This window comes from Micromonospora ferruginea, assembly GCF_013694245.2.
Lineage (GTDB): Bacteria > Actinomycetota > Actinomycetes > Mycobacteriales > Micromonosporaceae > Micromonospora > Micromonospora robiginosa.
This window is the reverse complement of sequence record NZ_CP059322.2, coordinates 1551942-1667284: the sequence shown is the minus strand read 5'-3', so window position 1 is coordinate 1667284 and position 115343 is coordinate 1551942. Positions and strand designations below refer to the sequence as shown.

Sequence of the window (115343 nt, the reverse complement as noted above, 5' to 3'; positions counted from 1 at the left end):
CGACCTGGCGGGCGGGCAGACCGGTGTCCCGGGCCGCCTCGTCGACGGCGTGGTCCCAGGGCTCCCAGCCCAGCATCGGCATCATGCCCCGGTCGGCGATCCGGTCGAACAGGGAACGGTCGAAGGTGGCCGTCGCCCAGGAGGCGCCGAACAGCATCACCTGCGGTGCCCGGCCGGCCGCGGCGGCGAACCGGTCCACCGCGGTGAGGTCGTACGGGCCGGTGTCGGTCATCACCCCGACGAACGCCCGGCCGGCCGGCGGAAACGCGACGGCGGGGGCGTCCGCCGGGGCGGCCGCGGTCGCGAGCGCCCGCGACGCCACCGGGGCCGGCCGCACCGGGTCGTCCGCGCGCCACGTGCCGGGCGCCACCACGAAGGCGTACGCCAGCAGCAGCGCGCCGGCCAGCGCCAGGGCGACCCGGGGCACGGTCAGCCTCAGCACGGCACGCCCCCACCGACCGGCGCCGGCCGCTCGGGGGCCGGCGCCGGCTCGTCCCGGCGGGCGCGGGCGTTCTCCACCCACGCGATCAGCGGCGGCGCGAGCCCGGTGAGCAGCGTCAGCGCCGGCCAGACCCGCAGCAGCGGGTAGTCGTGGTCCAGCAGGAAACTCGCCGCGAGCAGCCCCGCCGCCGCCCCCGCCCAGCACAGGTGCAGCCGGAAGGTACGCGGCGACTCGGCGGTGCGCAGCGCCCCCTTGGCGGTGACCACGAAGCCGAGCCGGCGGCGCAGCAACGCGCCGGCCGCCGCGGCCAGGTAGACCGGGCCGGCGAACAGCGCGAGCGCCATGCCGACCATGCCGACCTCCTCCCGCTCGTGCGGGGCGATGTTGAACCGGCGCAGCCAGAGCCACAGCAGGAACCAGGTACCGATCGTGGCGCCCCACAGCGTCGCCCACACCTGCGGGTCGAGCCGGCCGGCGGCGACGCCGGTGAGCAGGTACAGCGCGGTGGCGGCGTTGCCCAGCAGCAGGCTGACCGCGACGCTCGGGTAGTAGAACTGGAGCAGGCGGTACTGCCAGCGGCGTCGCGACGGCAGCTCCCGCGGCGCGCGCAGTTCCCGCCGGAGCAGGATCTCGCAGATGCCGGCCGCCCAGCGTTTCTGCTGGTTGAAGTAGTCGGCCCAGGACGTCGGCCCCTCGCCCAGCGCGACCACGTCCGGGGTGTAGACGCCCTTCCACCGCCGGCCGGTGGCCGGGTTGACGGCGGCGTGGATCCGGATGCTGGTGAGGTGGTCCTCGATGATCGAGTCCTGGTAGCCGCCGATGGTCCGCCAGGCCGCCGGGCGGTAGAGGTGGCCGGTGCCGGTGAGCAGCGGCGCGTCCAGGCCGTTGCCGCCGCGCGCGATCAGCCCGTTGTAGAGGTACTGCTGGACCGAGGCGCCGTGGGCGACGAAGTTCTGGTGCATGTTGCCGTAGACCTGCGGGGTCACCACGAACGCCACGTCCGGGTCGCGGAAGTAGCCGAGCGTGCGCTCCAGGAAGTTGGGCAGCGGCACGTGGTCCGGGTCGACGTTGGCCACCACGTCGTAGCGGTGCTCGTGCTCGGCCCGCCAGGCGTTGTGGTTGCCGGACTTGGTGCGGGCCCGGAACTCGCCGCGCGGCTGGTTGTACTCCGGCCGTCCCCGGCGGCTGAAGTGGCGTACGCCCAGGCGCGCCGCCATCGCCCGCACCGCCGGGTCGTCGCCCTCGTCGAGGATCCACACGTCGACCTGTCCGCAGTAGACGATCTCGCGCAGCCGGCGCAGGGTGCGCTCGGCGACGTCGAGCGGCTCCTTGCTCGGCACGATCGTGGTGAGCAGGGCCACCCGCAGGCCGACCGGCGGGTCGACCGGCACCGGGTCCTTGGCGTGGAAGGCGAACACCCAGACCACGGCGTTCTGGGCCAGCCGGATCAGCTCGATGCCGACGACCACGCAGAAGGCCAGCCGGGCGGCCACCGTCTGCCAACCGCCCAGGCCGACGACGCCCGGTCCGGGCACGTGCTGCGGCAGCAGCAGCCAGCCCACGAAGACCAGGCCGGCCGCGCTGTTGACCAGCACCAGCAGGGTCAGCACCAGCCGCGCGGCCACCGAGGCGGCGGGGCGCAGCTCGACCGCCGCGTCGGGGCGGCGGGGCGGGCGGAGCGGCCCGGCGGTGGCGCCGCAGCGGGCGTACGCCAGGCGGGCCCGGATGTTGCGCTGCCGGCGGTCGGGGTCCGGGTCGGCCGGCCGCCCGGGTGGCGCGGCCGGTGGCGGGCGGTCGCCCGGGGTCCCCGGCCGGCCGGCGCGGGACGGGCGTGTATCGGCGGCGACGGCCACGTTTCCCCCATGGTCTGCGTCGGGCTACCCGACCCGACCGATCCTAAGCCGACAATCAACCGAAGAAGGCATGAATCAGACGGATTGCCGTCGCCCCGGCCGGTTGGGCGGGCGCGCCGATCAGGGCGATCGCCGCCAACCCGGCCACCGCCCAGCCCGCGCGCAACCGGGTCAACGCCACCGCGCCGAGCACCGCCCAGGCCGGCACCGTGAAGAACAGTCCCGCCGGCGACCAGACCGGGACGACCCACGCCGCGAGCAGCATGGCCAGCGCCGGCACCAGCGCCCAGGCCGTGCAGATCGCGGCCGCGTACCGCAGCGGGAGGCTGAACAGGGCCAACCCGGCCAGCACCAGGCCGAGCGCGGCGACGCCGAACAACTCCCGTGGTGCCGCCGCCAGCGCGGCCGGGTCGGGCCGGACGCCGGACGGGAGGAACCCGCCGGCCCCCCCGGACGCCAGCAGCGCGGCCACGGACAGGACGCCGGGCAGCACGGCGGCCGACCAGCGGCCCGCCGCCCGGCGCCGGAAGGCGAGCACCACCCAGCCGTGGCCGGCGAGCAGCAGCAGCGCCCCGGGCTGGGCCGCGCCGAGCAGGACCACCGCGCCGGCGTACCCGACGAGCCGGGGCACGGTCGGCCGGTCGAGCACCGGCAGCAGCAGCCAGGTGGCGAGCACCGCCGCCAGCAGCGCCACCGCGTGCGGCTGGGCCTCCTGCGCGTACCGGGTGGTGGTCGGCAGCACCGCGAGGAGCACGCCGGCCAGCACGCCGGTGCCCGGCGTGAACAGCCGGGCGGCCAGCACGCCGACGAGCGCGACGGCCGCGGTCACCGCCAGCAGCGAGGGCAGGCGCAGCGCGGCGTCGGAGGCGCCGAACAGCTCCACCGACGCCCGCGCCAGCAGGTGGTACGGCGCCGACGCGGGTTCGCCGCCGGTCAGCGCGTCGCGCCAGGAGGAGGTGGCCGCGCGCCAGGTCGCCAACTCCTCGGCCCGCAGCCGTGGCGTGTCGAGCCCGGCGCCGCCGAGGCCACCGGCCAGCAGCGCCGGCACCAGCCAGGCGGCCGTGCGCCACCGGCCGGCGCCGGTCGCGGCGCGGGCGGCGGCCCGGCTCCGGCCGAGCGGCCGGTCCTCGCCCCACGGGTCCTCGACACCGGCCTCGCTCGGCCCGAGCCGGGGCAGGACCATGGTGTCCGCGTCCATCATCGTCGACTCACGCATCCCTGTCGGCCGGCACGGGCTGAAACATCCCGGAGCCTACGGAGAGCAAGTCCGGCATACATCTCATATGCGGTTAAACCGATCCCGCGAGTGGTCCGCCGGCCGTCCCCGTGGCCGGCCGGCGGACCCGGCCTCAGCTCACCTCGGTGGTCGTCCAGCGGGCGGACGCGTTGGTCACCGCGACCGTGTCGCCGACCAGCGTGGTCGACGTCTCGGTGTCCCGCCGCACGCTCGTGCCGACCCACAGCTCGACCGCACCGGGCTCCACCACCCGGGTGAGCGTGCGGTCGGAGAAGGCCAGCCGGGTGGTGGGCACGGTCAACCGGACGGTCACCGACTCCCCCGGCTCCAGGCGCACCCGCCGGTAGCCGAGCAACTGCGCCACCGGCCGGGTCACCGGCGCCACCACGTCGTGCCCGTAGAGCTGGACCACGTCGTCGCCGGTGACCGCGCCGGTGTTGGTGACGCGCACCGTCACGGACAGCGCGCCGTCGGTCGGCACGGTGTCCGGCACGGTCAGGTCGGCGTGCGCGAACGTGGTGTAGGACAGGCCGTGGCCGAACGGCGCCGCGGGCGTCGCCGGTAGGTTGGTGCCGTTGCTGCCCGCCCCGAGCGTCGGGTGCAGATACGAGTACGGCTGCGCGCCGGCCGAGCCGGGCAGGGTGACCGGCAGCCGGCCCGACGGGTTGACCCGCCCGGAAAGCACGCCCGCGATCGCGCCCGCGCCCTCCTCACCGGGGAAGAACGACTGCACCACTGCCGCACACCGGGTCAGCGCCCAGTCGATCGCGTAGGGGCGGCCGGTGAGCAGCACCAGCACGACCGGGGTGCCGGTCGCCAGCACCGCCTCGACCAGGTCCCGCTGGACGCCCGGCAGCTCCAGGTCGTCCCGGTCGCACCCCTCACCGACCGTGCCCCGCCCGAAGAGGCCGGCGTGGTCGCCGACGACCAGGACGGCGACGTCGGCGGCGGACGCGGTGGCGACCGCCTCGTCGAAGCCGGACCGGTCGTCGCTGTCCACGTCGCAGCCGCCGGCCGAGGTGACGAGATCGCCGCCGAACTCGGCACGCATCGCGTCGAGGACGGTCGGCACCTCGAACCCGGTCTCCACGCCGGGGTGCTGGACCAGCACGTGGTTGAGGAAGGAGTAGCACCCGAACAGCGCGCCCGGCCGGTCCGCGTTCGGGCCGACCACCGCCACCCGCCGGCCCGCCGGCAGCGGCAGGACGCCCTGGTTGGCGACCAGGACCATCGACTCCTCGGCGAGGCGGCGGGCGATCGCCCGGTGCTCCGGCGGGTCCAGGTCGACCGCCCCGGGCGGCTCCTCGGCGAACGTGGCGTCGAGCAGCCCCAGCTCCTGCTTCTGGCGCAGCACCCGCAGCACCGCCCGGTCCACCAGCGCCTCGTCGACCGCGCCGGCCCGCACCGACTCGGCCAGGGTCAGGAAGGCGTCGCCGGTCGGCAGCTCGATGTCGAGGCCCGCCGCGAGCGCCTGCGCGGCCGCGCCCGCGTTGTCCGCCGCGACGTGGTGCAGCAGGTGCAGGAACGCGACGCCGTAGTAGTCGGCCACCACCGTGCCGTCGAAGCCCCACCGGTCGCGCAGCACGCCGGTCAGCATCGCCGGGTCGGCGGCCACCGGCACGCCGTCGATCTCGGCGTACGAGTGCATGACGCTACGCGCGTCGCCGTCGAGGATCGCCATCTCGAACGGCACGAACAACACGTCCGCCAGTTCCCGGGGGCCGGCGTGTACCGGGCCGAAGTTGCGCCCGGCCCGCGACGCGGAATAGCCGGCGAAGTGCTTCAACGTCGCGTGCACCCCCTGCGACTGCAGGCCGCGCACGTACGACGTGCCGATGGTGCCGACCAGGTAGGGGTCCTCGGCGACGCACTCGTCGACCCGGCCCCAGCGCGGGTCCCGGATCACGTCGAGCACCGGGGACAGCCCCTGGTGGATGCCGAGCGCCCGCATCGAGGACCCGATCGCCGCGGCCATCTCGGTCACCAGGTCGGGGTCGAACGCGGCGCCCCAGGCCAGCGGCGTGGGAAAGGTCGCCGCCTTCCACGCGGACAGGCCGGTGAGGCACTCCTCGTGCACGATCGCCGGGATGCCCAGCCGGGTGCCGGTGACCAGGTCCCGCTGGAATCCCCACAGCCAGGCCGCGCGCTCGGTGGCGTCTACCGGTCGGGTGCCGTAGGCGCGGGTGAGGTGACCCAGGCCGTGCCGGGCGAAGTCGGTCAGCTTGACGGCGTCGGCGAACTCGCCCTGCAGCGGCGCGACCGCCTCGCCGTCCTCCTTCTCCCAGAACCCGACGAGCTGCGCGATCTTCTCCTCGAGCGTCATCCGGTCGAGCAGCTCCCGCACCCGCGCCTCGCCGGTGCGCCCGTCGGGCCGGTCGTGGTCCGGAGCTGCCTGGGCCGGTGCCGGCCCGCCCACCACCGCGTGGACCTCTGTCATGGTGTGCCTTTCCCTTGGTTGTGCTCGCGCCGCTGCCGCTCAGCCCTTGACGGCGCCTTGCAGGCCGCCGACGATCTGCTTCTCGGCGAGCGTGAAGAAGAGCAACGCCGGCAGCATCGCCAGCGAGGTGAAGGCGAGAACGCCCGCGGTGTCGGTGGTGTACTGGCTGGAGAAGTTCTGCACGCCCAACGGCAGGGTGTGCAGGTTGACGTCGCCGAGGACCAGCAGCGGCAGCAGGAACGCGTTCCAGCTCGCCACGAACGCGAGGATCCCGACGGTGACCAGCGCGGGTCGCGACAGCGGCAGCACGATGCGCCACAGGAAGCCGAGCCGGTCCGCGCCGTCGATGGCGGCGGCGTCCTCCAGCTCCCGGGGGATGGCGGACAGGAACGGCCGCAGGATCACGATCGTGATCGGCAGCGAGAAGGCGACCTGCGGGAGGATCACCGCGTAGTAGGAGTTGATCAGGTTCAGGTCCCGCAGCATCAGGTAGAGCGGCAGGATGGCCGCGCCGGCCGGGAAGAGCAGGCCGAGCGTGAAGAAGGTGTTCAGCGCCTCCCGCCCGCGGAACGTGTAGCGGGCGATCACGAAGGCGGCACAGAGACCGAGCACCACCACGCCGAGCGTGGTGCCGAGTGCGATCACCGCGCTGTTGAACGCCTGCCGCCAGAAGTCGCTCTGGGTCAGCACCCGGGCGTAGTTGTCCCAGACCCACGGGTCCGGCAGCCCGGCCGGGTCGGCGACGATCTGCGGGGTGGTGCGGAAACCGCCGACGATCACGTAGACGATCGGCGCGATCGAGACGGCCGCGACGGCCAGCGCGAGCGCGTAGGTCAGCGGCGTGCCCCAGGAGAGCGGGCGGCGGCTCGCGGGCCGGCTGAGGACGGGGTTCGCGGTCACGGTCAGTTCGCCCTTCTCGTGATGGCGCCCTCGATGTCCCGGCGGAGCAGGAAGCGCTGGAAGAGCAGCGCCGCGACGAAGGAGATGACGAACAGGATCACGGCAACCGCGTTGCCGTAGCCCCAGAGCCGGGCGAAGAACCCGTTGTCCACCATGTAGGTCGCCATGGTGGCCGACGCGCCCAGCGAGCGGACCGCGGGCACCGAGGTCACCCAGACCACGTCGAAGACCTGCAACGAGCCGATCATGGAGAGGAACATCCAGATCCGGATCGTCGGGCCCAGCAGCGGCAGCGTGATGTGGCGCTGGATCTGCCACCAGCTCGCGCCGTCGATGGCGGCGGCCTCGGTCAGCTCGTCCGGCACGTTGGACAGGCCGGCGAGCAGCAGGATGATGGCGAAGCCGACGTACTTCCAGGTGAGCACGAACAGCAGCGTCCAGATGACCACGTCGAGGTCGGCGAGCCACGCCTGCACCAGGCCGCCCAGGCCGACCGCGCGCAGGAGCACGTCGACGGTGCCGTCGCCGGTCAGGATCAGCTTCCACATGATGCCGACGGTGACCTCGGCGAGCACGTACGGCACGAAGGCCAGCAGCCGGAACGTGGACCGACCGCGGAAGCGGCGGTTGAGCAGCAGCGCGACGCCCAGCGCGATCGGACCCTGGATCAGCAGCGACCCGAACACGACGATGGCGTTGTTGCGCAGCGCGTCGAGGAAGATCGGGTCCTGGAAGGCCAGGGTGTAGTTCTTGAAGCCGACGTACTCGGTGGGCGGGCCCACCCCGCGCCACCGGAACAGGCTGTAGTAGAACGCGAAGCCCATCGGCACCAGCACGAACGTCACGTAGACGACGAGCGCCGGAGTGGTGAGCCCGACGATCTCGTACCACTTGCGACGCGTCTGCGCCCGACGGGCGGACGGGCGGGCGGTGGGCCGGAGGCCCGCCGGCGGCGCGGAGACGCCGCCGGCGGGGAACCGGGTCTGGTCGGTGGAGGTCACTTGCTCGCGGCCGCCTTCATGGCCGCGACGACCTTCTCCGGTGAGCCGTTGCCGGCGAAGATGGCGACGATGGCGTCGTTCATCGCGTTGCCGACCGTGCTGCCGTAGGCGGTGTCCAGCCAGAGCTGCACGTAGGTGGCCTCGGAGGTGGCGGTGAGGATGGACTTCAGCGCCGGGTCGGTCACGCCGTCCGCGGCGCCCTTGGCGACCGGGAGGCCGGTGCCGGTGGCCGCGTAGCCCTTCTGCACCTCGGGGCTCACCAGGTACTTGAGGAACTCGACGCACTCCGCCGGGGCCTTCTTGGAGCAGGCGAACCCGTCGCCGCCGCCGAGGGCCGCCTTCGGGTCACCCGCGGAGCCGGAGATCGCCGGCACCGGGAACCAGCCGAGGAACGTGGCCAGCTTGGCCTTGTCGGTGGCGACCGTGTCCAGCGTGCCCCGGTTCCAGTCGCCCATCAGCTCCATCGCGGCCCTGCCGTTGGCCAGCAGGCCGTTCGCGCTGGTCGGGTCGTTCTGGCCGGGGGTGGCGATGAAGTTGTTCTGGAACGGCTTGGTGTCGATGAACGCCTTGAGGTCCTGGCCGGCCTTCACGAAGCACGGGTCGTCGAAGGTGCGGTCGGTGGCCGCCTTCTTCAGCGTGTCGACCGAGCAGGCCCGCAGCGCGAAGTTGTACCACCAGTGGGCGGCCGGCCACTTGTCCCCGGCGCCCAGGGCGATCGGGATGACGTTGATCGCCTTGAGCTTGGTGACCGCGGTGTTGAGTTCGTCGAACGTGGTCGGCGGCGCCGAGATGCCCGCCTTGGCGAACATGTCCTTGTTGTACCAGACGCCCTCGATGCCCATCCGGAACGGCAGGCCGTACTGCTTGCCGTCGACCTGCCAGATCTCCGCGGCGCTGCCGATGTCGGCGACCTCGCTCTTGACCTGGTCGGTGACGTCCTTGAGGTAGTCGGCCTCCACCTGCTCGCGCATCTCGCCGCCGCCCCAGGCCTGGAAGATGTCCGGCGGGTCGTTGCTCAGCAGCGCGGCGGGGAGCCGGGTGCGCTGGAGCTGGTTGGTCTCGATCGCCTCGATCTCGATCTTGACGGTCGGGTGGGCGGCGGAGAAGTCCTTGGCGACCTTCTCCCAGTACGTCTTGCCGGGGCCGTCCTGGGAGGCGTTGTGCCACCAGGTCAACGTCACCGGGTTCTTGTACAGCTCGCTTCCCGTGTCTGCTTCGTCGTCGCCACCGCCGCTGCATCCGGCGGCGACGAGGGCGCTTGTCATCAACAGTGCCAGGACGGCACCGGCGCGGCGCTTCATCGCCATTAGATGTCTCCTCGACCGCTCAGTCGGGTTACCTGTCGGGGAGTGTTACAGCCACGTAACTCGATGTCAATCGGTATCGATAACGGTTTCGAAACCGTCGCGACGCGGCCCGGGGAGCCCTCTATCATCGTCCGCGTGACCTTCCCGCAGCGCGTCAAGATGTCCGACGTGGCACGCACCGCCGGCGTCTCGGTGGCGACCGTATCAAAGGTTGTCAATGGCCGGTACGGCGTCGCCCAGGCCACCGTCGCGCGCGTGCAGCAGGTCATCCACGAGCTGGGGTACGAGGCCGACCTGGGGGCGCAGAGCCTGCGCAGCCACCGCACGAACGTGCTGGGCATCCTGGTCGCCGAGTTCGAGCCGTTCTCCACCGAGCTGCTCAAGGGCGCCTCCCGGGAGGTCGCCGGCAGCGGCTACCAACTGCTGGCCTACTCCAGCGGCGACGGCGAGGGCGCCGCCATCGGCTGGGAGCGGCGGTCCCTGGCCCGGCTCTCCGGGACGCTCATCGACGGCGCGGTGATCGTGACGCCGACCGTGGTCGAGACCAAGCACGGCTTCCACGTGGTCGCCGTCGACCCGCACACCGGCCCGTCCGGCCTGCCCACCGTCGACTCGGACAACTTCGCCGGCGCGGTGCTCGCGACCACCTACCTGCTCTCCCTCGGCCACCGCCGGATCGGGCACATCAGCGGTCGCCCCGACCTGGAGTCGGCGCGCCTGCGCGAGGCCGGCTTCCGGCAGGCCATGGCCGACGCGGGCGTCGCGGTGGACGAACGGCTGGTCCGGGTCGGCGGCTTCCGGATCGAGGGGGCCGCCGGCACCGCGGCGGAACTGCTCGCGCTCCCCGACCGGCCGACCGCCATCTTCGCCGGCAACGACCTCTCCGCGATCTCCACGCTCGACGTCGCCCGGAGCATGGGCATCGCGGTGCCGGACGAGCTGTCGGTGATCGGCTTCGACAACGTCCCGGAGTCGGCGCTCGTCGACCCGCCGCTGACCACGATCCGGCAACCACTGCAACGGATGGGCGCCGAGGCGCTGCGGCTGCTGATCGACCTGATCGCCGGCGTGGAGCGCGACGCGCACATCCGGCTCCCCACCGAGCTGGTGGTGCGCGCCTCCTGCCGCCCGCTGGGCTAGACCGCCGCGCGCGACCACCGCTGGTTGGCGCCGGCGTTGCACGGATACTGCTTGAGGACCACGCCGTCCGCGGTCGACGCGGCGGGCACGTCCACGCACTTGCCGCTGTGCCGCGCCCGGAGCTGGAACCAGTCGCCGTCGGCGACCATCTGGAACTGCTGGTTCGGGCCGGCGCCGCAGGTGTACTGGATCAGCTCGGCGCCGTCGGCGGTGGCGGCGCCCACCACGTCGAGGCACTTCCCGCTGTGCCGGCTGACCAGGCGCCACCAGCCGCCGCCGGCATCGGCGAACCGCCACTGCTGCCACGCGTTGCCACCGTAGGTGTACTGGCCGACGCGCGCGCCGTCGTCGGTGTTCGGCGACTGGACGTCCATGGCCTTGCCGCTGTGCCGTACGAGCAGCCGGTAGAACGTCTCCCCCGTCGGCGGGGGCGTCGTCGGGCCGCCGACGGTGTCGCCCCAGCCGTAGCGGATCCGGTCGGCGCCCGAGGTGTTGCGGACGGTCAGGCGCAGGTCGGTGCCGCTGCCGCCGAGGGAGAACATCGAGTACCAGTCGTACCCGATGGTGCCGGGCTTGCCGCCGAGGGCGGGCCAGTACGTGCCGCCCATCCCGTTGTCGCGCATCACCTGGGCCACGGCCCGGATGTGCCGGACGAAGTTGTCGGCGCTGTTCGCGTCGGCGTAGTCGCGGCCGTCGTTCATCGGCGCGCCGAACTCGGTGACCACCGCACGGGAGGCGCAGGCGCCGAGGCGGGTCCGGACGTGGGTCCGGAAGGCGTCGTAGCTCATCGGCTCGTAGAAGAACGCGTAGTGGTGGAAGGAGAACAGCGTGGAGGCGAAGCGCGGGTCGGCGCAGACGTCGCGCAGGTCCTGGCTGAAGCCGGTGCCGCCGATGAGCACCCGGGCGGGCACCGCCGAGTAGTGGTACCGCAGCCACTCGGCCGCGACGTCGCGCCACTGCGCCGAGGTGTAGCCGTGCGGCTCGTTCATCGGCTCGAAGTAGACGTCCGGATTCGCGCCGTACGTGGCGGTCACCGTGGACCACATCGCGTTCCAGGCGGCGAGGTTCGTGATCCGACCGCCGGAGGCGGCGCCGTCCTCCCAGTAGGCGAGGATGACCTTGAACCCGCGGGCGGTGGCGGCGTCGATCGCGCCCCGGTAGGCCCCCCACCACGCCGTACCCACGGTGTGCGTGTTGATCGGCAGCCGGACGGTGTTGACCCCCATCCGGGCCGCCATCTCGTCGTAGAGGGCGTTGGCCTTGGCCCGCACCGTCGCGTTGCTGTCGGACGCGCTCAGGCCCTGCACCACGAGCGGGCCGGTGCTGAAGTTGTCACCAAGCACGGCCCAGTTCATGCCCCGGAAGCCGCTGGTGCCGGCGGTGGCCGGCGACGACACGACGACGACGCCGACCGTCACGGCCACGGCCGCCACCAGCCCGGCCAGCGCACTTCGCACCGATCGACCACGCGTCATCTCGACCCCCTTTGAACGACGTTCATCTATGTTCACGTTAACACCCACGCACGTCAAGGCATCGACCGAGGCCGCCGGCGATTGACGAGGCCACATCGACCGCCGTAACGTTCCGGCCGAGTTTCGGAAATGTTCCCGGAAGTTTCGGACGTCGCCCGCCGGAAGGACCACCATGAAACCGAGCCGCTGGATCGCCGCCGGCCTCGTCGCCGTCGCGACCGCCGCCGCCCTCAACGTCGTGCCCGCCGCCGCCGGGCGCCCCTACGACCCGACCGCGCAGAGCCTGCGCGAGCTGGCCGAACGCCACGGCCTGTACGTGGGCACCGCGGTCGACATGGCCGCCCTCGACAACGCCGCCGAGCCGCGCTACCGCGAGCTGGCCGGCTCCGAGTTCTCCACCGTCACGGCCGAGAACGTGATGAAGTGGGAGAGCCTGGAGCCGACCCGGGGCACCTACAACTGGGGGCCGGCCGACGAACTGGTCGCCTTCGCCCGCCAGCACCACCAGCGGGTCCGCGGCCACGTGCTGGTCTGGCACAACCAGTTGCCGACCTGGCTCACCGAGGGGGTCGCGGACGGCTCGATCGACGCCGTCGAGCTACGGCAGATCCTGCGCGACCACATCACCGCCGTGGTCCGCCACTTCAAGGGCCGCATCTGGCAGTGGGACGTGGTGAACGAAGCGGTCAGCGACCCCTGGGACACCCCGTCCACGCTGCACTACAAGGGCTTCTGGGCGCAGCACCTCGGCCCCGGCTACATCGCCGACGCGTTCCGCTGGGCCCGCGCCGCCGACCCGAAGGCGCTGCTGTTCTACAACGACTACAACATCGAGGCGTTCGGCTCCGGCAACCCGGCCGACGACAAGACGCAGTTCGTCTACGAGATGGCCCGCGACCTGCGCGCCCGGGGCGTGCCGATCGACGGCGTCGGCAGCCAGGGGCACCTGGGCACCCAGTACGGCAACTACGACACCCTCCAGGTCGTCGCCGCGCTGCGGAAGTTCGCCGGGCTGGGACTGGCGACGGCGTTCACCGAGGTCGACGTGCGCAGCCAGATGACCGCGGGCGTGCAGGCGGGCGACTCCGCCGAGATCAACCCCCGGTTGCAGGCATCCGCGGCCAACTTCAGCACGCTGCTGCGGGCCTGCCTGGCCGAGCGGCACTGCCTGTCGTTCACGCTCTGGGGCTTCACCGACAAGCACTCGTGGGTGCCGGGCGCGTTCTCGGACCCGCCGGAGGGCCTGGCCACCGTCTACGACGAGAACTACCGGCCGAAGCGGGCCTACCAGGAGCTGAAGGCCGACCTGATCTACTCGGGGCCGCCGTTCGTGCTGCCCCGCGTGCCGCAGCAGCCGCGCCGGTAGGCGTCGCTCTCACGCGGTCCGGCGGCGACGGAGTGCCGACTCCAGCCGCCGGATCAGCGTGCTGCGGGCCTTGCCGCGGCGTTCGCGGCGCAGCGCGGCGTCGAGCTGGCGCTTGTCGAGGTCGCCCACGAGCTTGACCGCCTCGGCCACCGGCAGCTCGTTCACCTGCTCGGCGGCGGTCGCGTCCCGGCGTGCCCGCTTCGCCGGGCCGGTGTTCGGGACGTACTGCCGGCCGGAGCGCGACGCGCGCCGCTTGCGGGTGTCGGTCTCCCGCCGTTCCTTCTCCGACAGCTCCTCCCATGCCTGTTTCGGCAGGTAACGGCGGGTTTCGCCGTCGTGTCGGGCCCGGGTGTCGCCCGACCGCGTCTGCCACTGCTCGCCGCCCCAGCGCTGCAACGACCGCTGCCGCGCGTCCTTCGGGCCCTCGAAGCCCCCGCCACGCTTCTTGTACTCGTTGGTCAGCAGCTGCGACTTGCGGGCCGACCACTGCCCCGGCCGGCCCCCCTTGTCGGAGGCCTTGATCTCCTCCTTGAGCTGTTCCCGGAGTTCCGGCTTCGTGTACTTCGCCATGACCCGGCGTTACCCGGACCGGGCGCGCCCATGCCCCGCTCAGCCGGCCGCCCGGTAGGTGAGGTCCATCGTGTCGACCCGGCCGGACCAGTCCAGCCGCAGGTGCCAGCAGCCGGCGGCGGGCAGGTCGACGGTGGACGGTCCGGGACCGCCGGCCACCTCCCGGGTGACCCGGGCGCCGGTGCCGTCGCGCGTCGCGGTGACGACCAGCGTGCCTGACGCCGCCGGGTCGGGCGTGGCGGTCACCGGGCGTCCCACCCACAGGATCTTGTTGGTCGGACCCTCACCCCGGCCGACGGTCAACGGGTGCCCGAACAGGATCGCGACGATCTCGCCCCGGTCGCCGAGCACGTGCGGCATCCGGGTGTCCCCGCTGAAGCCGGCGTCCGCCCAGTCCGGCAGCCGGCCGGTCGCCACCGGGGAGTGGCAGCCCACCGAGGCGGCCGGCCCGGCGGTGCTCGCCGCGGCCGACGGCGGCCCGCCTGACGGCCCGGCCGGCGGCCCGGCACTCGTGCAGCCGGCCAGCAGCAGCACCGGCACCAGCGTGACCCTGCCCGGACGCGACATCCGGCACCCCCGATCGACGACGACGTTCACCAGCAGGACACCGGCCGGGCCGGTCAGGTTCCCCGCTCACCCCAGCGAGCCCGCGACGTCGAGCGCCACGTCCCGGGTCAGGTCGCCCTCCAGGCGGTAGCTCACCCCGGCGTCCTGCCAGATCAACGTCGCCGCGGACCGGCGCGCGGTGGCCACCCGGACCGTGCCGGCCCGGTCGACGTAGGCGAGCGCGTGCGGGCCGCCGACCCAGATCGCGAAGTCGCCGTGCACCTGGGTGAACGTCACGTCCGCGCCGGCGGCCTGCTTGTGGAACGCGATGTCGAGCGAGCCGTCGAACGCGTCCAGGCGCAGCGCCCCGCCCTGCCAGAGCAGGCTGGCCACCCGGTACGCGCCCGCGCCGTCCGGGTCGGCGACCAGCACCCGCTCCGGGGCGCCGAGCCGGGTCGGCACCCGGATCGGGAAGCGGACCTGCCGCTGCGCCTCGGCCAGGGCGACCGGACGCTGCCCCGGCAGCGGCGACGGGGTACCGGTGGGTGGCGCCGGGGTGGCCGAGGTGTCGACCACGACCCCGGCGAACCGCAGCAGCCCGGTCACCGCGCCGGCGACGGCGGCCCGGCCCGGTGGCAGCGCCGCCACCAGCACCGCGGCGAGCGCCGAGGCCAGCCAGTACCGCCACCGCCGGCGCGGCGGCGCGGCGAGCCGGGCGCGGACCCGGGCGGCCACGTCCGGCGACGCGGCCGGCTCCAGCCGGGCGCCGAGGTCCCGCAGTTCCCGCTCCAGCTCATCCACGGTGCGCCACCTCGCGGTCGAGCAGGCCGCGCAGCTTCGCCAGGGCGCGGTGGGTCCGCGACTTCACCGTGCCCCGGGGCAGCCCCAGCACGGTCACGGTCTCCTCCTCGGTGAGGTCGAGCAGGTAGCGGCAGGTGATCACCTCGCGGTCCCGGGCGGGCAGCCGGCGCAGCGCCGCCACCAGCGCCGCCCGGCGTTCGGCGGCGAGGACCGCGCCGAGCCCGTCCGCCTCGGTGGCCTCGGTCGCCGGGTCCGCCGCCGCGGCCCGCAGCACCAGCCCGTCCCGCCGCCCGCGCGAGCGGTGCAGGTTGCGGCTCTCGTTGGCCACGATCGCGAGCAGCCAGGACCGGAACGACGCGTCTCCCCGGTAGCGGGACAACTTCCGGTACGCCTTCACGAACGCCTCCTGGATGACGTCCTCCGCGTCCGGGCCGGCCCCCAGCAGCACCGCCGTCCGGTACGCGGACGCGGTGTGCCGGGCGACCAGGAGGTCGTACGCCTCCCGGTCACCGGCGCGTACGCGGGTGACGATCTCGTCGTCGTCCAGGGCAACCTCCGCCTCGGTCCACTTCCATGACACCGCCCGCGCCGCCCGGGTTCCACCGGAGTTTGACCGGCGCCCCCGGCGGAAAGAGTGGCGGGATGAGCTGGGCCAGAAGAGCAGTACCCGCCGCCGTCGCCGCCGTCGCCGCCCTCGCGGCCCGGGACCTGCTGCAACGCGACCACGCGTTGCGCCGCAACTTCCCCGTCCTCGGCCGGGCCCGCTACCTGATCGAGGCGATCGGCCCGGAGCTGCGCCAGTACGTGGTGGCCGGCAACGACGAGGAGCGCCCCTTCACCCGCGACCAGCGCCGCTGGGTGTACGCCTCGGCGAAGCAGGAGAACAACTACTTCGGGTTCGGCACCGACAACGACATCGAGCACACCCGCGGCTACCCGATCATCAAGCACCGCACGTTCGGCCGGGCGGTGCCGCCGTCCGCCCCGGCCGCCGGGCACGACGTGGCGCTGCCCTGCGCCAAGGTGCTGGGCGCGGCGCGCGGGCGGGCACGGGCGTTCCGGCCCGAGTCGGTGGTCAACATCTCCGGGATGAGCTTCGGCTCGCTCTCCGGCAACGCGATCGAGGCGCTGAACCGGGGCGCCGCGCTCGCCGGCTGCCTGCACAACACCGGCGAGGGTGGGCTGTCGCCGTACCACCGGCACGGCGGCGAGCTGGTGTTCCAGCTCGGCACCGCGTACTTCGGCTGCCGCGACGAGCAGGGCCGGTTCAGCCTGGACCGGCTCAAGGACCTGGTGGCCGGCGCGCCGGTGCGGGCGCTGGAGATCAAGCTCAGCCAGGGCGCCAAGCCGAGCCTCGGCGGCCTGCTGCCGGCGGCGAAGGTCTCCGCCGAGATCGCCGCCACCCGGGGCATCCCGACCGGGCAGGACTGCGTCAGCCCGTCGCGGCACGCCGAGTTCTCCGACTGCGACAGCCTGCTGGACTGGGTGGAGCTGCTCGCCGCCGAGACCGGCCTGCCGGTCGGCATCAAGTCCGCGGTCGGCGACCTGGGCTTCTGGGAGGAGCTGACCACGCTGATGCGGGACACCGGCCGGGGCGTGGACTTCGTGACCGTCGACGGCGGCGAGGGCGGCACCGGCGCCGCCCCGCTGATCTTCAGCGACTCCGTGTCGCTGCCGTTCCAGCAGGGCTTCTCCCGGGTCTACCGGACGTTCGCCGAACGTGACCTGCACGAGCAGGTGGTGTTCGTCGGCGCCGGCAAGCTCGGCCTGCCGGACAACGCGGTGGTCGCGTTCGCGCTCGGCGCCGACATGGTCAACGTGGGTCGGGAGGCGATGCTGGCGATCGGCTGCATCCAGGCGCAGAAGTGCCACACCGACACCTGCCCGACCGGCGTCGCCACCCAGAACGCCTGGCTGGCCCGGGGCCTGGAGCCGGCCCGCAAGTCGGTGCGCGCGGCCAACTACCTCCGGACGCTCCGCCGTGACCTGGTGAAGGTCGCCGAGGCGTGCGGCGTCGAGCATCCCGGCCTGATCGGCACCGACTCGGTGGAGATCGTCGACGGCCGGACCAGCGCCACCCCGCTGGACCAGGTGTACGGCTACCGGCCGGAGTGGGGGCTGCCGTCCGCGGCCGACCGGGCGGAGATCGTCCGGCTGATGACGCCGGAGGCCCCGCGCGGCGGGAGCGCGCCGCCGTCGGCCACCGCCGTCGGCTGAGGGTTAAGGAGGGGCCCCTTCTTAACGCCTCCGGTATGGGCGGGGCCCCCGGTTAACAGCCGGGCCGGTAAACCGCTTCGGGCCGGTCGGGGGTAGGGCGTAGCGTGCGCCGCATGGCTGTGGACACCCGGCCGGCGGTGCACGCCGGCTACTTCCGGCTGCTGCCGCTGGCCCTGCTGTTCCTGACCGTGGGCCTGTCCGTCGCCGTGGTGATGCCGTTCCTGTCGCTGTTCCTCGACACCGAGGTCCGGGCCGATCCGGTGCGGGTCACCGTGCTCCTGGTCGTCGCGCCGCTCGCCGGTGTGGTGGTCGCCTCGCTGGTCGGGCGCCTGTCCGACCGGGCGCCGATCCGCCGCAAACTGCTCATCGGGGCGGCGCTGGCCGGCGTGGTGGGCGCCGGCCTGATCGCGTTCGTGCGCGACTACTGGATCCTGCTGGCGCTGACCGTCACCGCCATGGCGCTGGCCAACTCGGTGTTCCCGCAGTCGTTCGCCTACGCCCGCCAACTGCTCGACCGGGACGATCCCGGGCGCGCCGCGCTGGGCATCAGCGCGATGCGTACCGTTTTCTCGCTGGCCTGGGTGGCCGGGCCGCCGCTGGCCGCGGTGCTGCTCTCGGCCGGCGGCTTCCGGCTGCTCTACCTCACCGCCGCCGCCATGTACGCGCTGGCCGCGCTGGTGGTCGCGGTACGGCTCACGGAGCTTCCGCTGCCGCCGCCGCCGGCCCCCGACCAGGGGGGCGGGCACGCGCCGGGCGCGTCCCGGTGGCGGCTGGCGCTGACCGTGGTCACCTTCACCATGTTGCAGTGCCCGATGACGCTCGGCGTGCAGGTGCTGCCGCTGTTCATCGGCCGGGACCTGCGCGGCGACCCGGCGGACGCGGGTCTGGTGCTGGGGCTCTGCGCGGCGCTGGAGATCCCGCTGATGCTGGGGCTGGGCGCGCTCACCGCACGGTTCCGGCTGCGCGCGCTGATCCTGTTCGGCGCCGGCTGCGGCGTCGTCTACTACCTGATCGCGGCCGGGGCGTCGGGCGTCGGGGTGCTGCTGCTCGCGCAGCCGGTCAACGCGCTGTTCATCGCCGCGGTCTCCGGCGTCGCCATCGCCTACGTGCAGGACCTGCTGCCGGGCCAGCCGGGCCGGGCCACCACGCTGTTCACCAACTCGTTCCCGATCGGCGCGATGCTCGCCGGCCCGCTGCTCGGGCTCGCCACGCAGGTCGGCTTCCGCTGGGCGTACGTCATGAGCGCGGCGTTGTGCGCGGGCGGCCTGCTGGCCCTCGCGCTGACCCGGCCCCGGCCGGCGCGGCCGGCCTGACGGCGCGGTCAGCGGCGACGGACCAGGACGACGTGGTCGACCAGTTTGCCGGTGTGGCCGTCGTGGGTGGCGGTGCGGCGGGACTCGCCCTGTCGCTCGGTCGCCCAGCCGTCCGGGTCGAGGTCGATCGCCGCCATGATCTCCTCCGGGCTGGCGAAGCGGGGGTCGTCGGCGTCGAGCCCGGACCAGGGTGGCGGCGCGCCGTGCTCGACGACGAGCAGCCGGCCGCCGGGCGCGACCGCCTCGGCCGCCGGGGGCAGCACCTTCTCCCGGGGCAGGACCAGCGGGGACTGGAAGAACTGCGCGGACACCAGGTCGAAGCGGCCGGCCGGGAAGCCCTCGGCCAGCAGGTCGCGGCGGACGGTGGTGATCCGGTCCGCCACGCCGGCCCGGTCGGCCTCGACCGCGAGCCGCTGCAGCGCCACGGCGGAGACGTCCACGGCGGTGACCCGCCAGCCCTGCCGGGCCAACCAGATCGCGTCGCCGCCCTCGCCGCAGCCCAGGTCGAGCGCGGTGCCGGGCGGCAGCGCGCCGGCCACCTCGGCGAGCACCGGGTTGACCCGGCCGCTCCAGATCCGGTCGGACTGCCCGTAGCGCTCGTCCCAGAACTCGGCCGGGTCGGTGTCCGCCGGCGGGTTCTGCTGGTGCTGGTGGTGGTGCCCGGTCATGCCTGCCTCCTTCGCCGCCGGACGCGTCGGCGGCCCGGCACCGTCATGGTGCGCGGGTGGCGGCGGCCCCGGCAAGAAAACTTGCCAGGGCGGCAAAGAAGGAGGCCACCGGTCACCCGGCGGCCTCCTTCTCCAATGTGCGGACCGGTCAGAGGATGCTCACGCCGTAGGCGCTGAGCGCCTCGGTGACCGGCTGGAAGTAGGTCGTCCCGCCGGAGGAGCAGTCACCGTTGCCGCCCGAGGTCAGGCCGATCGCGCTGCTGCCGCTGAACAGCGAGCCGCCGCTGTCGCCCGGCTCGGCGCACACGTTGGTGCGGATCAGCCCGGAGACGCTGCCCTCGGCGTAGTTGACCGTGGCGTCGAGCGCCTCGACCGTGCCGCCGTGCAGGCCGGTGGTGCTGCCGGAGCGCTGCACCGACTGTCCGACGTACGCGTCGGCCGCGCCGGTGATGGCCTGCGAGCCGCCGTTGTAGAGCGAGACGCTGCCCTCGGCCGCGGCGCCGTTGGTGTGCTGCACGATGCCGTAGTCGTTGCCGGGGAAGCTGCCGGTGCCGCCGGTGCCGAGCTGGCTGCTCTGCCCCGAGTCGGCGTACCAGGTGGCGGCGATGGCGGTGCAGTGCCCGGCGGTGAGGAAGTAGGTGCTGCTGCCGCTGCGCACGTTGAAGCCGAGCGAGCAGCGTCCGCCACCCTGGGCGTAGATGGCCTCGCCGCCGGCGATGCGGGTGCCGAGCGTGCCGGCCTCGCGCTCGATCCGGACGGTGCCGCCGAGCTGCTTGGCGACGGCCTCGACCCGGGCCAGTTTCGCGCCGGTGACGGTGCTGTCGACGGAGACGACGACCTGGTTGGTCGCCGGGTCGGTCCACCACGCGGTGCCGGGGATGCGGGCGGACTTCTCGAGCGTCGAGGTGGCGCGGGCCAGTTCGGCCGCGCCCCGGGTGACGAGCTTGGGGGTGGCGCCGGCCGCGCGGACCTTCCGCGCGGCGGCGTCGTCGGTCACCGTGACGACCATGGTGCCGCCGGCGGCGGCGTACGTGCCGGCCGAGCGGTCGCCGAGTGCGGCGGCGAGCGCGGTGGCCTTCTCGGGGGTGGCGGACGTCTCGGGTGCGGCGTGTGCCGGTGCGCCGGCCAGTGAACCGACGACCAGCGCGCCGGCCACCGTGAGGGCGGTGGCGGTACGCCGCGATGACCCGGAGAGTCGCATGTGGATACCTCCTGGAGCTGAGCACGGGCGGCCTTTCGGCAGCCCCGGGCAGCCGTTCGGCCGGTGAGGCTCGGCCGATCGGGCTTCGCCGAAGTTGTCACACGTTTGTCATCGATGGCAAGAGTCCCGGTTGCGACCGGAGGGCCCGATCTCAGCAGATGGATCCCCTAGGCCCGATCGGCGGCGACTCGGCCGTTTGACGGCATTCACGCGCGTCCCTACTGGTCAGTAACACGATCCGGGCCACCCCTACCAGACCCCTGACCGACCCCGCCGACCAGATGGCGGGACCCGACGAGATATCGAAGAATCGGCACGCGCCCGCCGGCCCGTGTCGGACCCGGACGCGACGACAGGATTAACTCGCGGCTCCCAGGGGCAGACATTTGTCATCGACCAACGGATCCGAGGGGAGCTGACGACATGACCAAGGGTGACATCGACACCTATCAGCAGGACGGGCAGTGGAAGAACCGCCCCGAGGGCAACGAGCGCGCGAGCAGCCGCCACGACACCAAGGCGGAGGCGGAGGCGGCCGGCCGCGAGATGGCCGCCGAGCGCGGCACCGAGCACGTGATCAAGAAGCAGGACGGCACGATCGGCGAGAAGAACACGTACCCCCGCAGCCGCGACCCCCGCGAGATCCCGGGCTGAACCGCAGCTCAGCAAGTGCCGGACGGCGCCGGACCCCGCTCGGGGAACCGGCGCCGTCCGCGTTATCGCTAAAAACTTTTGTGTGGTTCCTACAATGGCTCCCGCTCAGGGTTCGGCGATTACGACATGGCGCCGCCCGCTGACAGACGGCAGGGTGAGGCAAGCCGGGGGCACCGCCGCCGACCGGCGCTACACCGTGGGTCAACCGAAGGGGACGGTCACGTGTTCACCCGTGTCGCCATCGTCAACCGTGGTGAGGCCGCCATGCGGCTCATCCACGCGGTCCGGGAACTGGCCGCGGAGACCGGCAGCCGGATCGAGACCGTCGCGCTGTACACCGACGTCGACCGCACCGCCACCTTCGTCCGCGAGGCGGACGTCGCCTACGACCTGGGGCCCGCCTCCGCCCGCCCGTACCTCGACCTGAAGGTGCTGGAGCGCGCGCTGGTGGAGACCCGGGCGGACGCCGCCTGGGTCGGCTGGGGCTTCGTGGCCGAGGACCCGGCCTTCGCCGAGCTGTGCGAGAAGGTCGGCGTCACGTTCGTCGGGCCGAGCCCGGACGCCATGCGCAAGCTCGGCGACAAGATCGGCGCGAAGCTGATCGCCGAGGAGGTCGGCGTGCCGGTCGCGCCGTGGAGCCGCGGCGCGGTGGAGAGCCTGGAGGCGGCCGTGGCCGCGGCGGCCGAGATCGGCTACCCGCTGATGCTCAAGGCGACCGCGGGCGGCGGCGGTCGCGGCATCCGGGTGGTCCGCAGCGACGCCGACCTGGCCGACGCCTACGAGCGCACCAGCCAGGAGGCCGCGCGGGCGTTCGGCAGCGGTGTGGTGTTCCTGGAGCGCCTGGTCACCGGCGCCCGGCACGTCGAGGTGCAGGTGATCGCGGACGGGCAGGGCACCGCGTGGGCGCTCGGCGTACGGGACTGCTCGGTGCAGCGACGCAACCAGAAGGTGATCGAGGAGTCGGCGTCGCCGGTGCTGGGCCCGGAGCAGGCCGCCGAGCTGAAGTCGTCGGCCGAGCGGCTGGCCGTCCGGGTCGGCTACCGGGGCGCGGCGACGGTGGAGTTCCTCTACCACCCCGGCGACCGGCTGTTCGCGTTCCTGGAGGTCAACACCCGGCTCCAGGTGGAGCACCCGATCACCGAGTCGACCACCGGGTTCGACCTGGTCAAGGCCCAGTTGCACGTCGCCGGCGGCGGGCGGCTGACCGGTGAGCCGCCGGTCGAGCGCGGGCACGCGATCGAGGCGCGACTCAACGCCGAGGACCCGGACCGGGACTTCGCCCCCTCCCCCGGCCGGATCACCCGGCTGGACCTGCCCGCCGGCCCGGGCATCCGGGTCGACACCGGGGTCAGCGAGGGCGACACCATCCCGGCCGACTTCGACTCGATGATCGCCAAGATCATCGCGTACGGGCGGGACCGGGACGAGGCGCTCGGGCGGCTGCGCCGGGCGATGGCGAACACCACCGTGGTGATCGAGGGCGGCGCCACCAACAAGAGCTTCGTGCTCGACCTGCTCGACCAGCCCGAGGTGATCGACGCCAGCGCGGACACCGGCTGGATCGACCGGGTCCGGGGCGAGGGCCGGCTCGTCGCGCACCGGCACTCCGCGGTGGCGCTGGCCGCCGCCGCGATCGAGGCGTACGAGGAGGACGAGACCGCCGAGCGGCAGCGGCTGCTGTCCACCGCGGCCGGCGGTCGCCCCCAGGTGCAGCACCGCAGCGGCCGGCCGCTGGACCTCAAGCTGCGCGGCGTGAGCTACCGGATGCGGGTGGCCCGCGTCGGCGCGCACCGGTTCCGGGTCGGCATCGAGGCCGGCGCCGAGGCCCGGACCGCGGACGTCGAGCTGGACCGCTTCGACCGGCACACCGGGCAGATCGTCGTCAACGGCGTGCGCTACCGGCTGCTCACCGGCACCCACGGGCCGGTCCACCTGGTCGAGGTGGACGGCGTCACGCACCGGATCAGCCGGGACGAGGGCGGCGTGGTCCGCTCCCCGATGCCGGCGCTCGTCGTCGCCACCCCGGTGGAGGTCGGCGCGGAGGTCGAGGCCGGCGCGCCGGTGCTGGTGCTGGAGGCGATGAAGATGGAGACGGTGCTGCGGGCGCCGTTCCGGGCCCGCCTCAAGGAGTCCTCCGTCGCGGTGGGCACCCAGGTGGAGGCCGGCGCGCCGCTGCTGCGCCTGGAGCCGCTCGCCGACGCCGGCGACGAGGCCGCCGCCACCCCGGACGAGCCGGCCGTCGAACTGGACCTGCCCGTCGCGCCCGGGGACGCGCCGGCGCACAGCCGGGCCGAGCGCGGCCTGGAGGACCTGCGCGGCCTGCTGCTCGGCTTCGACGTCGACCCGCACGACGAGCGCCGGGTGCTCGACGACTACCTCGACGCGCGTCGGGCGGCCACCGTCGCCGGGCACCGGCCGCTGGCCGAGGAGCTGGAGCTGGTCGACGTCTTCGCCGACCTGGCCGAGCTGAGCCGCAACCGGCCCACCGGGGAGGACGGCGCGGGCGGTCACCTGCACAGTGCCCGCGAGCACTTCCACACCTACCTGCAGAGCCTCGACGTGGAGCGGGCCGGCTCGCCGGAGCCGTTCCGGGCCCGCCTGGCCAAGGCGCTCGGCCACTACGGCGTCACCGAGCTGGACCGCTCCCCCGCGCTCGAGGCCGCGGTGTTCCGGATCTTCCTGGCCCAGCAGCGGGCCGCCACCGACGCCACCGCGATCGCCGCGCTGCTGCGCTCGTGGCTGCGGGAGCCGCCGCCGGACGAGGCGCTGCGCGAGCCGGCCGGTCTCACGCTGGAACGGCTGATCTCGGCCACCCAGGTCCGCTTCCCGGTCGTCGCCGACCTGGCCCGGGGCGTGGTGTTCGCCTGGTTCGCCCAGCCGCTGCTGCGCCGCAACCGGGCCCGGGTGTACGCGCGGGTCCGCGCGCACCTGCGGCACCTCGACGCCCGGCCGGACGCGCCGGACCGCGCCGAGCGGGTCGCCGAGATGGTCCGCAGCACCGAGCCGCTGGTCCGGCTGCTCGGCCAGCGGCTGGTCCGGGCCGACCTGGACAACGCCACCATGCTGGAGGTGCTGACCCGGCGCTACTACGGCAACAAGGCGCTCACCGGCGTGCGGACCCGCGCGGCGGGCGGCTGCGTGTTCGTGGTGGCCGGCCGGGCCTCCTCCAGCGTGGTCTCCGCCGCCGTCCGCTTCGACGCGCTCGGCGACGCGCTGACCGGGCTGGCCGAGGTGGCCCGGGACGAGGAGGCGGTGGACGCCGACATCTACCTGGCCTGGGAGAGCCAGCCGGAGGACCAGGACGCCACCGTCGCCGCGCTGCTCGACGTGATCAACGCGCACCCGCTGCCGGAGCAGGTCCGCCGGCTCACCACCACGGTCGCCGGGCGCGGCGGCGCGGTGATGCACCACCACTTCACGTTCCGCCCGGACGGCACCGCGATGGCCGAGGAGCGGCTGATCCGCGGCCTGCACCCGTACATCGCGCAGCGGATGCAACTGGAGCGGCTGCACGGGTTCGACCTGACCCGGCTGCCGTCGCTGGACGAGGAGGTCTACCTCTTCCAGGCGGCCGCCCGGGAGAACCCGTCGGACCAGCGGCTGGTGGCGTTCGCGCAGGTCCGTGACCTGACCGAGCTGCGGGAGCAGGACGGTCGGCTGGTCGCGCTGCCGACCACCGAGGACACGGTCGCGGCCTGCATCGACTCGATCCGCCGCGCCCAGTCCCGGCGGCCGTCGAAGGTCCGGTTCCCGACCAACCGGATCGTGATCTACGTCTGGCCGCCGAGCGAGCTGACCCGCGAGGAGATGGAGCTGATCGCCGCCCGGGTGCGCCCGACGACGGTCGGCGCCGGCCTGGAGGAGATCCTGTTCATCGGGCGGCAGCGCGACCGCCGCACCGGCGAGCTGGTCAAGGTCGGCGTCCGGATCGCCTTCGACGTCACCGGGCACGGCCGGCTCACCGTCGGCGAGCCGCCGAGCGAGCCGGTCGAGCCGCTGGACGACTACCGGCTCAAGGTGCTGCGGGCGGCCAGCCGCAACACGGTCTACCCGTACGAGCTGACCGGGCTGCTCGGCGACTTCACCGAGCACGACCTGGACGCCGACCACCGGTTGGTGCCGGTGGACCGGCCGAAGGGCCGCAATCGCGCGGCGATCGTGGCCGGCGTGGTGACCACGCCGACGCCGCGGCACCCGCAGGGCGTCACCCGGGTGGTGCTGCTCGGCGACCCGACCAAGTCGCTGGGCGCGCTCTCCGAGCCGGAGTGCCGGCGGGTGATCGCCGCGCTGGACCTGGCGGAGCGGATGGGCGTGCCGCTGGAGTGGTACGCGCTCTCCGCCGGCGCCCGCATCTCGATGACCTCGGGCACCGAGAACATGGACTGGGTCGCCGCCGCGCTCAAGCGGATCGTCGAGTTCACCCAGGCCGGCGGTGAGATCAACATCGTGGTGGCGGGCATCAACGTCGGCGCCCAGCCCTACTGGAACGCCGAGGCCACGATGCTCATGCACACCAAGGGTGTGCTGGTCATGACGCCCGACTCGGCGATGGTGCTCACCGGCAAGCAGTCGCTGGACTTCTCCGGCGGCGTGTCCGCCGAGGACAACTTCGGCATCGGCGGCTACGACCGGGTGATGGGCCCGAACGGGCAGGCGCAGTACTGGGCGCCGAACCTGCCGGCCGCGCGCGACGTGCTGATGGCGCACTACGACCACACGTACGTGGCGCCGGGCGAGGGCGCGCCGCGGCGGGCCACCACCACCGACCCGGTGGACCGGGACGTCACCACGTTCCCGCACACGGTGGCCGGCAGCGACTTCACCACGGTCGGCGAGATCTTCTCCGCCACCGCGAACCCGGACCGGAAGAAGCCGTTCGACATCCGTACCGTGATGCGGGCCCTCGCCGACCAGGACCACCCGGTGCTGGAGCGGTGGGCCGGCATGGCCGACGCGGAGACCGCGGTGGTGCAGGACGTGCACCTCGGCGGCATCCCGGTGTGCCTGCTCGGCATCGAGTCGCGGTCGGTGCCCCGGCACGGCTTCCCGCCCACCGACGGCCCGGACACCTACACCGCCGGCACGCTGTTCCCCCGCTCGTCGAAGAAGGCGGCGCGGGCGATCAACGCGGCCAGCGGCAACCGGCCGCTGGTGGTGCTGGCCAACCTGTCCGGCTTCGACGGTTCGCCGGAGTCGATGCGCAAGCTGCAACTGGAGTACGGCGCCGAGATCGGCCGGGCGATCGTGAACTTCCGCGGCCCGATCGTGTTCTGCGTGATCTCGCGCTACCACGGCGGCGCGTTCGTGGTGTTCTCCAAGGCGCTCAACCCGGCCATGACCGTGCTGGCGATCGAGGGCTCGTTCGCCTCGGTGCTCGGCGGCGCGCCGGCCGCCGCCGTGGTCTTCGCCGGCGAGGTCGCCGCGCGCACCGCGGCCGATCCCCGGGTACGCGAGCTGGAGAGCCGGGTCGCGGCGGCTCCCGTCACCGAACGGGCGACGCTGACCGCGGAGCTGGACGAGCTGCGCTCGTCGGTGCGGGCGGAGAAGCTCGGCGAGGTGGCCACCGAGTTCGACCGGGTGCACAGCATCCAGCGCGCGGTCGAGGTCGGCTCGGTCGACGCGGTGGTCCGCGCCGCCGAGCTGCGTCCCCGTGTCATCGAGGCCATCGAGGCGCACCTGAGCTGACGGCGTTCGCACCACGGGCGGCGGGCGGATCCCTTCGGGGGCCGCCCGCCGCTTCGCGTGTGCCGGTGCTTGACCGGATCCGGGGCCCGTGGTCTGCTCACCACGTCACGTTAATGGAAACGGTTGTCGTTTCCGAAGAGTGGAGGAGACCCATGTCGCTCACCGTCCCGCCCGCCCTGCTGCGCGCCGCCGAGACCGGAGAGATCGAGGAGGAGGCGTTCGTCGCCTGCGTCCGCGACTCCCTGCCGTACGCCTTCCAGACCGTCGGCCGGGTCGCCGCCGACCTGGCGGCCACCGACGCCGAGTTCGCCGACAACGTCGTCGCGCCACCGGGCGACGCCGAGCGCGGCCAACTGCTGCGCGCGATGGCCAGCGACGCGATCCGCGCCGGCCTGGAACGCCACTTCGGGGTGCGGCTGGCGTTCCAGAACTGCCACCGGGTGGCCGCGTTCCGGCCGTCCGCCGCCGACTCCGAGGCGTACCGCCGGTTCACCTCCGGCCGCGGCCAGTTGCTCAACCAGTCCCCGACGCTGCGCAACTGCTGACGTCGCCCGCGGTGAGCCGGCGTGTCCGGCCGGCTCGCCGCGGGGCGGCGTGATCGATCGCATCCGCCGGAACCAACCATCCCCCGGCGCCGACCAACGGTACGAACACCGATCGTCGAAGGGGACACCGTCATGCCCAGCACCACCATCAGCCGCCGGTTCCGGCGTCCCGGAGCCCTGATCGGCGCGACCCTGCTGGCCGCGTCCGTCGCCGCCTGCGGGTCCGCCGACGGCTCGAGGGTCGCCGCACCGACGGCGACCGCCTCAGCCTCGGTGAGCGCGGCGGCCGGGGTGCTCGGCATCAGCGACCCGTGGGTGAAGGCCGCCGACAAGGGCATGACCGCCGCGTTCGGCACCCTGGTCAACGACGGTGACGCCGACGTGACGATCACCAGGGCCGCCACCGAGGTCTCCCCGATGGAGCTGCACGAGATGACCATGGAGGACGGGAAGATGGTCATGCGGCCCAAGGAGGGCGGCATCGTGGTCAAGGCCCACTCCCGCGCCAGGCTGGAGCCCGGCGGCGACCACCTGATGCTGATGGACATCAGCAAGCCGGTGCGGGCCGGTGACGAACTCACCTTCACGCTCACCTTCGCCGACGGCCGCACCCAGACCTTCCGCGCCGTGGCCAAGCCGTTCACCGGCGCCCAGGAGTCCTACGCCCCCGGCCACGGCGACACCCCGATGCCGGAGATGAGCCCTGCCTCATGACCGACCCTGCCGGGACCGACCGCCGGGTGAGCAGGCGCGGCCTGCTCACCGGCGGCGCGGTCGCCGTCGGGGGCACGCTCGCCGCCGGCGTCGCGATCACCGCCGCGCGTCCCCACGACCCGGGGGTACGCCCCGAGCCGGTGCCGGCCGCCCTGGTCGGCAGCGCGGTCGAACCGTTCCACGGTGCCCGGCAGTCCGGGGTCACCACCGAGCCGCAGGCACACGCCGCGTTCGTCGCGTTCACCCTGAAGCCGGGCACCGACCGGGCGGCGCTCGGCCGGATGCTGCGCCTGCTCTCCGACGACGCCGCCCGGCTCACCCAGGGCCGGCCGTCGCTTGCCGACACCGAACCGGAACTCGGCCTGCTGCCGGCCCGGCTGACCGTCACGTTCGGCTTCGGCCCCGGCCTGTACGCCGCCGCCGGACGCGCCGACCGGCGGCCCGCGTCGGTGGCCGAACTGCCCGCGTTCCGCGTCGACCGGCTGCAACCGCGCTGGTCCGGCGGGGACCTGCTGCTCCAGGTCTGCGCCGACGACCCGCTCACCGTCGCCCACGCCCAGCGCGTCCTGGTCAAGGACAGCCGGCCGTTCGCGACCGTGCGCTGGGTGCAGCGGGGCTTCCGCCGGGCCGCCGGGGCCGAGCCGGGGCGCACCCAGCGCAACCTGTTCGGGCAACTCGACGGCACCGCCAACCCGCAGCCGGGCGCCCCGGCCGACACCGCCGTGTGGGTGACCGACGGGCCGGACTGGCTGCGCGACTCCACCACCCTCGTGGTGCGGCGGATCAGCATGAACCTGGAGACCTGGGACCTGCTGGGCCGCACCGACCGGGAGGTCGCGGTGGGTCGGCGCCTGGACACCGGCGCGCCGCTGACCGGCGCCGCCGAGCACGACGAGCCGGACTTCGCCGCGCTCGGGCCGGACGGGCTCACCGTCATCCCGGACTTCTCGCACCTGACCCGGGCCCGGGTCACCGACGATCGGCAGAAGATCCTGCGTCGGCCCTACAACTACGACGGTACGCCGACCGCCGACGGGCACGCGGACAGCGGGCTGATCTTCGCCGCGTACCAGGCCGACATCGGGCGGCAGTTCCTGCCCATCCAGCGCCGGCTGGCGGAGCGGGACCTGCTCAACGAGTGGACCACCCCGATCGGCTCCGCCGTGTTCGCCGTACCGCCCGGCTGCCCGGAGGGCGGCTGGATCGGCGAGCGGGTGCTCGCGTGACCACGACCAGGAGGGCCGCTCGCCCGATGCGTACCCGTGCCGTCGTCGCGTTCGCCGCGGCGCTCACCGCGCTGCTGCTGGCGCCGGCCACACCCGCTGCGGCGCACAACGCGTTGCAGTCGGCCACGCCGGCCCAGGACGCCCGGCTCACCGTCGCGCCGACCTCGGTGACGCTGCGCTTCCTGCAACGGCTCAACCCGGAGTTCACCACCATCGTGCTCAGCGACGCCGACCGGCAGCGGGTGCCGACCGGCGCGCCGGCCGTGAACGGCACGACCGGCACCGTGACCGTGGACAAGTCACTGACCAACGGCACCTACACGGTCGCCTACCGGGTGGTTTCCGCCGACGGGCATCCGGTGCAGGGCTCGTACCGCTTCACCGTGGCCGGCCCGACCGCGCCCGCAGCATCACCCCCGCCCGCGTCGGCCGGGGCGGTGACCAGTGCCGACGCGGTGGCCGCCCCGATCTCCGCCACCGGCGCCGACGACGGACCGCCGGTGGCCCTGGTGGCCGGCGGCGCGGTCGTCGCCCTGGCCGTGGCGGGCGCGGCCGTGTTGCTGCTCCGCCGCCGCCGCGCCTCCTGACCCATGCGGCCGGGTCCATCCCGGCGACCCGATCCGAAACCAGGTTCCGCACCGTGCACCAGCCCACGTCACCGTCGCCGCAGTCCCCGGCCCAGCGGCAGCCCGGCCCGACCGAACCGTCCAACACGGAACAGCCCGGCGCGGCCGGACCGGTCGCTGCCGGAGCGAGGGCGAGCGTGCCGGGGACGGGCGAGTCGATCGCCACCGGACCGTTCACCACCCGATCGCCGGCGGCCGGGCCGGGCACCGGGGGCGCGACGGGAGCGGCCGGCTGGCTCGTCGGGCTGGGGGCGGTCGGCGCGGCAGCGGCCGCACTGCTGCTCGCGCTGCGGGCCGGCGGCGCGCTCGCCGCCGCCATCCCCGGCCTACCTGATCCCGGTCCGGTCACCACCTGGGCACTGCCACCGGTGCGGCTGCTCGCCGACGTTCTCGCCACGCTCACCGTCGGGTTCGCGGTGACCGCCGCCTTCCTGCTGCCGGGCGACGGGACGAGCGTCTCCGCGCACGGCTGGCTCGTGCTGCGCCGTGCCGGCCTGGCCGCGGCCGGCTGGGCCGTGGCGTCCCTGGCCCTGCTGGTGCTCACCGTCTCCGACCTGCTCGGCGCGCCACTCGACCGGCTCGGCGCGGCGAGTGTGATCAGTTTCGGCGTCGACATCTCGCAGGGCCGCTCGTTGCTGGCGCAGGCCGGGCTGGCTGCCGTGGTGGCGGTGACGGCCCGGGTCGGCGTGTCCCGCGGCACCGCGGCGGTCGCGGCCGGGCTGGCGCTCGTCGGCCTGCTGCCGCCGGCGTTGACCGGCCACGCGGCCGGGGCCGGCAACCACCAGATCGCGGTCTCCAGCCTCGCCCTGCACGTGCTGGCCGCCGCGCTCTGGGCCGGCGGGCTGGCCGCGCTGCTGACCATCCGCCGCAGCCGGCACCTACCCGGGGCCGCCGCCCGTTACAGCCGGCTCGCGCTGGCCTGCTTCGGCACGGTCGCGGTCAGCGGCCTGGCCAACGCGGCGGTCCGCCTCGGCGACGTCGAGCAGCTCTGGCGATCCGGGTACGGCGTGCTGGTGCTCGGCAAGCTGGCCGCGCTCGTACTGCTCGGCGCGCTCGGCGCCGCGCACCGCACCCGTACCCTGCCGGGCCTGGCGGCCGGGCGGCGCGGCGCGTTCGCGCGGCTCGCCGCCGGGGAGGTGGTGGTCTTCGCCGCCACGATCGGCCTGGCGGTCGCGCTGTCGCGCAGCCCGACGCCGGTCGCCCCACCGGCCGACGCCGACCCGGTGACCGAGGTGCTCGGTTTTCCGATGCCATCCGCGCCCACCGTCGCGCACCTGCTCGGCCAGCCGCTGCCCGACCTGTTCTTCCTCACCGTGACCGTCGTCGGCATCGGCGGCTACCTGGCCGGCGTGCGCCGGCTGCGCCGTGGCGGGCACCGCTGGCCGGTGGCCCGCACCGCGAGCTGGATCGCCGGTCTGCTGGTGCTGGCCGCCGCCACCGGCCTCGGCTTCGCCCGCTACGCCTACGTGCTGTTCAGCGTGCACATGGCCCAGCACATGGTGCTGTCCATGATGGTGCCGATCCTGCTGGTCGGCGGCGCGCCGGTCACGCTCGCGCTGCGGGCGTTGCGCCGCCCCACCGAACCGGAGGTACGCGGGGCCCGGGAGTGGCTGCTGCGCGCCCTGCACAGCCGCGCCGCCCGGCTGCTCACCCATCCGCTGGTGGCGCTCGGCATCTACACCGCCAGCCTGTTCGGCCTCTACTTCAGCGATCTGCTGGGCACGTTGATGCGCTCGCACCTCGGGCACCTGGCCATGCTGGGACACTTCGTGCTCTCCGGCTACCTGCTGTTCTGGGTGCTCATCGGCATCGACCCCGGCCGACCCCGGCTCCCCCACCCGATCCTGGTGCTCATCCACTTCGCCGCGATGATGGCGCACGGCTTCTTCGGCCTCGCGCTCATGCAGACCACCACCGTCATCGCCCCCGACTGGTATCTCGGCGTCCATCCCGACTGGGCCTCGTCGCTGCTCGACGACCAGAAGCTGGGCGCCGGCATCGCCTGGGCGTTCGGCGAGATCCCCGCCGCCGTCGTGATGGTCCTGCTGGTTCGGCAGTGGATCCGGGCCGACCAGCGCGAGCAGCGCCGTCTTGACCGGGCCGCCGACCGGGCCGAGGCCACCGGCGAGGACGACGACCTGGCCCGCTACAACGCGTTCCTGGCCGCCGCCGCACGCGACCGGAACTGATCGGCACATCGGCGGGAACTTCCGCGCGGCCCCGCCCGACCATCCACCCGGGAGACGGCAACCGCGCACCACGCACGGCTCGACGGGCAGCGGGCCCGTCATATCCCAATTTCCATTTCCCGATCGGAGTTGCCCTGATGTCCGTGACCGAACTGCCCGGCGACCGCGCGCCGGACTCCCCCGCCGCGCCGGCCGAACCGCCCCGGCCGGCGCGGCGGCCCACGCCGCTGACCGCGCTGCTGACCCGCCTGCACTTCTACGCCGGCATCCTCGTCGCGCCGTTCCTGCTGGTCGCCGCGCTCACCGGGCTGGCCTACACGCTCACGCCGCAGCTCGACGACGCGCTCTACGGCGACACGCTCACCGTCTCCACCGTCGGGGAGCAGGCCCGGCCGCTCGCCGAGCAGATCGCCGCCGCCCGCGCCGCGCACCCCGACGGCACGCTCACCGGCGTGCAGCCCGGCGACGGCGACAGGACCACCCGGGTGGTGTTCGCCCGCGACGACCTCGGCGACCGGCAGCACACCGTCTACGTCGACCCGTACACCGCGCGGGTCACCGGCCGGTTGACCACCTGGTTCGGGTCGACGCCGGTCACCACCTGGCTGGACGACCTGCACCGCAACCTGCACCTGGGCGACGTCGGCCGGCACTACTCGGAGATCGCGGCGAGCTGGCTGTGGGTGCTGGTGCTGGGCGGCGTGGTGCTGTGGTGGCGCCGGCGCGCCGCCGGCCGGGCCCGCGCCCGGCACCTGCTCGTACCCGACCTGTCCGCCGGGCGGGGCGTGCGGCGCACCCGGGGCTGGCACGCCACCACCGGTGTCTGGCTCGCCGTCGGCCTGCTGTTCCTCTCCGCCACCGGCCTGACCTGGTCCCGCTACGCCGGGGCGAACTTCGGCGCCGGCCTGGACGCGCTGCGTGCCGGCGCACCGGAGATCTCCACCGCGCTCGCCGGCGCGCCGCCCACCGCCGGGGGTGGCCACCAGCACGGCGGGCCGGCAGTCGCGCCGGCGGCGGACCCGGCGACCTACGACCGGGTGCTGGGCAGCGCCCGCGCCGCCGGTCTGTCCGGACCGGTCGCGATCACCCCGGCGGCCGAGGACGGTACCGCGTGGACGGTCGCGCAGACCGACGACCGGTGGCCGGTCGGCTACGACCGGGTCGCCGTCCACCCGGTCACCGGCACGGTGACCGCGCGCAGCGACTTCGCCGACTGGCCGATGCCGGCGAGACTCAGCAAGCTCGGCATCCAGGCCCACATGGGCCGGCTCTTCGGGCCGGTCAACCAGGTCCTGCTCGCCGCGCTCGCGCTCGGCCTGCTCTGCGTCGTCGTCTGGGGATACCGGATGTGGTGGCAGCGCCGCCCCACCCGCGCCGGCCGGCAGGCCCCGCTGGGCGCGCCGCCGGCCCGCGGGGCGGTACGCGGGATGTCGCGCTGGGCACTGCTGGCCGGGGTGCCGGTGCTGGTGGCGCTCGGCTGGGCGCTGCCATGGTTCGGCGGCACGCTGCTCGGTTTCCTGGTGGTCGACGCCGTGGCCGGACTGCTCCGGCGACGCCGACGCCCGGCGGCCCCGGTCTCGCCCGCCCCAGCCGGCAGTTGACCGGCGGTGCGGTGGGGCGCCCGGTCGGGGGCCCCACCGCCGGCCCGGAGCTGGCACTGTGGACGGATGACGGACATCGACGCCCGCCTCCCCCATCCCTTCTACCAGGACGCCGACGGCGTGAACCGCCCGCCCGGCCCGCGCAAGCACCCGGACTACGCCCGGTTCGCCGCCGGCCCCGGCGTGGTCCCGATCGTGCGGCAGGTGAACGGTGAGCCGGTCCCCGCGCTGCTGATCTGCCGATATTCGGACGTCCGGGAGGTGCTGCGCCGCCAGGACGTCTTCTCCCGGGCCGCCGCCGCGCACGCCGACGAGGTCGACGTGGCGGGCACCATGCTCGGCATGGACGGCGACGCGCACGCCCGGGTGCGCGGCACGGTGAAGGACGCGTTCACCCGGCCGGCGGTCGACGCGCTGCGCGACGCCGTACGGGCCGCGGCCGAGGCGAGGCTGGCCTCGATGGTCGCCGCCGGCGCCCCGGCCGACCTGGTCCGGGACTTCGCGGTGCCGTTCGCGCTGGACGTGATCTGCGACCTGCTCGGACTGCCCGCCGAGGACCGGATGCGGTTCCGCCGGTGGGGCGACATGTTCCTCGGCGCCGGCGACCTGAGCCGCGAGGACGCCGCCCGCTCGGCCGAGGAGATGGGCGGCTACCTGTGGGGCCAGTTGGAGCAGCGCCGCGACCGCGCGGGTGACGACCTGCTCGGCCGGATCGCCACCGCGGCCGCCGACCAGCCGGCGGACGTCCAGATCAAGCTGCCCATCTCGCTCGTGGTGGGCGGGTGGGAGACCACGGCCAGTTCGATCGCCACGTTCGTCCACGTGCTCCAGACCGCGCCGTACGGGCCGGACGGGACCGGTTGGGCCCATCTGGTGGCGCACCCGGACCGGCTGGACGCCGCGGTCGCCGAGCTGGAACGGCTGCACTCGACCGCCAACGGCGACGAGATGCCGCGCCGAGTGATGGCGGACGTGACGCTGCCCAGCGGTGCCCGGCTGGCCGAGGGCGACATCGTGGTCCCGTCGCACGACGCGGCGAACCGCGACCCGGACGTGTTTCCCGACCCGGAACGGATGGACTTCGACCGGACGCCCACCCCGCACCTCTCCTTCGGCCACGGCCCGCACTACTGCATCGGGGCGCACCTGGGGGCGCTGGAGGTCCGCACCGCGCTCGGTCTGCTGCTGCGGGAGCTGCCCGGCCTGCGCCTCGCGGTGCCGCCGGACGAGGTCGGATGGAAGGCGGGGCACGCCATCCTCGGCCCGACGGGCCTGCCGGTCACCTGGTGACCGGGGTTAAGCGGGGGCCCCGCCTATACCGGAGGCGTTAAGCGGGGGCCCCTCCTTCGCCTCGCGGTCGAGGTGCAGGCGCAGCAGGAACGCAGCAGCCGGCGAGTATCGTCGCCGGCGCTCCCGAGCGCCATTCGCCCGCTGAGACGAAGCCGACACGCCGGACCCGACATCTGGTGTTGCCCACACGCCGGCACCGCCATATATGGTGTCCCCGTAGCTGGTTCGGCCGCGCCCCACGGGTGCGGCCGAGGCAAGAGGGAACCCGGTGGAAGTCCGGGACTGCCCCGCAGCGGTGAGTGGGAACGACCGCCGTCATCAGCACTGGGCCACCGGCCTGGGAAGCGACGGCCAGTAGGAACGAGTACGACGCCCGCGAGTCCGAAGACCTGCCAGCGCGCCGTGCGCTGCCGCGCGCGGCGGTCGACGGTCGCGCGGGACGACCGACGCCAGCAGCCGGGCCGGCCGTGCGTGCCGTGCCTGTTGGCGTCTCCCGCCGTCCGAGGCCATCGGAGTGACAGCGAGGAGAGGTCATGACGGTCGTGCGGGAGAACCCTCCGGAGCAGCGCCGGCTGGCGATGCGGGTCCGCAAGCGGGACGGCGACACCGAGCCGGTCGACGTCAACCGGATCGTCCGGGCGGTCGAGCGGTGGGTCGCCGACCTCGACGAGGTGGACCCGCTGCGGGTCGCCACCCGGACGATCAGCGGGCTCTACGACGGGGCGACCACGTCGGAGCTGGACCGGTTGTCGATCCAGACCGCGGCGGAGCTGATCGGCGAGGAGCCGCAGTACTCGAAGCTGGCCGCCCGCCTGCTGGCCGCGTACGTGGACGAGGAGGTCCGTGGGCAGCAGGTGACGCGCTTCAGCCAGTCGATCGGGTACGCGCACGGGCTGGGGCTGGTCGGCGACGACACCGCCGCGTTCGTGGCCCGGCACGCCGGTGAGCTGGACGACGCCGTGGACCCGGCCGGCGACCTGCGGTTCGAGTACTTCGGACTGCGCACGGTGGCGGACCGCTACCTGCTGCGGCACCCGGAGACGCGGCTGGTGGTGGAGACGCCGCAGTACTGGCTGCTGCGGGTGGCCTGCGGGCTGTCGCAGACGCCGGGCGAGGCGGTCGACTTCTACCGGCTGATGTCGCGCCTGGCCTACCTGCCCAGCTCCCCCACGCTGTTCAACTCCGGCACCCGGCACACCCAGATGTCGTCGTGCTTCCTGGTGGACTCCCCGCGCGACGAGTTGGACTCGATCTACGAGCGGTACCACCAGGTCGCGAAGCTGTCGAAGTTCTCCGGCGGCATCGGCATCTCCTGGTCGCGGGTGCGCGGGCGGGGCGCGCTGATCCGGGGCACGAACGGGCGCTCGAACGGCATCGTGCCGTTCCTCAAGACGCTCGACGCCGGGGTGGCCGCGGTCAACCAGGGCGGCCGGCGCAAGGGCGCGGCCTGCGTCTACCTGGAACCGTGGCACCCGGACGTGGAGGAGTTCCTGGAGCTGCGGGACAACACCGGCGAGGAGTCCCGGCGTACCCACAACCTGAACCTGGCCAACTGGATCCCGGACGAGTTCATGCGCCGGGTGGAGGCCGACGCCGACTGGTCGCTGATCGACCCGTCGGACGCGCCGGAGCTGCCCGACCTGTACGGCGAGGCGTTCGACGCCGCGTACCGGGCGGCGGAGAAGAAGGCGGTCCGGGTGGTGAAGGCCCGGGACCTGTACGGGCGGATGATGCGGACGCTGGCGCAGACCGGCAACGGCTGGATGACGTTCAAGGACGCCGCGAACCGGCTGTCCAACCAGACCGGTGAGCCGGGCAACGTCATCCACCTGTCCAACCTGTGCACCGAGATCCTGGAGGTCAACGACGACGCCGAGACGGCGGTGTGCAACCTCGGCTCGGTCAACCTCGGCGCGCACGTCACCGCCGCCGGCGTCGACTGGGAGGCGCTGCGGGCCACCGTGCGTACCGCGGTGGTCTTCCTCGACCGGGTGATCGACATCAACTACTACCCGGCCGCGCAGGCGGCGGCGTCGAACCCCCGCTGGCGGCCGGTCGGGTTGGGGCTGATGGGCCTGCAGGACGCGTTCTTCACGTTGCGCCTGCCGTTCGACTCGGCGGCGGCGCGGGAGCTGTCCACCCGGGTGCAGGAGGAGATCCTGCTGACCGCGCTGGAGACGTCCGCCGGGTTGGCCGAACGGTTCGGCCCGCATCCGGCGTACCCGCAGACCCGGGCTGCGAAGGGTGACCTGCACCCGGACCTGTGGGGCGCGGAGCCCGCGCAGCGCGAGCGGTGGGCTGCGCTGCGGGCGCGGGTCGCCGCGCACGGGCTGCGCAACTCGCTGCTGGTGGCGATCGCGCCGACCGCGACCATCGCCTCGATCGCCGGCTGTTACGAGTGCGTCGAGCCGCAGGTGTCCAACCTGTTCAAGCGCGAGACCATGTCCGGCGAGTTCCTCCAGGTCAACACGTACCTGGTGCGGGAGCTGAAGGCCCGCGGGCGGTGGACGCCGCAGGTCCGCGACCGGATCCGGCGCGCGGAGGGCTCGGTGCAGGGCCTCGACGAGCTGCCCGCGGAGGTGCGGGAGCTGTTCCGCACCGCGTGGGAGCTGCCGCAGCGGGCGCTGATCGACCTGGCCGCCGCCCGCGCGCCCTACGTCGACCAGTCGCAGTCGCTGAACCTGTTCCTGAGCGCGCCGACCATCGGCAAGCTCTCCTCGATGTACCGGTACGCCTGGGCGTCCGGCCTGAAGACCACCTACTACCTGCGGTCCCGACCCGCCACCCGGATCCAGCAGGCCACCGTCGCGCCGGTGCTCGCCCCGGTCGCCGACGCGGCCACGGCCTGCTCCCTGGAGAACCCCGAGAGCTGCGAGGCCTGCCAGTGACCGCGACCGCCGAGACCCGGCCCATGCTGCTCGACCCGGGCATGAACCTGACCCTGCGCCCGATGCGGTACCCGCACTTCTTCGACAGGTACAAGGACGCGATCAAGAACACCTGGGCCGTCGAGGAGGTGGACCTGCACGCCGACCTGGCCGACCTGGACCGGCTCTCGCCGGCCGAGCGGCACCTGGTGTCGCGCCTGGTGGCGTTCTTCGCCACCGGCGACACCATCGTCGCCAACAACCTGGTGCTCAACCTCTACCAGCACGTCAACTCCCCGGAGGGCCGGCTCTACCTGTCCCGGCAGCTCTTCGAGGAGGCGGTGCACGTCCAGTTCTACCTGAACCTGCTGGACACCTACGTGCCGGACGAGGCCGAGCGGTTCGCCGCGTTCGCGGCGGTGGAGAACATCCCGTCGATCGCCCGCAAGGCCGAGTTCTGCTTCCGGTGGATCGACTCCGTCTTCGCGCTGCGGGAGCTGCGCACCCGCGACGACCGGCGGGCGTTCCTGCTCAACCTGATCTGCTTCGCCGCCTGCATCGAGGGGCTGTTCTTCTACGGCGCGTTCGCCTACGTCTACTTCCTGCGCTCGCGGGGTCTGCTCAACGGGCTGGCGTCCGGCACCAACTGGGTGTTCCGCGACGAGTCGATGCACATGGCGTTCGCCTTCGACGTGGTGGACACCGTGCGCGCCGAGGAGCCGGAGCTGTTCGACGCCGGGATGGAACGGCAGGTACGGGAGATGCTGGCCGAGGCGGTGGAGTGTGAGGCGCAGTTCGCCGAGGACCTGCTCGACCAGGGCGTCTCCGGGATGTCCTCGGCCGACATGCGGCTCTACCTGCAACACGTGGCCGACCGCCGGCTGGCCGCGCTGGGCATGACGCCGATGTACGGCAGCGGCAACCCGTTCGCGTTCATGGAGTTGCAGGACGTGCAGGAGCTGTCGAACTTCTTCGAGCGGCGGGTGTCGGCCTACCAGGTCGGCGTGACCGGCCGGGTCACGTTCGACGACGACTTCTGACCGCTGTCGGCGCCCCGGCCGCCGCGAGCGCGGCCGGGGCGGGCACGGCACGCCGGCGTCGGCTACGCGCATGCGCGTATCGCCCGCGCCTCCCCCGATCCGCACAGTTGTCTGCGCCGAGCCCGGCGTGGGTGTCGGCGGACGAGGGGGGAACGCACGTGAAACGGATACGTCAACGGCTACGGCCGTTCCTGGCGGCGGCGCTGGCCACGGTGGTGGGGGTGGCGTTCGCCGCCGCGACGCCGGCCGCGCCGGCCGCCGCCAGCTACGGCTCGACGGTCACCGTCACCGTCGACGAGATGCACACCACCGAGTGTCTCGACCGGGTCTGGCTCGTCGTCTGCGACCCGCCGGAGCTGTTCGGCGTGGCGATCCTCACCCAGGACGACGGTCAGCAGCAGCGCTGCGAGATGGCCCTCCCGGCGGCCCCCGGGACGGACATCGTCACGCCCCGCACGGTCTGCGCCGGACGCTCGGTCACCGGCAACTTCCGGGTCAACTTCGAGCTGTGGGAGGACGACTCCACCGAGGGCGGCAGCCGGGAACAGGCGGATCTCAACCCCGGCACGGCCAAGGACTGGGCGACGACGAACCTGCTCGGTGGCCGGGCCGGCACGTCCCGGTGGAGCACCAGCGGCGGTCCGTCCCGGGCCGTCTTCACGGTGACCGTCGCGGCCCGGCCCACGAGCATCACCATCTCGTCGCCGGCGCCCACCGGGACGCCCCGCGAGTTCGACCCGCGGCTCGGCGAGCGGCTGACGATCAGCGGCTCGCTGTCGGTGCCGTCGGCGTTGCGCTTCACCATCACCTCGCAGGCGAGCGGGGCGTCGTTCGTGCGCGCCGAGGCCCCGTTCTACGGCGGCGCGTTCAACGTCGACTGGGACGGCCGGTGGTCCGACGGGTCGTACGCGCCGGTCGGCGGATACACCATCACGGTCGCCGACCCGGTCGACGGCGGCTCGGCGCGGACCACCCAGGCCCGGGTCATCCAGCGGGTCGCGCTGGCCTTCGCCGACATGACCAGCCAGCCGGCCACCAACTGGCAGTACCGCAGCGGGCCGATCGTGGTGAGCGCGGTGGTGCCGGCGGCCGGCACGTTCCGGATGCGCGTGTTGCGCGGCGGCGTCGAGGTGTTCCGTACCGCCGACGTGCGGCGTGCCGCCGGCCCGGTCTCGTTCTCCTGGACCGGACGGCACGCCGACGGTTCCTGGGCCACGCCCGGCAGCTACGTGTTCACGCTGGAGGGCGCCGCCGACGACGGGCGGGCGTTCCCGGCCGCCTCGCGTACCGTGCCGGTGTCGGACCCGCCGGCGGGCCTGGAGGTGTACGCGTTGGCCGAGCCGGGCGTCCCGGCGGTCAACCCGCAGGCCGTGCCGGGCACGTCCATCCGCGCCACGGTGGTCGGCGCCGACCACACCGCCCGGCCGGCGGCCCGGATCACGGTGGAGATGAGCCCGGCCGGCTGGATCGGGCGGCCGGTGACCCTCACGCCGCGCGTGGTCAGGACCTGCCTGCAGGTCAGCGAGTGCCAGGCGGTGATCCCGGCGGACATCCTGGCCGGCGCGGCGGTCGCCTACCGGGTGACCGCCAGCGAGGCGGACGGGGTGCCGGACATGCGCACGGCGACGGCGGACTGGCGGATCACCGACCTGAATCCGCCGGAGCCGTCGCAGACGCCGGAGGTCACCCTGGTGCCGCTGTGGCGGGCCAGCGTGCCGGCGGTGGTGGACGCGAACGGTCGGGTGAACACCAGACCGCTGAACCAGACCATCGACGTGGCGTACGCGCCGGGCACCGGCTACGACACGTCCACGCTGGACGGCGCGCGGCAGTTCGGCAACGCCGTCGACGACAACGCGTGGCAGCTCCTCGGCATCCGTTCGCGGGTGTTCCCCAGCTCGATCGCCACGCACTGGTCGCAGGTGGGGATCTGGGTGCAGAACGTACCGGTCGAGGTGACGGTCAGCCCGGACGGCGACGCGTTGTGCCGGCGTACCGGGTTCAGCCCGGTCAGCTTCGCCGAGACCAACGGTGTGCTGCACACCGTCAACTGCCGGGACAACGCCTCCGGCAGCGTGTTCACCGCCGACTCGCCGACGGTGGGCTGGCACGAGTTGCACCACAGCGCCTACCACGAGGGCGACGAGTACTGCTGCGACGGCGGCTACTGGTACGGCGAGGGGAAGAACACCTACCGGTCGCTGTCGGACTGTCAGCGGTCCGGGTCGGACGCGAGCACCTGCAACGAGATCACCGACGGGGTGAGCCCGACCGGCTGGTGGCGCAGCGACGGGCCGATGAGCGACGTCATGATCAACAACTCGGTCGAGCGGGCCGACGACATCCGGGCCGCCGAGGCGACCTTCGCACGATGCGGGAGAGGGCAATGCTGAACCAACGTATCCGAACCCTGGTGGTGGCGGCGCTCGCGCTGCCGTTGCTGGGCGCCGTCGCGGTGGCCTCGCAGGCCGCGCCGACGCCGGCCGGCGCGGCGCCGGTCGTGCCCGCGCCGACCGTCGACCCGGCGAACCCGACCACGGGCACCCACCTGCGGCTCGGGCTGCGCGTGTCGGCGCGGGGCGCCGCCCCGACGCTGCTGGAGATCGACCGCGGCTTCCCGTCGTCGCTGCGGGGCACCGGTGGGCCGTTCCAGCTCGTCGTGCGCGACACCGCCGGCGCGGTGCTGGACACGCTCACGCTGGACGACCCGCTGGCTGTGCGGGTGTACGGCATCAAGGGGAAGGCGCACGACACGCCCCGGACCACGGAGGCGGACGTGGTGGTGGACCTGCCGGTCGGCGACACCGCGGCCGTGGTGGACGTCGTCCTGAGCGACCGGCGGATCGGCCAGGTCGAGATCGGGTCGCTGATCGGGGCCTGCCGGGGCGCGCCGCTGCCCTGCGCCACCAGCTAGGCGCGCGGGCCGGGCACCTCCAGGATGCCGAGTTCGATCGCCCTCATCACGGTGGCGACCGGTCCGGAGGTGCCCAGCTTGCGGTGCACGTTCTCCAGGTGCTTGCGGGCCGTGCCGGCGGCCAGGCCGAGCCGGCGCGCGGCGGCCGGCACGGTCAGCCCGTCGGCGATGCCGCGCAGCACCTCCACCTCCCGCCCGGTGAGCGTCGAGCCGCCGGGCAGGACCACGGCGGCGGGCCGGCGACGCCACGCGTGCACCGCGATCAACGCCGGCTGGACCCGGGCCAGCAGGTCCATCTCCCGCGCGTCGAAGGCCCGGTCGCGGTTGAACTGGTACCAGCGCAGCACCGGGGCCGCGCCGACCACGAGCGTGACCGTGTGCGCTCCGATGCCGCGCGGCGCCAGCACCTCCTGGTAGAGCGCGTGCCGCCGCCACCGGTGCTCCGGCAGCACGTCGGTCACCTGCATCGGCGGCGCGGGACAGGATTGCGAGTCCCGCACGGTCGGCGCGAACAGCGGATGGTCGGTCACCTGGTCGTGCATCCGGCGGATCAGCGCCCGGTCGACCGGGCGGTCGGCGGTGAGGCCGGGTGGGTGCAGCGTGGCCAGGTCGAGTTCGGCGTAGGTGGACAGGTCGCTCTGCAGGCGGCGAGCGACGGCGGCCAGGACGGTGTCGACGAGCGGACGACCGTGCAACGCCCCGATCACGGTCGCCGTCTCGCGCACCCACGCCTGGTCCGCCGTGGCGGTGGGAAGCGTCACGAGCGGACCATAGGAGGCGGCCTGGGATTCCCATATCGGCTACCGGACAGCGGTCGCCTTCCCAACACCACGCCCCCGGTCAGGTCGCCGGGCTCTCCCCGGGCAGCGCCCGGGCGCGCACCAGGCCCATCAACGCCACGATGGCCAGCGCCAGCACGGCCACCAACAGGAACGCGGTCCGCAGGTTCAACGCCCCGGCGAGCAGGCCGATCACCGGCGCCGCGAGCAGCGCGCCGGGCCACTGCCCCATCGCCACCACGGAGACGCCCTCGCCGGAGGTCAGGCCGGGCTGCTCGCCGGCGAAGCCGAGCACCGTCGGGGTCACGCAGGCCAGACCGAAGCCGAGCAGCGCGAAGCCGGCCATCACCGCGGCCGGATGCGGGTACGCCACCGGCAGCGCCACGCCGACGGTGGCGACCAGCGCGGACACCCGCACGAAGCGCACCCGGCCGACCCGGCCGGCCAGCCGGTCGCCGAACAGCCGGGCCACGGTGGCGGCCAGCGAGAGACAGGTGTACGTGGCGGCGGCCAGCACCGCCGCGGCGCCGGCCACCTCGGTGGCGTAGAGCGCGCTCCACTGCGCGCCGGCCATCTCGACGAACGAGGCGAGGAACGCGATCGCCGCGAGCAGCAGCAGTTGCGGGGTGAACCGCTCGCGCAACCCGCGTCGGGCCTCCCCCTCCTTCGTCTCCTGCCGGGGCGTGTCCGGCAGCCACCGGTGCGTGCCGAGCAGCAGCGCGCCGAGCAGCACGCTGGTGATCGCCATCTGCGCGGACGGCGACAGCCCGACCGCGGCGGCGGCGGTGCCGCAGAGCCCGCCGATCAGCATGCCGATGCTGAAGCCGGCGTGGAAGGTGGACAGGATCGGCCGCCCGTAGCGCTTCTGCACCTCCACCGACTGGGCGTTCATCGGGGTGGCCAGCAGGTTGGCGGCGAAGCCCCAGACCGCGAGCCCGGCGACGAGCGCCACCACTGTGGTGGACGCGGCCAGCAGCGGCGCGTTGACGAGGATCAGCGCGGCCCCGGCCAACGCCAGCCGGCGGGTGTTGATCCGGCTGATCAGCACCGCGACCACCACCAGCGAGACCAGTTCCCCCGCGTTGGTGGCGATGTTGGCCAGGCCCCAGCCGGTGTTGCCGACGCCGACCGCGTCGCGCACCTCGGGCACGCGGGCGGACCAGCCGCCGATGGCCAGGCCCATGATGACGAAGAGCAGCACCACCGACCAGCGGGCCCGTACGGTCGACGGGGACGCCGGCGGCGCGGGTGGCTCCGTGGTGTCCTGATGCGTCGAGGTGTCCGTCATGGTCGCACCTTTCTCGGATCGGTCGCGGTGAGTGTCCTACCCCGTGGCGTGGTCGAGGAAGCACGCACCGTCAGGCAGGCGCAGCCGCGCCGGGGGTAGGTCGGGGTCGGCGACCAGTGCCGACACCACCGCCACGTAGTCGTCGATCAAGCCCCGGACCAGGTCGTCGCCGAAGACGCCGCGGTTGCGGATGACCACCCCGCCGGCCCGGTCGTCGTCCACCACGACGATCGGCGAGCCGCGCTTCACCCAGACCGGCAGGCTGTCCGGCGGCACGTCGGCGGCGAGCACCGGCGGCGGGGTGCCGGGCGCCGGCCGGGCGGTCACGTCGAGCGGCTCGACCCGCAGCCCCGGGCAGGTCAGCACCGGCGAGGCGGAGGCGGCGGACTGGAACCAGGCGTCGAAGAGGTGGTTGTCCGGCCACGGCCGCACCCGGGGGAAGTCCGGCCGCACCGCGCGGGCCACCCGGTGGAACTCCGCCGCGTGGTCGATCGCCTCGGCCAGCGAGGCGTGCGCGGCGGCGACCACCGCCCGCATCGGCGCGTCCGGGTCGACCGTCGCCGGCAGGTAGACGTTGTTGGTGAACTGCCCGATGAGCCGCCGCGACAGCGGGCTCTCCCGGCCCAGCGTGGTGGTGCCGAGCACCACCCGCCGTCGCCCGGCCCGCTTCGACAGCAGCACCAGGTAGGCGGCGAGCAGCAGCACGTACGGGCTGGTCCGCTGCGCCCGCGCGGCCGGGCGCAGCGCCGCGGTGACCGCCGGCGGGAACGCGAACCGGGTGGCCACCTCCGCGCTGAGCGCGACGTCCGGGCCCGGCGTGGGCGCCGGGAAGAGCTGGTACGGCTCGACCGGCCGCAGCCGCTCGCCCCACCAGCCGGCCCGGGTGGCGGCGTCGATCCCGCCCCCGGCCAACTCCGCCTCCTGGAGCGCGGCGAGCCCGGCGAAGTCCACGCCCAGCGGCGGCTGCGGATCGGCCGCGCCGAGCCGGGCCGCGTACGCGTGGCACAGGTCCTCCACGAACACCCGGCAGGACCAGCCGTCGGAGACCATGTGGAAGAAGCAGAGCGCCAGCACGTGCTCGGTGGCGGAGAGTCGGACCAGCGCGGCCCGCCACAGCGGCGCCCGCCCCGGGTCGAACGCCACGTTCCGGTGCGCGTACGCGATCTGCTCGACGCGGGCCCGCTGCTCGGCCGGGGGGCGGCCGGTCAGGTCGACGTACTCCAGCGGCGAGTCGACGTGCGGCAGGATCGTGACGGCCGGGTCGGCGCCGATCCGGTCGAACCGCATCCGCAGCGCGTCGTGCCGGTCCACCACGTCCTGCGCGGCCTGCCGCAGGACGTCGACCCGCAGCGTGCCCCGCAACCGGCGGAACTCCACCACCACCAGCCGGGCGTCACCGGGGCGGGCCGGGTCGAGCGCGGTCATGAACTCCCACATCATCTGCTGGCTGGGCGCCAGCGGCAGCGTCCTCGGCATGTCCGCCTCCTCAGGCCGCCACCGGCCGCGCCGACGGCGTGACCGGTTGGTAGTCGGCCTCGTCCGGGGCGCGGAAGCCGGTGAAGAGCAGGTCGGGCCGGCCCAGCCGGAGCGCGGTGACGAACGCGGCGCCGTCGAAGAGCGTCTCGATCGCGGCGCAGGCCACCGACTCGGCTACCGCGCGGGGCCGGCGGTCGCCGCCGAGCCGGCCGGGTGTCTTCGCGGCGATCACCGCCGCCGCGACCGCCGGGACGGCGAGCAGGCTGCGTCCGCCGCTGCGCCGGGCGGTGAGCAGCCCGGCCAGCGCCGTGACGGCGAGCGTGCTGGCGGTGTTGAGCACGAACCGGCGCCGGTGCGGGTGGGCCAGGCAGAGCCACTGCTCGGAGCGGCCGTACGTGGTGAACCGGTAGGCCACCGCGCGGAACGTGTCGGCGACGCCGGTGTCGTGGGTGACCACCCCGTCCGGCTCGGCGAGCAGCACGTACCCGGCGTCGGTCAGGAGCAGCCCGAGGTGCAGGTCCTCGCCGCCGATCGGCATCGGCGAGTCCTCCGGGAACCCGCCGACCGCCTCGAACGCGGCGCGCTTCAGCGCGGTGTTCGCGGCGGCGCCCCAGGAGACCCGGGCGAAGTGCAGCGGCCGGGTCAGGTCGCCGAGCAGCAGGTAGGAGCGGCTCATCACGCGGAAGAACGCGCTGTCGCCGGGCTCCACGAGCACCGGGCCGGTGACGCCGGCGACCTCCTCGCCGCTGGCGCGCAGCCGGGCCGCGTACCGGGTGATCAGGTCGGCCGGCACCCGGCAGTCCGAGTCGGTGAACAGCAGCAGGTCGTGGCGGGCGTGCCAGACACCCAGGTTGCGCTTGGCGCCGACGTGCCGGGGTCCGCGCACGTAGCGGGCGCCGTACTCGGCGCAGGCGGCGCGGTGCGCGGCGGCCTCGGCGGGGGCCGAGTCATCGACCACCACCACCTCCACCGGCTCCGGGCAGTTCGGGGCGGCGTCGCGCAGGCTGCGGAGTTGGCGGCGCATCTCCGGCACCCGGTCCTTGACCGGGATGACCACGGAGACGCCGCGCGTGACGGCGCGGGGTTCGGTCGGTTCGCCCACGGGCGACGGGGATCGGCTCATGGTTGGAGCAAAGGCCACCGCGATACAACGCCGATACACGGCGGCGGCCGGCGCAGGTATCCGGCGTGTACCGCCCATGTATCGACCGGCATCAGTGTCGGAGCCATGACGACCTCCATTCCGCTCGACCGGCGGCTCGCCGTCGACGGCGGCCGGCCGGTCCGTCCACCGGACCGCCCGTGGCCGCGCTGGCCGATCCCCGCACCGGACGCCGCCCGCAACCTCGCCGCCGTGCTGCACGGCGGGCGGTGGGCGATCAGCAGTCCCGCCGTCGGCGACGGCCCCCTGTTCGAACGCCGCTTCGCCGCCGACTTCGCCCGCTACGTCGGCACCCGCCACTGCGTCCCCGTCGACCACGGCTCCAGCGCCCTGGTGGTGGCCCTCGAATCGCTCGGTCTCGGCTACGGCGAGACCGTGCTGGTGCCGGCGCTCACCTGGACCGCCTCCGCCACCGCCGCGCTGCGCGCCGGCCTGGTGCCGGTGCTCGTCGACGTGGACCGGGACACCGGCTGCGTCGGACCCGACGACCTCGACATGTCGGTGGACCCGCGGGCCGTGGTGGCCGTGCACTGGGCGTCGAACATGGCCGACGTGCCGGCGCTCGACGCGGTCACCGGGCCGCGCGGCATCTCGATCGTGGAGGACTGCGCCCAGGCGCACGGCGCCACCTGGCAGGGCCGCCAGGCCGGCTCGTTCGGCCGGCTCGGCTGCTTCAGCTTCCAGCACGGCAAGGTCCTCACCTGCGGGGAGGGCGGGGCCGTGGTCACCGACGACGACACCCTCGCGCCGGTGCTGCAGGAGCTGCGGGCCGACTCGCGCCGCTACCGCGACGACCGGACTCCCCCGGGCGAGCTGGACCTGGAGGAGAGCGCCGGCGTGCAGGGCGCCAACTTCTGCCTGGGCGAGTTCTCCGCCGCCGTGGCGTGCGCGCAACTGAACACCCTGGACGCGCAGCACGACGTGCGCAACCGCAACTACCGGCTGCTCACCGAGCTGCTGGCCGACGTCGACGGCGTCCGGCTGCTGCAACCGGCGCCGGCGCAGACCCGGACCTCGATCTACGAGGGCACGCTCGTCCTCGACGAGCTGCCCACCGGCATGGACAACGCCGCCGTGGCCGCGGCGCTCACCGCCGAGCTGGGCAGGCGCTTCTACTGCACCGACGAGCCGCTGCACCGCAGCCGGCTGCTCCAGCCCTGGACCAAGCCGCTGCTCGCGCCGCTGGCCGAACGGTTCGCGGCGATCCACGCCGACCGCGCCTACCCGAAGACCGAGTGGCTGGCCGCGCACACCGTCCAGACGCACCACAGCACCTTCCTCGGCACCGAGCGGGACATGCACGACGTCGCCACCGCCGTGGCCAAGGTGCTCGCCCGCTGATCCGCGCCACCGCCGGCGCACCCACCAGAAGGGACCCATCCCGTGACCGTCACCCAGCGTGAGACCTCGCACAATCCGACCCCCGACTCCGACGGACCCGTCGGCGTGTGGCTCAACGGCGCCCGCGGCTCGGTCGCCACCACCGCGATCACCGGGCTGCTGGCGCTGCGCGCCGGCATGGCCGACTCGACCGGCTGCGTCACCGACACCGGCATGCTGCGCGACGCGCCGCTGGCGGAGTGGACCGACATCGTCGTCGGCGGGCACGACATCGTCGACACGCCGCTGGAGAAGAAGGCCGAGTCGCTGGTCGACTCCGGGGTCATCCCGGCGCCGGTGCTCGCCGCCGTCCGGGGCAGCCTGCCCGCGGTCGAGCGCGACCTGCGTACCGGCTACGACGCGGGCACCGAGACCGGACCGCTGGCCGAGGTGATCGACCGGCTGGCCGGTGACATCGAGGAGTTCCGCGACCGCCACGGGCTGTCCCGGGTTGTCGTGATCAACGTGTCGTCGACCGAGCCGCCGGTCGAGCACCGCCCCGAGCACGACGACCTGGACGCGCTCACCCGCAGCCTGGCCGACCCGGACGAGCGGGCGCTGCCGGCCAGCTCGGTGGTCGCGTACGCGGCGTTCCGCGCCGGGTGCGGCTTCGTCGACTTCACCCCGTCGACCGGCGCCCGGCTGCCCGCGCTGGAGATGATGGCGCAACGCGAGCGGGTGCCGTTCGCCGGCTCGGACGGCAAGACCGGCGAGACGCTGCTGCGGACCGCGCTGGCGCCGATGTTCACCTGCCGCGCGCTGCACGTGCTCTCCTGGGCCGGGGTCAACCTGCTCGGCGGCGGTGACGGCGCCACGCTGGAGGACCCGCGCAACGCCCGCAGCAAGCTCAGCTCCAAGTCGGGCGTGCTGCCGGCGCTGCTCGGCGAGGACGTCACCGCCCCGCTGCACATCGACAACGTGCCGGACCTGGGCGACCACAAGACCGCCTGGGACCACGTCTCGTTCGAGGGCTTCCTCGGCGTCCGGATGTCGATGCAGCTCACCTGGAGCGGCGTCGACTCGACGCTGGCCGCCCCGCTGGTGCTCGACCTGGCCCGGCTGACCGCCGCGGCGCACCGGGCCGGGCACGTGGGCCCGATCGAGGAGCTGGGGTTCTTCTTCAAGGACCCGATCGGCACCGACGAGCACGCCCTGGCCCAGCAGGCGCAGGTGCTCTCCACCTGGGCCGGCGGGCTGAACGGCCACTCCGACAACTGACCCTCCCGGCCGCCGGCGCGGACGTCCCGCGCCGGCGGCCCCGCCCCGTGTATCCGCTTCGAGGAGCCCTCATGTCACACGCCCGGAACGCACCCGACCCGCCGACCACGGACCCGGTGTGGACACCGATCCTGACCGGTCTGCGCGCGACCGCGCTGGACTGCCTCCAGACGAGCTTCGCCCTGCTGGCCGACCACGCCAACGGCTCCGGCAGCCACCTCGCCCTCGGCGCCCGGTACGGGTTCCGCACCCACGAGCACGACGGCCTGGTCACCGTCGAGGCCACCTCGGACGACCGGGCCGCCGAGGCGGTCGACCTGCTGGGCCTGCGGGTCGAGGGTCGCTGGATGCAGCTCGACGGCCCGCAGGTGCGCCGGCTGTGCGGCCCGGGCCAGCCGCTCTACGTCACCGCCGACGCCTACGACCTGCCCTGGTGTCCCTACCACGGGCACGAGCGGATGCGGCACAGCTTCCTGGTCGCCGACGTCGGCGCCGAGGTGACCGTGGTCGACGGCTACCACAACGACACCGCCTGGGGCGCCGCGCGACCGGGCGTGTGGCGGCTGCCCACCGCCGACTTCGACGCGGCGCTCGCCGGTGGCGCGCACACGCTGGCCGTGGCGGCGCACCCGGCGCCCGCGATCGACGTGCCGGCCATGCTCGCCGGCAACGCCGAGCGGGCCCGCCGCGCCCGCCCGCGGATCGCCGACTACCTGGCCCGCATCGGCGCCGCGCTGGACACGGTGGCCGGCCTGCACCGCTTCGTGCTCGACGTCTGGCTGCTCGGACGCGCCCGCGACCTGCACGAGCACTGGCTCGCCGCGGCCCGGCCGGACGCCGCCGCCGCGCTCGCCGGGCAGGGCGCGCGCTGGCAGCAACTCTCCGCGCGCAGCTACGTGGCGTTGCGGCGGGCCCAGGCGGGACGCCCGGCCGCGCCCGAGCTGGCGGACGCGCTCGGCGCGCTGATCGCCGCGCACCTGGACGCGCTGGAGTCGATGACCGCGCCGCCGGCCGCCGGCACCGCGCCGGCCGGCGGCGACGGGGTACGCGCGGCCGTGCTCGGCGCGCTCGGCGACACCCTGCACCTGGACGGGGCGGCGCTGCGCACCACCGACGTGCTGCGGGACCTGCCCGGCTTCGACTCGTTCCGGCTGGTCGACGTGATCGACCGGGTCGAGCGCCGGCTCGGCGTCGAGGTGCCGGCGACCGCCCTCTCCGCGGCCGACCTGCGCGACGTCGGCTCGCTGTGCGCCATGTTCGGCACCGCCGCCGGGGGTGTCCGATGAGCACCGCGCTGCTGCACGAGCTGCTGGACGTCACCGCCGCCGCGCGCCCGGACGCGCCCGCCGTCGACGACGGGAGCACCTGCCGCACGTACCGCGAGGTCCGTGCCGCCAGCGTGCGCCTGGCCGGCCGGCTGCGCGCGGACGGCGTGCGGCGCGGCGACCGGGTGCTGGTCGCGCTGCCCGCCGACGCGGCGCTGCCGGCGCTGCTGTACGCGGTCGCCCGCGCCGGCGCGGTCTTCGTGGTGGTCCGGACGCCGGCCCCGGACGTGGCCCTGGCGCACGTGCTGGACGACGCGGAACCGGCGCTGGTCCTCACCGACGACGCCGCGCTCGGCGCGCTGGCCCGCGCCCGGCGCCTCCCGGTACGCGACGCCGCCGACCTGGCCCGCGCGGCGGCGACCGGCGGCGACGCCGACGCGCCGGCCGACGCCGGCCCGCTGTCGGTCGACCCGGTGTGCCTTATCTACACCTCCGGCAGCACCGGCATGCCGAAGGCGGTGGTCTCCACGCACGCCCAGGTCACGTTCGCGGTCCGGGCGATCCAGTCGGAGCTGCGCTACCGGCCCGACGACGTGGTGCACGACGTGCTGCCCACCTCGTTCGACTACGGCCTCTACCAGATCTTCCTGAGCACGGTGGCCGGCGCCCGGCTGCGCCTGGGCGACCCGGCCGAGACCGGCGGCCGGCTGCTGGTGAGCCTGGTCGAGTCCGGGGCGACCGTGCTGCCGTGCGTGCCGTCGCTCGCCATCAACCTGCTGCGGCTGCTCGGCCGGCCCGGCGCGCCGCGCCCGCCGCTGCGCCTGGTCACCAACACCGGCGCGGCCATGCCGCCGGAGGTGCTCGCCGGCCTGCGCCGGCTGCTGCCCGACCTGCGCGTCCAGTTGATGTTCGGCCTCACCGAGTGCAAGCGCGCCGCGATCATGCCGCCGGACGGGGACCTGCGCCGCCCCGGCGCCTGCGGCCGGGCGTTGCCCGGCACCGAGATCTTCACCGTGGACGCCGACGGCCGGCGTCAACCGGCCGGGGTCACCGGCGAGCTGGTGGTGCGCGGCCCGCACGTGATGGCCGGCTACTGGCGGCGTCCCGAGCTGACCGCCGAGCGGTTCCGGCGCGCGCACGGGCTCTTCCCGCAGTTGCACACCGGTGACCACGGCCGGGTCGACGCGGACGGCTACGTGCACTTCGCCGGCCGGCGCGACGACGTCTACAAGGAGAAGGGCACCCGGGTCAGCGCCACCGAGGTGGAGGCCGCCGCGTACCGGGTCGACGGGGTGGACGCCGCCGGCGTGCTGCCGCCCGCCGACGGGCGCGACGGCGCGACGCTGTTCGTGGTGGCCGCGTTGACGCCCGGGGACGTGCTGCGCCGGCTGCGCGGCCAGTTGGAGGAGATGAAGGTGCCGGCGCGCTGCGTCGTGCTGCCGGACCTCCCGCTGACCGGCAACGGCAAGGTGGACCGGCGGGCACTGGCCCGGCTGGCGGGTGAGCGCCGTGGCTGACCTGCCGTTCGACACCCCCGCCTACCGCTACGACCTGGCCGGGGTACGCGCCAACCACGCCACCCTGCGCGCGGCGCTACCCGGCCCGAGCCGGCTCTACTACTCGCTCAAGGCCAACCCGCATCCCGCCGTGGTGGCCGCGCTGCACGACGCCGGCTGCGACGCCGAGATCTGCTCCCCCGGTGAGCTGGCCGCCGCGCTGCGGGCCGGGGTGCCCGGCGACCGGATGCTCTACACCGGGCCCGGCAAGCGCGACGCCGAGGTGGCCGGCGCCGTCCGCGCCGGGGTGCGCTGGTTCTCCGTCGACTCGCCGGTCGGGTTGGACCAGGCCGACCGGATCGCCGCCGCCCACGGCGTCGAGCTGCGGTGCCTGCTGCGGGTCAACGACCGGGTGCCCAACCCCGGCCAGGGGCTCACCATGACCGGCGTCGCGTCGCAGTTCGGCGCGGACGTCGACTGGATCGAGCGCGAGCCGGAGCGGTTCGCCTCCCGCCCGTCGGCGCCGGTGCGCGGGTTCCACCTCTACACCGGCAGCAACGTCGACTCGGTGGACGCGCTCGTCGCGCAGTTCACCACCGCCGCGGGCACCGCCCGCCGGCTGCGCGACCGGCTCGGCGTCGAGCTGGACGTGCTCGACCTGGGTGGTGGCTTCGGCGCGCCGTTCGCCCGCCCCGGCGCCAACGCGGACCTGTCCGGGCTCGCGGAACGCGTCGGGGAGGCGCTGGACGGGCTGTTCCCCGCGTGGCGCGACGGCGCGCCGACGGTGGCGTTCGAGTCGGGGCGGTTCCTCACCGCCACCGCCGGCACGCTGCTGACCCGGGTGCTGGACGTCAAGTGGTCACAGGGCACGCCGGTGGTGGTGCTGGAGTCCGGCATCAACCACCTGGGCGGGATGTCCGGCCTGCGCCGGCTGCCGCCGCTGGTGCCCGCCCTGCACCCGGCCGACGGCCGCGACGGCGAGCCGCTGGGCGGCGCCATCGTGGCCGGACCGCTGTGCACGCCGCTGGACACCTGGGCCCGCGCCGCGACCCTGCCGGACGTACGCCCCGGGGACGTGCTCGCCGTGCCGAACGTCGGCGCGTACGGGCTGTCGGCGAGCCTGCTGGCCTTCCTCGGTCACCCGGCCCCGGTCGAGGTGGTCTGCGACGGCGACCGGGTCGTCGAGACGTCCCGGCTGACCCTGACCCGGCTGCCGGCCGACCCGCCGGCCGCCGACGACGACGAACCACGAGATGAGAGGTGACGTCATGAACACCGAATTCACCGAGCTGCTCCGACCGTTCCTCAAGTTCGCCGGCACGGACGAGATCACCGAGGAGTCGCGGCTGCGCGACCTCGGCCTGGACTCGATGCGGGAGATCGAACTGCTCTTCGCCATCGAGGACACGTTCGGGGTGTCCGTGCCCGACGACAAGCTGGTCGACTCCACGTTCGCCACCGCCGGCGGGCTGTGGGGCGTGGTCGAGGACCTGCGCACCCCGGTCGGCGGTGGTTCCCGATGACCGCCGCCGCCGGGTACGCCCCGGCCGTCGAGACCGTGGCCGAGGTGGCGGCGGCGCACGCCCGGGAGGCCGACGAGACCGCCACGTTCCCCACCGAGGCGCTGGCCGCGATGCGGCGTACCGGGCTGCTGGGGCTGCTCGTCCCGGCCGCCGAGGGCGGCGCCGGCGGCACGCTGACCGACCTGGTCGACGTCACGCTGGCGCTGGGCCGGGTGGACATGTCGGTGGCGATGGTCTTCGCCATGCACTGCCAGCAGGTCGCCGCGATCACCGCGTACGGCGGGGAGAAGCTGCGCGCCGACGTGCTGCCGGCGGTGGCCCGGGGCGAGCGGTACCTCGGCTCGGTCACCACCGAGGCCGGCAAGGGCGGTCACCTGCTGACCGCCGAGTCGGCGCTGGCGCAGGACGGCGAGATGCTGCGGATCGACCGGGCCGCGCCGATCGTCACCGGCGGCCCGTACGCGGACGCGTTCCTCATCACCACCCGGGCCCCGGACGCCGGTTCGGCGGCGCGGGTGGACCTGGTCTACGCCGCCCGGGACCAGGTGGAGGTCGAGGTGACCGGCGGGTGGCGCCCGCTGGGCATGCGGGCCACCCACAGCGTGCCGATGCGGCTACGCGGCGCGGTGCCGCAGTGGCAGGTCATCGGCGAGCACGGCGCGTTCCGGGAGATCGCCACCACCGTCTTCGCGCCGCTGGCGCACGTCGGCTGGGCCGCGGCCTGGATCGGCGCGGCGGCCGGGGCGTACGCGCGGGTGCTGCGGCACGCGCGCAGCGAGGCGGGACGGCGGCAGTTCGCCCCGTCCTCGGAGCTGGTGCTGCTGCGGCTGGCCGGGATCCGCACCCGGCTGGACGCGGCGCACGCGCTGCTGCGGCACACCGTCTCGGTGGTCGACGACGCGGCGGACATGTCCGCGACGCCGGTGCAGTTGCTGCTCAACACGCTGAAGATCCGCGCGGGCGAGGAGTCGTTCGCCGCCGCGCACGAGCTGGTCGAGCTGACCGGCCTGCGCCACGGCTACCTGACCGACTCGCCGCTGGCGCTGGAGCGCACCTTCCGGGACCTGCGCTCGGCGTCGCTGAACTACGCCGACGACCGGCTGCGCCTGGCGAACGGGGCGCTGTCGCTGCGCGACCCGGGGGTGCGTCTTGCCTGAGTCGACGCGCCACGCGCCGGGCGGGGAGGACACCGCGCCGGCCGGGGACGATGCCGCGCCGGACGCGAGCCGGACCATGCCGGCCGAGGACCGCGCCGCGCCGGACGCGAGCCGGACCATGCCGGCCGAGGACCGCGCCGCGCCGGACGGGGGCCGCGCCGAGGTGCGCGCGGCCCTGTCCGGGGTGGATCCGGCCGACGCCCGCGCCGTGTGGCGCGCGCTGGGCGCCGGTGGCGTCACCGCGGCCCTCTACCCGCGCGGCGACCAGCCGGACCCGGGCCGGCTCGCGGCGCTGCTCACCGAGTTGGACGCCCGCTGCCCGCTCGGCGTGACGCTGTCGGTCTGCGTGCAGGTGGCCACCGTGCTGCCGCTGCTGACCGGCGCGGACGGCCCGGCCGAGCGCGTCCGGCGCGGCATGCTGCGCGGCGACACCGTGGTCGCGCTGGCCGTCACCGACGCGGCCGGGTCCGGCTCGGACCTGCTCGACGCCGCCACCCGGGTGAAGCTGGGCGCGGGCACGGCCACGCTGGACGGCACCAAGACCTGGATCACCAACGCGACCACCTGCGATGCGGCGCTGGTGCTGGCCCGGCACCGCGAGGCGCGGCACTTCACCAGCTTCTGCTGGCTGCTGGCGCCGGCCGGCGCGCCGGGCGTGACGGTCTCCTCCGCCGGCCGGGCGTTCGCCGGCTCCGGCGTGGGGCACCTGCGCTTCGACGGCGTCGCACTAGACCCGGACACCGTGGTCGGCCGCCCCGGCCGGGCGCTGGCCGGGTTCGCCCGGCAGGTCGGCGTCGAGCGGCTGGCCGGGGCGCTGTGGGCGCGGGCGATCTGCCACCGGCTGCTGGCCGGCCTGCGCGACTGGCTGCGGCGGCGACCGGCCGCCGAGGGCACGCTGTGGGACCGCCCGGCGATCCGGGAGCGGTACGCCCGCTGCCTGGTCGCCGTCCACCAGCTCGATGCGCTGTGCGCGCCCGCGCTGGCCGCTGCGGACGCGGTGGTGTCCACGGCCGACGGCATGGTGCTCAAGGTCGCCGCCGCCGAGACGGTGGACCGGGTCGCCGCCGAGGCCGTACGCCTGCGGGGCGCGGACGCGTTCCGCGACGGCGGCGAGGCGCACCTGCGCGGCGAGGTGGCCATGTTCGGCATCGCCGGCGGCGCCACCGGCGCGATGCTCGCCGGCATCGCCGACCACGCCGACGACCTGCTCGGCGACCTGACCTGACCTGACCTGACCTGACCGCACGAAACAGCACGGAAAGGAGCAACGCCGTGAGTCTCCACCAGTGGTTCCACCGCAGCGTGCAGCGCGTACCCGAGGCGGTCGCGCTGGAGGTCGACGGGGAGTCGGTGACCTACCGCCGGCTGCACGAGATCGCCGACGGCCTCGCCGGGCGCATCCACGCCGAGGTGGGCCGGCGCCCCCGCGCGGTCGGCCTGCTGGCCGCCCGCAGCCTGCCGGCGTACGCCGGTTATCTGGCCGCGCTGCGCGCCGGCGCGGTCGTGGTGCCGCTCAACCCGGCCTTCCCGGCCGCCCGCAACGCCCGGCTGTGCCGCGACGCCGGGGTGGACGCCCTGGTGGTCGACGCCGCCGGCGCGGCGGTGGCGGCCGACGTCGCCGGCGACGCCGCCACGGTACGGCTCGACGGCCCGCCCGCGCCCGCCGCGCCGGAGCCGGCGGTACGCCCGGACGACGTGGCGTACCTGCTGTTCACGTCCGGGTCGACCGGGCGGCCCAAGGGGGTGCCGATCCGGCACCGCAACATCGACGCCTATCTCGCGCGCTGTCTCGCCGGCTACCGGGTCGGCCCGGGCGACCGGCTGTCGCAGACCTTCGACCTGACCTTCGACCCGTCGGTGTTCGACATGTTCGTCGCCTGGGGCGGCGGAGCCACGCTCGTGGTGCCGCAGCCGGACGAGGTGCTCACCCCGGTGCGGTTCGTCAACGAGCGGCGGATCACGCACTGGTTCTCGGTGCCGTCGGTGGTGTCGCTGGCCCGCCGGATGCGGATGCTCTCCCCCGGCGCCATGCCCGGCCTGCGGCACAGCCTGTTCGCCGGCGAGCAGCTCACCATCGAGCAGGCGCGGGCCTGGGCGGCCGCCGCGCCGGGCAGCGTGGTGGAGAACCTCTACGGGCCCACCGAGCTGACCGTGACCTGCACCGGATACCGGCTGCCGGCGGACCCGGCGCGCTGGCCGGAGACCTCGAACGGCACGGTGCCGATCGGCGACGTGCACGACGACCTCGACGCGATCGTGCGGGGCGAGGACGGCACGACCGGCGGCGACGACGGTGAGCTGTGCGTGGCGGGAGCGCAGTGCTTCGCCGGCTACCTCGACCCGGCCGACGACGACTGCCGGTTCGTCGAGCACGCCGGCCGGCGCTACTACCGCACCGGTGACCGGGTCCGCCGCGAGCACGGCACGCTCGTGCACCACGGCCGCCTCGACGACCAGGTGAAGCTGCGCGGCTACCGGATCGAGCTGGGCGAGGTCGAGATGGTGCTGCGCGGGCACCCCGGCGTGCAGGACGCGGTGGTGCTGGCGCTCGGCGCCGGCGACGACGTGACGTTGCAGGCGGTCCACACCGGCGCGGCCGGGATCGCCGACGAGTTGTCCCGCCGCTGCGCGGACCGGCTGCCCGGCTACATGGTGCCGGCCCGGATCCACCACGTGGCCGCGCTGCCCACCAACGGCAACGGCAAGACCGACCGACGCCGGACCGCCGCCCTGGTCGGCGACGCCACCGGCGGGACGAGAGGAGAACGGTGATGACCGGGATCAGCAACGCACACGACCAGGAACGGGCGTTCCGGTCCGTGGCGGGGCGCTTCGCCACCGGAGTCGCGGTGGCGACGGCGCTCGGACCGGACGGGCCGCTGGGCATGACGGTCAACTCGTTCACCACCGTGTCGTTGTCCCCCCGGATGCTGCTGGTGTGCCTGCGGCGGGACTGCCGGCTGCTGGACGCGGTCCGGGGCAGCGGCCGGTTCGCGGTCACCGTGCTCGCCGACGACCAGCGCGAGGACGCGGCCTGGTTCGCCAGCCGAGGCCGGCCCACCGGCGCGGAGGGCTTCGCCGGCGTCGCGTACGACGCGGAGGCCGAGACCGGCTGCCCGCGGTTGACCGACGGGGTGGCGTACTTCGGCTGCGAGGCGGTGTCGGCGGAGCCGGCCGGTGACCACGCGGTGCTGATGGGGACCGTCCGCGCCGCCGGGCTGCTGCGGTCCACGCCGCCGCTGCTGTTCCTCGACGGGCACTACGCGCAGGTCGCCGACCTGCGGGAGGCGGGGGTGGCGCGATGAGCATCGGCGCCGCTCCCGGGGACCTGCGCCACCTCAGCCTGCGCGCCGCGCGGGCCGGGGCGGACGCCATCCGCCAGGCCCGCCACCGGGGCTTTCAGACCATCCACAAGGGAGGTGCCGCGCAGGACCCGGTGACCACCGCCGACCACGCCAGCGAACGGGCGATCCTCGACCTGCTGGCCCGCGACCGACCGCAGGACGCCGTGCTGGCCGAGGAGTCCGGGCTCAGCGCCGGCTGCTCCGGCCTGCGCTGGATCGTCGACCCGCTCGACGGCACGCTGAACTTCAGCCACGGGGCGAGCCGCTACGCGGTGAGCATCGCCGTGGCCGCGGGCTGCGACGCGGGCGACGGCGACGGCCGGGTGGTCGCGGCCACCATCCTGCAACCGGCCTCCGGCGCCTGCCTGGTGCTCGACGCCGACGGCGCGCGCGACGGCGACGCCCGGGTCGCGGTCAACCGCGACGCGGTGCCGGGGCACGCGCTGGTGGCGTTCGCGGTGCCCAACGCGCCCGGGCCGCGCCGGCGCGCGTACCAGGCACTCGTCGGCCTCGCGCCGCGCGTCGCGGACCTGCGCAACTCCGGTTCCACGGTCTGCGACCTCGCGGCGGTGGCCACCGGCGAGCTGGACGCGTTCGTCAGCTTCGACCCGGCCGCCTGGGACGTCGCGGCCGGGACCGCGCTGGTGGAGGCCGGCGGCGGGGTGACCCGCCGGTGGCGGCGGGACGGGCAGACCGTCTTCGCCACCGGTGCGCCGGCCGTGGTGGCCGCGCTGGAGGACTGGCTGGGCGCGGACCGCGCCGACGAGGAGAAGGGGAACGACGATGACCAGCAGTGACGAGTTCCGGCTGGCGCTGGTGGGCGCCGGGCGGATGGGCCGCCACCACCTGCGGGCGCTGGCGGGCAACCGGACGGTCCGGATCAGCCACGTGGTCGACCCGGTGCCGCAGGCGCGCGCGGCGGTCGCCGCCGCCGGGCTGCCGGCGTACCCGAGCGTGGAGGACCTGCTCGCGGAGACGGTGCCGGACGGTCTGCTGGTGACCGCGCCGACCGGCCGGCACGGCGCGGTGGTCGCGGCCGCCGCGAAGGCGGGGCTGCCGGTGCTCTGCGAGAAACCGGCCGGGCTGGACGCGGCCGAGGCCGCGGAGGCCGGCCGGGTGGCCGCCGCCGCCGGCGTCGGCTTCCAGGTCGCCTACTGGCGCCGGTACGTGCCGGCGCTGCGGCGGCTGCGCGAGCGGATCGCCGGCGGCGACCTCGGCGAGGTGCTGTTCGTGGCCGCCTACCAGTGGGACGGCGAGCCGCCGGCGGCGGCGTTCCGCACCGGCAGCGGCGGGATCTTCGTGGACATGGGGGTGCACGAGTTCGACCAGATCCGGTGGCTGACCGGGCAGGACGTGGTCGAGGTGGCCGCCCGGCCGGCCGGGCCCGTCACCGACCCGGCGGTACGCGGGCGGGACGTGGACAGCGCACAGGCGTTGCTCGGTCTCTCCGGCGGCGGCACCGCGCTGGTCTCGCTCGGCCGGCACCACACGGGCGGGGACATGGCGGCGGTGGAGGTCTTCGGCACCCGCGACCACGTCCGGCTGGTGTTCCTCGACCCGGCCGACGGCGACGCCACCATGTACGCGGCGCTGGCACGCCAGGCGGAGGACTTCGCCGGGCTGGTCCGCACCGGCCGGTCCGCCGGCGCCGGGGTGGCGGACGCGGTCGCCGTGCTCGACGCGGCACACCTGGCGACCACGCAGATCACGCAGAGCCACGAAGCGCATCCCGATCGGTGAGTCCTTTCATCATCTGGGAGCGCGTTATTCCCTAGCTGAAGGTGGGAAATTCAGCCGTCACAACACTGTGGACGGCACGGCGGAGCGAGGGACTACATCCATGCAGTTCAGTGTTCTCGGTCCGCTGACCCTGTCCGCGGACGAACAAGCGGTCACGTTGAGCGGCACCAAGCCACGACTCCTGCTCGCCGTGCTGCTGCTGAGCCCGGGTCGTACCGTCTCCACCGCCCGGTTGGTCGACGGCCTCTGGCCGGACGCGCCGCCCGCGTCGGCCGTGCGGAACCTGCGCACGTACGTGCACCGGCTGCGGCAGGTGCTGGACCGCGGCGGCGACTCGGCCGACCGGCTGGTGCACGACGGCACCGGCTACCACCTGTGCGTCGACGAGCACGAGTTGGACCTGCTGCGGTTCCGGCGTCTCGCCGACGACGCGCGCCGCGCGGCGCGGGAGGACCGGCCGGACGCCGCCGCCGACCTGTTCGACCGGGCGGTCGCGCTGTGGCGGGGGCACCCGCTGGAGGACCTGCCGGATCTCGGCACCGAGCTGAACGCGGCGGTCACCGCGCTACGGGAGCAGCACCGGGAGCTGACCACCGAGCTGACCGACCTGCGGCTGCGCCTGGGCCAGCCGGCGCGGGTCATCCCCGCGCTGCGCCGGATGGTGGCCGAGGAGCCGCTGGACGAACGCCACCAGGCGCAGTTGGTGACCGCGCTGACGCTGGAGGGGCGGGTCGCCGAGGCGCTGGCCGCCTACCAGCAGGCCCGGCACGGCATCGTCGACGAGCTGGGCGTCGATCCCGGCCCGGCCCTGCAGGGCGCGCTGCAGGCCGCGTTGGACGCGGACTCGGCCGAGGCCCGTCCCCCGTCGGGCCGGCCGGCGGCCGGCGCCGGCCCCGGCGTACCGCCGACCGGCCGGCAGGCGTTGCCGATGAAGCCGCCGATGCTGGTCGGCCGGGACACCACCGCCGGCCAGCTCCGTGCCATCGCCGAGGGCATCGCCGACTCGACCGGCACGGACGAGCACGCCGCCGTGGTGCTGGTCTCCGGCGCACCGGGCGTGGGCAAGTCGTCCTTCTCGGTGTCCAGCGGCTACGACCTGGCGGACCTCTTCCCCGACGGGCAGCTCTTCGTCAGCTTCGACAGCGGTGACGAGCCGCCGCGCGGCAGCGGGGAGCTGATCCGGGAACTGCTGGTCGAGCTGGGGGTGCCGCTGACCGGCATGTCCGAGGACATCCGGGAGCGGGCCGCCGTGCTGCGGTGCGCGCTCGCCGGCCGGCGGCTGCTGCTCATCATCGACGACGTCGAGTGCGCGCAGCAGGTCCGCCCGTTGCTGCCGGGCGCCGGGCGCAGCCTGGTCCTGGTCAACAGCCGGCAGCGCCTGCTGGACCTGGACGTGGGCTGGCGGCTGACGCTGGGCGCGCTGGACCGGGACGAGGCGGTGGAGCTGCTGGCGACGATCGCGGGCGAGGCCCGGGTGCGGGAGCAGCCGGAGGTCTTCGGCCGCATCGCCGACGCCTGCGACCAGTTGCCGCTGGCCCTGCGGATCGTCGGCAGCCGGCTGGTCACCCAGCCCGACGGCGCGCTGCCCGGCTTCGCCGAGCACCTGGAGGACGAGGAGAACCGGCTCGCCGAGCTGGTCGTCGGGGACATCTCGGTGCGCGACACGCTCTCGGTCAGCTACCGGGGGCTGGACGTCGACGCCCGGCGGGCGCTGCGGGAACTGGCCGCCGCCGACTCGCTGATCACCCCGAACAGCGCGGTGGAGATCCTGCGCCTGCCCCGGCAGCAGGCCAACCGGCTGGTCGAGCACCTGGTGCAGCACAACATGCTGGTGCCGGTCGACTCCGGCCTGCTGGGGCAGCGCTTCCATCTACCGGAGCTGCTGCGCATCTTCGCCAACGAGTGCTTGTAAGGCGGGGGCCCCGCTTAACGCATTCTGCATAAGCGGGGCCCCCTCCTAACACTCGCTACTTGAGGAACCGGTCCAGCGCCGCCTCGATGGTGCCGCTGTCCGGCGCCGCGTACGACTTCATCGTCACCTTGTTGTAGGAGATGAAGCTCGGGCAGCGGGCGGCCGGCGCGGTCACGGTGCCGCCGTCGCCGATCTTCTCGCCGGTCTTGGCCGCGTGGAACGTCAGCGTGTACCGCGAGGAGATGTAGTCGACCGTGACGACCTTGCCGTCGGTGGCCTTGTACTGGCACTTCTTCGGCGTGCCCTCGCTGCCGTCGACCACCTTGAGGCAGCCGATCACCGACGCGGTCGCGAAGTCCGCCGACTTGGCGTAGTAGCTCTTGTCGGAGCTGAACGACTTCTGCGACCAGAACGTCGGCCGGTCCGGGGCGTTGGAGAAAACGTACGCTTTCGCGCTCGACGGCCCGGTGTACGGGGCGGCGTTGAGGATCGAACCGCCCTCGCAGACCGCGGACAGGTCGCTGGAGTAGCGGGCCGTCGTCGCGTCGTTGTTGGTCGGCTCGTCCGGCCCGGTCGTCTCCGGCCCGGCCTGCGAGGGCGTCGCCGTCGGCCCCGGGGTGGCGCTACCGGAGGCGATCGGCGTCGGGTCCTTGTCGTCGTCGCCGCCGAACGCGACGTAGGCGAGCCCGCCGCCGCAGCACAGCAGCGTCAACGTCACCGCGCCGGCGGCGAGGCCGACGATCAGCCCCTTCTTCGACTTGGCGGGCGGCGGGGCGGCCGCGAACGGCGCCGGCTGCCCGGGGTACGCGGGCTGACCCGGGTACGGCGCCTGCGCGCCGTACGCCTCCGGCCCGGGCTGCGCGCCGTAGGGGGCGCCGGAACCGGGCTGCGCGCCGTAGGGGGCGCCCGACGCCGGCGACGCGCCGTAGGGCGCTCCCGAGGCGGGCTGCTGGCCGTACGGCGCACCCGACCCGGGCTGCGCGCCGTAGGGCGGCTGCTGGCCGTACGGCGCGTTGGGGTCCGGATAACCTCCGTAGGGAGGGTGATTGTCACTCATCTGAGGTTCTTCCACCTGTCGTCCGTGGTTCCGGCGATCAACCACCCGCAGCGTAATGACGGCTGCAAATCCACGATCGCCGACGTCTCGCGGTTCTTCACGATCGGTGCCGACGCCGTTCCGGTGCGTGCCCGAACACCGCCCACACCTGCCCCGCGACCGTCGCCCACCTGGCGGGATCCGTTGCGCGACAACGGATCGCCGGTCCGGCGCGGGCCGATCCGGGCACCAAAAAATGTGACGTACGCTACAGCGGCGCCGGTGCCGTGTCCCGGGCCAGGGCGAGCGCACCGTAGAGCGCCGCGTCGTCGGCGAAGCCGGAGCGCACCACGTCGGGCGGGTGCGGCAGCGCCTCGGTCAGCCGGTCGACGAGCATCCGCCGGATCAACCCGCTGCGGGTGACGCCGCCGACCAGCACGATCCGCTGCGGATCGAGCAGCAGGCAGCAGGTCACCAACGCGCGGGCCGCCTCGTCGACCCGGGCGGCCAGCGCGTCGCGCGCCGCGCCCGGCGACTCGGCGGCGGCGGCCAGGCCGGCCGTTCCGCCGGGCAGGTCGAGGTCGGCGGCGAGCCGGTCCAGCGCCCGGCCGGAGAAGTCCAGCTCCAGCATCGTCCCCGGCCAGGGGGTGCCGGCCACCGCGTACCCGATCTCGCCGGCCGCGCCGCGGTGACCGGGCAGCACCGCGCCGCCGACGGTCACGGCCGCCGCCACGCCGGTGCCGATCCCCACCACCAGGCCGGGGTCGACGCCGCGCAGCGCGCCGTGCCGCAGCTCGGCCAGCGCGGCGGCGTTCAGGTCGTTGTCCACCGCGACCCGAGGCACGTCCAGCGCGTCGCGGACCGCGTCGGCCAGGCGCAGCCGCTCCCAGCCGGGCACGTTCGGCGCCAGGTCGATGCCGTCCGGGCGGACCACGCCGGGCGAGGCCACGCCGGCCGCGGCGAGCGGGCCGCCGACCTCGCCGACCAGGTCACCGGCGAGCGCCAGGGCCCGGGCCAGCGCCTGCGGCGCGCCCTGCTCGGCGTGGGTGGGCACCCGGCGGTGGGCCAGCAGCCGGCCGTCCGCGTCGGACACCCCGACCGCCATCTTGGTGCCGCCGAAGTCGATGCCGAGCAGCAACCCCGCGCCGCCCGTGCCGGCGGCGGGCGGGCCGGAGAGTCGCACGCTCACGGTGCCACCTCTGCTCGCGACTGCGGGGCTCGCACACCCGGCTCACTCCTCACGCTCACGCGGCCCCCAGCTCGGCGGCCACGGCGTCCAGCGCCTCGTCGGCCCGGCGCAGCAGGCCACGCACCGCGTCCAGCCGCTCGGCGACCGGGTCGAGCGCGGCGCGCAGCACGCCCACCTGGGCGCGGACCGCAGCGGCGCCCGGCCCGTCGGCCTGGGCCCGCCGGAGCACCAACTCCGGGCGTACGGCGGCGGCGATCAGGTCGGCCACCGCCGCGTCGTCCAGCTCACCGGCGATGTCGGCGGCGGCGCGTACCCCCTCGGGGGTCCAGGTGTCCGGCCCGCCGGCGCGCACCAGCCGGCCGACCACCGAGTGCGCGGCGCGGAACGGCACCCCGTGGCGGGTCAGCGCGTCCGCGGCGGCGGTGGTGGTGGCGCCGGAGGCGACGATCTCCTCGCGGCTGGGCGGGTTCAGCGGCGCGATCTCGGCGAGGAAGCCGCCGACCAGGGCGAAGAACCGTTCCGCGCGGTCGTTGCTCTCCCAGAGCCGCACCTGCACGTCGGTGGTGGCGTTGTTGGAGTCCTCCCACCAGGCGGCGCCGACGTTGTTGAGCACCGAGGCGGCGTCCGCCGCGGCCTGCCCGGCGTAGGAGACCAGGTGCTCCAGCACCACCGGGTTGCGCTTCTGCGGCATGATGCTGCTGCCCTGGGTGAAGTCGCCGGGGGTGGTGACCCACTGCCAGCTCAGCCAGTCCATCAGGGTGCGGGCCAGCCGGGCGCCGGTGGCCAGCGCACGGGCGTTGATCGTGCCGACCCGGACCAGGTGGTCGGCGCCGGCCACCGCCTCGTACGAGTTGGTGACGACGCCGGCGAAGCCGAGCAGCTCGGCCAGCCGGGCGCTGTCGATGTCCAGGTCGGTGCCGGCGAACGCGCAGGAACCCAGCGGCGAGACGTTGAGCTGGTCGATCACGTCGGCGTAGGTGGCGGCCTGGCCGGCGAGCGCCTCGGCGTACCCGGCGAGCGCGTGCCCGATCGTGGTGGGCTGCGCCGGCCGGCGGTGGGTGTAGCCGGTGATGACCACGTCGGCGTACCGGTCGGCCTGCGCCAGCGCGGTGCGCCCGGTGTCCAGCACCCGCTGGAGCACCTCGACGAGCTGGTCGCGCAGCAGCATCCGGAACACGCCGGCGTCCAGGTCGTTGCGGCTGCGGGCGAGCTGCACGTCCAGTTCGGAGGTGGGGATGCCGCAGGCCGCCGCGAGCCGCTTCTCCAGCAGGTAGTAGGTGTCCTCGAAGCTGCCGTCGTACGCCGGGACGGCGGTGGTGTCGGCGCGCAGCTCGGCCAGGCCGCGCAGCAGCCGGGCGCCCCGGTCGGCCGGGATCAGGCCCTGCTCGGTCAGCATCACCACGTGCGCCTGGCTGGCGCGCACCATCGCCGGGTAGAGCCGCCCGACGTGGTGGTCGTAGGTCGGCGCCAGGTGGTGGCGCTGGTAGGTGGTCAGCGTGCTCATCGGGTTTCCTTCCGGTCCGCGGTCAGGCCGAGCAGTCGCTCGGCGTTCCCGGCGAAGATCGCGCGCAGGTGGTCCTCGGGCAGGCCCAGCTCGTGGCAGACGCGGAGCTGGTCGTCGAGGTAGCGGGTGACGTAGCCGCGCGGGAACCAGGACGAGTCGCTGCCGTAGACGACGCGGTGCGGGCCGATCGTCTCGTAGCAGCGGCGGAACAGGTCCTCCAGCGTGAGCCGGTAGGGCATCCAGCGCACCCACTGGTTCGAGCCGGACGTGTCGACGTGGATGTTCGGGCAGCCCCAGGCGGCGAAGAACAGCTCCTGCACGTGCTGGACGCCGAAGTGCGGCACCACCACGGCCAGCTCGGGGAACCGGCGGGCCATCCGGACCAGCTCGTCGGGGCCGCCGTAGCGGCCGACGGGGAGGCCGCCGGCGCTGCCGTAGTGGCCGATGTGGATCAGCACGGGCACGCCGAGGCGCTGGGCGGTGGCCCAGAGCGGGTCCAGGTCCTCGTGGTCGAGCGGGCCGCGCAGCAGCGGCGCGAACAGCTTCAGCCCGCGCAGCCCCCGCTCGGTGACCGCACGCTCCAGCTCGGCCGCCGCGCTCGCGCCGTACGGGTCGTGGTGGGCGAGGCCGAGCAGCAGGTCGGGGTGCCGGTCGACCACGTCGGCGAGGGCGTCGTTGCCGCCGCCGGTGACGAACACCGCCCGGCGCACCCGCACCGCGCGCAGTTCCTCGGCCCACCGGTCCGCCTCGTCCTGCCAGCGTTCGGCGGGCGGCTCCGGCTCCGGAAAGCTCCAGGCCCGGCGCCACTGCCGGGCGTACGGGGCGGACCCGGTGGCCCGTACCGCCCGCTCGTGCGCACCGCCGGGGTGCATCCCGGCGGCCTCCTCGCAGGCGTGCACGGTCTCGTCCGCGCCGATGCGGAAGTGCAGGTGGAAGTCGACCACGTCGAGTCCCCGGTCGGCGGTCACGCGTCCTCCTCCGACAGCGGGTCGGCGGTGGGCGGGGCCGGCATCGGGGCGGCCACCCAGGCGGTGACGATCTCGCGCAGCCGAGCGCCGGCGGTGGCGCGTACCGTCCGGCCGGCCTCCTCGGTGGCCAGCGAGATGTGCCCGGACCAGCCCTGCCACGGGTCGGGTCGGGACTCCACCAGCACGTAGGGGTGGGTCACCGGCAGCTTCGGTCGCGGCGGCAGGTCGGTGGCGGCGTCCAGGCGTACCGTCTCCGGCGCGAAGCCGAGCACCCCGGACGTCTCGTACGCGCCGCCGTGACCGCGGGCGACCGCGTCGCCGTACAGCTCGCCGGTCTCCGCCGGGGTGACCAGTTGGAACCAGTTGACCAGCAGCAGGCTGGCGGTGCGTCGCCCGGACACCCACTCCATGGCGGCCCGGACCGTGGACATGTTGGCGTCGTGGCCGTTGACCACCAGCAGCCGGGGGAAGCCGGCGGCGACGATGCCCTCGATCACGTCGGCGAGGTAGCCGACCGCGATCTCCGGGCGGATCGCCACGGTTCCCGGCCAGGGCCGGGTCTGGCCGGGGCAGGCCGCGTAGGCGACGGGCGGGAACAGCACGCCGCGCGGGCCGGGGCCGGGCGTGGCGCTCTCCGCGGCGAAGCCCTCGGCGAGGATCATGTCGGCGCCGAGCGGCAGGTGCGGGCCGTGCCACTCGACCGCGCCGACCGGCAGCACCGCGAAGTCGGCCGCCGCGACCACGTCGGTCAGTTCGCCGCCGGGGATCCCGGCGGCGGGCAGCAGCCCGCCGCCGTCGGCCCAGCGGGCGGTCACGCCGTCCACTTCGTCGCCTCCCTCGCCGCCCGGCCGCCGTTCTGCAACCGGCCGGAGACCACCATCACCACGAAGATCAACACCACCTGGAGCATCCCGTACGCGGCGGCGGTGCCGACCTCGAACGAGTACATCCGGTTGTTGATCTCCACCGAGATCGGCGCGGTCTCCGAGGTGTAGATCAGCACCGAGGCGACGAACTCGCCGACGCCGTTGACGAACGCGAGCAGCGCGCCGGCCAGCACGCCCGGCAGCATCAGCCGCAGGGTGACCGTGCCGAACGCCCGCCACCAGGACGCGCCGAGGTTGCGCGCGGCCTCCTCCAGCGACGGGTCGAGCTGCGCCAGCGTCGCCGAGCTGGACCGGAACACCAGCGGCAGGAACCGCACGAAGTAGGCCAGCGGCATGATCCAGAACGTGCCGATCAGCACCTGCCCGAAGCTGAACGCGTTGCCGGTGCTGAACGCCGAGATCAGGTTGATCGCCACCACCGTGCCGGGCAGCGCCCAGGCCAGCATGACCGCCACGTCGAGCAGGCCACGCCCGCGGAAGTCCAGCCGGCGCACCGCGTACGCGATGAGCACGCCGACCACCACGCAGCCGAGCGTCGCGAGCAGGCTCATCTGCAACGAGTTGACGATCGGCCGGTAGGCGTCCGGGTCGGAGAAGATGGTGGTGAAGTTCTGCATGGTGTAGCCGGACGGGATCACCTCGGTGGTCCACGTCCCGTCCTCGGAGAACGCCACCAGCGCGATGGTCGCCACCGGGGCGAGCAGCACCACCACGGCGAGCAGCGAGGCGGCCAGCGCCAGCCAGCGGGCGAACGGGTTGGTCAGCTCGCGGCGGTGGCTGGCCACACCCTTGGACTGGGAGCGGTAGCTGCGCCGCCCCTCGTACCACCGCATGCCGAGCAGGAACAGCACCGACACCACCGCGAGCACCGACGCGTAGGTCGAGGCCATCGGCAGGTCGCCGTTGGTGCGGTTGATGTAGATCTGCATGGTCATCGTGCGGTCCACCCCGAACAGCAGCGGAGCGGTGTACGACGCCAGCGACGTCATGAAGACCAGCAGCGAGGCCGACACCAGCGCCGGGGTGAGCATCGGCAGCAGCACGGTCCGCCACACCCGCACCCGACCGGCGCCGAGGTTGTAGGCCGCCTCCTCCACCGACGGGTCCATGCCCGTCAGCGCGGCGGACGTGGCCAGGTAGAAGAAGGGGTACATGGTGAACGTGTGCACCACCAGCACGCCGGCGATGCCGCTGAACGGCAGCACCGGGTTCTCCGTGCCGAAGAGCTGTTGCAGCGCGCGGGGCACGATGCCGGTCTCGCTGTAGAGGAGCTGGAACGAGATCGCCCCGATCAGCGGCGGCAGCGCCGCCGGCACCAGGATGATCGCCTCGATGAGCCGGCGGCCGGGGAACGAGAACCGCTTGAGCAGGAACGCCATGGCCACGCCGACGACGCCGCAGAGCAGCACGCTGGCCGCCGAGATCATCAGCGAGGTGAGCAGCGCGGAACGGGCCACGCCGTCGCCGGTGAGGAAGCTGGCCCAGTTCTCCGGGCCGTCCACCCCGACGCTCTCGCCGAACGTGGCGAGCATCGGCTGGACCACGTAACCGAACAGCACCAGCGCCAGCGGGAACACCAGCACGTACGGGAACCAGCGCGAGTTGGCGTTGAGCCCGGGGCGGCGGGACCGCCGGCCCGGCGGGGTGGGGTCCTCGGTGATCGGCGGGACGGTCGCGGCGCTCGGCGTGGCGGGGATGGTGCTCAAGAGCCCACCACCCACATCCGCTCCGCCGGCAGGCGCAGCCCGACCTGGTCACCCGCGGCGAGTCGGGCCGGCACGTCGATCGCGGCCACCTGCACCGACTCGCCGCCCACGTCGACCACCAGGTTGGTGGCCATGCCGGTGAACTCCAACTCGGTCACCCGGCCGGTAAGCGCGCCCTCGTCGGTGGCCGCGCCGAGCGTGATGTGCTCGGGCCGCACCGACACCAGCGCGGTGGCGCCCTCGCGCAGCCCGTGGTCGGTGGGCGCGGCGACCGGGGCCTCCCGGCCGCCGGGCAGCGCCACCGTCACGGTGTCCGGCCCGGCGGTCACCACCGGCAGGCTCAGCACGTTGCTGCGGCCGATGAACCGGGCCACGAACGCGGTGGCCGGGCGGTGGTAGATCTCCTGCGGCGTGCCGACCTGGCGGACCCGGCCGGACTCCATCACCGCGATCCGGTCGGACATGGCCATCGCCTCGGCCTGGTCGTGGGTGACGTAGAGCGCGGTGGTGCCGCTGTCCTTCTGGATCCGGCGGATCTCGACCCGGGTCTCCTCGCGCAGCTTGGCGTCGAGGTTGGACAGCGGCTCGTCGAGCAGCAGCGTGCGGGGGCGGATCACCAGCGCCCGGGCCAGCGCGACGCGCTGCTGCTGGCCGCCGGAGAGCTGGTCGATGCGCCGGTCGCCGTACCCGGCCAGGTGGACCTGCCCGAGCGCCTCGTCGATGCGGCGCTTCGCCTCGACCCGGCCGACCTTGCGGATCTTCAGGCCGTACGCGACGTTCTGGGCGACGCTCAGGTGCGGGAAGAGCGCGTAGTTCTGGAACACCATGCCGGTGTCGCGCTTGTTCGGCGGCCGGTTGGTGACGTCCTCGGCGCCGAACCGGATCCGGCCCGAGCTGGGGAAGTAGAAGCCGGCGACCATGCGCAGGGTGGTGGTCTTGCCGCAGCCGCTCGGGCCGAGCAGGGTGAAGAACTCCCCCGCGCCGATGCGGAGGTCGACGTCGTCGACCGCCGCGGTGTCGCCGGCACGTGGGAAGCGCTTGCTCACCGACTCCAGCGTGACATCGATCATGACGTCTCTCCTTGTGTCCGGTCTGAGTGGGGCGAGGGCGGGACGCCGGGCGCCTGGGTGCGCCCGGCGTCCCGGCCGGTCAGCCCTTGTTCTTGATCTGACCGTTCCAGTGGTTGATCCACTCGGTCTCGTTCTTGCCGACCACGTCCCAGTCGACGTCCATCGGCTTGAGGTCGAGCTTCGCCAGCCACTCCGGCTTCTCCGCGATGTCCACGGCCGGGATCTGGAAGTAGTCCTTCGCCAGCTCGGCGCGGAGCGAGTCGTCGAAGAGGAACTCGAGGAACTTCTGCGCGCCCGCGCTGTTGCCGCCCTTGACCTGGGCCAGGCCGTCGACCAGGACCGGGGCGCCGGAGGCCGGCATCACGTAGTCGAACGGCATGTTCGCCTGGTTGGCCTGGAGCAGGATGTCCTGCAGGTTCCAGGCGCTGAGCGTGCCCTGCTGGCGGGAGAGCTTGAGGTAGAGGTCGGTCGGGTTGGCCGCGTACGCGCCGGTGTTGGCGTCGAGCTTCTTCAGCCAGTCGTAGCCGGGCTGCGGGTTGCTGCCGTCGGGGGACTGCCGCTGGATCATCGAGGCGTAGATCGACCGCATGGTGCCGGAGGCCGCCACGTCCCGGATGATGATCTTGTCCTTGAACTCCGGCTTCAGCAGGTCGTCCCAGTCCTTCGGGGCCTGCTCCGGGGTGAGCGCCTTGTTGTTGTACATGATGACCTCGGGCAGCAGGATCTCGCCGAACCACCGGCCCTGCGGGTCCTTGTACTTCTCGTCCATCTTGCCGGCGAACGACGGCTGCCAGCCGGTGAGCAGGTCCTCGGACGCGCCGGAGGCGAGACCCTGCTGGGTGCCGCCCCACCAGACGTCGGCCTGCGGGTTGGCCTTCTCCGCCCGGACCCGCTCCAGGATCTCCTGGGCGCCCAGGTTGAGCACCTCGACCTTGCCCTTGTACTCGGGGTACTTGGCGGTGAACTTGTCCACGACGAAGGTGGTGACCTTCTTGTCGCGGGCCGAGTAGATCGTCAGCTTCTCGGCGTCGCCGCCGGCCGAGTCACCGGAGCCGCCGCCGCAGGCGGTGCCGGCGGCGAGAACGGTGGCGAGCGCACCGGCGAGCAGGAGTCGACGTCTCATGGAGTACCTCCGAGGGGTGTTGTGGGGGGTGGAGCGATCAGGGGGCGGGTAGCAGGGTGGACAGGCCGGACGCGGCGGCCGAGAGCGCGTAGCTGACCGCGCCGTGCAGCACCGCCTGGTCGCCGAGGACCGCGCGGCGGACCTCGGTGGGGCTGGGCGCGCCGAGGGACACCAGCGCCTGGAGCTGGTCCACGGCGGCGTCGTCGAGGTCGGCGGCGGCGCCGCTGAGCAGCACCCGGCCCGGGTCGACCACGCAGGCGCAGGAGACGATCAGCCGGGCCCAGGCGGCGAGCAGCTCGGCCAGGTACGCCGCGGCCAGCTCGTCGGTGGCGGCCAGCTCCACGAGCGCCCGTACCGGCGCGGCCGGCCGGCGTCCGGGGGCCAGCGCGACCACCCGTTCGGCGACGGCGCTCTCCGACCAGCGGGCCTCGAACGGGCCGATCCCGTCGTGCCCCCGGTCGGCCGGGTCGAGCGGCAGGAAGCCGACCTCGCCGGCCGCGCCGCCGGAGCCGCGGCGGACCTGCCCGTCGAGCACCAGGCCGGCGCCGATGCCGTCGCCGACGTGCAGCAGGAGCAGGTCGGCCACGTCGCTGCCGGCGCCCGCGGCGTGCTCACCGGCGGCCATCAGGTTGACGTCGTTGTCGACCACCACCGGCACGCCGAGCCGCCGCTGGACCGACTCCCCCACCGGGCGCGCCTCGACCAGCCCGACCGAGGGGGCGAGCCGGACCGCGCCGCCGGTGGAGACGCCGGGTGCGGCGATGGCCACGCCGCGCAGCGCGGGCAGCCCGTCGCCGGCCAGCTCGGGCACGGCGGCGCAGATCAGGTCGACGATGTCGCCGGTCCGCCGCACCGTGCGGTGGGCGATCACGGCGCCGTCGCTGTCAGCGATCTCGCAACTGATCCGGGCCGGTTCCAGCGCCACGGCGGCGACCAGCTCGGCACGCGGGTTGAACTCGAGGATCGCGCGGGGCCGGCCGGCGCGGGAAGCGCCGGGGCCGCGCTCGATCAGGTAGCCCTCGGCGACCAGGTCGCGGACCAGCGGGGTGAGCGTGGCGGGGCTCAACCCGGTCAGCTCGGTCAGCTCGGCCCGGGAGAGCACCCGGGCCTGGCGGGCGGCGGAGATCACGCTACGGCGCTTGATCTCCTTCGACCGCTCCCGGCTCACCGGGCTCGTCGGTGGGGTCACCACGTCTGTCACCATTCCTTCCTACGGCGAACGAAGTATTGCGTCAAGTAACGATCTGATCTCGCACATCCGGAGCGAGCGCACCTGAGCTGGAAAATTGGCGTTCCGTGGGCCGCTCGGGAGCGGGTCGGGCCCACCGGTGCCACCGCTTCGGCATCCCGCTCGCCCCGCCTTTAGTTCGGCCCACGAAGAAAGGTGCCGGCGCATCCGCCCCGGCATCCGCATCAGCTTGCCACTGTGGAGGGTCGGCACGTCCGCCCAGGCCGCCCGCCCGCATCGGGCGGCAACCTGACTCCGCCCGCCTTTCGAGCTGACGGCAGAAACGACTCACGCCGCCATCCCGCCCCCGCCATGCCGGCCCGCGAGACGGGACGGCCGTGGATCTTGGTACGGAACGGCCCCTGGAGGGGCTGATTCGTACCAAGATCTTGAACGGCGCCGCGCGGGACCGGTCGCCCTTGACGTCGAGCGCGCTCCGCCTTCTACCGTCGTGGCACACGCGGACGCGTGGCGCCGACGCGGCCGGCGTGCACGACGAGCGCATCGTCGCCGTCGAGTTCGCCCGGTGGCTCCGCGACCGGGCGGGCGGGGAGGGGTGCTCCCACACCCCTGCCACCCCTTAATGGTGATTGTCTATATTGACGGACATCACAGGCGCGGACACACTTCCGGGACCACCACCCCATCTCCCCGCTCCGGGAGGGCCCCATGAACCGTCCCCGCCTGTCGCCGACGCGTACGGCCGCACGCCTGGCCGCGGTCGCCGCCGCCACCGCCGGCGTGCTGCTCGCCGCCGTCGCACCCGCCTCTGCCGCCGTGCCCTCCGGGCGCTACGTGGCGCTCGGCGACTCGTACACCGCCGGCCCGCTCATCCCCACCCAGGTCGACCTGAACTGCCTGCGCTCCAACCGCAACTACCCGTCGCTGGTCGCGTCGGCCGCCGGCTCGTCGTCGTTCGCGGACGTGAGCTGCTCCGGGGCCACCACCGACGACATCCTGTACGGCGGCGACGGGCAGCTCGGCATCGCCGTGCCGCCGCAGGTCAACGCCGTCACCTCGAACACGGCGCTGGTGACGGTGCAGATCGGCGGCAACGACATCGGGTTCTCCGGGATCATCAGCGACTGCGCGGAGGCGAGCCTCAGCAGCCCGCTCGGCTCGCCGTGCAAGGACCGGTTCACCGCCGGCGGCACCGACCAGCTCCGCGCCCGGATCGCCGCCACCGTGCCGAAGGTGACCGCGGTGCTGCGCGCGGTCAAGCAGGCCGCGCCGAACGCGCGGGTCGTGGTGCTCGGCTACCCGGCGATCCTGCCGGACAGCGGGTACGGCTGCTGGCCGGTGGTGCCGATCGCCTACCAGGACGTGCCCTACCTGCGTGGTGTGGAGAAGGCGCTGAACGCGATGCTGGCCGACACCGCGGCGGCGAACGGCGCCGGCTACGCCGACGTCTACACCCCGTCGATCGGCCGGGACACCTGCAAGAGCAGCGGCACCCGCTGGGTCGAGGGGCTGGTGCCGCAGAACGCCGCCGCGCCGTTCCACCCGAACGCCCGGGGTGAGCAGGGCATGGCCGACGCCCTGCGGGCGCACCTGAGCTGACGAGCCGCCTCCGAGCCGGTCCCGCCGCGGGGCGGGACCGGCTCACGGCCGTGGCGGGCCGGTCAGCGCAGCGACCGGAACGCGTCGCGCATCTCCCGGGCGAACAACTGCGGCTGCTCCCAGGCCGCGAAGTGCCCGCCGCGTTCCACCTTGCGGTAGTGGATGAGATTCGGGTACGCCCGCTCGGCCCAGCTCCGCGGCGCCAACAGGATCTCGTCCGGAAACTGGCTGACCGCGGCCGGCACCCGGACCCCCTTCGCGGCGAAGAAGGACAGCGTGTTCTGCGCGTAGAGGCGGGCCGACGAGACGCCGGTGTTGGTCAGCCAGTAGAGCGTCACGTTGTCCAGGATGTCGTCGCGGGTCAGGCCGCCCGGCCGGCCGGCGAAGGCGGCGCGGATCAGGTCCAGGCTGGCCGCGTCGTGGTCGAGCATGAACGACGCCAGCCCGACCGGCGAGTCGGCCAGCGCGGTCAGCGTCTCCGGGCGGGTGGTCATGACGAGCGCGTACGCGGAGTGCTTCCAGAAGAAGTCGATCCGCTCGCAGGCGGCCCGCTCCTCCTCGGAGAGCCCGGCCGGCAGCTCGGCCAGCGGGTTGTTCACCCCGGTGATGCCGCTCTGCAGCAACGCGTCGATCTCCGGCGGGACCACGCAGGGCATGTTGGTGTGGATGCCGGCCAGTTCCGGCGGCGCCTGCACGCCCAGCATGTCGGTGATGAGCGCGCCCCAGTCGCCGCCCTGCGCCACGAACCGGTCGTAGCCCAACCGCCGCATCAGCTCGGTCCAGGCGCGGGCGATGTGCTGCGGGTCCCAGCCGGGCGCGTCCGGGCGGCCGGAGAAGCCGTAGCCGGGCATCGACGGGATCACCAGGTGGAAGGCGTCCGACGCCTCACCACCGTGCGAGGTCGGGTCGGTGAGCGGCCGGATGATCTTCAGTTGCTCGATCACCGAGCCGGGCCACCCGTGCGTGACGATCAGCGGCAACGCGTCGTCGTGGTGCGACCGGACGTGGATGAAGTGGATGTCCAGCCCGTCGATCTCGGTGACGAAGTTCGGCAGGTCGTTCAGCCGGGCCTCGACCGTGCGCCAGTCGTACTCCGTCACCCAGTGGTGGGCCAGCGCCTGGCTGGTCTCCAGCGGCACCCCCTGCGACTGGTCGGCGACGGTCTCCCGCTCGGGCCACCGGGTCGCGGCGACCCGCTCCCGCAGGCCCCGCAGGTCCGCCTCGGGCACCTCGATCCGGAACGGGCGGATGTCGGTGCCGGTACGCGTCGGCGTCATGGTCTTGACGGCCACGGAGAATCTCCTCCTCGGTCGGGTTCAGGGGCCGAACGTGAAGACGTACGCGCGGAAGCCGGGCCGGTCGGTGACCAGCGTCAGCCGGTGCTCCCCCGGCGGCCCGCCGGCCACCAGCCGGACCATGGCCGGCCGGTCGACCCGCGCCGACCCGTCCGGGTCGACGTCGGCGCCCCGCGCGTCGCCGACCGGGTTCCCGTCCAGCAGCACCTGAACCGCGACCGGCCCGTCCGGCCCGGGATCGGCGACGAGGTTGACCTCGCCGGCGGTGAACGGCAGCACCAGCTCGCCGACGCCGCCGGCGAGCTCCACGTACTCACCGTCCGTGCGCCAGTCGCCGGTGAGCGCGTACGAGCCGGGCACGCCCCGGTCCGCGCCGAGGTAGGTCTCCGGGGTGATCCCGGCGTACGTGGGTTGCGGGCTCGTGGCGTATCCGGTCACCTCGGGGCTGACCGGCGGCAACGCCACGCCGGGCGCGGCATCGCCGAGCAGCCGGCGGATCTCCGCCTCGATCCGGTCGTAGTCGCCCTCGCCGAGCCACCGGTCCACCAGCCGCCCGTCGACGTCGAAGAGGTACGTCGCCGGCCAGGCGTCGTTGCCGAGGGCACGCCAGAAGGTGTAGTCGTCGTCGACCGCGATCGGGTAGGTGAGCCCGTGGTCCCGGACCGCCCGGTCGATGTTCTCCGGCAGCCGGCCGAACGCGAACTCGGGCGCGTGCACGCCGACGACGGTGAGCCCCAGGTCGTGGTAGTCGCGGTGCCACGCCCGCACGAAGGGGGCGGTGCGGATCCAGTTGACGCAGGTGTACTCCCAGATGTCCACCAGGACCACCCGGCCGCGCAGCGCCTCCGGTGTCAGCGGCGGCGAGTTCAGCCACCGCCGTACGGTGATCGGTGGAAGGCGCGTCGCCACCTGAGCCCTGGTCATCGCCGGCTCCCGTCGCCGAGGTCGGTCACGTCCGCCGTGAGGCGTCCGGCGGCTTACCCGGCCGGCGCGGCTTCGAACGGCGGTCGGTCACGCCGTCGACGCCGGCGGCCACCGCGAGCCCGATCCGCCCCGGCCGCGCCTCCGCTCCCCCACCCGATCCCGCGCTTGTCCCACAATCAGGAAGCGCCTGGGACGCGGATGGCACGCCGAGGTGGCGGTGTCGGGACGCTCCCGACACCGCCACCTCGCCGAGGGTGAGTCGATCAGGTCAACTCATGGCCCGGGTCGGCTCGACGCCGTCGGCTCAGCGCCGTCAGCACGATGCCGGTCAGCAGCGCCAGCCCACCGGCGACCGAGATCGGGATCAGGAACGAGCTTCCGGTGATCGGCAGCTTGCCGTGGTGCCACGGCCACGGTCCGGGCTTCGGGCCGGGACCGGGATGCGGGCCAGGCTCGATCTTCACCCGGACGCAGAGCGTGTCCTCGGGCGAGACCGGCGCCGGACCCGAGGGCGGTGTCCCGGTCGCGCTGGCGGTGTCGGTGATGCACCGCTGCTTCGTGTCCGCCTTGGACACCGTGTAGGTCGCCGTGCAGGTGACCGTCTCCCCCGCTGCCAGCGTGACCTCCCCGTTGGGTGTGTCGCCCGGGCCGCAGGTGATCGGTCCGAGGTTCGCCGGGTCGGCCGGCGGTGCCAGCGTGTCCGTCACGGTCACCCCGGTCAGCGGCACCGAGCCGGTGTTGGTGACCTGGAAGCTGTAGCGCACCTGCTGGCCGACCTTGTGCACCTCGGTCGGGTCTGCGGACTTCTCCAGCGTGATCGCCGCGCCCTTGGTGGTGGTCACCACGGCCGAGGCCGGCTCGGACCGTACCGGCGTCGGCGGTTCCTGCCCGGGCACGGTCGGCGGCGTGCCGACCGCGACCGCGGTATTTGTCACCCGGCCCGTCGTGAGGTCGGCCTCGGTGACCGCGTAGGTCGCGGTGCAGGTGGTGCTCTCCCCCGGCGCGAGCGCGGTGTCGGCGCAGGTGATCGCCGACGGCCGCCCGGTGCCGGAGAAGGCTGTCTCGTCGATGGCGATCCGGGAGAGCGTGGTGTTGCCGGTGTCGGTGACCACGTAGCGGTAGGTCACCACCTCACCGGCGCGGGACACCGTCTCCGGTGTCACGCTCTTGGTGAGCGCGATGCCCGGGTGCAGGATCGGAATGTCGTTCGTGGACGGACCGGAGACCGGCGCCGGGCCGCGCGGCGGGGTGCCGGTGGCGGTCGCGGTGTCGAGCAGCGAGGCTTGGGCGAAGTCCACCGCCGAGACCGTGTAGGTGGCCCGGCACTCGATCGACGCGCCGGGCGCCAGCGTCACGGTGCCGTTCGGCACATTGTCCGGGCCGCAGGTGATCGCGGTCTGGTTGTCGCGGCTGGCCGGCGGCAGCAGGGTGTCGTTCACGGTGACCTTGGTCAGCGTGAGGCCACCGGTATTGACCACCTGGTAGGTGTAGGTGATCTTCTGGCCGACCTCGGTGATCGCCACCGTGCCGGACGATTTGACGATGTCGATGCCGGACACCGGGTCACCGGCGGGCACGGTCAGCGTGGACGGGTCGGAGTCGACAGGCGTGGTGGTGCCGGGCGGCGTGCCGTGCGCGGTGGCCGTGTCGGCGAGCGAGCCGTTGTCGATGTCGGCCTGGGTGACCGTGTAGGTGGCGGTGCAGGTGGTGGACCCGCCCGGCGCGAGCGTGGTGTCCGCGCAGGTGATCGGCCCGAGGTTCGCGTTCGACGACGGCGGGGTCTGCACGTCGGTCACGTTCACGTTCGACAGGGTGAGGCCGCCGGTGTTGACCACGACGAAGCGGTACGGCACCTGCTGCCCGGGCGCGGTGATCACCGTGGTGGTGGACGTCTTGTCCACGCTGATCGAGGCGGTCACCTCCGCGCGTGGGATGGTCAGGTCGGACGGGTCGGAGACGACCGCGGGGCCGGTGGGCGGCGTGCCGCTCGCGGTGGCCGTGTCGGCGAGCGAGCCGTGGTCGAGGTCGGCCTGCGAGACCGTGTACGTGGCGGTGCAGGTGGTTGACGTGCCCGGCGCGAGCGTGGTGTCCGCGCAGGTGATCGGCCCGAGGTTCGCGTTCGACGACGGCGGCGTCTGCACGTCCGTCACGTCGATGCCGGACAGGGTGACACCGCCGGTGTTGGTGACCACGAACCGGTAGGGCACCTGCTGCCCGGCCGAGGTGATCGTGGTGGTGGAGGAGGACTTGACCACGGTGATCTCGGGGGCGACGGGCGTGGCCGCGATCGTCAGGTCCGAGGGCTGCGAGTCGACAGGCGTGGTGGTGCCCGGCGGCGTGCCGTGCGCGGTGGCGGTGTCCGACACCGAGCCGAGGTCGAGGTCGGCCTGGCTGACCGTGTAGGTGGCGGTGCAGGTGGTCGACGCGCCCGGCGCGAGCGTGGTGTCCGGGCAGGTGATCGGCCCGAGGTCGTCGTTGGACGACGGCGGTGTCTGCACGTCGGTCACGTTCACGTTCGACAGCGTCACGCCACCGGTGTTCGTCACCGTGAACCGGTAGGGCACCTGCTGGCCGGGCGCGGTGATGGTGGTCGTGGTGGAGGACTTCACCACCGTGATCTCCGGAGCCAGCGGCGTCGCCGGGATGGTCAGGGTCGACGGGTCCGAATCGACGGGCGTGGTGGTGCCCGGCGGCGTGCCGTGCGCGGTGGCCGTGTCCGACACCGAGCCGTGGTCGAGGTCGGCCTGCGACACCGTGTACGTGGCCGAGCAGATCATCGACACACCGGGCGCGAGGGTGCTCGTCGGGCAGGTGATCGGCCCGAGGTTCGCGTTCGACGACGGCGGCGTCTGCACGTCCGTCACGTTGACGTTCGACAGCGTCAGCCCGCCGGTGTTCGTCACCACGAACCGGTACGGCACCTGCTGCCCGGGGAACGTGATCGTGGTGGTGATCGACGACTTCTGCACCGAGATCGACGGGGTCAGCACCTCGGCCGGGATGGTGAGGTCGGAGGGCTCGGACACCACCGGGGCGCCGCTGGGCGGGGTGCCCCGAGCGGTGGCGGAGTCGGAGACGCCGCCGTGGTCCAGGTCGGCCTGGGTGACCGTGTACGTCGCCGTGCAGGTGGTCGACGCGCCGGGGGCGAGGGTGGCGTCCTGGCAGGCGATCGGGCCGAGGTTCGCGTTCGACGAGGGCGGTGTCTGCGTGTCGGTGACGACGATGCCGGTCAGTGCGACGCCACCGGTGTTGACCACCGTGAACGAGTACGGCACCTGCTGCCCGACGGAACTGATCAGCGCGGTGGTCGATGACTTCACCAGCGCGATGCTGGCCGGGCCACCGCCGTTGCAGCTCAGCGTGGTGCTGAACGGGAAGTAGTGGATCTCGCCGCCCTCGTGGTCGAGGGTACGGGTGATCACGCTGCCCTCCGTGTTGGACGCGGACAGGTCGGTGAAGTCGGCGTTCGGGGCGTAGATGCTGCCCTCGACCGTGCGCGCGCCGGCGGTGAGCGTGAGCCGGGTCGCGGTCGGGAAGTTGATCAGGATGTACTGGGCCTGCTGGCCGCCGACGCCGGCGAAGTTCGGCGCGGTCCAGTCGAAGGTGTTCCCGACGCCCGTGGTGTCCACGTTGATCAGCAGTGGTGTGGTCGCGGTGGGCTGGTCGCGGAAGGTCAGCGTGTCGATGTTGTTCAGGTCCGTGGCGCTGAGGTTCAACACGTTGGTGACGCCGCTGGTCAGGTTGATCACCGCGTTGCTGCCGGGCGGGATGGGCCGGGGCAGGACGTTGCCGTTGGGGTCGGTGAGGACCACCGTGTTCTCGCAGCCGGCCAGCCCGGTCGAGGTGGACCGGAACGACGCGAACGCGTCGGCGAAGTTGATCGGCGAGGTCGGACCGACGTTCGCCGGCTCCTGCCGGACCGTCAGCTCCACCCGGGGGAAGGCGTCGTAGTCGTTCGTCGGCAGGATCCGGGTGTTGACCGCGGCGCCGTTGTTGTCGGTGTCCCGGACGAACGTGCCGGTGAGGTTCCCGACCTTGGCGTATCCCTGGGACAGCACCTGGAGCCGGGTGCCCGCCACGCTGCCGGCGAAGTCGACCCGGCCGCCCACCACGAGCGCGGTCGGTCGGCTGTCGCCGGGGACGACGAACGAGCCGGCGGTGTTGTTGGCGAGCTGGTAGTTGCCGAAGGAGAGGTCACCGCCGACGGCCATGGTGCCCTCGTTCTCGTTGGTGACCACCCGGGCGTCGCCCTCGGTCATCACCCCGAAGCTCTGCGCCGCCGCGACCGGGTTGACCGGGCCGACCGCCCGTGGCGCCTGCTGCGGCGGCGGTTGGCCGCCGGGCGCGGCCGTCGCGACCGCGACCGGCAGCGGCGCGGTGAGCGCCGCGACGGCCACGACCGCGGCGGCGCGCCGCCACGGGCCCCTGAACGTTCTGATCATCATTCCCCCGCTTGTCCGATTTGGGGGGATGTTAGCTAGCCAGGGGTTCCCTGCGGATCACTACCGGGAACGTGAGCACCAGTCTCGAACCGCTCCCGGGTGAGGAACGCCAACTGCGCGCGCTTGTCCGGCAGGTCGATCTCGTCGGCGAACGTGAAACCCTCCCTCCGCAGTCGACGCAGCGCGGCGTCGTTGCGGACGTCCGGCTCGGCCACCACCCGCCGGGCGGCCGGATCCCGCAGCAGGAACCGGATCAGCGCGGGAACCACGGCCGAGGTGAGGCCGCGCGCGTAGCGCCGGGGCGGGTTCAGCAGCAGGTGCATCCCCACGTCGCCGGGCCGCACCGGGTAACGCTCCCCCACCGGGTCCGCCTCCGGTCGGTAGGTCTGGAACAGCCCGACCGGCTCGCCGTCGAGCCGGATCAGGTACGCGTGGTGAGTGTCCAGCCCGTCGAGGAAGGCGTAGACCTCGCGGACGTCGTCGCGGGTGTGCGCGCCCATCCCCCAGAACCGGTTGCGGGGCAGCGTCACCCAGCCGTGCAGCAGGTCGGCGTGCCGGTCCGGGCGTACCGGCTCCAGCGCCAGGTCACCGAGGTCGGGGTGGCGTTCCAGGTGGATCACGGGGTGGTCCTCTCGCGGGGGCCCGGCGGGCACCGGGATCAGTGTCCCAGCGGCCCAGTGGGCGAGTTGGTCGGTGAAGTGCGGGTCGCCGGGCCGCCCGGAGGCGCCGAACGGGACGATCCAGCGGCTGGCCGCGCGGTCGGTCAGGTCCCACACGTAGCGGGCGACCGGGCCGCGCCAGCAGGCGTCCGAGACGCCCGGCACGCTGGAGGTGGCCAGCACGCAGTCGGTGTCGCCGGCGAGCGCCACCGCGCGCACGGCATCGGCGGTGGCGGCGACCACGCCCAGGTGCACCGGGTGCAGCAGGTGCCGCCGGCCCCACGGCTCGGGCGCCGGCCCGGCGGCCACCTCCACCAGCGCGTCGGCCGCGAGCGCCCGGACGTCGACGCCGAGGGCCCCGCGCGACGCGACACCTGACCCGACCTCGCCGGGCGACGCGGCGTCGGCGTCGGCGTCGACCAGGTGGTCCAGCGCCAGCCCGATCCTCGTCGCCGGGTCGGTCCAGGGCGCGAACAGCCCGTCGTAGCCGGACGGCTCGTGCAACGCGCGCAGCGCCGGGTGCGCGCACAGCCGGCGGGCGAGCGCCGCCCGCCACGCCGCGTGGGCGCCGGCGTCGGCCGAGTCGGCGGCCATCGCGCCGTCCCAGGCCAGCAGCCGGTGCCGCAGGGTACGCGCCGGCGCGTCGAGCCGGGCCGGATCGAGCCGGTGGAGCAGCCGGCGCGGCGCGGTCGCCGGAAGGTGGGCGTCGGTGTGCACGGCTGACGCCTCGACGCCGTCGGCGAGCAGGGCGCGGATCCGCCGGGCGCGGTGCGGTGGCGCGAAGTCCACCCCGTGCGCGGCGACGTCGGGGCGGCGGTCGTTGGCGCAGACCGCCACGCCGTCGACCGGCTCGTCCACCATCGGCAGGTGGTCGCCGCGCCAGTGGTATCGCGGCTCCCAGGCGGGCACCGGCTCGCGGCGGCACCGCTCGTCGCGTACCGGGACCAGGCCGGCGACCAGGCGGCGGACCTCGCCACCGGTGTCGGCGGCGAGCACGCTGTTGACCGGCTCGACCCAGTCGCGCAGCGCGTCCGCGACGTCGCCGGCGCGGCGGGCGCGCAGCAGCGGCAGCAGCGCCTCGACGCCGAGGCGGGCCTCGACCCGGCTCGGGGTGCGCAGGCTGATCGCCTCGCCGGTGACCCGGTCGTGGTCGATCACCGGCCCGCGTGGCGTCTCGACGATCTCGACCGGCTCCGGGTCGCCGCCGCGCACCTCGATCTCCTCGACGTGCCGCGCGACCGGTGTCCAGCCGGACGGCCCGCGCGCCAGCAGCCGGTCGCCGTCGCGGCGGAGCTGTTCGCGGTAGAGGTCCTGGTAGTCGGCCATCGCGTTGGTGACGGCCCAGGCCACCTGGCCGGCGTGACCGAAGTGCGGCAACCCGGGTACGCCGGGGAACGCCAGCCCGACCACGTCGAACTCCGGGCAGGCCAGCCGGATCTGCTGGTAGACGCCGGGCAGTTCGAGCAGCCGGTGCGGGTCGCCGGCGAGCACCGGGCCGCGGCCGGTCGCCGGGCCGGCGGGCAGCGCCCAGGCGTTGCTGCCGGACGACGCCGGTCCCTCCACGGCGAACAGGGCGACCGCGTCCGGGCCGAGCGTGCGGGCCACGTGCGCGTGCCAGAGCTTGTTGGGGAACGTCGAGAAGAGCGCGTGCTGCACCAGGAACACGCCCAGCGGCGTCCACGGGTGCCACGGCTCGGGCGCGCTGCCGGTGGCGGCGTACTCGGGCGCGTCGGCGGCGCCCTCGGCGAGACCGGCGTTGACGCCGTCCACGTACGCGTCGACCCACCGGCGGGTCGCCGGGTCGAGCCGTTCGTGGCAGCGCCGGGCGGTGTCGTCCAGCCGGGCCCGCCGGGCGAACCGGTCCCAGGCCAGCTCGCGGGCGCCGACGTGCGCGGCGAGCCGCCCCTCGGACCGCCACCGTTCGACGCCGAGCTGCCAGGCCCGGTCGCGCGCGGTGACCCGGCCCTGGAGGCGGGCCAGCTCGTCCACGTCGTCGGCCCACAACTGCGGTACGCCCCAGCGGTCCCGCTCGACACGCATCCCGACCCCCTTGCTTGAAAGTTAGGTGAGCCTAACCTAATCTGACCGTCGCGCGGCGGTCGCCGCGCCCCTGTCCGCACGACCATCGGGACGTCGCATGAGTTCGATCGGCAGCGCCGCACGCGCCCACCTGTTCCACGACGGCACCGTCGAGCGCTACCGCGACGTGCTCGCGCGCGGCGTCGACCGGGTCGCCCGCCGGGTCGGCGAGGTGGACCGCCCGGCCACCGGCGTCACCCCGGAGGCGCTCGCCCCGCTGGTCGGTGCGATCGACCTGGACCGGCCGCTGGGCGACACCGACGCCGCCCTCGACGAGCTGCACGACGTGTGGCTGCGCGACGCGGTGTGGTTCCACCACCGCCGCTACCTGGCCCACCTGAACTGCCCGGTGGTCATTCCGGCACTGCTCGGCGAGGCGGTGCTCAGCGCGGTCAACTCCTCCCTGGACACCTGGGACCAGAGCGCCGGCGCCACGCTCATGGAACGCCGGCTGATCGACTGGACGGCCGCGCGGATCGGCCTCGGCGCCACCGCCGACGGCGTGTTCACCAGCGGCGGCACCCAGTCCAACCTCCAGGCGATGCTGCTGGCCCGGGAGGAGGCGTACCGCCGGATGGTCGGCGCGACCCGGCCGGCCCGCCCGGAGGCGCTGGCCCGGCTGCGGATCGTCACCTCCGCCGCCGGCCACTTCAGCGTGCAGAAGGCCGCCAAGCTGCTCGGCCTGGCCGCCGACGCGGTGCTGACCGTGCCCACCGACGCGGACCGCCGGATGCGCACCGACGAACTGGCCCGCACCATCGACCGCTGCCGCCGAGACGGGCAGGTGGTGATGGCGGTCGTCGCCACCGCCGGCACCACCGACTTCGGCACCATCGACCCGCTGCCGGAGATCGCCGACATCTGCACCGCCGCCGGCGTCTGGCTGCACGTCGACGCCGCGTACGGCTGCGGGTTGCTGGTCTCCCCCACCCGCCGGCACCTGCTCGACGGCATCGAACGGGCCGCCTCGGTGACCGTCGACTACCACAAGTCGTTCTTCCAGCCGGTCAGCTCCAGCGCGCTGCTGGTGCGCGACGGCCGCACGCTGCGGCACGCCACCTGGCACGCCGACTACCTGAACCCGCTCCGCGCGGCCGAGCAGGGCATCCCGAACCAGGTCGACAAGAGCATCCAGACCACCCGCCGCTTCGACGCGTGCAAGCTCTGGCTGACCCTGCGGATCATGGGCCCGGACGCCGTCGGCGCGCTCTTCGACCAGGTCGTCGACCTGGCCGCCGACGTCTGGCGGCGCCTCGACGCCGACCGGCGCTTCGAGGTGGCGGTCCGCTCCCAGCTCAGCACCGTGGTCTTCCGACACGTGCCGCCCGGCGCCGACCCGCACCTGGTGGACGAGGCCAACCTGCACGCCCGCGAGGCGCTCGCCGCCTCCGGCGCGGCGCTGGTCGCCGGCACCAAGGTCGACGGCGCGCACTGGCTGAAGCTGACGCTGCTCAACCCGGAGACCACCGTGGACGACGTCACCGCCGTGCTCGACCTGATCGCCGGGCACGCCGCCCGGTACGCCCGCACCGCCGCCACGCCGGCCCCGGTCGGCTGAGGAGCGGCATGTCGGACTTCATCGCCATCGGCCTGGGCCCGTACAACCTCGGCCTGGCCTGTCTCACCGCGCCGATCGACGACCTCGACGGGCTGTTCCTGGAGGCCCGCGACGGCTTCGACTGGCATCCCGGGATGCTGCTCGAATCCACCCGGTTGCAGACGCCGTTCCTCGCCGACCTGGTCACGCTCGCGGACCCCACCTCGCCGTACTCGTTCCTCAGCTATCTGAAGGAGACCGGCCGGCTCTACCCGTTCTACATCCGGGAGAGCTTCTTCCCGCTGCGCACCGAGTACAACGCCTACTGCCGCTGGGCCGCCGGCAAGCTGCCGAACCTGCGGTTCCGGCACACCGTCACCCGGGTCGAACACGACGGCGAGCGGTACGTGGTGCACGCCGACACGCCCGACGGGCCGGTCACCCACCGGGCCCGGCGGCTGGTGCTGGGCACCGGCACCCCGCCGTACCTGCCGCCGGCCTGCCAGGGACTGGGCGGCGACCTGATCCACAACTCGCGCTACCGGGAGCACCGCGACGCGCTGCGGGCCAAGCGCAGCATCACGATCGTCGGCAGCGGCCAGAGCGCCGCCGAGATCTACCACGACCTGCTCGGCGACATCGACACGTACGGCTACCAGCTCACCTGGGTCACCCGCTCGCCGCGGTTCTTCCCGCTGGAATACACCAAGCTGACGCTGGAGATGACCTCACCGGACTACGTGGACTACTTCCACGCGCTGCCCGAGGCGACCCGCTACCGGTTGGAGGCCGCGCAGAAGCCGCTGTTCAAGGGCATCAACGCCGACCTGATCAACGACATCTACGACGCGCTCTATGCCCGGAGCCTGCACGGGCCGACGCCAACCCGGCTGCTGACCAACACCGAACTGGTCGACGCCGAACACGTCGACGGCCGCTACCGGCTCGGGCTGCGCCACACCGAGCAGGAGCGCGAGTTCACCCTGGACACCGAGGGCCTGATCCTGGCCACCGGCTACCGCCACCGGGTGCCGGAGTTCCTGACGCCGGTGCGCGACCGGCTGCGCTTCGACGCGCACGGCCGCCTGGACGTGGCCCGCAACTACAGCGTCGACCGCACCGGCCGGGGCGTGTTCCTGCAGAACGGCGGCACGCACACACACAGCATCACCTCGCCCGACCTGGGCATGGGCCCGTACCGCAACTCGTGGATCATCCGGGAGCTGACCGGCCGCGAGCACTACCCGATCGAGAAGTCGATCGCGTTCCAGCAGTTCGGGGCGCTCTCGTGAATGAGTTCATCCGGGACGACGAGCGGCTCGGCGAGTTCACGCTGCGACCGCTCGACCCGGACGCCGACGCGCCGCTGCTGCACCGCTGGGTCACCCACCCGAAGGCGGCGTTCTGGCTGATGGCCGACGTCGACGTGGCGGGCGTCGCCGAGGAGTACCGGCGGATCGCCGCCCACCCGCACCACGACGCGTACCTCGGCTCCTGGCTCGGCCGGCCGGCGTTCCTGGCCGAACGCTACGACCCGGCCCGGGTGGAGCTGGTCGACCTGTACGACCCGGCGCCCGGCGACGTCGGCATGCACTTCCTCTGCGCGCCCACCGACACCCCCGTGCACGGCTTCACCCGGGCGGTCATCACGACGGTGCTGGCCTGGCTCTTCGCCGACCCGGCGACCCGCCGGGTGGTGGTGGAGCCGGACGTGCGTAACACCGCCGTGCACGCGCTCAACGCCGCCGCCGGGTTCACCGTGCTCGGCGAGATCCGCAAGCCGGAGAAAGACGCGCTGCTCAGCGCCTGCACCCGCGAGCAGTTCCGGGCCGCCACCGGGCGCCCGACCGCCACCGAAGGAGAGGCCCAGCCGTGAACCCGGACGCATCCGTCGCCCACCTGCACCCCGAGGCATGGGCGACCGCCAACCGGCTGCTGGTGCGCAAGGCGCTCGCCGAGTTCGCCCACGAGCGCCTGCTCACGCCCGAGCCGACCGGCCCGGGCCGCTGGCTGGTGCGCGGCGACGACGCCACGGTGGAGTACCGGTTCGCCGCCGAGGTGCTCGCGCTCGACCACTGGCACGTGGACGCCGCAAGCATCACCCGGCACCGCGACGGCACCGAGCTGCCGCTCGACGCGGTCGACCTGTGCCTGGAGCTGCGCGACGCGCTCGGCCTCACCGACGCGGTCCTGCCGGTCTACCTGGAGGAGATCACCTCCACGCTCGCGGGCACCGCGTACAAGCTGGGCCGGCCGGCGGTCACCGCCGCCGAGCTGGCCGCCGCCGACTTCCAGGCCGTCGAGAGCGGCATGACCGAGGGCCACCCGTGTTTCGTGGCCAACAACGGCCGGCTCGGCTTCGGCGCGCACGACTACCACCGGTACGCCCCGGAGACCGCCGCCGGAGTCCGGCTGCTCTGGCTCGCCGCGCACCGCGACCACACCACGTTCACCTGCGCCGCCGACCTGGACTACGACACGCTGGTCCGCGCCGAGTTGGGCGCGGACACACTGGACCGGTTCACCACCACGCTCACCGGGCTCGGCCTCGACCCGGCCGACTACCTGCTCGTCCCGGTGCACCCGTGGCAGTGGTGGCACCGGCTCGCGGTCACGTTCGCCGGCGAGGTGGCCCGGCGGCGGCTGGTCTGCCTCGGCGAGGGGCCGGACACCTACCGGGCGCAGCAGTCCATCCGCACGTTCCTCAACGTCACCGACCCGGCGAAGCACTACGTCAAGACCGCGCTGTCGGTGCTGAACATGGGCTTCCTGCGCGGGCTGTCCGCGGCGTACATGGAGGCGACGCCGGCGATCAACGACTGGCTGGCCGGGCTGGTCGACGCCGACCCGGTGTTCGCCCGCGCCGGGCTGACCGTCCTGCGGGAGCGGGCCGCGATCGGCTACCGGCACCGGCAGTACGAGGCGGCGACCGACCGGCACTCCCCGTACCGCAAGATGCTTGCGGCGCTCTGGCGGGAGAGCCCGGTCCCCGGGCTCGCGCCCGGGCGGCGGTTGGCCACCATGGCCGCGCTGCTGCACCTGGACCGCGACGGCCGACCGCTGGCCGGCGCGCTGGTCGCGGAGTCCGGGCTGGCCCCGGCGCGCTGGCTGCGCCGTTACCTCGACGCCTACCTGGTGCCGCTGCTGCACAGCCTGTACGCCTACGACCTGGCGTTCATGCCGCACGGCGAGAACGTGATCCTGGTGCTGGACGGCGGCGTGGTGGAGCGCGTGGTGTTCAAGGACATCGCCGAGGAGATCGTGGTGATGGACCCGGACGCCGACCTGCCGGAGCCGGTCCGCCGGGTCCGGGCGGCCGTCGGTGAGGACGAGAAAATCCTGGCCATCTTCACCGACGTGTTCGACTGCTTCCTGCGGCACCTGAGCGCCGCCCTGCACACGACAGGCGTGCTCGACCAGGACGACTTCTGGCGCACGGTCGCCGAGTGCGTCACCGGCTACGCCGCGACCGTGCCGCACCTGGCCGAACGGATGCGCCGGCACGACCTGTTCGCGCCGGAGTTCGCGCTGTCCTGCCTCAACCGGCTGCAACTGCGGAACAACCGGCAGATGGTGGACCTGACCGACCCGTCCGCCGCGCTCCAGTTCGCCGGCACCCTGGCCAACCCGATCGCCCGCTTCGCACCGGCCTGACGATCAGTCCGGGTCCTCGACGTCGGGCCGGGCGTCGGACTCCGCGCGGGCGTCGGCCGCACCCTGGGTCAGCTCGGTCAGCGTGCCGAGCCGGCGCAACCACGGCGGCCGGTAGCCCTCGGGGACCTCGTCCGACGCCGGCACGGGCAGGTCGCTCATGACAGCTCCTCCAACTCGTTCGTGGGTACGGGGTCAGACGTGTTCCACCAGATCGGCCGCCTCCAGGTCGGCCAGGAAGGAACGCACGTCGGCGGCGGCCCGGTCCTGCCCCACCGGCGCGCGGCGGGCGAGCACGTCGCTCAACTGGTCGGCGGTGGCGCCCGCCACCAGGTACGGCCACAGCGCCGTGGCCCAGCGATCCAGCGCGAAGTAGACCGACTGACCGACGTCCAACAACACCGTCTCGTCACCGTTCGTTCGCCAGGCAACGCGATCGCCGCGCACCCGGTACACGATGGACATGTCGCTGTTCACCTCGGTGCCTCCAGATCGGGTCGTCCCGGCACGGCCGACAGCCCGGCCAGCCACACCTGCTGCACCAGCGCCGCCGTGCCCGCGCCGATCGGCCACGTCGACCACACCCGGCGCAGCGCCCGCACGTCGACCAGCGAGTCGTCGACCCCGCTGCCGTCCCAGTCGCGCACCAGCTCCCGGGTGGCCGACCGGAGGAACACCTCGTCGAGGGTCGCCGCCCGGCGGGGTGCGGTGATCACCGGCGGCAGCGCGGCGTCGGCGATCACCGCCAGCAGTTCGCCGCGCGACGGTGACCGCAGCCGCCCGTGCCGCGCGGCCAGGGCAGCGGCGAACCCGTCCCCGGCCAACGGCGACACGGCCAGCACGTCGTGGTCGGCGGCCACGGCGGCCAGGCCGAGCCGAGCCAGCGTCAGGTCCCGGCGGCTCAGGTGCCAGGCGATCCGCCGGGCCAGTCGGTGCGGCTCGGCGCGCTGCTCGGCGCGGACCGCGCGGTGCGCCCGCCGGGCCGCCTCCGGCCGCAACCAGGGGAACGGGTCCGGCGGCCGGCGTCGCCGGCCGAGGCGGTCCCGGAGCGACGCGGGCCGCCGGCGCCAGCCGGCGAGGATCTGGTCCCCGCCGATGCCGGTCAGCAGCGCGCCGCCCCGGGCCAGCTCCACGATCGGCAGGTGCAGGTGCTGGCTCGGCGGGTGGAGCAGGCCGTAGCGGGTCAGCAACCGGCGGGCGACCGGCCCGACCAGATCGAGGTCGTCGCCGGCCTGGAGGATCTGCCACTGCCCGGCCAGGTCCAGCTCAGCGATGATCTTCGCCTGCCAGGACGTCGCGTACGCCCGGGGCGCGTCGGTGAACCGCCAGGTCATCGGCACCGGATCGGGCAGTCCCTCCCGCCGCGCCACCCGGGCGGCGATCGCCAGCACCAGGGACGAGTCGAGCCCGCCGGAGAAGCTGACCAGGCAGGGCGGCCGGCGCAACGCCGGCAGCACCGCGCGCTCCAGGGCGACGAGCGGGGGCGGCGCCGGACCGGACCGCCCGGCCGGCCGGGGGCCGACCGGGTCCAGACCCAGCACGACGCCGTACGCCACGTCGCGGTCGGTGGGACGCGGAATGAGGTCGGTCACGGCTGGGCACTCCTCTGCGTCGGGCGAACCACAGCGCGCATTCGACGGCCGGGACGGCGGGCCCGGGACCGGCCGACCGGGGTCGGCATCGTCGCCTGACTCCGGTCGGCCGGCCGTATCCACCGAGCCAGGGACGGCGGCTCGGACAGGGCAGACGTTAGGGCCGGGGAGGAGCGCCGCCCCGGAACGCGGAAGAGTCGGGTAGCCGACAATTCGACCCGCGGCGACGCGCAACCAGAAAGACACTCTTCCGAAGAAGGTCGACCGCGACGACCCTCGGCCCGCGTGGCGGGCAACCGTGTTGTTACCGGTCGATGAACGGCACAGACCGCGCACCCCGGCACTGTCATTCGCGAAGCGACCAGCCCGTTGCGGAAAGCGGATCGGCTGTTCCGCTCGGCGTGTCGCGCTCGTCGCGACATCTCCGGACTACCGTTGCCGACCGGCACGTAGCCCGTTCAATCTGGCGGACGACCCGGATCGGCTCACCGAGAGGTGACACATGAGCGTGCAGTGGACGGACCGTGCCGTCACGCGACGACCCGCGACCCGTCACGTCATCGAGACGGACGACCCCGAACGCGCCCACCACCTCATCGCGCGCACGTACGGGGATCACCGGGCCCGTATCTCCGGACGCCGCGACCAGTTCCGTTACCGGCGCAGTTCCGTCGTCGCGGACGATCTGGAGATCCACGAGACCCGGTACACGCTGCGCCTGCGTACCGATACGCAGCCCTATTCCGGCTTCGCCGCCGTGACCGTGAGGCAGGGCCGCTACGGTTTCCTCAACCGGCAGGAGGAGCTGTATCTCGGCCCGAACGCGACCGGTCGCTTCCCCGACGCGGCCTCGACCCTCCTCGCCGAGGACGTGTCCGCCTCCGTGGTCCGGCTGCCGATGCCCCGGATCGCGGAGGTCGCCGCCACCCGTACCGGCCTGCCCACCGCGGAATTCCGGTTCACCGCGCTGGCGCCGCTCTCCCCCACGCTGACCGTGCTGTGGCAGTCGACGGCGGCGTTCCTGCGGCGCCATCTGGCCGACGACACCGTGGCGGACAGCACGCTGGTCCGCGCCGAACTGATGAACCTGGCTGCCGCCACCGCCGTGTCGGTGTTCCCCAACAGCACCATGACCCAGCCCTACCTGCCCGGGCCGCCGGGCCTGCGCCCCGCCTTGGTACGCCGGGCCGCCGACTACATCGAGGCGCACGCCGGGCAACCACTGACCGTCGCGCGCATCGCCGCGGCCTGCGAGGTCGGCCCACGCGCCTTGCAGGTGGCGTTCCAGCGGCACCACGGGCAGAGCCCGATGGCGTTCCTGCGCACGGTCCGGCTGCATCGGGCGCACCGGGACCTGGCGCAGTCCCACCCGGGGCAGACCGTCGCGGAGACGGCCCGCCGGTGGGGCTGGGCGCACGCCGGGCGGTTCGCCCGGGCATACCGCGACACGTACGGCTGTCACCCCGGCGACACGCTGCGCGGGGCGGGAGCGGTGGTGCCGCCGGAGCGGAATCCGTGACCGACTCCCCACCGGTCTGGCGAACCGAACTGTCCACCAGGGACCCCGACGTCGCCCGCGAGGCCATTGCCGGGGTGTGCGGCGAGCACCGGCCGCGTTTCCGCGGCAACCGGCGCGACTTCCGCTTCGCCATGCGTGTCGTGCGAGCCGGCCCGCTCGCGGTGCACCGGGCCGCCCACACCATGGATGCGTGGACGGAGTCCGGTCCGCACTCCAACTTCATGGCCGTGCACCTGGTCCGTGGCCGGTTCCGGTTCGTCGACCGGGAGCGGGAGTTGCTGGTGCCGGCCGGCGGCGTCGGCCGCTACCCGCTTCGCCGGTCGGTGCTGCACTGGGTGGACGTGGTCGGCACCGTCATCCAGGTGCCGCTGGAGCAGGTGGCCCGGACCGCGGACCGCCAGGTCGAGGCCCCACCGCACGGCTTCCGCTTCCTCGGCCTGGCGCCGGTCTCACCGGCGATGTCCGACGCCTGGGCGCACCTGTCCACATTCCTGCACCGGCTGTCCGTCCTGCCCGACGCCGGCCTCGACCAGCCGCTGATGCGGGCGTCCCTGACCGACCTCATCGCGTCCACCGCGCTCGCGGTCTTTCCCAACACCACGATGACCGCCTCGTACGTGCCGGAGCCCCGCCGGGTGGCGCCGTCGGTGGTCCGCCGCGCGCAGGCCTACCTGGAGGAGCACGCGGCCGAACCGATCACCGTGGCGCAGGTCGCCGCCGCCTGCGGCGTCGGGCCACGCGGGCTGCAGGCGGCCTTCCAACGGCACCTCGGCCACAGCCCGCTGGCCTACCTGCGCCAGGTCCGCCTCGCCCGCGCCCACCGCGACCTCGTCGCGGTCGACCCGGCCCGCGGCGCGACGGTCGCCGGAATCGCCCGCCGCTGGGGCTGGAGCAGCCCCGGCCGCTTCGCGGTCGCCTATCGGGAAGCCTACGGCGAGCATCCCAGCGAAACGCTACGAAAGTGACCGGGCAACGAGTCCGCCGGCGACGCGCCGCGGATCCATCCCTCGCCGCAGGCGCCGCCACCGGACGGAAGGGCCGCCGATGACCACCGGGGCAGACATCGTGCCGGTGGTCAGACACGAGCTGGTCACCCGCGAACCGGATGTCGCATGTCAGGCCATCCTCGCGTTGACCGGGCATCAGGCGATCCTCGGCAGCCCTCGCCACGACTTCCGTTTCGCGCTCCGGACCACGCAGGCCGGCCCGCTCGGTCTCGACCGGATGGCGCACCTGATGGAGGCCCGCTCGCAGACCGGGCCGTACGCCGACTTCATGGCCGTACACGTGGTGCGGGGTCGGCTCGGGCTCGCCTCCGGACAGGCAGATGTGCGGACGCCACCGGGCAGCGTCCGCACCTCCGCGCCCACCCCGTCGTGGGTGTCCTGGACCGACCTGAGCGGCATGGTCGTCCGGCTACCGATCGAGCGGGTGGCGCTGGTCGCGGCCGTTCGAGCGGAACCCGCTCCGCCGACCTTCCGATTCCTGGGGCCCACGCCGGTCTCGCCCGCGATGGTTCAGGCCTGGGTACGGCTGTCGTCGTTCCTGCACGGGCTGTCCGACGACGCACTGGGGCAGCCGCTGGTGCAGGCGTCCCTGGTCGACCTGGCGGCGACCACCGCGCTCGCGGTGTTCCCGAACACCACCATGACGGCCGGCTACCTGCCACAGCCGAGCCGCGTAGCACCGGCCGTGGTGCGCCGCGCCCGGGCGTACCTCGACGAGCACGCCGCCGAGCCGGTGACCGTGGCCCAGGTCGCCGCCGCCTGCGGCGTCGGGGCACGCGCGTTGCAGGCCGCGTTCCAGCGGCACGTCGGCCAGAGCCCGCTGACCTATCTGCGCCAGGTCCGGCTCGCCCGCGCCCACCGCGACCTGACCGCCGCCGACCCGGCCGAGGGTGCGACGGTGGCCGCCGTCGCCCGCCGTTGGGGCTGGGCGAACCCCGGCCGCTTCGCCGCCGCCTACCGCGAGGAGTACGGCCGGCAGCCCAGCGAGACCCTGTGGGACTGACCGCACAGCGGGTCCGTCGGTGACGTCCCCCTCGTCCGATCCTGTCGGAGCAGGTCCCCGACCGGACGGAGAGACAGTCCATGATGAGCGGAGCGAACGCCACGGCGACGCGGCGACATGAACTGAGCACCCGGGAGCCCGACGTCGCCCACCACGCCATCGCCGAGGCGTACGCCGAACACCGGCCGCGTTTCGCCGGTTCGCGACGTGATTTCCGCTTCCTGTTGCGCACCGTGCAGGCCGGGCCGCTCGGCCTGGACCGGATCGTGCACTCGATGGACGCTCAGGCGCGCACCGGGCCGTACCCCGATTTCATGACCGTGCACGTGCTGCGCGGCCGGTTCCGGTTCCGCGACGGTGACGAGGAGTTACTGGCGCCGGCCGGGACCGTCGCCCGCTACCCCACCCGCCCGTCGGTGCTGGGCTGGACCGACGTGGTCGGCACCATGATCCGGCTGCCGCACGCGCAGGTGGCGACGGTCGCCGCCGCCCGGACGGGGATCCCTGAACGCGACTTCCGGTTCCTGGGCCTGGCGCCGGTGTCGGCCGGCATGGCGCGGGGCTGGGCACGGCTGTCGGTGTTCCTGCACCGCACGGGCGACGACGGCCTCGACCAACCGCTGGTGCGGGCGTCCCTGATCGGTCTGGTGGCGACTACCGCGCTCGCGGTCTTCCCCAACACCACCATGACCGCCGCCTACGTGCCGCAGCCGAGGCAGGTCGCGTCGGCCGTGGTCCGCCGCGCCCAGGCCTACCTGCACGAGCGCGCCGCTGAGCCGATCACCGTGCCCCAGGTCGCCACCGCCTGCGGCGTAGGGCCACGCGGTCTGCAGGCCGCGTTCCAGCGACACGTCGGCCAGAGTCCACTCGCCTACCTGCGTCGGGTGCGGCTGGACCGGGCGCACCGGGACCTGCTGGCCGCCGAACCGGGCGGGGCCGACACGGTCGCCCGCATCGCCCTCCGCTGGGGCTGGGCGAGCCCCGGCCGCTTCGCCGCCGCCTACCGCGAGACGTACGGCCGGTCGCCCGGCGAGACGCTGCGGGAGTGACCGGTCAGCACTCGGCCCGGCCGGCGCGCCAGTAGCCCATGAACGCCACGGCCCTCCGGTCGAGCCCACGGTCGGTGACCAGGTGCCGGCGCAGTCCCCGGATCATCCCCGCCTCGCCGGCCAGCCAGGCGTAGAGCGCCGCGCCGTCGGGCCGCTCCGGCACCTCCCAGAGGATCTCCCGGTCGACGTCCACGTCGGCCGGCGGCGGGCCGGCCGGCGGCGCCCCAGCCGGCGGCTCCACCGGGGCGGGCAGCAGCCGGGCGGCGAGCGCCGTCACGGCCGGGGTGAGACGGGCGCCGTGCGGGGCGCCGGCCCGGGGCAGCCAGGTCACGGTGACCCCGGCCGGCACCCGGCACGGCAGCACGTCGCCCGCCTCCGGGACCTCCACCAGGGCGTGGCCGTGCGCGTCGGCCGGCAACCGGTCCAGGATCGCGCAGATCGCCGGCGCGGCGGTCTCGTCGCCGGCCAGCAGCAGCGTCGCACCGGCGGGCGGCCGGAACTCGACGCCGCCGTGCTCGCCGGGCCAGCCGGCGTCCGGGCCGACCAGCGCCAGCCGGTCACCGGGGCGGGCCCGCCGCGCCCAGCGGGTCGCCGGGCCGCCGTCGCCGTGCAACGCCAGGTCCACGTCCACCTCGCACGCCTCGGGGCGGGCCGCCCGGACCGTGTAGGTGCGGATCGGGTTGCGCCGGTCCGCCGGCAGCACCCGCCAGCGCTGGTACCAGTCCGGCCCGTCGGGCAACTCCACCGGCACCCCGTCGGCGACCGGCAACGCCACCTTGATCCGCTGGTCGTACCCGTTGTCGGCGAACCGGTCCAGGTCCGCGCCGGTGAACGTCACCCGTAGGAACGACGGGCCGAGCCGGCGCAACGCGCGCACCTCGACGGTGAAGACGCGCCACGGCGCGAGGGCCACGGTACTGGTCATGTGACGTCTCCTTTCGATGTCATCGGTGGGCGGCGCGGGAGCGCCACAGCAGCCAGACGAAGTAGGGAGTGCCGATCAGCGCGGTGACCAGGCCGGCCGGGACCTGCGCGGGCGCGATGACGGTGCGCCCGAGCGTGTCGGCGAGGCTGACCAGGGTGGCGCCGAGCAGCACCGCGACCGGCAGCACGCGGGTGTGCCGGCCGCCGACCAGCGCCCGCGCCGCGTGCGGCGCGACCAGGCCGACGAAGCCGATCACGCCGACCGCCGACACGGCGGTGGCGGTGAGCAGCGCCGCCAGGCCGAGCGCGACCAACCGGGCGCGCTCCAACCGCACCCCGAGCACCCGGGGCGTGTCGTCGTCCAACGCCAGCAGGTCCAACTCCCGGCGGACCGCGGCGACCGCCGGAACGGCGACCAGCAGCGCCAGCGCCACCGGCAGCACCTGTTCGGCGGTACGCCCGTAGGTGGAGCCGGACAGCCAGGTCAGGGCCTTGCCGGTGTTCCACGGGTCGGACGAGACGACGATGAACGTGATCACCGCCGCGCCGCCCTGCCAGACCGCGAAGCCGATCAGCACGAGCCGGTCGGAGTTGAGCCCGCGACGTCGGGCCAGGCCGTAGACCAGCGTGAACGCGACGACCGCGCCGAGCCCGGCGGCGCCGGAGAGCGCGAGCACACCGGCCGTCGGGGCGAACGTCAGCAGCGAGACCGCGCCGATCCCGGCGCCGCCGGTGATGCCGAGGATGCCCGGCTCGGCGAGGGGGTTGCGGCACACCGCCTGCACGGTGGTGCCGGCCAGCGCGAGCGCCGCGCCGGCCAGCGCCGCCGCCGCGACGCGCGGCCAGCGGGTGTCCAGCACGAAGGTGTACGCCGGCCCGGTGTTCCCCCGCACCCAGTTGACCACGTCGCCGAGCAGCACCATGGTGTCCCCGGCCAGCATGCCGAGCACCACCGCTGCCACGCACGCCACCGCGCAGGCGGCGACCACGGCGGTGTGGAACGCGCCGGAGCGTACGGCCGCGTGGCCGCCCGGCGGCTGCCGGGTGGGACCGGCGTCGCGGTGCCGGCGGGCCAGCCAGACCAGCAGCACCGCGCCGAAGAGCGTGGTGACCACGCCGGTCGGCACGTCCACGCCGGCCTGACCGCCGAGCACGGCCCGCAGCAGCACGTCGGAGCCGAGCACGATCACCACACCGACCATGCCGGACAGCGGCAGCAGCACCCGGTGCCGGTGGACCTCGGGCACCCAGCGGCCGAGCAGCCGGACGATGACCGGCGCGGCGAGGCCGACGAAGCCGATCGGCCCGGCCAGGGTGACCGCGGCGGCGGAGAGCAGCACCGCGAGCAGCACCACGGACAGCCGGGTCCGGCGCACGTCGAGCCCCAGCACGGTGGCGGTGTCGTCGCCGAGGGCGAGCAGGTCCAGCCGGCGCCCGAGCGCGACGAGCACCAGCGCGGCGACCGCGACCACCGGGGCGAGTTGGGTGAACGCCACCAGGTCGCCCTGCACGAGCGAGCCGTTGCCCCAGGCGAACAGCCCGATGGTGGCCTGTTCGAAGAGCAGCAGGAGCAGCATGGTGAGCGAGGCGAGCGCCATCGCGGTGGCCGAGCCGGCCAGGATCAGCCGGGTGGTCGCGGCCTGGCCGCCGGTCGACAGCAGCATCACCAGGCCGGCCGCGACGAGCCCGCCGCAGAACGCGAGCCCGCCCGCGGGCAACGCGGGCAGCGCGATGCCGAACGCGGCGGTGGACACGATCGCCAGGTGCGCGCCGGCGTTGACGGCGAGCGTGTCCGGCGAGGCGAGCGGGTTGCGGGTGGTCGACTGCAGGGCGGCGCCGGCGAAGCCGAGCGCGACACCGACGGCCAGCCCGGTGAGCAGGCGCGGCAGCCGGGAGGCCACCAGCACCCGGGCGGTCTCGTCGTCGGCGCCGGTGAGCAGCCGGAGCAGGTCCGCCGCCCCGACCGTCGAGGTGCCCTGGGTGAGGTGCACCGCGGTGATCGCCGTGAGCAGCACGGCGGCGAGCAGGAACGCGCCGGCGACCCGGCGACGGGTGGGGGGTGGCCCGACCGGGGCCGGCCGGGTGGCCGGCTCCGGTCGAACGGTGGTGATCATCGGAGGTCAGGCGGTGTAGACGGCGACGAGCTGGTCGACGTACTGCTTCGCGGAGAGGGTGCCGCCGAACGTCCAGATGCCGTTTGGCATCTTGTGCAGCTTGTTCTGCTGCACGAACGGCAGCGACCGCCAGATCGCGTTGCCGGCGAGACCGTCGGCGAAGACGTCCTGCCCGTCCGAGGCGTTGTAGAAGAAGTGCAGGTCCTGACCCTTGAGGACGGTCATCCCCTCGACGTCGGTCTGGCCCAGGCCCCACATCGCGTCGGTCTTGCCGGTCCAGGCGTTCTTCAGGCCGAGCGAGATGCCGAGCTGGGAGACGAGCGCGCCCTGGCCGAACATCCGGATCGAGACGGTGCTGCCCTCCTTCCAGCCGTCGGCGAAGGCGAACTGCCGGCCCGCGGCGCCCGCGTCGGCGATCTTCTTGCGGCCGTCGGCGAGCGCGGCGTCGAAGTCGGCGAGCAGCTTCTCCGCCTGCGCGGTGCGCCCGGTCGCGGTGGCGATCATGGTGAGGTCGGACCGCATCCGGCCGAGGTTGTCGCTCGCGTCGCTGCCCTTGGTGACCAGCACCGGCACGTACTTCTCCAACTGGGCGACGATGGCCGCGCCGCGCTCGGCCTCCATCACCACCAGGTCCGGCTGGAGCGCCACGACGGCGTCGACGCTCGGCTCGCCCCGGGTGCCCACGTCCTTGACGCCCGGGTCGAGCGGCGCGGCGGTGACCCAGGTGGCGTACCCCTTGGGGTCGGCCACGCCGACCGGCATCACGCCGAGGCCGACGAGCATCTCGACCTCGCCCCACTCCAGGCCGACGACCTTGGCGGCCGGGTTCTTCAGGGTGATCGCCTTGCCGCGGCTGTCGGTGACGGTGACCGGGCCGGTGACGGCGGCGCCGGAGGTGGACGGGGCGGCGGCGGGCGCCTCGGTGGTGCCGCAGCCGGCGACCAGCAGCGCGGTCGCGGCGGCGACCAGCAGGGTGATTCGGGTACGCAACATCGGTTTCTCTTCTGTAGTCAGGACTTGTGGTGTTTGCCCACGGGGCGGGTGGAGAGCAGGCCGGTGACCGGGTCGACGGTCACCTCGACCCGGATGCCGTACGCCTCGGTGAGCGCCGCCTCGGTGAGCACCTCGCGCGGCGTGCCGGTGCCGCGCACCCGCCCGCCGTGCAGGAGCACGACCTCGTCGGCGACGGCGGCGGCCTGGTTGAGGTCGTGCAGCACCACGCCGACGGCGACGCCGGCGGTGTCGGCGAGTTCCCGGACCAGGTCGAGGATCTCCACCTGGTAGCGCAGGTCGAGGAACGTGGTGGGCTCGTCCAGCAGCAGCACCGCGGTGTCCTGGGCCAGGCAGGTGGCCAGCCAGACCCGTTGCAGCTCGCCGCCGGACAGCTCGTCGACCGGCCGGGCCGCCATGGCGTCGACGCCGGTCACCGCCATGGCCCGGTCGATCGCCGCCGGCCCGTCCGGGTCGCCGGCCCGCCACCGCTGCCGGTACGGGTGCCGGCCGTAGCCGACCACGTCTCGGACGGTGACCCCGCTCGGGGTGGGGCGGCTCTGCGCCAGCAGGGTGACCCGGCGGGCGAAGTCGCGGGCGGACAGCGTCCGGGCCGGGGTGCCGTCGGCGAGCACGATCTCGCCGTGCTCCAGCGGGTGCAGGCGGGCCAGCCCGCGCAGCAGCGTCGACTTGCCGCTGCCGTTCGGGCCGACCAGGGCGGTCACCGCCGCCGGTCGCAGCGCGATGTCGGCGTCGTGCACCACCGTGGTCCCGTGGTAGCCCAGCCGCAGCACACTGCCCCGCAGGCCGTCGGCCCGCACCGTTCCGCTCGTCACAAAGGTTAGGCTAACCTAACCCCCAATCACCCTGTCAACCCGCCGCTGCTTTTCAACGTCACCTCTCGCGCGCCCGCCGACCACCGGCGCCGATCTTGCGGTTGCGGCCCTCGACTCGTACGTCTTGGTCGAGTTTGTCGGGGCAGCAACTGCAAGATCGGCGGGGTGGGCGGGGGTTACAGGGAGACCACGCGGCCGGCCAGGGTGACGGTCAGGCGGCCGTCGGCGGCGAAGGACCAGCCCAGGGCACCCGCGTAGGTGGCGCAGCGGGAGCCGTTGGCGCCGGACCAGAACTGGTTCGAGGCGTCGACGTTGCCGACCGTCTTGTCGTTCGAGCCGCTGCCGCTGCGGCAGGACGTGTTGCCGCGGAAGACCGAGGTGCCGGCGTCGAACGAGAAGTTGCGCTCGGTGTTGTCGATGCTCAGGTTGTTGGAGATCGTCATCGTGCCGGGGTTCCGGTTGTAGGTGAAGCCGTGCTTGCCGTTGCGGTAGGCGATGGTGCGCCGGACGGTGTGGTTGACCGCGATGTCCTCGCCGCCGAGCTTGAAGCCGTTGCGGTCGCCGTTGGTGTTCTGGGTGCCGTTGCTCAGCGTGCCGTTGTTGTACGACAGGGAGTCCTCGATGGTCACCGCGCCGATCGCGCCGGTGTCGGTCTTCGTGTAGAGGTCCCAGCCGTCGTCGATGTTGTGGTGCGACACGGCGTACCGGAAGACGTTGCCGCCGCCGACGGTGAGCTTGGCGGCGAACCCGTCGGCGTCCTCGCCGTCGGAGTCGGCGTTGTCGTGCGACTCGACGCTGACCATGAGGTTGTTGGCGGGCCACTGGTCCCGCGGGGTGCTGGACGAGATCCGGGACAGTTGCAGGCCGGAGTCGCGGTTGAACCGGGTCACCGTCCGCTCGATGACGTTGTTGCTGCCGCCGACGAAGATGCCGTTGTCCCCGGCGCGCTCGACCACGATCCCCCGCACGTGCCACCAGGACGCGTTCAGCGCGAGCCCGCGGTTGGCCGGGTCCTCGCCCATCGCGGAGAAGTTGAGGATCGGCGTCTCGCCCGGGTACGCGTACAGGTTCTTGCGGGCGCTCGAGGTGCCGTCGTTGCCGGCGGCGACGGTGACCGTCTGGGCCAGGTTGTAGGTGCCGCCACGCAGGTAGACGGTTCCGCCCGCGCCGACCCGGGTGATCGCCGCGGCGACCGTGGTGGGGTTCGCCTGGGTGCCGGCCGCGCCCGCGGTTCCGTTCGGCGCGGCGTACACCGCTCCGCCGGTCGGCGGCGGGGTCGTCGGCGGCGCGGCGGTGGGGGCCGGCGTGGTGGGGGCCGGGGTCGTCGGGCCCGGCGGTGGGGTGCTGGTCGCCCCCGGGTCGGTGGGGATCGCGCCGCCGGTGCAGGCGACGCCGTTGACCGCGAACGACGTCGGCTTCGGGTTGCTGGCGCCGTTCCAGCCGCCGTTGAAGCCGAACGAGGTGGTGGCGTTGGTGCCGAGACTGCCGTTGTAGCTGACGTTGGCGGCCCGGACCGACGCGCCGGACTGGGTGATGTCGGCGCCCCAGGCCTGGCTGACGGTCTGCCCGGCGGCGAAGGACCAGGTGACGGCCCAGCCGTTGAGCGGGTCACCGAGGTTGGTGAGGTTGACGTTGGCGGTGAAGCCGCCGGACCACTGCGCGGTGACCGCGTAGTCGATCCGGCAGCCGGCGGCCGCCTGGGCGGCGGTCGCGCCGATGGCGAGGCCGGAGGCGACGAGCGTCCCCGCCGCGGCGGCGGACGTCCACAACGCCGTACGGCGCCGTCGGTTGATCATGGGGGTTCTCCTGCGGGTGGTGTGGTTCGGCGCCACGCCGGCACCGGCACCGATGCCCGGTCGGTGCCGTCGGCGGGCCTTCCTGCCCCGGACGTCCGTGCTCGACGGACCCGTCGCGTCTCCCGCGAAGAAAGCGCTTTCACTCGCAGGCTACTGACGTACCTCGATCCGGTCAATCGGATCACCGGAGGCTGAACGATCCGACGCCCGCACCCGTATCCATGCCTGACAGGGAGATCGTCCGGAGCCGCGATGCCGGCGCGGGCACGAGAGGCGATCCCCGCGTCTCACTTCGCACCGCGGAGCGGCGGCGCGGCACCGATGCCGCACCGGCCCTCCAGGTCGACCAAAGGAGAGGTGCATGGCCAGGGGTACGCGCAACAACGCGGTCCTGAAACTCGGCGGGGTGGGCGCCCTCGCGGCGCTGCTGCTCGCCGGCGGGCTGCAACTGGCGTCCGCCGACACCAACGGCGGCGGGGCCGCCTCGGCCGCGCAGACCGTGAACTGCCCGACCGTACGCGACAAGCTGCCCGCGGTGCCGGCGGCCGCGAACGCCGAGGTGGAGCGGGAACTGGCCAACCTGGACCGGGAGATCGCCCGGCAGAACGAGCGGCTGGCCCGGCAGGCCGTGAAGCCCGAGGGCGGGGCGAACTTCGTCAACAACGCCATCCTCGGACCACTGAAGGCCAAGCGCACCGCCGCGCTGGACCGGATCGAGATCGCCTTCAACCGGATCGGCGCGCAACGGCCGAACCTGGACGCGCTGGCCGGCTGCGGGCTCAACGCGGCCGGCGTACCGAGCGCCGTCAACGGCGGCGCCGCCCAGGGCGGGGCCACCGGCGGCGCGCAGAACGGCGGCGCACAAAACGGCGGGGCGCAGAACGGCGGGGCGGCGGTCGGGCAGGCCCGGACCGTGAACTGCCCCGGCGTGCAACTCCCCGCCGTCCCGGCGGCGGCCGCCGGTCAGGTGCAGGCCGAACTGGCCAACCTGGACAAGCAGATCGCCGAGGCGAACGCCCGCCTGGCCCGGCTCGCGGTCCGGCCCGAGGGCGGACCGGCCTTCATCGACAACGCGATCCTCGGGCCGCTGAAGAGCAAGCGAGGCGCCGCGCTGGACCGGATCGAGATCGCCTTCAACCGGGTCGGCGCGCAGCGGCCGAACCTGGACGCGCTGGCCGCCTGCGGGCTGAACTGAGCGTAAGGCGGGGCCCCTGCTTAACGCCTGGGCGATAGGAAGGGGCCCCGCCTAACAACGCCGGGTCACGGCCGGCGCTCACAGGGGACCGAGCACCGCGGTCGGATCCGCGTCCAGCGCCAGCGTCTCCAGCACGACGAGCAGTTGGCGCTCCTCGTACCGGAAGTGCGACTCCATGATCGCGGCCACGCCCTCCAGGTGCCGGGTCAGCTCCGCCGGCGGGGCGTCCCGGGCCACCGCGGCGGCCAGCCCGGACAGCAGGTGCCCGATCATCGAGTGGTCCTGCCGCAGGCGGCGCAGGGTGTCCCGCAGCTCCGGATGCCGCTCGGCGATGACCGGGAAGAGCTCCCGGTCCTCCCCCTCGTGGTGCGCGGTCAACGCGGCACAGAACCCGTGACAGAACAACAACAGGTCGCGGGTGGCCGACCCGGCCGGCCCACCCTCGGCCAGCGCCTCCCTGGTCACCCGTAGCGCCTCGCGCAGTCGCTCGTGCACACCGCGCAACTCTCGACTCCAGGCCACCAGCCTGGTCTGCTCGCCGTCACGCATCGGGTGACGGCGAAGGGACGACGATGGTCATCGTCGCGCTCCCTCCGGTCCGGCGCCTCCATGCCTGACACGGTCTGCCACCGGCACGCGACGCTGCCCCGACCCTACCGTGCCGCGCCGGCGGCCCTCGAGCGGAGGGCGCCGGGCCGTCGAGGTGGTGCCGACGGGTGGAGGTGCCGCTCAGGCCACCTCGTGCAGGCGGCCGTCGCGCATCTCCACTGTGCGGTCGGCGGCGGCGAGGTGGTCGCGGTCGTGGGTGACCAGCACCGTGGCGGTGCCCCGCTCGCGGGTGAGCCGGCCGATCAGGTCGATGACGGCGGCGCCCCGCTCGTGGTCGAGCGCGCTGGTCGGCTCGTCGACCAGCAGGACGCCCGGGTCGTTCATCAGCGCGCGGGCGATGGTGACCCGTTGGCGCTGGCCGCCGGAGAGCTGGTGCGGCCGCCGGCCGGCCTGGGCGGCGAGTCCGACCGCGTCGAGCAGCTCCCGCGCCCGGTCCCGGGCCCCGGCCGGCGACCGGCCGTCCAGGGTGGCCATCACCTGGAGCTGCTCGACGGCGGTCAGCGACGGCAGCAGGTGGGGTTGCTGGAAGACGATGCCGATCGCGCGCCGGCGCAGGGCGGCCAGCGCGCCGCGGCCCTTGCCGGCGGTGGCGACGCCGTCGACGTCGACCGTGCCGGCGTCCGGGGTGACGAGCGTGGCGGCGACCGCGAGCAGGCTGGACTTGCCCGAGCCGGACGGCCCGACGACGGCGGTCAGGTGGCCCCTGGCGACCGAGAGCGACACGCGGTCGAGCGCGGTCAGCCGGGTGTCGCCGTCCGGGTAGGTGAGCGTGACGTCGGTCAGGTCGAGGCTCATCGGGCGCTCCCCAGGGCGGTCAGCGGGTCGACGGCGGTGATGCGGCGCACGGACAGGGCGGCGCCGAGCATGCCGAGCAGGATCGTCACCGCGGCCGGTACGGCGACGGTGGCGGGCGTCAGCACGAACGGCACGTCGGAGCCGGACACGAGCGCGCCGAGTCCGGCGGCCAGGCCGGTGCCGAGCGCGGTCCCGCCCACCAGCAGGACGCCGGCCTGCCCGAGCGCGTCGGTGAGCAGGGTGGCGGTGGAGGCGCCGAGGGCCTTCAGGACCGCCACGTCGCCGCTGCGCTGGATCGTCCACACCGTGAAGAAGGCGCCGACGACGAGCGCGGAGATGACGAACAGGAAGCCGCGCATGAGCTGGAGCGAGCCGTTCTCCGAGCGGTAGGAGCCGATCGCGTCCAGCGAGTCGCCGGTGCGGACGGTCCTGGTGCCGGCGGCCCGGTCGGCGGCGGCCACGTCCACCCCGGCGCGGGTGCGCAGCGCGATCACGGTGGCGGTGTCCGCGCCGGCGTCGGCGGTCCGCCGCCACGAGTCGAGGCTGGTCCACACCACCGGGGTGTGGCTGAACGAGGCGTCGCCGCGCACCGCCGCCACGGTCAACTCCCGGCCGGCCACGGTGAGGCGGTCGCCGGCGCGCAGGCCCAGGTCGCCGGCGGCCGGGGTGGACAGCACCACCGTGCCGTCGTCGAGGTCGCCGGGGGCGAGGCGGGAGCCGGCCCGGACGCCGAACACGGTGACGGCGGCGCTGCGGCCGGCGGCGGTGACCCGGGTGGTGCCGATGCCGAGCGGCTCGGCGGCGGTGACGCCCGGTGTGTCGGCCCACCGCTGCCACTGCCGTCCGGTGACGGTCGAGTCGGCGTACGACGGCTGCGGGCCGCCGAAGGCGATCCGGTCGGCGGGCAGGCCGGTGATCGCGGAGGTGTTCTGCCGGCCGAGCCCGGCGGCCAGGCCGGACAGCAGGCCGACCAGCAGGGTGATCAGCACGATGACGGTTCCCATCAGGGCGAAGCGCCCCTTGGCGAACCTGAGGTCTCTCCAGGCGACGAACACGGGTGGGCTGGTCCTTTCCGACGGCGGGACGGTCGCTCCCACGGTCGTCGCCGACCCGGGGGTGGGGCATCCAGCGGCGGACGGCTCTTTCCGGGCGGAACGGCGGCACCCCGGTTACACCTTTCGACAGAGGCCGGCCGACCTGCGGCTCCTCTAGGCTGGACGGGCCGTGACCACCACCGTTCCCGCCCTGACGCCCACCGCCCGCGTGCTCGCCCGGTGCCTGCACCTGCTCGTGGGCGTGCTCTTCGCCCTCGCCGGCCTGCGGGCCGTCGTCACCGGGCGACCGCACGCGACGGCGGTCGCCGTGGTCGCGGCGGCGGGCCTGCTGACGTACGCGGCCGGAGCGTTCCTGCCAGCCGTCCGCCGCTCCCGGCGGGCCGCCGGGTGGTGGCTGGCGGCGGTCGGGGTGGGGTGGCTGGCGCTGATCGCGCTGAGTGTGGACGGGCTGTGGCTCGCCTTCCCGCTCTATCTCCTCCAGTTGCACCTGCTGCCCCGGCGCGCCGGGGCGGTCGCGGTCGCGGTCACCGCCGCGGTGGCGGTGGTCGCCTTCGCCGGGCACCGGGGCGGGCCGAGCGCGGCGGGCACCATCGGGCCGGTGCTCGGCGCGGCGGTCGCGGTGGCCGTGGTCCGCGGCTACCAGGCGCTCCACCGGGAGAGCGAGCGCCGCCGACGGCTGATCGAGGAGCTGACCGCGACCCGCGCCGACCTGGCCCGGGCGCAGCACGAGGCCGGGGTGGCGGCGGAGCGCGAGCGGCTGGCCGCCGAGATCCACGACACGCTGGCGCAGGGCCTGACCAGCATCCAGTTGCTGCTGCGCGCCGCCGGCCGGGTGCTGCCGGACCGGCCGGACACCGCCGCCCGCCACGTCGAGCAGGCCCGGCAGGCCGCCGCGGACAACCTCGCCGAGGCGCGGCGCTTCGTCGCCGCGCTCAGCCCGCCGGCGCTCGACGACACCACGCTGGCCGGGGCGCTGGAGCGGCTGTGCGCCACCACCGGCGCCCGGCACCGGCTCGCCGCCCGGTTCGCGGTCACCGGGGTCCCGGTCCCGCTGCCGACCGCGTACGAGGTCGCGCTGCTGCGGGTCGCCCAGGCGGCCCTGGCGAACACCGTGCGCCACGCCGGGGCCAGCACGGTCGAGGTGACGCTCGGCTACCGCGCCGACGGGGTCACGCTGGACGTCGCCGACGACGGCGGCGGTTTCGACCCCGAGCGGCTGCCCGACCCCGGGCCGGAGGGCGGCGGCTTCGGCCTGGCGGCCATGCGGGCGCGTACCCGGGCGCTGGGCGGCGGACTGACCGTGACCGCCGCGCCCGGCCGCGGCGCGACCGTGTCGGCCCGGCTCCCCCGCACCCCGCCGGGCGGGCGTCCATGACCGGCGCGCCGATCCGGCTGCTGCTCGCCGACGACCACCCGGTCGTCCGGGCCGGGCTGCGGGCCGTGCTGGAGACCGAGCCGGGCCTGGTCGTGGTGGCCGAGGCGGCCACCGCCGAGGCGGCGGTGGCCCGCGCCGCCGCCGGGGACGTCGACGTGGTGCTGATGGACCTGCGGTTCGGCGCCGGCCTGACCGGGGTCGAGGCGACCGCCGCGATCACCGCCCGGCCGGGCGCGCCCCGGGTGCTGATCGTCACCACCTACGACAGCGACGCGGACACGCTGCCGGCGATCGAGGCCGGCGCGAGCGGCTACCTGCTCAAGGACGCCTCGCCGGACGAGTTGGCCGCGGCCGTGCGGACCGCCGCCGCCGGCCGGACCGCGCTCGCGCCGGCGGTCGCCGACCGGCTGGTGAACCGGCTGCGCACCCCGGACACCGCGCTGACCCGGCGGGAGACCGAGGTTCTCCGGCTGGTCGCCGACGGGTTGTCCAACCAGGCCGTCGGCCGCCGCCTGCACCTGACCGAGGGCACGGTCAAGTCGCACCTGTCGCGCATCTACACCAAGCTGCGGGTGGACTCCCGCACCGCGGCGGTCGCCGCCGCCGTCGACCTCGGCATCATCCGCCGTTGACCGGTCGCCGCACCCGGCGACCGGTCGGCGCGCCGGTCAGGCGTCCCGGCGGCGCAGCCGCAGCAGCGCCATGCCGAGCAGGGCGAGCGCCCAGGCCCCGAGGACGGCCGCGCCGGCGCCCGGGGAGAGCAGGTCGGGATTGTCGCCGATGCTCATTACGGCCTGACCGGCGTTCGACGGCAGGTACGGCGAGATCGGGTCCGACCAGCTCTCCGGCAGCAGCGACACCACCCCCGGCACGACCAGCAGCAGCGCGACCACGCTGGTCAGCGCGCCGGCGGTGGTGCGCAGCAGCGAGCCGAGCGCCGCGCCGAGCACGCCGACCGCCGCGAGGTAGGCGCCCGCGCCGAGCACCGCGCGCAGCACGCCGGGGTCACCGAGGGAGATGCCCTTCCCGCCCAGGATCGCCTGACCGCCGAGGAAGGTCAGCAGCGCGGTGGGCACCAGCACGGCCAGGGACACCCCGGCCAGCACGGTGACCTTCGCGGCGAGCACCGGCCAGCGGGTGGGCACGGCCGCCAGCGAGGTACGGATCATGCCGGTGGCGTACTCGCCGGCGGTGAGCAGCACGCCGAGCGTGCCGATGAGCAGTTGGGCGAGGTTGACGCCGCCCAGGCTGGCGCCGAGCGGGTCGAGCGACGAGGGCCCGCCGGGCGGCGCCGGGGTGCCCGGCTCGATCGTGGCGTCGGCCAGGAACGCCGAGAAGCCGAGCCCGAGGGCGGCGAACACCAGCACGGTGGCCGCCAGCATGATCGGCGACGAGCGCAGCGACCGGAACTTGATCCATTCGGCGCGGACCACCCGGGGGCCGGTGACCCGGGCGTCGGTGGGGATGGTGGCGGGTGGTGCCAAGGTGGTCATCGGATCGCTCCTTCGGTGGCGCCGGCGTACTCGACGGCGTCGCGGGTCAGGGTCATGAACGCCTCCTCGAGGGACGCCTCGGCGGCGGTCAGCTCGTGCAGGGTGAGGCCGGCGGCGGCGGCCCGGTCACCGATCGTCTCCGGGCGCAGCCCGACGACCTCCAGCACGCCCGCCTCGCCGCCGCTGATGGTCACGTCCGGCCCGGCCAGGAGGTCACGCAGCGCGGTGGCCTGCGGTGAGCGCACCCGTACCGTGTTCCGGGAGGCCCGGCGGGTGAACTCGGCGAGCGGCACGTCGGCGATCAACCGGCCCCGGCCGACCACGATCAGGTGCTCGGCGGTCTGCGCCATCTCGCTCATCAGGTGCGACGAGACGAAGACCGTCCGGCCCTCGGCGGCGAGGCCCTTGAGCAGGCCGCGGATCCACCGGATGCCGTCCGGGTCGAGGCCGTTGACCGGCTCGTCGAGCATCACCACCGCCGGGTCGCCGAGCAGCGCGGCGGCGATGCCCAGGCGCTGACCCATGCCGAGGGAGAACCCGCCGGCCCGGCGACCGGCCACCTCGCGCAGGCCGACCAGGTCGATCACCTCGTCGACGCGGCGGCGGCCGATGCCGTGGGTGGCGCCCACGGCGAGCAGGTGGTTGCGGGCCGACCGGCCGGTGTGCACGGCCTTGGCCTCCAGCAGCGCGCCGACCTGGCGCAGCGGGTCCCGGTGCGCGGCGTAGCGGCGGCCGTTGACCCGGACGCTGCCGGACGTCGGCGCGTCCAGGCCGAGGATCATCCGCATGGTGGTGGACTTGCCGGCGCCGTTGGGACCGAGGAAACCGGTCACCACGCCGGGCCGGACGGTGAAGGTCAGGGCGTCGACGGCGAGCTTGTCACCGTAGCGCTTGCTCAGGTCGTGGGCTTCGATCATGTGCTCAACCCTGGCCCGCGTACCCCGGCCGGCGCGTCGGCCGGGCGCGGACACCTGCGCATACCGCGAACGCGGTACGCCGGCGCTCCGGCTACCGCGGCGGCGGGTCGGCCCGGACCAGCCCGCTCTGGTAGGCGATCACCACCAGTTGCGCCCGGTCCCGGGCATCGAGCTTGGCCATCGCGCGGTTGACGTGGGTCTTGGCGGTCAGCGGGGACACCACCAGCCGCTGGGCGATCTGTTCGTTGCTCAGCCCGGCGGCGACCAGCGCGACCACCTCGCGTTCCCGCTCGGTGAGCACCCGCAGCCGTTCCGGGGTGGCCCCGGGCCGCGGCTCGGGCTGGGCCAGGAACCGGGTGATCAGCCCACGGGTGGCCTTCGGCGACAGCAGCGCCTCGCCGCCCGCGACAGTACGGATCGCGTCCAGCAGCTCCACCGGCTCCACGCCCTTGCCGAGGAAGCCGCTGGCTCCGGCGCGCAGCGCCTCGAAGACGTACTCGTCGACCTCGAACGTGGTCAGGATCAGCACCTTGACCCCGGCCAGGTCCTCGTCGGCGGTGATCTCCCGGGTCGCGGCCAGTCCGTCCAGGTCGGGCATCCGGATGTCCATCAGCACCACGTCGGCGCGGGTGGCGCGGGCCCGCTCGACCGCCTCCCGCCCGGTCGCGGCCTCCCCCACCACGAGCAGGTCCGGCGCCGAGTCGATCAGCGCGCGGAAGCCGGCCCGGATGAGGGTCTGGTCGTCGGCGAGCAGCACCCGGACGCTCATGCCGTGCCAGCCGGGCATGCCCTCACGGCCCTCGCTCCGCTCGGTGCGTTCGCTCATGCCGTGCCGACCGGGCACGCTCTCACGGCCCTCGCTCCGCTCGGTGCGTTCGCTCATGCCGTGCCGACCGGGCATGCCCTCACGGCCCTCGCTCCGCTCGGTGCGTTCGCTCATGCCGCCTCCTGCGGGATCGGGGCGGGCAGCTCCGCGCGGACCAGGAAGCCGCCCTCGGGCAGTCGGCCGGCGTGGAAGGCGCCGCCGACCGCCTCGGCGCGCTCGCGCATGCCGAGCAGGCCGAGGCCGGCGCCGGGCTCGCCGGGCCCGGTCGGGCCCGGGCCGGCGTCGCGGACCTCCACCACCACGCCGGTGGCGGAGTAGGTCACGCCCACCGTGACGGCCGCGCCGGGCGCGTGGCGGTGCGCGTTGGTCAGCGACTCCTGGATGATCCGGTACGCCGCCACGTCGACCGCGCTCGGCAGCGGCCGAGGTCGCCCGGTCAGGGTCCAGCGCACCGGCTGGCCGGTGGCGAAGCCGTCGACGAGGGCGTCGAGGCGGCCCAGGCCGGGCGCCGGCTCGGTCGGCGCGTCCGGCTCGCCGCGACGCAGCAGGCCGAGCAGCGTGGCCAGCTCGTCCAGCACGGTGCGGGCGGCGGACCGGACGTGCCCGAGGGCCTCCTCGGCCGCGTCCGGTCGCTCCCGCAGCAGGTGCCCGGCCACCCCGGCCTGCACGTTGATCAACGCGATGTGGTGGGCCACCACGTCGTGCAACTCCCGCGCGATCCGTAGGCGTTCCTCGGCGACCCGGCGGCGGGCCTCCTCCTCCCGGGTCCGTTCGGCCCGGCGCGCCCGCTCCTCCAGCACCGCCACGTAGGCCCGCCGACTGCGGACCGCGTCGCCGGCGGCCACCGCGACACCGAACCAGAGCAGCAGGACCACCACCGCCGGGTCCCACCAGCCCACCCCGAGCGCGGCGACCGCGCACCCGCCGAGCACCAGGCCGCTGGCCGTGCCGGCCGCCACCGCGGTACGCCGGTCGGTGCGGGCCGCCACGGTGTACGCGGCCAGCGCCACGGTCAGCACGAACGGCCCGCGCGCCTGCTGCACGAGCAGGGCGGTCGCCGCCGTGACGGTCACCACGGCGAGGACCGGCAGCGGGGACCGGCGCCGTAGCGCCAGCGCGGCGCAGCCGACCAACGCGAGCAGCACCGCGCCGGCGGTCAGCGGATCGCGGGGCGGACCGCCCGGCGGGTTCACCGGCAGCAGGCTGACCACGAAGAGCAGGGCGGCCAGCAGGGCGTCCACCCCGGTCGGGTGGTTCCGGGCCACCCGACGCCACCGCGCGAGGCGTCCCATGCGGTCACCGTACGGCACCGGTCGGGTGGTGGGGCCGACGGCGCACGACCCGGCGGCGGCCGGGCCCGGCGGGCCGCGACCGGGCCGGCGCACGGTCCCGACCACCCCCTCGTCGCCGCCTAGTCCGGGACGCGCGCGCCGAAGTAGTCCGGTCGGCTGACCCAGGCGTCGCTGACGAACATCACGCCCGGCCGCTGGGCGAGGATGTCGCGCAGGCCGGTGACGACCGGCTCGGCCCGGTCGTGCGGGAGCACGGCGATGACCATGACCAGTCCGGCCCGGTCGTTGAAGAGCAGCCGGCCCTCGTGGGTGCCGTGGTGGCCGAAACCGGAGACGCCGCTGAGGCTGGTCCAGCCGCTGACGCCGGAGGCGTGCAGCAGGGTGCGGACGGCGTCGGCGTCGTCGGCGCGGGTGACGACCTCCACCTTGACCATGCGGGTCAGTCCCAGGTCGTTCATGCGGTGTACTCCTTCTCCTCGGCGGGCGCCGGGCGGCGCGCGGGCAGCTCGGTGACGGTGACGACGTGCGGGGCGGGCAGGGGCCGCCAGAATCCGCCCGGCGCGGGCTCGGTCCACTCGCCGGTGCGGGGGTCGACCACGGTCAGCGACATCCAGCCGCCGTCAACGAGCTGGCGCAGGCCGGGGTTGCGGCCCAGCACGGCGTCGACGAGGTGGTGCGGGGCCTGGATCACCGCGAGCAGCCGCAGCGGGTCGTGCGCCGGGCGGGTGCCGTCTCCGACCGACTGGAGCGGCAGGCCGAGGCGCAGGTCGCCACCCGAGCCGGAGAGGACGCCGAGCGCGTCGCCGAGGACGGTGTGGACCGTCTTGGTGCCGGCGCCGAGCCGCTGGGGATCCACCGTGGAGAAATAGTATTGGAGGTTGATCCAGGCGGCCACGACCAGCGGGCCGGTCATGATGGTCTCCAACGCCGTGGCGTCCCGGTCACCGGTGTGGTCGTAGGAGTGCAGGAACGTCCGGCAGCCCAGGTCGACGCCTGCGGTCAGCTCGCGGGGCGCGGCGATGAACGCGGCGTTGCCGGCCAGCGCCCACTCCGGCCGCACCTGGGCCCAGTCGCCGGCCCGCCGGGGCAGGCGGTGCGGGCGGGGCCGGCCGGGCAGCCGTGCGGCCCGTTCCACCCGCAGCCGGGCGCCCGCCTCGGCGAGCCGGCCGGACAGTTCCCCGACCGCGGGTAGCAGCCTGGCGGGTACGGCGTCCAGGTCGAACAGGCGGACCTCGTCGGTGACGGTGTCGTGCTCGCCGGCCAGCACGTGCGTGCCGTCGGGGAGGTGGATGCCGCGCTCGGCGAGGGCGGCGCGCACCTCGGGCCGGTTGAGCACGGCGGCGGCGAGGCGGGCGCTCACCCCGCCCCGGTTACCGCCGCAGGCCCCGCAGTCGAGCGCGGCGGCGTACGGGTTGTTGGCGCTTGTCGCGCCGTGCCCGCAGAGCAGCACCAGGGGCGCGAAGCCGGCGGTGAGCCCGACCGTGCGCAGGGTCGCCTCGGCGTAGTAGACCTGCTCGTCGAGCGTCATGGCGGCGGCCAGGTCGGCGGCGGTCGGGGCGGTGTGGTCGGCGGCCGGGGCGAACCGGCCCGGTGCCACGGCGCGCAGGAGCAGGGCCGCGGTGGCGAGCACGCCGGCGACCTCGACGAAGGCGAACGCGCCGACCGGGTCGGCCTTGGCGGCGGCGTAGGCGCGCCGCCACGCCTGCCGCGACCGCCGGCGGGACACCTCGTGCGCGGCCCGTGTCTCCTCGACCGTGGCCACCGGTCGCATGAGGACCGGGCAGCGGTCGCGGCCCCGCCGGGCCCCGGCGGTCACGGTCCGCACCGGCAGGCCGAAGAAGCCGGCGAAGCCGTACGTGTCGACCGGTCCGGCCGCCTCCAGGTGGCGGCGCAGGCCCTCGCTGCGCACGTCGATGCAGAACACCGCCTGGGCGAGCGCCGGGGCCGGGGCGGACGGCCGGTCGACGTCCCGGTCCAGCCGGTGGCGCAGTCGACGCCGGTAGGCGTGCTCGGCGGCGGCGAGCCACACCTCGGACTGCCGTGAGGGCGTCAACCGCAGTGCGGCGTCCCGCAGCAGCGCCACGGTCTCGCCGGGCAGGCACGCCAGCGTGGCGACGTCGACGTCGAGCGCGCCGGCCAGCCGGGCGAGGACGTCCGGCGTGATCCCGGCGGCGCGGGGCAGGGTGGTGGGCGTCGCGGCGGCGATCGCGTCCAGCACCGGGGGCAGTTCCAGGTGACGCTGGGCGGCGGCGCCGGCCAGCGCGTACTCGTAGGTGAGGCGCACGGCGAGCAGGTCCAGCGGGCTCACCGCCGGCCCCGCCCCGGGGTGGGCCTGCGCCCAGCGGGCGTGCCCGGCCCATCCGGGCAGCCGGAGCAGCGACCGGGACAGGTAGGTGGACCAGGCCGCCGGTGGCACCCCGACCGCGCGCAGGAGCACCGCGACGGCCTGCTCGGGCGCCGGGGGCAGCGCGTCGACCAGGGCCGCGAGGCCGACGACGCCCCACCGGGCCGGGGCCGGGTCGGCGCCGGCCAGCCGCCGCCAGCGCGCCCAGCAGCCCTCGTCGGCCGGCCCGGGGACGGGCCAGCGCGCCGCCGGGCGTCCGAGGTGCGCGGCGCACCAGCCGGCCACCAGGTCGTCGACGTCCGCGACGATGCGGGTGCCCAGCGCCCGGTCCAACGTCTCGGCGAGGGTGAGCGGTCCGTCCGCGTCGGGGGTGCGGGGGCGGGGGCACGCGGGCAGGTCGGCGAGCCGGCGCCGGGCGACCGCGAGCAGGTCGGCGGGCGGGGGCGGCCCGTCGTGCACCGGATGCTCCAGCACGGCCAGGTGGAGCGCGGTGGCGTCGACCCGCCGGTGGCCCAGCGCGACCGGGCCGGGGACCGGCGGCGGGAGCACCGCGGTGAGGTCGGCCCGGCTGACCCGGCCGTCGCGTAGCCACCGCCGGTACTCGGCGGCCGGCAGGTGGGTCCGCGCGCCGGCGAGGTCCCGCAGCTCGGCGGTGGCCCGCGCGAACGGCACGCTCTCCCGGCCGGCGAGCGGGTTGACCGCGACGAACGCGTCCAGCGGCGCGACCGCGCCGACGTGGTCGGTGGCGGCGGTCGCCGCGGCGACGACGCGGGCCCCGTCGGAACGGTCGAGCAGGTCGGCACGCGGTGTGGTGAGCGCGGCGGGGGTCGTGCCGCCGGCCGGGGCCACCCGCCGGCGCGGGCGTACGCCGCCGTCGTGCCAGGCCCACCACCACAGCGCGGCGCTCCCCCGGTGGCGCAGGACCGCCCCGGCGACGGCCACCGCGACGAGCACGCCCGCCGCGACGCCGACGGCGAGCGGGCTCGTCCCGGTGGGCAGCGCCAGCCAGCCGGTGGCGACCCGCCCCGCGACGAGGTACGCGCTCGCCAGCGCCGCCACGGCGAGGGTGAGGGTGAGAGCGGCCCGGGTCGGCAGCGCGCGGTCGGCGAGCGCGGACCGGACGGCGGCGAGCGCGGCGGCGGCGGCGAGCACGGCGCCGAGGGCCCCGCTCGCCGTGGCGCCGAGCAGCAGCTCGGTGGCCAGCACGGCGGCGACCACCGCCGTCGCGGCCAGGGCGCGGGACCGGGCGGGCGGCGGGCCGACCGGCCGTGGCGCGGCGGCGTCGCGGGTCTGCGCCTGGAGCGAGCCGCCGGCGGAGAGGAACGCGTACGCCTTGTAGACGGCGTGCCCGACGAGGTGCACGGCGGCCAGCCCGAACGCGCCCAGCCCGCACTGGGCGAGCATGAACCCCATCTGCGCGATCGTGGACCGGGCGAGCGTGCCCTTGACGTCGGTGCGCACGGCGGCGAACAGCAGTCCCGAGACGGCGGCGACGAGGCCGACGAGCGCCATCGCCGGCATCATCGCGGGCGCGGCGGTCACCACCGGCGCCAGTGTGATCATGAGGAAGCCGGCCACGTTGACCATCCCGGCGTGCAGGAAGGCCGACACCGGGGTCGGCGCGTCCAGGGTGGACGGCAGCCAGCGGTGCGCCGGCACCTGCGCGGAGCGCACCCCGGCGGCCACCAGCAGCAGCGCGCCGGCGACGGCGAGCAGCCAGCCCGGCCGGTCGCCGACCGTGGCGCGGACCGCCGCCAGGTCGGCGTCGCCGGACGGCGTGACCAGCAGCGCGAGGCCGCCGACCAGGGCGACGTCGCCGACGAGGAACAGGCGCCGGGTGCGGCGCGCCGCGACGCGTACCCGGGGCTGGTCCCGGTAGTGGCCGATGAGGCCGACCAGCAGGTGTCCGGCCGCGATCCAGCCGACGGCCAGTTGGACGAGGCTGGGGGCGGTCGCCATCACCAGCGTCGCGACGGTGGCCGCGGCCACCCGCGCCTGGAGCGCGCGGGCGCCCGGCTCGCCGTCGAGGTAGCGGCGGGCGTAGCCGGCGACCACGGCGGCCAGCCCGCAGACGAGCAGCACGAACAGCGCGGTGAACCGGTCGACGCGGACGCCGACGGAGAACGCCGGCCCGATCGTGTCGACGCGGGCGAGCACGGCCGGCACGGCCGGACCGGTCGCCACCCGGA

At 74.4% G+C, this 115343-nt stretch carries 90 protein-coding genes, 2 pseudogenes and 1 riboswitch (2 of these 93 cut by a window edge); of the genes and pseudogenes, 42 read left to right on the top strand and 50 right to left on the bottom strand.

Annotation, left to right across the window (positions count from 1 at the left end):
* The 7 genes from H1D33_RS07220 to H1D33_RS07190 all read right to left on the bottom strand — a co-directional run.
* Positions 1–442, bottom strand: the start of a protein-coding gene (locus H1D33_RS07220) for a glycoside hydrolase family 26 protein (RefSeq protein ID WP_181568815.1). 701 nt of this gene lie to the left of the window's left edge; only the first 442 of its 1143 coding nucleotides appear in the window; its start codon is at positions 440–442; its stop codon lies off the left edge, out of view.
* Positions 436–2295: a glycosyltransferase family 2 protein gene (locus H1D33_RS07215; protein ID WP_181568816.1), complete on the bottom strand. Its 1860-nt coding sequence runs from the start codon at positions 2293–2295 to the stop codon at positions 436–438. The genes H1D33_RS07220 and H1D33_RS07215 overlap by 7 nt, the downstream gene beginning before the upstream one ends.
* Before the next feature lie 55 nt (positions 2296–2350).
* Positions 2351–3511: a glycosyltransferase family 39 protein gene (locus H1D33_RS07210; RefSeq protein ID WP_246411572.1), complete on the bottom strand. Its 1161-nt coding sequence runs from the start codon at positions 3509–3511 to the stop codon at positions 2351–2353.
* 133 nt (positions 3512–3644) lie between these two features.
* Positions 3645–5969, bottom strand: coding sequence for a beta-xylosidase/alpha-l-arabinosidase (locus H1D33_RS07205; RefSeq protein ID WP_181568817.1), 2325 nt, complete (start codon positions 5967–5969; stop codon positions 3645–3647).
* Between the two features lie 39 nt (positions 5970–6008).
* Positions 6009–6869 carry a carbohydrate ABC transporter permease gene (locus tag H1D33_RS07200; RefSeq protein WP_246411574.1) on the bottom strand — a complete coding sequence of 287 codons (861 nt, stop codon included), beginning with the start codon at positions 6867–6869 and terminating at the stop codon, positions 6009–6011.
* 2 nt (positions 6870–6871) lie between these two features.
* Complete coding sequence (locus H1D33_RS07195; protein WP_181568818.1) at positions 6872–7870, bottom strand: carbohydrate ABC transporter permease; 999 nt, start codon at positions 7868–7870, stop codon at positions 6872–6874.
* On the bottom strand, positions 7867–9135 hold the full coding sequence (locus H1D33_RS07190; RefSeq protein ID WP_246411576.1) for an ABC transporter substrate-binding protein: 1269 nt from the start codon (positions 9133–9135) through the stop codon (positions 7867–7869). The genes H1D33_RS07195 and H1D33_RS07190 overlap by 4 nt, the downstream gene beginning before the upstream one ends.
* Before the next feature lie 177 nt (positions 9136–9312).
* On the opposite strand from H1D33_RS07190, the gene H1D33_RS07185 reads away from it, so the two are divergent.
* Entirely contained in the window at positions 9313–10317 is a 1005-nt protein-coding gene (locus tag H1D33_RS07185; protein ID WP_220138680.1) for a LacI family DNA-binding transcriptional regulator, read from the top strand.
* On the opposite strand, the gene H1D33_RS07180 is transcribed toward H1D33_RS07185, so the two are convergent.
* Positions 10314–11792: an RICIN domain-containing protein gene (locus H1D33_RS07180; RefSeq protein WP_181568820.1), complete on the bottom strand. Its 1479-nt coding sequence runs from the start codon at positions 11790–11792 to the stop codon at positions 10314–10316. The genes H1D33_RS07185 and H1D33_RS07180 overlap by 4 nt on opposite strands.
* Before the next feature lie 172 nt (positions 11793–11964).
* On the opposite strand from H1D33_RS07180, the gene H1D33_RS07175 reads away from it, so the two are divergent.
* Positions 11965–13158 (top strand): endo-1,4-beta-xylanase, encoded by a 1194-nt coding sequence (locus tag H1D33_RS07175; protein ID WP_181568821.1) that lies wholly within the window; start codon positions 11965–11967, stop codon positions 13156–13158.
* Positions 13159–13167: 9 nt separating this feature from the next.
* On the opposite strand, the gene H1D33_RS07170 is transcribed toward H1D33_RS07175, so the two are convergent.
* The 4 genes from H1D33_RS07170 to H1D33_RS07155 form a co-directional block, all read right to left on the bottom strand.
* Positions 13168–13728 carry a hypothetical protein gene (locus tag H1D33_RS07170; RefSeq protein ID WP_181568822.1) on the bottom strand — a complete coding sequence of 187 codons (561 nt, stop codon included), beginning with the start codon at positions 13726–13728 and terminating at the stop codon, positions 13168–13170.
* Positions 13729–13767: 39 nt separating this feature from the next.
* Entirely contained in the window at positions 13768–14295 is a 528-nt protein-coding gene (locus H1D33_RS07165; protein ID WP_181568823.1) for a hypothetical protein, read from the bottom strand.
* Between the two features lie 66 nt (positions 14296–14361).
* Positions 14362–15075: a hypothetical protein gene (locus tag H1D33_RS07160; RefSeq protein ID WP_181568824.1), complete on the bottom strand. Its 714-nt coding sequence runs from the start codon at positions 15073–15075 to the stop codon at positions 14362–14364.
* Positions 15068–15655: an RNA polymerase sigma factor gene (locus tag H1D33_RS07155; protein ID WP_246411578.1), complete on the bottom strand. Its 588-nt coding sequence runs from the start codon at positions 15653–15655 to the stop codon at positions 15068–15070. Before H1D33_RS07155 ends, H1D33_RS07160 begins: the two co-directional genes overlap by 8 nt.
* A gap of 62 nt (positions 15656–15717) precedes the next feature.
* Between H1D33_RS07155 and H1D33_RS07150 the strand changes: the two genes are divergently transcribed.
* Together H1D33_RS07150 and H1D33_RS07145 are read left to right on the top strand one after the other, a co-directional pair.
* Positions 15718–17292, top strand: a complete 1575-nt coding sequence (locus H1D33_RS07150) for an FMN-binding glutamate synthase family protein (protein ID WP_181568825.1) — start codon at positions 15718–15720, stop codon at positions 17290–17292.
* A gap of 113 nt (positions 17293–17405) precedes the next feature.
* Positions 17406–18605 (top strand): sugar efflux transporter, encoded by a 1200-nt coding sequence (locus H1D33_RS07145; protein WP_246411581.1) that lies wholly within the window; start codon positions 17406–17408, stop codon positions 18603–18605.
* Between the two features lie 8 nt (positions 18606–18613).
* On the opposite strand, the gene H1D33_RS07140 is transcribed toward H1D33_RS07145, so the two are convergent.
* Positions 18614–19273: a class I SAM-dependent methyltransferase gene (locus H1D33_RS07140; RefSeq protein WP_181568826.1), complete on the bottom strand. Its 660-nt coding sequence runs from the start codon at positions 19271–19273 to the stop codon at positions 18614–18616.
* Positions 19274–19421: 148 nt separating this feature from the next.
* The gene (locus H1D33_RS07135) at positions 19422–20474 is read right to left on the bottom strand and encodes a S1 family peptidase (protein WP_181568827.1); all 1053 of its coding nucleotides are present in this window, start codon (positions 20472–20474) and stop codon (positions 19422–19424) included.
* Between the two features lie 423 nt (positions 20475–20897).
* On the opposite strand from H1D33_RS07135, the gene H1D33_RS07130 reads away from it, so the two are divergent.
* From H1D33_RS07130 to H1D33_RS07070, 13 genes are all read left to right on the top strand, one after another.
* On the top strand, positions 20898–21128 hold the full coding sequence (locus H1D33_RS07130) for a DUF2188 domain-containing protein (protein WP_181568828.1): 231 nt from the start codon (positions 20898–20900) through the stop codon (positions 21126–21128).
* 222 nt (positions 21129–21350) lie between these two features.
* Positions 21351–26813, top strand: a complete 5463-nt coding sequence (locus tag H1D33_RS07125; protein ID WP_181568829.1) for an ATP-binding protein — start codon at positions 21351–21353, stop codon at positions 26811–26813.
* Positions 26814–26965: 152 nt separating this feature from the next.
* Positions 26966–27358: an SCO5389 family protein gene (locus H1D33_RS07120; protein WP_181568830.1), complete on the top strand. Its 393-nt coding sequence runs from the start codon at positions 26966–26968 to the stop codon at positions 27356–27358.
* 132 nt (positions 27359–27490) lie between these two features.
* Positions 27491–28072 (top strand): copper chaperone PCu(A)C, encoded by a 582-nt coding sequence (locus H1D33_RS07115; RefSeq protein ID WP_181568831.1) that lies wholly within the window; start codon positions 27491–27493, stop codon positions 28070–28072.
* The gene (locus H1D33_RS07110) at positions 28069–29298 is read left to right on the top strand and encodes a Dyp-type peroxidase (RefSeq protein WP_181568832.1); all 1230 of its coding nucleotides are present in this window, start codon (positions 28069–28071) and stop codon (positions 29296–29298) included. The genes H1D33_RS07115 and H1D33_RS07110 overlap by 4 nt, the downstream gene beginning before the upstream one ends.
* 26 nt (positions 29299–29324) lie before the next feature.
* Positions 29325–29885 (top strand): copper resistance CopC family protein, encoded by a 561-nt coding sequence (locus tag H1D33_RS07105; RefSeq protein ID WP_181568833.1) that lies wholly within the window; start codon positions 29325–29327, stop codon positions 29883–29885.
* Positions 29886–30061: 176 nt separating this feature from the next.
* Complete coding sequence (locus H1D33_RS07100) at positions 30062–32113, top strand: bifunctional copper resistance protein CopD/cytochrome c oxidase assembly protein (protein WP_246411583.1); 2052 nt, start codon at positions 30062–30064, stop codon at positions 32111–32113.
* A gap of 137 nt (positions 32114–32250) precedes the next feature.
* Positions 32251–33714 carry a PepSY-associated TM helix domain-containing protein gene (locus tag H1D33_RS07095; protein WP_181568834.1) on the top strand — a complete coding sequence of 488 codons (1464 nt, stop codon included), beginning with the start codon at positions 32251–32253 and terminating at the stop codon, positions 33712–33714.
* A 66-nt stretch (positions 33715–33780) separates the two neighbouring features.
* A complete protein-coding gene (locus tag H1D33_RS07090; RefSeq protein ID WP_181568835.1) occupies positions 33781–35004 on the top strand; it encodes a cytochrome P450 in 1224 nt (407 codons plus the stop codon).
* Positions 35005–35208: 204 nt separating this feature from the next.
* A riboswitch (cobalamin riboswitch) is annotated at positions 35209–35415 on the top strand.
* Between the two features lie 122 nt (positions 35416–35537).
* The gene (locus H1D33_RS07085) at positions 35538–37892 is read left to right on the top strand and encodes a ribonucleoside-diphosphate reductase subunit alpha (protein WP_181568836.1); all 2355 of its coding nucleotides are present in this window, start codon (positions 35538–35540) and stop codon (positions 37890–37892) included.
* Positions 37893–37915: 23 nt separating this feature from the next.
* The gene (locus H1D33_RS07080) at positions 37916–38911 is read left to right on the top strand and encodes a ribonucleotide-diphosphate reductase subunit beta (protein ID WP_181572850.1); all 996 of its coding nucleotides are present in this window, start codon (positions 37916–37918) and stop codon (positions 38909–38911) included.
* Positions 38912–39069: 158 nt separating this feature from the next.
* Positions 39070–41304, top strand: a complete 2235-nt coding sequence (locus H1D33_RS07075; protein ID WP_181568837.1) for a hypothetical protein — start codon at positions 39070–39072, stop codon at positions 41302–41304.
* Positions 41298–41825 carry a hypothetical protein gene (locus tag H1D33_RS07070; protein ID WP_181568838.1) on the top strand — a complete coding sequence of 176 codons (528 nt, stop codon included), beginning with the start codon at positions 41298–41300 and terminating at the stop codon, positions 41823–41825. Before H1D33_RS07075 ends, H1D33_RS07070 begins: the two co-directional genes overlap by 7 nt.
* On the opposite strand, the gene H1D33_RS07065 is transcribed toward H1D33_RS07070, so the two are convergent.
* The 4 genes from H1D33_RS07065 to H1D33_RS07050 form a co-directional block, all read right to left on the bottom strand.
* On the bottom strand, positions 41822–42586 hold the full coding sequence (locus H1D33_RS07065; RefSeq protein ID WP_181568839.1) for a helix-turn-helix transcriptional regulator: 765 nt from the start codon (positions 42584–42586) through the stop codon (positions 41822–41824). The two genes, H1D33_RS07070 and H1D33_RS07065, sit on opposite strands and share 4 nt — an antisense overlap.
* A 79-nt stretch (positions 42587–42665) precedes the next feature.
* Positions 42666–43892: an MFS transporter gene (locus H1D33_RS07060; RefSeq protein ID WP_181568840.1), complete on the bottom strand. Its 1227-nt coding sequence runs from the start codon at positions 43890–43892 to the stop codon at positions 42666–42668.
* Between the two features lie 36 nt (positions 43893–43928).
* Entirely contained in the window at positions 43929–45368 is a 1440-nt protein-coding gene (locus H1D33_RS07055; RefSeq protein WP_181568841.1) for a condensation domain-containing protein, read from the bottom strand.
* A gap of 10 nt (positions 45369–45378) precedes the next feature.
* On the bottom strand, positions 45379–46491 hold the full coding sequence (locus H1D33_RS07050) for a glycosyltransferase (RefSeq protein WP_246411585.1): 1113 nt from the start codon (positions 46489–46491) through the stop codon (positions 45379–45381).
* 105 nt (positions 46492–46596) lie between these two features.
* Between H1D33_RS07050 and H1D33_RS07045 the strand changes: the two genes are divergently transcribed.
* The 13 genes from H1D33_RS07045 to H1D33_RS06985 all read left to right on the top strand — a co-directional run bounded on the left by H1D33_RS07045 (position 46597) and on the right by H1D33_RS06985 (position 61565).
* A complete protein-coding gene (locus H1D33_RS07045) occupies positions 46597–47871 on the top strand; it encodes a DegT/DnrJ/EryC1/StrS family aminotransferase (RefSeq protein ID WP_181568842.1) in 1275 nt (424 codons plus the stop codon).
* A gap of 42 nt (positions 47872–47913) precedes the next feature.
* Positions 47914–49128 carry an inositol-3-phosphate synthase gene (locus H1D33_RS07040; protein WP_181568843.1) on the top strand — a complete coding sequence of 405 codons (1215 nt, stop codon included), beginning with the start codon at positions 47914–47916 and terminating at the stop codon, positions 49126–49128.
* Between the two features lie 71 nt (positions 49129–49199).
* Positions 49200–50414, top strand: coding sequence for an acyl carrier protein (locus H1D33_RS07035; RefSeq protein WP_181568844.1), 1215 nt, complete (start codon positions 49200–49202; stop codon positions 50412–50414).
* Entirely contained in the window at positions 50411–51910 is a 1500-nt protein-coding gene (locus H1D33_RS07030) for a class I adenylate-forming enzyme family protein (RefSeq protein WP_181568845.1), read from the top strand. The genes H1D33_RS07035 and H1D33_RS07030 overlap by 4 nt, the downstream gene beginning before the upstream one ends.
* Complete coding sequence (locus H1D33_RS07025) at positions 51903–53153, top strand: alanine racemase (RefSeq protein WP_181568846.1); 1251 nt, start codon at positions 51903–51905, stop codon at positions 53151–53153. Before H1D33_RS07030 ends, H1D33_RS07025 begins: the two co-directional genes overlap by 8 nt.
* 4 nt (positions 53154–53157) lie before the next feature.
* Complete coding sequence (locus H1D33_RS07020; protein ID WP_181568847.1) at positions 53158–53412, top strand: phosphopantetheine-binding protein; 255 nt, start codon at positions 53158–53160, stop codon at positions 53410–53412.
* Positions 53409–54569, top strand: coding sequence for an acyl-CoA dehydrogenase family protein (locus H1D33_RS07015; protein ID WP_181568848.1), 1161 nt, complete (start codon positions 53409–53411; stop codon positions 54567–54569). The genes H1D33_RS07020 and H1D33_RS07015 overlap by 4 nt, the downstream gene beginning before the upstream one ends.
* Complete coding sequence (locus tag H1D33_RS07010) at positions 54562–55794, top strand: acyl-CoA dehydrogenase family protein (protein WP_246411587.1); 1233 nt, start codon at positions 54562–54564, stop codon at positions 55792–55794. The genes H1D33_RS07015 and H1D33_RS07010 overlap by 8 nt, the downstream gene beginning before the upstream one ends.
* A 47-nt stretch (positions 55795–55841) precedes the next feature.
* Positions 55842–57341 (top strand): amino acid adenylation domain-containing protein, encoded by a 1500-nt coding sequence (locus H1D33_RS07005; RefSeq protein WP_181568849.1) that lies wholly within the window; start codon positions 55842–55844, stop codon positions 57339–57341.
* Positions 57341–57874, top strand: a complete 534-nt coding sequence (locus H1D33_RS07000; RefSeq protein WP_181568850.1) for a flavin reductase family protein — start codon at positions 57341–57343, stop codon at positions 57872–57874. The genes H1D33_RS07005 and H1D33_RS07000 overlap by 1 nt, the downstream gene beginning before the upstream one ends.
* Positions 57871–58710, top strand: a complete 840-nt coding sequence (locus H1D33_RS06995) for an inositol monophosphatase family protein (RefSeq protein ID WP_181568851.1) — start codon at positions 57871–57873, stop codon at positions 58708–58710. The genes H1D33_RS07000 and H1D33_RS06995 overlap by 4 nt, the downstream gene beginning before the upstream one ends.
* Entirely contained in the window at positions 58697–59653 is a 957-nt protein-coding gene (locus H1D33_RS06990) for a Gfo/Idh/MocA family protein (RefSeq protein ID WP_181568852.1), read from the top strand. Before H1D33_RS06995 ends, H1D33_RS06990 begins: the two co-directional genes overlap by 14 nt.
* A 100-nt stretch (positions 59654–59753) precedes the next feature.
* The gene (locus H1D33_RS06985) at positions 59754–61565 is read left to right on the top strand and encodes an AfsR/SARP family transcriptional regulator (protein WP_181568853.1); all 1812 of its coding nucleotides are present in this window, start codon (positions 59754–59756) and stop codon (positions 61563–61565) included.
* 55 nt (positions 61566–61620) lie between these two features.
* Here the strand turns inward: H1D33_RS06985 and H1D33_RS06980 are convergent, their stop codons facing one another.
* From H1D33_RS06980 to H1D33_RS06940, 9 genes are all read right to left on the bottom strand, one after another.
* A complete protein-coding gene (locus H1D33_RS06980) occupies positions 61621–62622 on the bottom strand; it encodes a hypothetical protein (protein WP_181568854.1) in 1002 nt (333 codons plus the stop codon).
* A 247-nt stretch (positions 62623–62869) separates the two neighbouring features.
* Entirely contained in the window at positions 62870–63790 is a 921-nt protein-coding gene (locus H1D33_RS06975) for an ROK family protein (protein ID WP_246411590.1), read from the bottom strand.
* 55 nt (positions 63791–63845) lie between these two features.
* On the bottom strand, positions 63846–65294 hold the full coding sequence (locus H1D33_RS06970) for an argininosuccinate lyase (protein WP_181568855.1): 1449 nt from the start codon (positions 65292–65294) through the stop codon (positions 63846–63848).
* Positions 65291–66262: an amidohydrolase family protein gene (locus H1D33_RS06965; RefSeq protein WP_220138681.1), complete on the bottom strand. Its 972-nt coding sequence runs from the start codon at positions 66260–66262 to the stop codon at positions 65291–65293. Before H1D33_RS06965 ends, H1D33_RS06970 begins: the two co-directional genes overlap by 4 nt.
* Positions 66259–67086 carry a creatininase family protein gene (locus tag H1D33_RS06960; RefSeq protein ID WP_181568856.1) on the bottom strand — a complete coding sequence of 276 codons (828 nt, stop codon included), beginning with the start codon at positions 67084–67086 and terminating at the stop codon, positions 66259–66261. The genes H1D33_RS06965 and H1D33_RS06960 overlap by 4 nt, the downstream gene beginning before the upstream one ends.
* The gene (locus H1D33_RS06955) at positions 67074–68855 is read right to left on the bottom strand and encodes an ABC transporter permease (RefSeq protein ID WP_246411591.1); all 1782 of its coding nucleotides are present in this window, start codon (positions 68853–68855) and stop codon (positions 67074–67076) included. The genes H1D33_RS06960 and H1D33_RS06955 overlap by 13 nt, the downstream gene beginning before the upstream one ends.
* Positions 68852–69925: an ABC transporter ATP-binding protein gene (locus tag H1D33_RS06950; RefSeq protein ID WP_181568857.1), complete on the bottom strand. Its 1074-nt coding sequence runs from the start codon at positions 69923–69925 to the stop codon at positions 68852–68854. Before H1D33_RS06950 ends, H1D33_RS06955 begins: the two co-directional genes overlap by 4 nt.
* Positions 69926–70004: 79 nt before the next feature.
* Entirely contained in the window at positions 70005–71048 is a 1044-nt protein-coding gene (locus H1D33_RS06945; protein ID WP_181568858.1) for an extracellular solute-binding protein, read from the bottom strand.
* Positions 71049–71085: 37 nt separating this feature from the next.
* A complete protein-coding gene (locus H1D33_RS06940; protein WP_307755365.1) occupies positions 71086–72252 on the bottom strand; it encodes an ROK family protein in 1167 nt (388 codons plus the stop codon).
* 693 nt (positions 72253–72945) lie between these two features.
* Between H1D33_RS06940 and H1D33_RS06935 the strand changes: the two genes are divergently transcribed.
* Positions 72946–73836 (top strand): SGNH/GDSL hydrolase family protein, encoded by an 891-nt coding sequence (locus tag H1D33_RS06935; protein WP_181568860.1) that lies wholly within the window; start codon positions 72946–72948, stop codon positions 73834–73836.
* Positions 73837–73898: 62 nt separating this feature from the next.
* On the opposite strand, the gene H1D33_RS06930 is transcribed toward H1D33_RS06935, so the two are convergent.
* The 6 genes and pseudogenes from H1D33_RS06930 to H1D33_RS06905 all read right to left on the bottom strand — a co-directional run.
* Entirely contained in the window at positions 73899–75128 is a 1230-nt protein-coding gene (locus tag H1D33_RS06930) for an epoxide hydrolase family protein (protein WP_220138682.1), read from the bottom strand.
* A gap of 24 nt (positions 75129–75152) precedes the next feature.
* Entirely contained in the window at positions 75153–76055 is a 903-nt protein-coding gene (locus H1D33_RS06925) for a redoxin family protein (RefSeq protein ID WP_181568861.1), read from the bottom strand.
* A 263-nt stretch (positions 76056–76318) separates the two neighbouring features.
* Positions 76319–79045, bottom strand: coding sequence for a DUF7507 domain-containing protein (locus H1D33_RS06920; RefSeq protein ID WP_422656389.1), 2727 nt, complete (start codon positions 79043–79045; stop codon positions 76319–76321).
* Between the two features lie 90 nt (positions 79046–79135).
* Positions 79136–80497, bottom strand: a pseudogene (locus tag H1D33_RS06915) (choice-of-anchor A family protein); the annotation flags it as partial.
* 35 nt (positions 80498–80532) lie between these two features.
* Positions 80533–81117, bottom strand: a complete 585-nt coding sequence (locus tag H1D33_RS06910) for a GNAT family N-acetyltransferase (protein ID WP_246412258.1) — start codon at positions 81115–81117, stop codon at positions 80533–80535.
* A 30-nt stretch (positions 81118–81147) separates the two neighbouring features.
* Positions 81148–83196 (bottom strand): annotated as a pseudogene (locus H1D33_RS06905) (penicillin acylase family protein); the annotation flags it as partial.
* A 97-nt stretch (positions 83197–83293) separates the two neighbouring features.
* Between H1D33_RS06905 and H1D33_RS06900 the strand changes: the two are divergent.
* The 4 genes from H1D33_RS06900 to H1D33_RS06885 are packed head-to-tail and all read left to right on the top strand — an operon-like array spanning position 83294 to position 88426.
* On the top strand, positions 83294–84793 hold the full coding sequence (locus H1D33_RS06900) for a pyridoxal phosphate-dependent decarboxylase family protein (protein ID WP_181568864.1): 1500 nt from the start codon (positions 83294–83296) through the stop codon (positions 84791–84793).
* Between the two features lie 8 nt (positions 84794–84801).
* Positions 84802–86064, top strand: a complete 1263-nt coding sequence (locus tag H1D33_RS06895) for a lysine N(6)-hydroxylase/L-ornithine N(5)-oxygenase family protein (protein ID WP_181568865.1) — start codon at positions 84802–84804, stop codon at positions 86062–86064.
* Complete coding sequence (locus tag H1D33_RS06890) at positions 86061–86648, top strand: GNAT family N-acetyltransferase (protein ID WP_181568866.1); 588 nt, start codon at positions 86061–86063, stop codon at positions 86646–86648. Before H1D33_RS06895 ends, H1D33_RS06890 begins: the two co-directional genes overlap by 4 nt.
* Entirely contained in the window at positions 86645–88426 is a 1782-nt protein-coding gene (locus H1D33_RS06885) for an IucA/IucC family protein (RefSeq protein WP_181568867.1), read from the top strand. Before H1D33_RS06890 ends, H1D33_RS06885 begins: the two co-directional genes overlap by 4 nt.
* Before the next feature lie 3 nt (positions 88427–88429).
* Here the strand turns inward: H1D33_RS06885 and H1D33_RS06880 are convergent, their stop codons facing one another.
* Genes H1D33_RS06880 through H1D33_RS06870 form a run of 3 tightly spaced genes read right to left on the bottom strand, consistent with a single transcriptional unit; the run spans position 88430 to position 90015 of the window.
* Positions 88430–88585: a hypothetical protein gene (locus tag H1D33_RS06880; protein WP_181568868.1), complete on the bottom strand. Its 156-nt coding sequence runs from the start codon at positions 88583–88585 to the stop codon at positions 88430–88432.
* A 33-nt stretch (positions 88586–88618) separates the two neighbouring features.
* Positions 88619–88888: a PqqD family protein gene (locus H1D33_RS06875; RefSeq protein WP_181568869.1), complete on the bottom strand. Its 270-nt coding sequence runs from the start codon at positions 88886–88888 to the stop codon at positions 88619–88621.
* 8 nt (positions 88889–88896) lie between these two features.
* Positions 88897–90015, bottom strand: coding sequence for an asparagine synthase-related protein (locus tag H1D33_RS06870; RefSeq protein ID WP_181568870.1), 1119 nt, complete (start codon positions 90013–90015; stop codon positions 88897–88899).
* Positions 90016–90517: 502 nt separating this feature from the next.
* On the opposite strand from H1D33_RS06870, the gene H1D33_RS06865 reads away from it, so the two are divergent.
* From H1D33_RS06865 to H1D33_RS06850, 4 genes are all read left to right on the top strand, one after another.
* Positions 90518–91534: a helix-turn-helix transcriptional regulator gene (locus H1D33_RS06865; RefSeq protein ID WP_181568871.1), complete on the top strand. Its 1017-nt coding sequence runs from the start codon at positions 90518–90520 to the stop codon at positions 91532–91534.
* A complete protein-coding gene (locus H1D33_RS06860) occupies positions 91531–92499 on the top strand; it encodes a helix-turn-helix transcriptional regulator (protein ID WP_181568872.1) in 969 nt (322 codons plus the stop codon). Before H1D33_RS06865 ends, H1D33_RS06860 begins: the two co-directional genes overlap by 4 nt.
* A 79-nt stretch (positions 92500–92578) precedes the next feature.
* Entirely contained in the window at positions 92579–93544 is a 966-nt protein-coding gene (locus H1D33_RS06855) for a helix-turn-helix transcriptional regulator (RefSeq protein WP_181568873.1), read from the top strand.
* Positions 93545–93627: 83 nt separating this feature from the next.
* The gene (locus H1D33_RS06850; protein WP_181568874.1) at positions 93628–94593 is read left to right on the top strand and encodes a helix-turn-helix transcriptional regulator; all 966 of its coding nucleotides are present in this window, start codon (positions 93628–93630) and stop codon (positions 94591–94593) included.
* 4 nt (positions 94594–94597) lie between these two features.
* Here the strand turns inward: H1D33_RS06850 and H1D33_RS06845 are convergent, their stop codons facing one another.
* The 5 genes from H1D33_RS06845 to H1D33_RS06825 all read right to left on the bottom strand — a co-directional run bounded on the left by H1D33_RS06845 (position 94598) and on the right by H1D33_RS06825 (position 101253).
* Complete coding sequence (locus H1D33_RS06845) at positions 94598–95518, bottom strand: siderophore-interacting protein (RefSeq protein ID WP_181568875.1); 921 nt, start codon at positions 95516–95518, stop codon at positions 94598–94600.
* A 19-nt stretch (positions 95519–95537) separates the two neighbouring features.
* Positions 95538–97631 carry an iron ABC transporter permease gene (locus H1D33_RS06840; RefSeq protein ID WP_181568876.1) on the bottom strand — a complete coding sequence of 698 codons (2094 nt, stop codon included), beginning with the start codon at positions 97629–97631 and terminating at the stop codon, positions 95538–95540.
* Positions 97632–97637: 6 nt separating this feature from the next.
* Positions 97638–98624 carry an ABC transporter substrate-binding protein gene (locus tag H1D33_RS06835; protein WP_181568877.1) on the bottom strand — a complete coding sequence of 329 codons (987 nt, stop codon included), beginning with the start codon at positions 98622–98624 and terminating at the stop codon, positions 97638–97640.
* Between the two features lie 17 nt (positions 98625–98641).
* Positions 98642–99442, bottom strand: a complete 801-nt coding sequence (locus tag H1D33_RS06830; protein WP_181572856.1) for an ABC transporter ATP-binding protein — start codon at positions 99440–99442, stop codon at positions 98642–98644.
* Positions 99443–99633: 191 nt separating this feature from the next.
* Positions 99634–101253 carry a cellulose-binding domain-containing protein gene (locus H1D33_RS06825; protein ID WP_181568878.1) on the bottom strand — a complete coding sequence of 540 codons (1620 nt, stop codon included), beginning with the start codon at positions 101251–101253 and terminating at the stop codon, positions 99634–99636.
* A 361-nt stretch (positions 101254–101614) separates the two neighbouring features.
* Here H1D33_RS06825 and H1D33_RS06820 point away from each other — a divergent pair, with 361 nt between their 5' ends.
* Positions 101615–102448 carry a hypothetical protein gene (locus tag H1D33_RS06820; protein ID WP_181568879.1) on the top strand — a complete coding sequence of 278 codons (834 nt, stop codon included), beginning with the start codon at positions 101615–101617 and terminating at the stop codon, positions 102446–102448.
* A 78-nt stretch (positions 102449–102526) separates the two neighbouring features.
* Here H1D33_RS06820 and H1D33_RS06815 read toward each other — a convergent pair whose 3' ends face one another.
* The 3 genes from H1D33_RS06815 to H1D33_RS06805 form a co-directional block, all read right to left on the bottom strand.
* On the bottom strand, positions 102527–102997 hold the full coding sequence (locus H1D33_RS06815) for a hemerythrin domain-containing protein (RefSeq protein ID WP_181568880.1): 471 nt from the start codon (positions 102995–102997) through the stop codon (positions 102527–102529).
* A gap of 180 nt (positions 102998–103177) precedes the next feature.
* Complete coding sequence (locus H1D33_RS06810; RefSeq protein WP_181568881.1) at positions 103178–103852, bottom strand: ABC transporter ATP-binding protein; 675 nt, start codon at positions 103850–103852, stop codon at positions 103178–103180.
* Complete coding sequence (locus H1D33_RS06805) at positions 103849–104856, bottom strand: ABC transporter permease (protein ID WP_246411593.1); 1008 nt, start codon at positions 104854–104856, stop codon at positions 103849–103851. The genes H1D33_RS06810 and H1D33_RS06805 overlap by 4 nt, the downstream gene beginning before the upstream one ends.
* Before the next feature lie 220 nt (positions 104857–105076).
* Here H1D33_RS06805 and H1D33_RS06800 point away from each other — a divergent pair, with 220 nt between their 5' ends.
* Both H1D33_RS06800 and H1D33_RS06795 read left to right on the top strand, forming a co-directional pair.
* Positions 105077–106282 (top strand): sensor histidine kinase, encoded by a 1206-nt coding sequence (locus H1D33_RS06800; protein ID WP_181568883.1) that lies wholly within the window; start codon positions 105077–105079, stop codon positions 106280–106282.
* Positions 106279–106914 (top strand): response regulator, encoded by a 636-nt coding sequence (locus H1D33_RS06795; RefSeq protein WP_181568884.1) that lies wholly within the window; start codon positions 106279–106281, stop codon positions 106912–106914. Before H1D33_RS06800 ends, H1D33_RS06795 begins: the two co-directional genes overlap by 4 nt.
* Positions 106915–106950: 36 nt before the next feature.
* Here H1D33_RS06795 and H1D33_RS06790 read toward each other — a convergent pair whose 3' ends face one another.
* From H1D33_RS06790 to H1D33_RS06765, 6 genes are all read right to left on the bottom strand, one after another.
* Positions 106951–107775, bottom strand: a complete 825-nt coding sequence (locus H1D33_RS06790; protein ID WP_181568885.1) for an ABC transporter permease — start codon at positions 107773–107775, stop codon at positions 106951–106953.
* On the bottom strand, positions 107772–108692 hold the full coding sequence (locus H1D33_RS06785) for an ABC transporter ATP-binding protein (protein WP_181568886.1): 921 nt from the start codon (positions 108690–108692) through the stop codon (positions 107772–107774). The genes H1D33_RS06790 and H1D33_RS06785 overlap by 4 nt, the downstream gene beginning before the upstream one ends.
* 91 nt (positions 108693–108783) lie before the next feature.
* Entirely contained in the window at positions 108784–109461 is a 678-nt protein-coding gene (locus H1D33_RS06780) for a response regulator transcription factor (RefSeq protein WP_181572857.1), read from the bottom strand.
* 167 nt (positions 109462–109628) lie between these two features.
* The gene (locus H1D33_RS06775) at positions 109629–110810 is read right to left on the bottom strand and encodes a sensor histidine kinase (RefSeq protein WP_181568887.1); all 1182 of its coding nucleotides are present in this window, start codon (positions 110808–110810) and stop codon (positions 109629–109631) included.
* 119 nt (positions 110811–110929) lie between these two features.
* Positions 110930–111268, bottom strand: a complete 339-nt coding sequence (locus H1D33_RS06770; protein WP_181568888.1) for a DUF190 domain-containing protein — start codon at positions 111266–111268, stop codon at positions 110930–110932.
* Positions 111265–115343 carry the 3' portion of a putative inorganic carbon transporter subunit DabA gene (locus H1D33_RS06765; RefSeq protein WP_307755364.1) on the bottom strand. 145 nt of this gene lie beyond the right edge of the window, so only the last 4079 of its 4224 coding nucleotides appear in the window; its start codon lies off the right edge, out of view; it ends in the stop codon at positions 111265–111267. The genes H1D33_RS06770 and H1D33_RS06765 overlap by 4 nt, the downstream gene beginning before the upstream one ends.

Excerpts from the sequence above, each read along its gene's own strand:
- H1D33_RS07210 (WP_246411572.1), bottom strand. The coding sequence starts at position 3,511 with ATGCGTGAGTCGACGATGATGGACGCGGACACCATGGTCCTGCCCCGG.
- H1D33_RS07205 (WP_181568817.1), bottom strand. The coding sequence starts at position 5,969 with ATGACAGAGGTCCACGCGGTGGTGGGCGGGCCGGCACCGGCCCAGGCA.
- H1D33_RS07190 (WP_246411576.1), bottom strand. The coding sequence starts at position 9,135 with ATGACAAGCGCCCTCGTCGCCGCCGGATGCAGCGGCGGTGGCGACGAC.
- H1D33_RS07180 (WP_181568820.1), bottom strand. The coding sequence starts at position 11,792 with ATGACGCGTGGTCGATCGGTGCGAAGTGCGCTGGCCGGGCTGGTGGCG.
- H1D33_RS07175 (WP_181568821.1), top strand. The coding sequence starts at position 11,965 with ATGAAACCGAGCCGCTGGATCGCCGCCGGCCTCGTCGCCGTCGCGACC.
- H1D33_RS07170 (WP_181568822.1), bottom strand. The coding sequence starts at position 13,728 with ATGGCGAAGTACACGAAGCCGGAACTCCGGGAACAGCTCAAGGAGGAG.
- H1D33_RS07165 (WP_181568823.1), bottom strand. The coding sequence starts at position 14,295 with ATGTCGCGTCCGGGCAGGGTCACGCTGGTGCCGGTGCTGCTGCTGGCC.
- H1D33_RS07150 (WP_181568825.1), top strand. The coding sequence starts at position 15,718 with ATGAGCTGGGCCAGAAGAGCAGTACCCGCCGCCGTCGCCGCCGTCGCC.
- H1D33_RS07145 (WP_246411581.1), top strand. The coding sequence starts at position 17,406 with ATGGCTGTGGACACCCGGCCGGCGGTGCACGCCGGCTACTTCCGGCTG.
- H1D33_RS07140 (WP_181568826.1), bottom strand. The coding sequence starts at position 19,273 with ATGACCGGGCACCACCACCAGCACCAGCAGAACCCGCCGGCGGACACC.
- H1D33_RS07135 (WP_181568827.1), bottom strand. The coding sequence starts at position 20,474 with ATGCGACTCTCCGGGTCATCGCGGCGTACCGCCACCGCCCTCACGGTG.
- H1D33_RS07130 (WP_181568828.1), top strand. The coding sequence starts at position 20,898 with ATGACCAAGGGTGACATCGACACCTATCAGCAGGACGGGCAGTGGAAG.
- H1D33_RS07120 (WP_181568830.1), top strand. The coding sequence starts at position 26,966 with ATGTCGCTCACCGTCCCGCCCGCCCTGCTGCGCGCCGCCGAGACCGGA.
- H1D33_RS07115 (WP_181568831.1), top strand. The coding sequence starts at position 27,491 with ATGCCCAGCACCACCATCAGCCGCCGGTTCCGGCGTCCCGGAGCCCTG.
- H1D33_RS07110 (WP_181568832.1), top strand. The coding sequence starts at position 28,069 with ATGACCGACCCTGCCGGGACCGACCGCCGGGTGAGCAGGCGCGGCCTG.
- H1D33_RS07105 (WP_181568833.1), top strand. The coding sequence starts at position 29,325 with ATGCGTACCCGTGCCGTCGTCGCGTTCGCCGCGGCGCTCACCGCGCTG.
- H1D33_RS07095 (WP_181568834.1), top strand. The coding sequence starts at position 32,251 with ATGTCCGTGACCGAACTGCCCGGCGACCGCGCGCCGGACTCCCCCGCC.
- H1D33_RS07090 (WP_181568835.1), top strand. The coding sequence starts at position 33,781 with ATGACGGACATCGACGCCCGCCTCCCCCATCCCTTCTACCAGGACGCC.
- H1D33_RS07085 (WP_181568836.1), top strand. The coding sequence starts at position 35,538 with ATGACGGTCGTGCGGGAGAACCCTCCGGAGCAGCGCCGGCTGGCGATG.
- H1D33_RS07080 (WP_181572850.1), top strand. The coding sequence starts at position 37,916 with ATGCTGCTCGACCCGGGCATGAACCTGACCCTGCGCCCGATGCGGTAC.
- H1D33_RS07070 (WP_181568838.1), top strand. The coding sequence starts at position 41,298 with ATGCTGAACCAACGTATCCGAACCCTGGTGGTGGCGGCGCTCGCGCTG.
- H1D33_RS07060 (WP_181568840.1), bottom strand. The coding sequence starts at position 43,892 with ATGACGGACACCTCGACGCATCAGGACACCACGGAGCCACCCGCGCCG.
- H1D33_RS07055 (WP_181568841.1), bottom strand. The coding sequence starts at position 45,368 with ATGCCGAGGACGCTGCCGCTGGCGCCCAGCCAGCAGATGATGTGGGAG.
- H1D33_RS07050 (WP_246411585.1), bottom strand. The coding sequence starts at position 46,491 with ATGAGCCGATCCCCGTCGCCCGTGGGCGAACCGACCGAACCCCGCGCC.
- H1D33_RS07045 (WP_181568842.1), top strand. The coding sequence starts at position 46,597 with ATGACGACCTCCATTCCGCTCGACCGGCGGCTCGCCGTCGACGGCGGC.
- H1D33_RS07035 (WP_181568844.1), top strand. The coding sequence starts at position 49,200 with ATGTCACACGCCCGGAACGCACCCGACCCGCCGACCACGGACCCGGTG.
- H1D33_RS07030 (WP_181568845.1), top strand. The coding sequence starts at position 50,411 with ATGAGCACCGCGCTGCTGCACGAGCTGCTGGACGTCACCGCCGCCGCG.
- H1D33_RS07020 (WP_181568847.1), top strand. The coding sequence starts at position 53,158 with ATGAACACCGAATTCACCGAGCTGCTCCGACCGTTCCTCAAGTTCGCC.
- H1D33_RS07015 (WP_181568848.1), top strand. The coding sequence starts at position 53,409 with ATGACCGCCGCCGCCGGGTACGCCCCGGCCGTCGAGACCGTGGCCGAG.
- H1D33_RS07000 (WP_181568850.1), top strand. The coding sequence starts at position 57,341 with ATGACCGGGATCAGCAACGCACACGACCAGGAACGGGCGTTCCGGTCC.
- H1D33_RS06995 (WP_181568851.1), top strand. The coding sequence starts at position 57,871 with ATGAGCATCGGCGCCGCTCCCGGGGACCTGCGCCACCTCAGCCTGCGC.
- H1D33_RS06990 (WP_181568852.1), top strand. The coding sequence starts at position 58,697 with ATGACCAGCAGTGACGAGTTCCGGCTGGCGCTGGTGGGCGCCGGGCGG.
- H1D33_RS06985 (WP_181568853.1), top strand. The coding sequence starts at position 59,754 with ATGCAGTTCAGTGTTCTCGGTCCGCTGACCCTGTCCGCGGACGAACAA.
- H1D33_RS06980 (WP_181568854.1), bottom strand. The coding sequence starts at position 62,622 with ATGAGTGACAATCACCCTCCCTACGGAGGTTATCCGGACCCCAACGCG.
- H1D33_RS06970 (WP_181568855.1), bottom strand. The coding sequence starts at position 65,294 with ATGAGCACGCTGACCACCTACCAGCGCCACCACCTGGCGCCGACCTAC.
- H1D33_RS06950 (WP_181568857.1), bottom strand. The coding sequence starts at position 69,925 with ATGATCGATGTCACGCTGGAGTCGGTGAGCAAGCGCTTCCCACGTGCC.
- H1D33_RS06945 (WP_181568858.1), bottom strand. The coding sequence starts at position 71,048 with ATGAGACGTCGACTCCTGCTCGCCGGTGCGCTCGCCACCGTTCTCGCC.
- H1D33_RS06940 (WP_307755365.1), bottom strand. The coding sequence starts at position 72,252 with ATGGTGACAGACGTGGTGACCCCACCGACGAGCCCGGTGAGCCGGGAG.
- H1D33_RS06935 (WP_181568860.1), top strand. The coding sequence starts at position 72,946 with ATGAACCGTCCCCGCCTGTCGCCGACGCGTACGGCCGCACGCCTGGCC.
- H1D33_RS06925 (WP_181568861.1), bottom strand. The coding sequence starts at position 76,055 with ATGACCAGGGCTCAGGTGGCGACGCGCCTTCCACCGATCACCGTACGG.
- H1D33_RS06900 (WP_181568864.1), top strand. The coding sequence starts at position 83,294 with ATGAGTTCGATCGGCAGCGCCGCACGCGCCCACCTGTTCCACGACGGC.
- H1D33_RS06895 (WP_181568865.1), top strand. The coding sequence starts at position 84,802 with ATGTCGGACTTCATCGCCATCGGCCTGGGCCCGTACAACCTCGGCCTG.
- H1D33_RS06880 (WP_181568868.1), bottom strand. The coding sequence starts at position 88,585 with ATGAGCGACCTGCCCGTGCCGGCGTCGGACGAGGTCCCCGAGGGCTAC.
- H1D33_RS06875 (WP_181568869.1), bottom strand. The coding sequence starts at position 88,888 with ATGTCCATCGTGTACCGGGTGCGCGGCGATCGCGTTGCCTGGCGAACG.
- H1D33_RS06865 (WP_181568871.1), top strand. The coding sequence starts at position 90,518 with ATGAGCGTGCAGTGGACGGACCGTGCCGTCACGCGACGACCCGCGACC.
- H1D33_RS06855 (WP_181568873.1), top strand. The coding sequence starts at position 92,579 with ATGACCACCGGGGCAGACATCGTGCCGGTGGTCAGACACGAGCTGGTC.
- H1D33_RS06850 (WP_181568874.1), top strand. The coding sequence starts at position 93,628 with ATGAGCGGAGCGAACGCCACGGCGACGCGGCGACATGAACTGAGCACC.
- H1D33_RS06845 (WP_181568875.1), bottom strand. The coding sequence starts at position 95,518 with ATGACCAGTACCGTGGCCCTCGCGCCGTGGCGCGTCTTCACCGTCGAG.
- H1D33_RS06840 (WP_181568876.1), bottom strand. The coding sequence starts at position 97,631 with ATGATCACCACCGTTCGACCGGAGCCGGCCACCCGGCCGGCCCCGGTC.
- H1D33_RS06835 (WP_181568877.1), bottom strand. The coding sequence starts at position 98,624 with ATGTTGCGTACCCGAATCACCCTGCTGGTCGCCGCCGCGACCGCGCTG.
- H1D33_RS06825 (WP_181568878.1), bottom strand. The coding sequence starts at position 101,253 with ATGATCAACCGACGGCGCCGTACGGCGTTGTGGACGTCCGCCGCCGCG.
- H1D33_RS06820 (WP_181568879.1), top strand. The coding sequence starts at position 101,615 with ATGGCCAGGGGTACGCGCAACAACGCGGTCCTGAAACTCGGCGGGGTG.
- H1D33_RS06815 (WP_181568880.1), bottom strand. The coding sequence starts at position 102,997 with ATGCGTGACGGCGAGCAGACCAGGCTGGTGGCCTGGAGTCGAGAGTTG.
- H1D33_RS06810 (WP_181568881.1), bottom strand. The coding sequence starts at position 103,852 with ATGAGCCTCGACCTGACCGACGTCACGCTCACCTACCCGGACGGCGAC.
- H1D33_RS06805 (WP_246411593.1), bottom strand. The coding sequence starts at position 104,856 with ATGGGAACCGTCATCGTGCTGATCACCCTGCTGGTCGGCCTGCTGTCC.
- H1D33_RS06795 (WP_181568884.1), top strand. The coding sequence starts at position 106,279 with ATGACCGGCGCGCCGATCCGGCTGCTGCTCGCCGACGACCACCCGGTC.
- H1D33_RS06790 (WP_181568885.1), bottom strand. The coding sequence starts at position 107,775 with ATGACCACCTTGGCACCACCCGCCACCATCCCCACCGACGCCCGGGTC.
- H1D33_RS06785 (WP_181568886.1), bottom strand. The coding sequence starts at position 108,692 with ATGATCGAAGCCCACGACCTGAGCAAGCGCTACGGTGACAAGCTCGCC.
- H1D33_RS06780 (WP_181572857.1), bottom strand. The coding sequence starts at position 109,461 with ATGAGCGTCCGGGTGCTGCTCGCCGACGACCAGACCCTCATCCGGGCC.
- H1D33_RS06775 (WP_181568887.1), bottom strand. The coding sequence starts at position 110,810 with ATGGGACGCCTCGCGCGGTGGCGTCGGGTGGCCCGGAACCACCCGACC.
- H1D33_RS06770 (WP_181568888.1), bottom strand. The coding sequence starts at position 111,268 with ATGAACGACCTGGGACTGACCCGCATGGTCAAGGTGGAGGTCGTCACC.